This is a genomic window from Hamadaea sp. NPDC050747, assembly GCF_040654195.1.
Classification (GTDB): Bacteria; Actinomycetota; Actinomycetes; order Mycobacteriales; family Micromonosporaceae; genus Hamadaea.
Window position 1 is genome coordinate 55,713 of the sequence record NZ_JBFAHM010000001.1, and the last position, 112,864, is coordinate 168,576.

General features: G+C 69.7%; 114 protein-coding genes and 1 tRNA gene (2 of these 115 only partly in view). 54 read left to right on the forward strand and 61 right to left on the reverse strand.

Annotated elements, in window-relative coordinates:
• On the forward strand, positions 1-9 hold the end of the coding sequence (locus AB0H43_RS00295) for a DUF397 domain-containing protein (protein WP_359994157.1). 177 nt of this gene lie to the left of the window's left edge; 9 of the gene's 186 nt are visible here — the last part of the coding sequence; its start codon lies beyond the left edge, outside the window; its stop codon occupies positions 7-9.
• Positions 10-57: 48 nt separating this feature from the next.
• Here the strand turns inward: AB0H43_RS00295 and AB0H43_RS00300 are convergent.
• A tRNA-Lys gene (locus AB0H43_RS00300) sits at positions 58-129 on the reverse strand.
• A 117-nt stretch (positions 130-246) separates the two neighbouring features.
• On the opposite strand from AB0H43_RS00300, the gene AB0H43_RS00305 reads away from it, so the two are divergent.
• Positions 247-450: a hypothetical protein gene (locus AB0H43_RS00305; protein ID WP_359994159.1), complete on the forward strand. Its 204-nt coding sequence runs from the start codon at positions 247-249 to the stop codon at positions 448-450.
• A gap of 159 nt (positions 451-609) precedes the next feature.
• Here AB0H43_RS00305 and AB0H43_RS00310 read toward each other — a convergent pair whose 3' ends face one another.
• Complete coding sequence (locus AB0H43_RS00310) at positions 610-1,182, reverse strand: TetR/AcrR family transcriptional regulator (protein WP_359994161.1); 573 nt, start codon at positions 1,180-1,182, stop codon at positions 610-612.
• Between the two features lie 97 nt (positions 1,183-1,279).
• Here AB0H43_RS00310 and AB0H43_RS00315 point away from each other — a divergent pair, with 97 nt between their 5' ends.
• Positions 1,280-2,350 (forward strand): alpha/beta hydrolase, encoded by a 1,071-nt coding sequence (locus AB0H43_RS00315; protein ID WP_359994164.1) that lies wholly within the window; start codon positions 1,280-1,282, stop codon positions 2,348-2,350.
• 125 nt (positions 2,351-2,475) lie between these two features.
• Positions 2,476-3,027, forward strand: coding sequence for a hypothetical protein (locus AB0H43_RS00320; RefSeq protein WP_359994167.1), 552 nt, complete (start codon positions 2,476-2,478; stop codon positions 3,025-3,027).
• 87 nt (positions 3,028-3,114) lie between these two features.
• On the opposite strand, the gene AB0H43_RS00325 is transcribed toward AB0H43_RS00320, so the two are convergent.
• The gene (locus AB0H43_RS00325) at positions 3,115-5,184 is read right to left on the reverse strand and encodes a S9 family peptidase (RefSeq protein WP_359995669.1); all 2,070 of its coding nucleotides are present in this window, start codon (positions 5,182-5,184) and stop codon (positions 3,115-3,117) included.
• Between the two features lie 245 nt (positions 5,185-5,429).
• Here AB0H43_RS00325 and AB0H43_RS00330 point away from each other — a divergent pair, with 245 nt between their 5' ends.
• The 7 genes from AB0H43_RS00330 (at position 5,430) to ccsB (ending at position 12,723) form a co-directional block, all read left to right on the forward strand.
• Positions 5,430-6,554, forward strand: coding sequence for an FAD-binding oxidoreductase (locus AB0H43_RS00330; protein ID WP_359994170.1), 1,125 nt, complete (start codon positions 5,430-5,432; stop codon positions 6,552-6,554).
• Between the two features lie 344 nt (positions 6,555-6,898).
• Positions 6,899-8,221, forward strand: a complete 1,323-nt coding sequence (gene hemL / locus AB0H43_RS00335) for a glutamate-1-semialdehyde 2,1-aminomutase (RefSeq protein WP_359994173.1) — start codon at positions 6,899-6,901, stop codon at positions 8,219-8,221.
• Entirely contained in the window at positions 8,218-8,871 is a 654-nt protein-coding gene (locus AB0H43_RS00340; protein WP_359994176.1) for a histidine phosphatase family protein, read from the forward strand. Before hemL ends, AB0H43_RS00340 begins: the two co-directional genes overlap by 4 nt.
• Entirely contained in the window at positions 8,871-9,425 is a 555-nt protein-coding gene (locus tag AB0H43_RS00345) for a TlpA disulfide reductase family protein (protein ID WP_359994179.1), read from the forward strand. Before AB0H43_RS00340 ends, AB0H43_RS00345 begins: the two co-directional genes overlap by 1 nt.
• Positions 9,418-10,188, forward strand: a complete 771-nt coding sequence (locus AB0H43_RS00350) for a cytochrome c biogenesis protein CcdA (protein WP_359994182.1) — start codon at positions 9,418-9,420, stop codon at positions 10,186-10,188. The genes AB0H43_RS00345 and AB0H43_RS00350 overlap by 8 nt, the downstream gene beginning before the upstream one ends.
• Positions 10,185-11,750, forward strand: a complete 1,566-nt coding sequence (locus AB0H43_RS00355; protein WP_359994185.1) for a cytochrome c biogenesis protein ResB — start codon at positions 10,185-10,187, stop codon at positions 11,748-11,750. The genes AB0H43_RS00350 and AB0H43_RS00355 overlap by 4 nt, the downstream gene beginning before the upstream one ends.
• Complete coding sequence (gene ccsB, locus AB0H43_RS00360) at positions 11,731-12,723, forward strand: c-type cytochrome biogenesis protein CcsB (RefSeq protein WP_359995672.1); 993 nt, start codon at positions 11,731-11,733, stop codon at positions 12,721-12,723. The genes AB0H43_RS00355 and ccsB overlap by 20 nt, the downstream gene beginning before the upstream one ends.
• A 107-nt stretch (positions 12,724-12,830) precedes the next feature.
• Here the strand turns inward: ccsB and AB0H43_RS00365 are convergent, their stop codons facing one another.
• Positions 12,831-13,211 (reverse strand): type II toxin-antitoxin system death-on-curing family toxin, encoded by a 381-nt coding sequence (locus tag AB0H43_RS00365; protein ID WP_359994188.1) that lies wholly within the window; start codon positions 13,209-13,211, stop codon positions 12,831-12,833.
• Entirely contained in the window at positions 13,211-13,417 is a 207-nt protein-coding gene (locus AB0H43_RS00370) for a toxin-antitoxin system HicB family antitoxin (protein ID WP_359994191.1), read from the reverse strand. Before AB0H43_RS00370 ends, AB0H43_RS00365 begins: the two co-directional genes overlap by 1 nt.
• An 89-nt stretch (positions 13,418-13,506) precedes the next feature.
• Between AB0H43_RS00370 and AB0H43_RS00375 the strand changes: the two genes are divergently transcribed.
• The 3 genes from AB0H43_RS00375 to mqnP are packed head-to-tail and all read left to right on the forward strand — an operon-like array spanning position 13,507 to position 16,748.
• Positions 13,507-14,421 (forward strand): hypothetical protein, encoded by a 915-nt coding sequence (locus AB0H43_RS00375; protein ID WP_359994193.1) that lies wholly within the window; start codon positions 13,507-13,509, stop codon positions 14,419-14,421.
• Between the two features lie 21 nt (positions 14,422-14,442).
• Entirely contained in the window at positions 14,443-15,903 is a 1,461-nt protein-coding gene (locus AB0H43_RS00380; RefSeq protein WP_359994196.1) for a menaquinone biosynthesis decarboxylase, read from the forward strand.
• 20 nt (positions 15,904-15,923) lie between these two features.
• Complete coding sequence (mqnP, locus tag AB0H43_RS00385) at positions 15,924-16,748, forward strand: menaquinone biosynthesis prenyltransferase MqnP (RefSeq protein WP_359995675.1); 825 nt, start codon at positions 15,924-15,926, stop codon at positions 16,746-16,748.
• 102 nt (positions 16,749-16,850) lie between these two features.
• On the opposite strand, the gene AB0H43_RS00390 is transcribed toward mqnP, so the two are convergent.
• Entirely contained in the window at positions 16,851-17,477 is a 627-nt protein-coding gene (locus AB0H43_RS00390; protein ID WP_359994198.1) for a UbiX family flavin prenyltransferase, read from the reverse strand.
• A 55-nt stretch (positions 17,478-17,532) separates the two neighbouring features.
• Between AB0H43_RS00390 and AB0H43_RS00395 the strand changes: the two genes are divergently transcribed.
• A complete protein-coding gene (locus tag AB0H43_RS00395) occupies positions 17,533-17,958 on the forward strand; it encodes an SRPBCC family protein (RefSeq protein ID WP_359994201.1) in 426 nt (141 codons plus the stop codon).
• Here AB0H43_RS00395 and AB0H43_RS00400 read toward each other — a convergent pair.
• Both AB0H43_RS00400 and AB0H43_RS00405 read right to left on the reverse strand, forming a co-directional pair.
• Positions 17,955-19,286 carry a hypothetical protein gene (locus AB0H43_RS00400; protein ID WP_359994204.1) on the reverse strand — a complete coding sequence of 444 codons (1,332 nt, stop codon included), beginning with the start codon at positions 19,284-19,286 and terminating at the stop codon, positions 17,955-17,957. The two genes, AB0H43_RS00395 and AB0H43_RS00400, sit on opposite strands and share 4 nt — an antisense overlap.
• Positions 19,287-19,419: 133 nt before the next feature.
• Positions 19,420-19,671: a BldC family transcriptional regulator gene (locus tag AB0H43_RS00405; protein WP_359994206.1), complete on the reverse strand. Its 252-nt coding sequence runs from the start codon at positions 19,669-19,671 to the stop codon at positions 19,420-19,422.
• A gap of 244 nt (positions 19,672-19,915) precedes the next feature.
• Between AB0H43_RS00405 and AB0H43_RS00410 the strand changes: the two genes are divergently transcribed.
• Positions 19,916-21,010 carry a PLP-dependent cysteine synthase family protein gene (locus AB0H43_RS00410; RefSeq protein WP_359994209.1) on the forward strand — a complete coding sequence of 365 codons (1,095 nt, stop codon included), beginning with the start codon at positions 19,916-19,918 and terminating at the stop codon, positions 21,008-21,010.
• Here the strand turns inward: AB0H43_RS00410 and AB0H43_RS00415 are convergent, their stop codons facing one another.
• From AB0H43_RS00415 to AB0H43_RS00520, 22 genes are all read right to left on the reverse strand, one after another.
• Positions 21,011-21,979, reverse strand: coding sequence for a hypothetical protein (locus AB0H43_RS00415; protein WP_359994212.1), 969 nt, complete (start codon positions 21,977-21,979; stop codon positions 21,011-21,013).
• A gap of 116 nt (positions 21,980-22,095) precedes the next feature.
• On the reverse strand, positions 22,096-24,429 hold the full coding sequence (purL, locus tag AB0H43_RS00420; RefSeq protein ID WP_359994215.1) for a phosphoribosylformylglycinamidine synthase subunit PurL: 2,334 nt from the start codon (positions 24,427-24,429) through the stop codon (positions 22,096-22,098).
• Entirely contained in the window at positions 24,426-25,178 is a 753-nt protein-coding gene (gene purQ, locus AB0H43_RS00425) for a phosphoribosylformylglycinamidine synthase subunit PurQ (protein WP_359994218.1), read from the reverse strand. The genes purL and purQ overlap by 4 nt, the downstream gene beginning before the upstream one ends.
• The gene (gene purS, locus AB0H43_RS00430) at positions 25,175-25,411 is read right to left on the reverse strand and encodes a phosphoribosylformylglycinamidine synthase subunit PurS (RefSeq protein WP_253758909.1); all 237 of its coding nucleotides are present in this window, start codon (positions 25,409-25,411) and stop codon (positions 25,175-25,177) included. The genes purQ and purS overlap by 4 nt, the downstream gene beginning before the upstream one ends.
• Before the next feature lie 139 nt (positions 25,412-25,550).
• On the reverse strand, positions 25,551-26,153 hold the full coding sequence (locus AB0H43_RS00435; protein WP_359994221.1) for a TMEM165/GDT1 family protein: 603 nt from the start codon (positions 26,151-26,153) through the stop codon (positions 25,551-25,553).
• An 11-nt stretch (positions 26,154-26,164) separates the two neighbouring features.
• Positions 26,165-27,595 (reverse strand): adenylosuccinate lyase, encoded by a 1,431-nt coding sequence (gene purB / locus AB0H43_RS00440; protein ID WP_359994224.1) that lies wholly within the window; start codon positions 27,593-27,595, stop codon positions 26,165-26,167.
• Positions 27,596-27,650: 55 nt separating this feature from the next.
• Positions 27,651-28,058 (reverse strand): ATP-binding protein, encoded by a 408-nt coding sequence (locus AB0H43_RS00445; protein ID WP_359995678.1) that lies wholly within the window; start codon positions 28,056-28,058, stop codon positions 27,651-27,653.
• Between the two features lie 26 nt (positions 28,059-28,084).
• A complete protein-coding gene (locus tag AB0H43_RS00450) occupies positions 28,085-29,260 on the reverse strand; it encodes a HAMP domain-containing sensor histidine kinase (RefSeq protein WP_359995681.1) in 1,176 nt (391 codons plus the stop codon).
• A gap of 75 nt (positions 29,261-29,335) precedes the next feature.
• Complete coding sequence (locus tag AB0H43_RS00455; protein WP_359994227.1) at positions 29,336-30,076, reverse strand: glycerophosphodiester phosphodiesterase family protein; 741 nt, start codon at positions 30,074-30,076, stop codon at positions 29,336-29,338.
• The gene (locus tag AB0H43_RS00460; RefSeq protein ID WP_359994230.1) at positions 30,076-30,402 is read right to left on the reverse strand and encodes a rhodanese-like domain-containing protein; all 327 of its coding nucleotides are present in this window, start codon (positions 30,400-30,402) and stop codon (positions 30,076-30,078) included. Before AB0H43_RS00460 ends, AB0H43_RS00455 begins: the two co-directional genes overlap by 1 nt.
• Positions 30,403-30,419: 17 nt before the next feature.
• On the reverse strand, positions 30,420-31,358 hold the full coding sequence (locus AB0H43_RS00465; RefSeq protein ID WP_359995684.1) for an LCP family protein: 939 nt from the start codon (positions 31,356-31,358) through the stop codon (positions 30,420-30,422).
• Between the two features lie 243 nt (positions 31,359-31,601).
• Entirely contained in the window at positions 31,602-32,864 is a 1,263-nt protein-coding gene (locus AB0H43_RS00470; protein WP_359994232.1) for an LCP family protein, read from the reverse strand.
• Between the two features lie 177 nt (positions 32,865-33,041).
• Positions 33,042-34,367 (reverse strand): LCP family protein, encoded by a 1,326-nt coding sequence (locus tag AB0H43_RS00475; protein WP_359994235.1) that lies wholly within the window; start codon positions 34,365-34,367, stop codon positions 33,042-33,044.
• Between the two features lie 192 nt (positions 34,368-34,559).
• Positions 34,560-36,206 carry a cation acetate symporter gene (locus tag AB0H43_RS00480; protein WP_359994238.1) on the reverse strand — a complete coding sequence of 549 codons (1,647 nt, stop codon included), beginning with the start codon at positions 36,204-36,206 and terminating at the stop codon, positions 34,560-34,562.
• Complete coding sequence (locus AB0H43_RS00485) at positions 36,203-36,550, reverse strand: DUF485 domain-containing protein (RefSeq protein ID WP_359994240.1); 348 nt, start codon at positions 36,548-36,550, stop codon at positions 36,203-36,205. The genes AB0H43_RS00480 and AB0H43_RS00485 overlap by 4 nt, the downstream gene beginning before the upstream one ends.
• A gap of 138 nt (positions 36,551-36,688) precedes the next feature.
• On the reverse strand, positions 36,689-37,201 hold the full coding sequence (locus tag AB0H43_RS00490) for a flavin reductase family protein (RefSeq protein WP_359994242.1): 513 nt from the start codon (positions 37,199-37,201) through the stop codon (positions 36,689-36,691).
• A 91-nt stretch (positions 37,202-37,292) separates the two neighbouring features.
• Positions 37,293-37,838: a hypothetical protein gene (locus AB0H43_RS00495; RefSeq protein WP_359994245.1), complete on the reverse strand. Its 546-nt coding sequence runs from the start codon at positions 37,836-37,838 to the stop codon at positions 37,293-37,295.
• 12 nt (positions 37,839-37,850) lie between these two features.
• Positions 37,851-39,050, reverse strand: coding sequence for an ABC transporter permease (locus AB0H43_RS00500; protein WP_359994248.1), 1,200 nt, complete (start codon positions 39,048-39,050; stop codon positions 37,851-37,853).
• Positions 39,041-39,859, reverse strand: a complete 819-nt coding sequence (locus AB0H43_RS00505; RefSeq protein ID WP_359994250.1) for an ABC transporter ATP-binding protein — start codon at positions 39,857-39,859, stop codon at positions 39,041-39,043. Before AB0H43_RS00505 ends, AB0H43_RS00500 begins: the two co-directional genes overlap by 10 nt.
• Positions 39,856-41,022 (reverse strand): biotin/lipoyl-binding protein, encoded by a 1,167-nt coding sequence (locus AB0H43_RS00510; RefSeq protein ID WP_359994253.1) that lies wholly within the window; start codon positions 41,020-41,022, stop codon positions 39,856-39,858. The genes AB0H43_RS00505 and AB0H43_RS00510 overlap by 4 nt, the downstream gene beginning before the upstream one ends.
• Positions 41,023-41,086: 64 nt before the next feature.
• A complete protein-coding gene (locus tag AB0H43_RS00515) occupies positions 41,087-42,679 on the reverse strand; it encodes a HAMP domain-containing sensor histidine kinase (protein WP_359994256.1) in 1,593 nt (530 codons plus the stop codon).
• Positions 42,680-42,683: 4 nt separating this feature from the next.
• Positions 42,684-43,409: a response regulator transcription factor gene (locus AB0H43_RS00520; RefSeq protein ID WP_359994259.1), complete on the reverse strand. Its 726-nt coding sequence runs from the start codon at positions 43,407-43,409 to the stop codon at positions 42,684-42,686.
• A 124-nt stretch (positions 43,410-43,533) separates the two neighbouring features.
• Between AB0H43_RS00520 and AB0H43_RS00525 the strand changes: the two genes are divergently transcribed.
• The gene (locus AB0H43_RS00525; RefSeq protein ID WP_359994262.1) at positions 43,534-44,487 is read left to right on the forward strand and encodes a serine hydrolase; all 954 of its coding nucleotides are present in this window, start codon (positions 43,534-43,536) and stop codon (positions 44,485-44,487) included.
• Between the two features lie 114 nt (positions 44,488-44,601).
• Here AB0H43_RS00525 and AB0H43_RS00530 read toward each other — a convergent pair whose 3' ends face one another.
• Positions 44,602-45,168, reverse strand: coding sequence for a hypothetical protein (locus AB0H43_RS00530; protein WP_359994265.1), 567 nt, complete (start codon positions 45,166-45,168; stop codon positions 44,602-44,604).
• Positions 45,169-45,344: 176 nt separating this feature from the next.
• Here AB0H43_RS00530 and AB0H43_RS00535 point away from each other — a divergent pair, with 176 nt between their 5' ends.
• Positions 45,345-46,280 carry an HlyD family efflux transporter periplasmic adaptor subunit gene (locus AB0H43_RS00535; RefSeq protein ID WP_359994268.1) on the forward strand — a complete coding sequence of 312 codons (936 nt, stop codon included), beginning with the start codon at positions 45,345-45,347 and terminating at the stop codon, positions 46,278-46,280.
• Here the strand turns inward: AB0H43_RS00535 and AB0H43_RS00540 are convergent.
• Positions 46,267-46,857, reverse strand: coding sequence for a TetR/AcrR family transcriptional regulator (locus AB0H43_RS00540; RefSeq protein ID WP_359995687.1), 591 nt, complete (start codon positions 46,855-46,857; stop codon positions 46,267-46,269). The two genes, AB0H43_RS00535 and AB0H43_RS00540, sit on opposite strands and share 14 nt — an antisense overlap.
• Before the next feature lie 113 nt (positions 46,858-46,970).
• Between AB0H43_RS00540 and AB0H43_RS00545 the strand changes: the two genes are divergently transcribed.
• From AB0H43_RS00545 to AB0H43_RS00555, 3 genes are all read left to right on the forward strand, one after another.
• Positions 46,971-47,423: an SCP2 sterol-binding domain-containing protein gene (locus AB0H43_RS00545; protein ID WP_359995689.1), complete on the forward strand. Its 453-nt coding sequence runs from the start codon at positions 46,971-46,973 to the stop codon at positions 47,421-47,423.
• A complete protein-coding gene (locus AB0H43_RS00550) occupies positions 47,423-48,637 on the forward strand; it encodes an acyl-CoA dehydrogenase family protein (protein ID WP_359995692.1) in 1,215 nt (404 codons plus the stop codon). The genes AB0H43_RS00545 and AB0H43_RS00550 overlap by 1 nt, the downstream gene beginning before the upstream one ends.
• Before the next feature lie 253 nt (positions 48,638-48,890).
• Positions 48,891-50,444, forward strand: coding sequence for an AMP-binding protein (locus tag AB0H43_RS00555; protein ID WP_359994271.1), 1,554 nt, complete (start codon positions 48,891-48,893; stop codon positions 50,442-50,444).
• Between the two features lie 262 nt (positions 50,445-50,706).
• Here AB0H43_RS00555 and AB0H43_RS00560 read toward each other — a convergent pair whose 3' ends face one another.
• Positions 50,707-51,996, reverse strand: coding sequence for an adenylosuccinate synthase (locus tag AB0H43_RS00560; RefSeq protein ID WP_359994274.1), 1,290 nt, complete (start codon positions 51,994-51,996; stop codon positions 50,707-50,709).
• A 169-nt stretch (positions 51,997-52,165) separates the two neighbouring features.
• Here AB0H43_RS00560 and AB0H43_RS00565 point away from each other — a divergent pair, with 169 nt between their 5' ends.
• The 4 genes from AB0H43_RS00565 (at position 52,166) to purD (ending at position 57,691) form a co-directional block, all read left to right on the forward strand.
• Positions 52,166-53,122: a hypothetical protein gene (locus AB0H43_RS00565; protein WP_359994277.1), complete on the forward strand. Its 957-nt coding sequence runs from the start codon at positions 52,166-52,168 to the stop codon at positions 53,120-53,122.
• Positions 53,123-53,355: 233 nt separating this feature from the next.
• The gene (locus AB0H43_RS00570; protein WP_359994280.1) at positions 53,356-55,128 is read left to right on the forward strand and encodes a chromosome partitioning protein; all 1,773 of its coding nucleotides are present in this window, start codon (positions 53,356-53,358) and stop codon (positions 55,126-55,128) included.
• Positions 55,129-55,385: 257 nt separating this feature from the next.
• Positions 55,386-56,321 carry a type IV toxin-antitoxin system AbiEi family antitoxin domain-containing protein gene (locus tag AB0H43_RS00575; RefSeq protein ID WP_359994282.1) on the forward strand — a complete coding sequence of 312 codons (936 nt, stop codon included), beginning with the start codon at positions 55,386-55,388 and terminating at the stop codon, positions 56,319-56,321.
• Between the two features lie 143 nt (positions 56,322-56,464).
• Positions 56,465-57,691, forward strand: coding sequence for a phosphoribosylamine--glycine ligase (gene purD / locus AB0H43_RS00580; protein WP_359994285.1), 1,227 nt, complete (start codon positions 56,465-56,467; stop codon positions 57,689-57,691).
• Here purD and AB0H43_RS00585 read toward each other — a convergent pair.
• Positions 57,688-58,092 carry a DUF3151 domain-containing protein gene (locus AB0H43_RS00585; RefSeq protein WP_359994288.1) on the reverse strand — a complete coding sequence of 135 codons (405 nt, stop codon included), beginning with the start codon at positions 58,090-58,092 and terminating at the stop codon, positions 57,688-57,690. The genes purD and AB0H43_RS00585 overlap by 4 nt on opposite strands.
• Positions 58,093-58,618: 526 nt before the next feature.
• Between AB0H43_RS00585 and AB0H43_RS00590 the strand changes: the two genes are divergently transcribed.
• The gene (locus AB0H43_RS00590) at positions 58,619-59,788 is read left to right on the forward strand and encodes a hypothetical protein (protein ID WP_359994291.1); all 1,170 of its coding nucleotides are present in this window, start codon (positions 58,619-58,621) and stop codon (positions 59,786-59,788) included.
• A 30-nt stretch (positions 59,789-59,818) separates the two neighbouring features.
• Entirely contained in the window at positions 59,819-60,478 is a 660-nt protein-coding gene (locus AB0H43_RS00595) for a hypothetical protein (protein WP_359994294.1), read from the forward strand.
• Here the strand turns inward: AB0H43_RS00595 and AB0H43_RS00600 are convergent.
• The 3 genes from AB0H43_RS00600 to AB0H43_RS00610 form a co-directional block, all read right to left on the reverse strand.
• A complete protein-coding gene (locus tag AB0H43_RS00600) occupies positions 60,475-60,993 on the reverse strand; it encodes a hypothetical protein (protein WP_359994297.1) in 519 nt (172 codons plus the stop codon). The two genes, AB0H43_RS00595 and AB0H43_RS00600, sit on opposite strands and share 4 nt — an antisense overlap.
• A gap of 110 nt (positions 60,994-61,103) precedes the next feature.
• Entirely contained in the window at positions 61,104-62,129 is a 1,026-nt protein-coding gene (fbaA, locus tag AB0H43_RS00605) for a class II fructose-bisphosphate aldolase (protein ID WP_359994300.1), read from the reverse strand.
• A gap of 108 nt (positions 62,130-62,237) precedes the next feature.
• Complete coding sequence (locus AB0H43_RS00610) at positions 62,238-62,939, reverse strand: VTT domain-containing protein (protein ID WP_359995694.1); 702 nt, start codon at positions 62,937-62,939, stop codon at positions 62,238-62,240.
• 106 nt (positions 62,940-63,045) lie between these two features.
• Here AB0H43_RS00610 and AB0H43_RS00615 point away from each other — a divergent pair, with 106 nt between their 5' ends.
• Both AB0H43_RS00615 and AB0H43_RS00620 read left to right on the forward strand, forming a co-directional pair.
• On the forward strand, positions 63,046-63,546 hold the full coding sequence (locus AB0H43_RS00615; protein WP_359994303.1) for a SigE family RNA polymerase sigma factor: 501 nt from the start codon (positions 63,046-63,048) through the stop codon (positions 63,544-63,546).
• Positions 63,543-64,652 (forward strand): LCP family protein, encoded by a 1,110-nt coding sequence (locus AB0H43_RS00620; protein WP_359994306.1) that lies wholly within the window; start codon positions 63,543-63,545, stop codon positions 64,650-64,652. The genes AB0H43_RS00615 and AB0H43_RS00620 overlap by 4 nt, the downstream gene beginning before the upstream one ends.
• A gap of 112 nt (positions 64,653-64,764) precedes the next feature.
• Here AB0H43_RS00620 and AB0H43_RS00625 read toward each other — a convergent pair whose 3' ends face one another.
• From AB0H43_RS00625 to AB0H43_RS00660, 8 genes are all read right to left on the reverse strand, one after another.
• A complete protein-coding gene (locus tag AB0H43_RS00625) occupies positions 64,765-66,435 on the reverse strand; it encodes a substrate-binding and VWA domain-containing protein (RefSeq protein WP_359994309.1) in 1,671 nt (556 codons plus the stop codon).
• Between the two features lie 225 nt (positions 66,436-66,660).
• Entirely contained in the window at positions 66,661-67,029 is a 369-nt protein-coding gene (locus AB0H43_RS00630; RefSeq protein ID WP_253758988.1) for a metalloregulator ArsR/SmtB family transcription factor, read from the reverse strand.
• Between the two features lie 67 nt (positions 67,030-67,096).
• Positions 67,097-67,636, reverse strand: a complete 540-nt coding sequence (pyrE, locus tag AB0H43_RS00635; RefSeq protein WP_359994313.1) for an orotate phosphoribosyltransferase — start codon at positions 67,634-67,636, stop codon at positions 67,097-67,099.
• A 33-nt stretch (positions 67,637-67,669) separates the two neighbouring features.
• Complete coding sequence (locus tag AB0H43_RS00640; protein ID WP_359994316.1) at positions 67,670-68,464, reverse strand: SDR family oxidoreductase; 795 nt, start codon at positions 68,462-68,464, stop codon at positions 67,670-67,672.
• Positions 68,465-68,474: 10 nt separating this feature from the next.
• Entirely contained in the window at positions 68,475-69,095 is a 621-nt protein-coding gene (locus AB0H43_RS00645) for a hypothetical protein (protein ID WP_359994319.1), read from the reverse strand.
• 76 nt (positions 69,096-69,171) lie between these two features.
• On the reverse strand, positions 69,172-69,798 hold the full coding sequence (locus AB0H43_RS00650; RefSeq protein ID WP_359994322.1) for a hypothetical protein: 627 nt from the start codon (positions 69,796-69,798) through the stop codon (positions 69,172-69,174).
• Between the two features lie 43 nt (positions 69,799-69,841).
• The gene (locus AB0H43_RS00655) at positions 69,842-71,230 is read right to left on the reverse strand and encodes an ABC transporter (RefSeq protein ID WP_359994325.1); all 1,389 of its coding nucleotides are present in this window, start codon (positions 71,228-71,230) and stop codon (positions 69,842-69,844) included.
• Positions 71,227-72,159, reverse strand: a complete 933-nt coding sequence (locus tag AB0H43_RS00660) for a GTPase (protein WP_359994328.1) — start codon at positions 72,157-72,159, stop codon at positions 71,227-71,229. The genes AB0H43_RS00655 and AB0H43_RS00660 overlap by 4 nt, the downstream gene beginning before the upstream one ends.
• Positions 72,160-72,308: 149 nt before the next feature.
• On the opposite strand from AB0H43_RS00660, the gene dnaK reads away from it, so the two are divergent.
• The 4 genes from dnaK to AB0H43_RS00680 all read left to right on the forward strand — a co-directional run bounded on the left by dnaK (position 72,309) and on the right by AB0H43_RS00680 (position 76,812).
• Positions 72,309-74,156 carry a molecular chaperone DnaK gene (dnaK, locus tag AB0H43_RS00665; protein WP_359994331.1) on the forward strand — a complete coding sequence of 616 codons (1,848 nt, stop codon included), beginning with the start codon at positions 72,309-72,311 and terminating at the stop codon, positions 74,154-74,156.
• Positions 74,157-74,356: 200 nt separating this feature from the next.
• Positions 74,357-75,118, forward strand: coding sequence for a nucleotide exchange factor GrpE (grpE, locus tag AB0H43_RS00670; RefSeq protein ID WP_359994334.1), 762 nt, complete (start codon positions 74,357-74,359; stop codon positions 75,116-75,118).
• A gap of 91 nt (positions 75,119-75,209) precedes the next feature.
• Complete coding sequence (gene dnaJ / locus AB0H43_RS00675) at positions 75,210-76,391, forward strand: molecular chaperone DnaJ (RefSeq protein ID WP_359994337.1); 1,182 nt, start codon at positions 75,210-75,212, stop codon at positions 76,389-76,391.
• Positions 76,384-76,812, forward strand: coding sequence for a helix-turn-helix transcriptional regulator (locus AB0H43_RS00680; protein WP_359994340.1), 429 nt, complete (start codon positions 76,384-76,386; stop codon positions 76,810-76,812). The genes dnaJ and AB0H43_RS00680 overlap by 8 nt, the downstream gene beginning before the upstream one ends.
• Before the next feature lie 163 nt (positions 76,813-76,975).
• Here AB0H43_RS00680 and AB0H43_RS00685 read toward each other — a convergent pair whose 3' ends face one another.
• Complete coding sequence (locus AB0H43_RS00685) at positions 76,976-77,404, reverse strand: hypothetical protein (RefSeq protein ID WP_359994343.1); 429 nt, start codon at positions 77,402-77,404, stop codon at positions 76,976-76,978.
• A 165-nt stretch (positions 77,405-77,569) separates the two neighbouring features.
• Between AB0H43_RS00685 and clpB the strand changes: the two genes are divergently transcribed.
• Both clpB and AB0H43_RS00695 read left to right on the forward strand, forming a co-directional pair.
• A complete protein-coding gene (gene clpB / locus AB0H43_RS00690; protein ID WP_359994346.1) occupies positions 77,570-80,152 on the forward strand; it encodes an ATP-dependent chaperone ClpB in 2,583 nt (860 codons plus the stop codon).
• Between the two features lie 80 nt (positions 80,153-80,232).
• Positions 80,233-81,075: a hypothetical protein gene (locus AB0H43_RS00695; protein WP_359994349.1), complete on the forward strand. Its 843-nt coding sequence runs from the start codon at positions 80,233-80,235 to the stop codon at positions 81,073-81,075.
• An 87-nt stretch (positions 81,076-81,162) separates the two neighbouring features.
• Here the strand turns inward: AB0H43_RS00695 and AB0H43_RS00700 are convergent, their stop codons facing one another.
• On the reverse strand, positions 81,163-81,993 hold the full coding sequence (locus AB0H43_RS00700; RefSeq protein ID WP_359994352.1) for a hypothetical protein: 831 nt from the start codon (positions 81,991-81,993) through the stop codon (positions 81,163-81,165).
• Between the two features lie 335 nt (positions 81,994-82,328).
• On the opposite strand from AB0H43_RS00700, the gene pdhA reads away from it, so the two are divergent.
• The 3 genes from pdhA to AB0H43_RS00715 are packed head-to-tail and all read left to right on the forward strand — an operon-like array spanning position 82,329 to position 85,892.
• Complete coding sequence (gene pdhA, locus AB0H43_RS00705) at positions 82,329-83,477, forward strand: pyruvate dehydrogenase (acetyl-transferring) E1 component subunit alpha (RefSeq protein WP_359994355.1); 1,149 nt, start codon at positions 82,329-82,331, stop codon at positions 83,475-83,477.
• Positions 83,477-84,466 carry an alpha-ketoacid dehydrogenase subunit beta gene (locus AB0H43_RS00710; protein WP_359994358.1) on the forward strand — a complete coding sequence of 330 codons (990 nt, stop codon included), beginning with the start codon at positions 83,477-83,479 and terminating at the stop codon, positions 84,464-84,466. The genes pdhA and AB0H43_RS00710 overlap by 1 nt, the downstream gene beginning before the upstream one ends.
• A gap of 4 nt (positions 84,467-84,470) precedes the next feature.
• Complete coding sequence (locus tag AB0H43_RS00715) at positions 84,471-85,892, forward strand: dihydrolipoamide acetyltransferase family protein (protein WP_359994361.1); 1,422 nt, start codon at positions 84,471-84,473, stop codon at positions 85,890-85,892.
• Between the two features lie 31 nt (positions 85,893-85,923).
• On the opposite strand, the gene AB0H43_RS00720 is transcribed toward AB0H43_RS00715, so the two are convergent.
• The 3 genes from AB0H43_RS00720 to AB0H43_RS00730 form a co-directional block, all read right to left on the reverse strand.
• Positions 85,924-86,880, reverse strand: a complete 957-nt coding sequence (locus tag AB0H43_RS00720; RefSeq protein WP_359994364.1) for a hypothetical protein — start codon at positions 86,878-86,880, stop codon at positions 85,924-85,926.
• Positions 86,881-86,985: 105 nt separating this feature from the next.
• Positions 86,986-87,759: a MaoC/PaaZ C-terminal domain-containing protein gene (locus AB0H43_RS00725; protein ID WP_359995697.1), complete on the reverse strand. Its 774-nt coding sequence runs from the start codon at positions 87,757-87,759 to the stop codon at positions 86,986-86,988.
• Entirely contained in the window at positions 87,759-89,057 is a 1,299-nt protein-coding gene (locus AB0H43_RS00730) for a 3-oxoacyl-ACP reductase (RefSeq protein WP_359994367.1), read from the reverse strand. The genes AB0H43_RS00725 and AB0H43_RS00730 overlap by 1 nt, the downstream gene beginning before the upstream one ends.
• Before the next feature lie 59 nt (positions 89,058-89,116).
• Between AB0H43_RS00730 and AB0H43_RS00735 the strand changes: the two genes are divergently transcribed.
• Positions 89,117-90,409, forward strand: a complete 1,293-nt coding sequence (locus AB0H43_RS00735; protein ID WP_359994370.1) for an acetyl-CoA C-acetyltransferase — start codon at positions 89,117-89,119, stop codon at positions 90,407-90,409.
• Positions 90,410-90,565: 156 nt separating this feature from the next.
• Entirely contained in the window at positions 90,566-91,441 is an 876-nt protein-coding gene (locus AB0H43_RS00740; RefSeq protein ID WP_359994373.1) for a DUF5926 family protein, read from the forward strand.
• A 93-nt stretch (positions 91,442-91,534) separates the two neighbouring features.
• Here the strand turns inward: AB0H43_RS00740 and AB0H43_RS00745 are convergent, their stop codons facing one another.
• Positions 91,535-92,737 (reverse strand): arginine deiminase, encoded by a 1,203-nt coding sequence (locus AB0H43_RS00745; protein ID WP_359994376.1) that lies wholly within the window; start codon positions 92,735-92,737, stop codon positions 91,535-91,537.
• Positions 92,738-92,918: 181 nt separating this feature from the next.
• Here AB0H43_RS00745 and AB0H43_RS00750 point away from each other — a divergent pair, with 181 nt between their 5' ends.
• The 6 genes from AB0H43_RS00750 (at position 92,919) to AB0H43_RS00775 (ending at position 96,573) form a co-directional block, all read left to right on the forward strand.
• On the forward strand, positions 92,919-93,605 hold the full coding sequence (locus AB0H43_RS00750) for a hypothetical protein (protein ID WP_359994379.1): 687 nt from the start codon (positions 92,919-92,921) through the stop codon (positions 93,603-93,605).
• Positions 93,606-93,663: 58 nt separating this feature from the next.
• The gene (locus AB0H43_RS00755) at positions 93,664-94,131 is read left to right on the forward strand and encodes a hypothetical protein (RefSeq protein ID WP_359994381.1); all 468 of its coding nucleotides are present in this window, start codon (positions 93,664-93,666) and stop codon (positions 94,129-94,131) included.
• A 91-nt stretch (positions 94,132-94,222) separates the two neighbouring features.
• Complete coding sequence (locus AB0H43_RS00760) at positions 94,223-94,714, forward strand: ACT domain-containing protein (protein WP_359994384.1); 492 nt, start codon at positions 94,223-94,225, stop codon at positions 94,712-94,714.
• Positions 94,715-94,753: 39 nt separating this feature from the next.
• Positions 94,754-95,239 (forward strand): hypothetical protein, encoded by a 486-nt coding sequence (locus tag AB0H43_RS00765; protein WP_359994387.1) that lies wholly within the window; start codon positions 94,754-94,756, stop codon positions 95,237-95,239.
• Positions 95,240-95,264: 25 nt separating this feature from the next.
• Entirely contained in the window at positions 95,265-96,215 is a 951-nt protein-coding gene (gene pheA, locus AB0H43_RS00770; protein WP_359994390.1) for a prephenate dehydratase, read from the forward strand.
• A 4-nt stretch (positions 96,216-96,219) separates the two neighbouring features.
• On the forward strand, positions 96,220-96,573 hold the full coding sequence (locus tag AB0H43_RS00775) for a metallopeptidase family protein (RefSeq protein WP_359994393.1): 354 nt from the start codon (positions 96,220-96,222) through the stop codon (positions 96,571-96,573).
• Positions 96,574-96,599: 26 nt separating this feature from the next.
• Here the strand turns inward: AB0H43_RS00775 and AB0H43_RS00780 are convergent, their stop codons facing one another.
• The gene (locus AB0H43_RS00780; protein WP_359994396.1) at positions 96,600-98,144 is read right to left on the reverse strand and encodes a ricin-type beta-trefoil lectin domain protein; all 1,545 of its coding nucleotides are present in this window, start codon (positions 98,142-98,144) and stop codon (positions 96,600-96,602) included.
• A 113-nt stretch (positions 98,145-98,257) separates the two neighbouring features.
• On the opposite strand from AB0H43_RS00780, the gene AB0H43_RS00785 reads away from it, so the two are divergent.
• From AB0H43_RS00785 to AB0H43_RS00800, 4 genes are all read left to right on the forward strand, one after another.
• Positions 98,258-98,995 (forward strand): AIM24 family protein, encoded by a 738-nt coding sequence (locus AB0H43_RS00785; protein ID WP_359994399.1) that lies wholly within the window; start codon positions 98,258-98,260, stop codon positions 98,993-98,995.
• 64 nt (positions 98,996-99,059) lie between these two features.
• Positions 99,060-99,728: a hypothetical protein gene (locus AB0H43_RS00790; protein WP_359994402.1), complete on the forward strand. Its 669-nt coding sequence runs from the start codon at positions 99,060-99,062 to the stop codon at positions 99,726-99,728.
• Positions 99,721-100,980: a serine--tRNA ligase gene (gene serS, locus AB0H43_RS00795; RefSeq protein WP_359994405.1), complete on the forward strand. Its 1,260-nt coding sequence runs from the start codon at positions 99,721-99,723 to the stop codon at positions 100,978-100,980. Before AB0H43_RS00790 ends, serS begins: the two co-directional genes overlap by 8 nt.
• A gap of 80 nt (positions 100,981-101,060) precedes the next feature.
• Positions 101,061-101,819: an HAD family hydrolase gene (locus AB0H43_RS00800; RefSeq protein ID WP_359995700.1), complete on the forward strand. Its 759-nt coding sequence runs from the start codon at positions 101,061-101,063 to the stop codon at positions 101,817-101,819.
• A 3-nt stretch (positions 101,820-101,822) separates the two neighbouring features.
• Here the strand turns inward: AB0H43_RS00800 and AB0H43_RS00805 are convergent, their stop codons facing one another.
• From AB0H43_RS00805 to AB0H43_RS00825, 5 genes are all read right to left on the reverse strand, one after another.
• Positions 101,823-102,428 (reverse strand): response regulator transcription factor, encoded by a 606-nt coding sequence (locus AB0H43_RS00805; protein ID WP_359994408.1) that lies wholly within the window; start codon positions 102,426-102,428, stop codon positions 101,823-101,825.
• Positions 102,425-103,606: a sensor histidine kinase gene (locus tag AB0H43_RS00810; RefSeq protein ID WP_359994411.1), complete on the reverse strand. Its 1,182-nt coding sequence runs from the start codon at positions 103,604-103,606 to the stop codon at positions 102,425-102,427. The genes AB0H43_RS00805 and AB0H43_RS00810 overlap by 4 nt, the downstream gene beginning before the upstream one ends.
• 6 nt (positions 103,607-103,612) lie before the next feature.
• The gene (locus AB0H43_RS00815) at positions 103,613-104,341 is read right to left on the reverse strand and encodes an ABC transporter permease (RefSeq protein WP_359994414.1); all 729 of its coding nucleotides are present in this window, start codon (positions 104,339-104,341) and stop codon (positions 103,613-103,615) included.
• A 1-nt stretch (position 104,342) separates the two neighbouring features.
• Entirely contained in the window at positions 104,343-105,236 is an 894-nt protein-coding gene (locus AB0H43_RS00820; protein WP_359994417.1) for an ABC transporter ATP-binding protein, read from the reverse strand.
• A gap of 282 nt (positions 105,237-105,518) precedes the next feature.
• The gene (locus tag AB0H43_RS00825; protein WP_359994420.1) at positions 105,519-106,100 is read right to left on the reverse strand and encodes a bacterial proteasome activator family protein; all 582 of its coding nucleotides are present in this window, start codon (positions 106,098-106,100) and stop codon (positions 105,519-105,521) included.
• Between the two features lie 188 nt (positions 106,101-106,288).
• Between AB0H43_RS00825 and AB0H43_RS00830 the strand changes: the two genes are divergently transcribed.
• Positions 106,289-107,482: an ABC transporter substrate-binding protein gene (locus AB0H43_RS00830; RefSeq protein ID WP_359994423.1), complete on the forward strand. Its 1,194-nt coding sequence runs from the start codon at positions 106,289-106,291 to the stop codon at positions 107,480-107,482.
• Between the two features lie 64 nt (positions 107,483-107,546).
• On the opposite strand, the gene ddaH is transcribed toward AB0H43_RS00830, so the two are convergent.
• Positions 107,547-108,332, reverse strand: a complete 786-nt coding sequence (gene ddaH / locus AB0H43_RS00835) for a dimethylargininase (RefSeq protein ID WP_359995702.1) — start codon at positions 108,330-108,332, stop codon at positions 107,547-107,549.
• An 80-nt stretch (positions 108,333-108,412) separates the two neighbouring features.
• Here ddaH and AB0H43_RS00840 point away from each other — a divergent pair, with 80 nt between their 5' ends.
• Complete coding sequence (locus AB0H43_RS00840) at positions 108,413-108,856, forward strand: Lrp/AsnC family transcriptional regulator (RefSeq protein ID WP_359994425.1); 444 nt, start codon at positions 108,413-108,415, stop codon at positions 108,854-108,856.
• Positions 108,857-108,954: 98 nt separating this feature from the next.
• On the opposite strand, the gene AB0H43_RS00845 is transcribed toward AB0H43_RS00840, so the two are convergent.
• Positions 108,955-109,974, reverse strand: coding sequence for a hypothetical protein (locus AB0H43_RS00845; protein WP_359994428.1), 1,020 nt, complete (start codon positions 109,972-109,974; stop codon positions 108,955-108,957).
• A gap of 133 nt (positions 109,975-110,107) precedes the next feature.
• Between AB0H43_RS00845 and AB0H43_RS00850 the strand changes: the two genes are divergently transcribed.
• Positions 110,108-110,710 (forward strand): NTP transferase domain-containing protein, encoded by a 603-nt coding sequence (locus AB0H43_RS00850; protein ID WP_359994431.1) that lies wholly within the window; start codon positions 110,108-110,110, stop codon positions 110,708-110,710.
• Here AB0H43_RS00850 and AB0H43_RS00855 read toward each other — a convergent pair.
• Both AB0H43_RS00855 and AB0H43_RS00860 read right to left on the reverse strand, forming a co-directional pair.
• On the reverse strand, positions 110,665-111,546 hold the full coding sequence (locus AB0H43_RS00855) for a fructosamine kinase family protein (RefSeq protein WP_359994434.1): 882 nt from the start codon (positions 111,544-111,546) through the stop codon (positions 110,665-110,667). The two genes, AB0H43_RS00850 and AB0H43_RS00855, sit on opposite strands and share 46 nt — an antisense overlap.
• A gap of 10 nt (positions 111,547-111,556) precedes the next feature.
• Entirely contained in the window at positions 111,557-112,600 is a 1,044-nt protein-coding gene (locus tag AB0H43_RS00860; protein ID WP_359994437.1) for a DUF4192 domain-containing protein, read from the reverse strand.
• A 168-nt stretch (positions 112,601-112,768) separates the two neighbouring features.
• Between AB0H43_RS00860 and moaA the strand changes: the two genes are divergently transcribed.
• Positions 112,769-112,864, forward strand: partial view of a GTP 3',8-cyclase MoaA gene (gene moaA, locus AB0H43_RS00865; protein WP_359994440.1) — the beginning only. Its footprint extends 900 nt past the window's final position; only the first 96 of its 996 coding nucleotides appear in the window; it begins with the start codon at positions 112,769-112,771; its stop codon lies beyond the right edge, outside the window.

The following is a 112,864-nucleotide window of genomic DNA, read 5'->3' on the forward strand; positions in this document are numbered from 1 at the left end:
GACTCCTGAGTACGCCGTCGGCCCCCACCCTCGCCGGGGTGGGGGCCGTCGCATGCGTGGGGCATGTAGGACTCGAACCTACAACCTACGGATTAAAAGTCCGCAGCTCTGCCATTGAGCTAATGCCCCGCCGCGAGAAGGGTACCGGAAACGACCGGGTCAGCGCTTCGCGGAGAGCAAGATCGCTTTATCCGGTGGCGTCCGGTCACCGCATCCATGACAGACATGTCCGTTATGCTGACCGACGTGCATTTGACCTTCATCCGCAAGACCGCACTTTCTAGCGACAACAACTGTCCTTCCCTGTACAAGACCGACCGCGACACCTACCTCGTCCAGGGCTGGCGGGTCACCGACCCGGAAACCCTGCGGCAGCTGGACATTCCGGGTCACGAGACGGTCGTCGAGGTACCCAGCGACGTCCTCGCCGAGATCGCCCGGTCGATCTGAACGCCGTCGCCGACGCGCCGCCCTCGCCGGGGCGGCGCGTTTCGCGTCTTCACCGCTCGGACGGCACCTCCCTCTTGGGCGCTGGATCAGGGACCTGCGTCGAATCTTGAGCCAAGATTCGACCCAGATCCCTGATCCAGCGCTGCCAGGAGAGCACCGCTAGCGGGACAGTGGGGCCAGGGCGCGTACGGCGCTGACGAATTGCGCGCCGGTCAGCGCACCCTCCGGGTTGACGAGCCATTGTGTGGCCACGCCGCCGAGTAGCGCTTGATAGAACGTGCCGAGCGCGAGTGCCTGATCTTCAGTGAGCGTTCCGCCCGCGAAGTCCCCGAAAAGTTCGGCCAAGGCAAGCCGGGCACCGCGGTTGGCCGCCGCGAAGGTCTGCTGCATCTCGGGATCGAGCCGGCCCAGCACTTCGAACTGGACACTCCACAGCGCACGGTGGTCGGCGAACGACTGCAGAACGTTCGTCCAGACCGATTCCAGGCGCTGCGCCGGGGTGGCCGCCGGGTCGGTTTCGACCGCCATCGTGCGGGCCAGATCTTCGCCCCATTCCTCCAGCGCCTGGAGCAGCGCCGTGTTCATCAGCGCTTCCTTGGTCCCGTAGTGGTAGCCGATCGCCGCGAGGCTCACGCCGGCGGCGGTGGCGACGTCCCGCGCGGTCGTGCGCGCGTACCCCTTCTCGTAGAGGCAGCGCTTCGCGCCCTCCAGCAGATCCTCTCGGTTTCCCATGCCCAAGAAGGTAGCACAACCGTCTTGCACATTTGTCTGAGACGGTTGTACAGTAATCGCCGAGCCCCTCAGAACATCCCTCCGGAAGGAAACCGAAATGATCGAGACCGTCGCCGCCGCCACCGCCGCCGTCGTCGCGCTGCCCGTCGTGGGCGCTCTTGGTTATCGAGCGGTACGCCGCTCGGCGACCGCGAAGCAGCTGGCGATCACCACCCCGAACGGCATCGCCGAGGAGCACTACCTGCGCGTCGGCGGCGTGGAGCAGTGGGTGCAGATCCGGGGCGAGGACCGGGCCAACCCGGTGTTGTTCGTCCTGCACGGGGGCCCCGGCTCGCCGTACGCGGTCTTCACGCCGCTGATCCGGTCGTGGGAGAAGCACTTCACCGTGGTCCAGTGGGATCGCCGTGGCGTGGGCAAGACCCGCGCCCGCAGCGGCCCGGCCGACCCGGCCGCCAACACGTTCGCCCAGCTGGCCGACGACGCCGTCGAGGTCATCGACTTCGTCCGCGCACACCTCGACCAGAACAAGGTCGTCCTGCTCGCCGGGTCGATGGGGACGATGCTCGGCCTGCCGCTGGCCCGTCGCCGGCCCGACCTCTTCTCCGCGCTGGTCTGCACCGACCTGTACGCCGACATGTACCGCAACGAGCAGGACGGCTACCGCCAGGCGCTGGAGCGCGTACGCGCGGCCGGCAACACCAAGGCGATCGCGGCGCTGGAGAAGATCGGCGACGACCCGAACCAGTGGGACCTGCGCGCCTGGCAGGTGAAGATGGACGTGACGATGAAGACGGACCCGGTGACCCCGAACGGCGTCGCGAAGCTGCTGTTCCCGCTGGCCATGACGTCACCGCTGTATTCGCTCGCCGGCGTGAAGCACCTGCTGGCCGGGTTCATGGACACGCAGAAGCAGATGCACGACGAGGTGATGCGCTACGACGCGTACGCCGGCGGCACCCGTTTCGAGGTCCCGTTCTTCCTGCTGCAGGGCGCTTCGGACGTGCTGACCCTGACCGAGCCGGCGGTCGAGTTCTTCGAGCGGGTGGAGGCCCCCGTGAAGGCGATGGCCCTGATCGAGGACGCCAGCCACTTCGCCGCATTCACCCAGCCCGACCGGTTCCTGACTCAGCTCCTCAAGCACGTCCGTCCGATGGTGACGGTCAGCTGATCGGACATCGGCCGTTCGGCCACCTCGCGCCTGGCTTCCGCGTGTCGAGTACGCGGAACCGGGCGCGAGGCCGTAGGGTGCGCACCGCTCTGCCACACCCCTCTTAGCTGGGAGCACAAACCGATATGAGTGACGGATACGTCCCTCGCGTCAACGTGATCAGCCGGCTCGGCGCCGGCGTCATCGGTGGCGTGCTCGGCGGCGTGGTGCTCGCCGCCGTCCTCTACTTCCTGGACGAACTCCAGGCGTACGGCCGTCTCGTCGGGCAGGAGTCGACCCAGAACGACTTCGTGGTCGCCCTGTTCGTCTGCGGCTTCGCCGGCGCGGTCTTCGGCATCTTCATCGGCCGGTTCGTCACCGGGCAGCTCATCCCCGCCGCCGGCGTCGGGCTCGTCTTCGGCACCGTCTGGTACCTCGTCCTGCAGCTGATCGTGCTCCAGATCCGCGGCGGATCGCTGCTGGACATGGGCAAGAACGGGCTGATCGTGCTCGGGGCGTACGTCATCTTCGGCGCGGCCACCGCGATCATGTACTCGGAGTTCGGCCCGCGGCGGCAGTACCGCCGGTACCGCCGCCGGACCGGCGACTACGAGCTGGAGTACGTGCCCCGGTTCCGTCGCAGCGGGTCGCGCAGCAGCTCGCGCCGCCGTCGTCGCCGCCGGGACGACGACGACTGAGCGCAGCAGACCAATCAGATCAGGGATATGGGTCGAATCTTGGGTCAAGATTCGACCCATATCCCTGATCCAGTGCCGAGAAAGGCGCTACCGGGAGCCGACGAGGGTGAGGATCCAGGCGACTACGAAGGCCTCTTCCTTCCAGGCGTCGTACCGCCCGGACGGCCCGCCGTGCCCGGCCCCCATCTCCGTCTTGAGCAGGTAGTCCCCGTCGGGTGCGGTCGCGCGAAGCCGAGCGATCCACTTCGCCGGCTCGTGGTACAGGACCCGGGTGTCGTTGAGCCCGCCCATCGCGAGGATCGCCGGATAACGCTGAGCCCGGACGTTCTCGTAGGGCGAGTAGCTCTTCATGTACGCGTACACCTCGGGGGACTCGAGCGGGTTGCCCCACTCCTCCCATTCGGTGACGGTCAGCGGCAGGTCCGGCCGAAGGATCGTGTTGAGCGCGTCGACGAACGGCACCTGGGCGACGATGCCGGCGAACAGCTCGGGCGCGAGGTTGGCGACCGCGCCGACGAGCAGGCCGCCGGCCGAGCCACCCCGGGCCACCGTCCGATCCGGACTGGTCCAGCCGCTCTTCTGCAGGTGCCGGGCGGCCGCCGCGAAATCGGTGAAGGTGTTCTTCTTCGCGGTGAGCTTGCCCTCCTCGTACCAACGGCGGCCCAATTCCCCGCCGCCCCGGATGTGCGCGACGGCGAATACGACCCCGCGATCCACCAAGGACAGTCGCGGAATGGAGAACCAAGGGTCCATGCTCGTCTCGTACGATCCGTAGCCGTAGAGCACACAGGGCGCCGAGCCGTCGCGGGGCGTACCGGCGAGGCAGATCAGTGAGATCGGGACGCGGGTGCCGTCGTCGGCCACCGCCCACTCCCGATGCTGCTCATACCGCTCGGGGTCGAACCCGTCCAGCACCGGCTTGCGCTTACGCAGGACCAAGTGCTCGTCGGCCGGGGCGTCCAGCAGGTAGTCGAAGACCGAGTCCGGCGTGACCAGCGACGCGTACCCGAGTCGGATCGCCCGCGTCAGGTAGTCCGGGTTGTCACCGAGGCCGACGGTGTAGATCGGCTCCGGGAACGCGATGTCGAACGGCTCGCCGTCCTTCGGCAGCACCCGCAGCCCGGTCAGACCGTTGCGGCGCAGGGACACCACGACGTGCGTCGCGAACGCGTCCACCGCCTCCAGGCGTACCCCTCGGTGATGCGCGATGAGCGGCGTCCACTCGGCGGGAGCGCCGACCGGCGCGGTGGCCAGTTCGAAGTCCTCCGCGCCGTCGTTGTGGAGCACGAGCAGCCGGTCGCCGTCGGGCTCTACTGTGTATTCCACGCCCTGGCGCCGCGCGCGGACCGTGCGCGGCGCGGCAGCCGGGTCCGTGGCCGGGATGAGCCAGGCCTCGCTCGTGACCTTGCTGTGCGCCTCGATGACCAGGTACTCCTCGGAACGCGACAGCTCGGCGCCGAGCCAGAACCGCTCGTCGGCCTCCTCCAGGACCAGCGCGTCGTCAGCCCGGTCGGTGCCCAGCCGATGCCGCCACACGCGATTCGGCCGCCAGGCCTCATCCACGGTGAGGTAGAGCAGGGTGCCCGCGTCCGCGGACCAGGCCGCGCCGTAGAAGACGTCGTCGATCACGTCGGGCAGGTCCGCCCCGGTCGCCAGGTCCTTGACGCGCAGGGTGAAGCGCTCGTCGCCGGTGAAATCCGTCGAGTACGCGAGCAGCCGCCCACCCGGGGCGACGTCGAACGCGCCGAGCTGGAAGAACTCGTGTCCCTCGGCGAGCTGGTTCCCGTCGAGCAGGATCTCCTCGCCGGGCAGCGGGCCGCCGTCGCTCTGCGGCGGGGTCGGATCGTCGGCGGCGGGCACACGGCACTGGATGCCGTACTGCTTGCCCTCCTCCTGACGCGTGTAGTACCAGTAGCCGCCCTTGCGGACCGGCACCGACAGGTCGGTCTCCTGGGTCCGGCGTTTGATCTCCGCGAACACCGTCTCCTGGAGCGCCTTCTGCGCGGCGGTCCGCTGCTCGGTGTAGGCGTTCTCCGCCTCCAGGTACGCGACCGTGTCCGGGTCTTCCTTGTCCAGCAGCCACGCGTACTCGTCGATCACCTCGTCGTCGTGATGCCGGCGAATGTGCGCCGCTCGCTTCGCCACCGGAGGCTTGATCGAGAGAGTAGAGATCTGAGTAGGAGCGTTGGTCACACGGTGAGGTTACCGACCCACTGGCTGTATTGCGCCCGGTCGAGTGAAGGTCTAAAATATCGAACGGTTGTTCTAATGCGGTACGAAATGCGGTAACGAGGGAAAACCCTTGCCGACACCGCCGTTTCGCGTCCATCGGCTCCCAGTGAGGCGGGCAGATGATACCCATTCCGCGTACGCTCGCGGCAGCTCGCGCTCTGGAGGGCACTGTGCCGATCCGGGCTCCGATCGGCACCGGCCGCTGGACTGCCCGTCCGCAGCATCTCGACGAGGTCGCGACCGTCCTCCGGTTCGCCGCCGAGAAGGGCCGGGAGATCCGGCCGCGTGGCGCCGGCAGCAAGGCCGCCTGGTTCACCGAGCCGTCTGATGTAGACATCACCCTGAGCACGGGCGATCTGAGCGCCTGGCACTACGAGCCGGGCAGCCCGGTCGTCACCGTCGGGGCCGGGGTGCCGCTGCAAGTGGCGCAGATTCGGCTGGCCACATACGGATTGCGGTTAGCGCTCGATCCCCGGTCACCCGGTGCGACGGTTGGCGGCATTCTGGCCACCGACGAGTTCGGTCCGCTCGCGATGAAGTTCGGCCGTCCGAGTGAACAGCTGCGCGGGGCCTGGGGCGTCCGCGCCGGCGGCACGTTGATCGCGCTCGGCGACCCCGACATGGCATGCGGCCCCGTCCGCCCGGAGTCGGCCGAACGGCACCCGGACCCGGCCGATCGCCGCTGGCTGCCGACCGGCGTCCTGGTGAGCGCGACGCTGCCGGTCCAGCCGATGCCTCCGGCCAGCCGCTTCGTCTCGCACGACGTCGCCTCCCCGCTGGAGGTCGGCGAGCTGATCGCCCGCATGGAGGCCTGCTGCTCCGCGCCGACCGCGATCGAACTCGACCTGCCGGCCCGGTCGCAGTCGCGGATCGGGCACGTCGGCACGCTGACCGTGCTGGTCGAGGGGTCCGTCTCGAGCGCCACCGACCGTGCCGGGGAACTCGCCGACGCGTTCGGCCCGAAGACGGGCTTCCACGACGTCGCCCCCGAAGGCTGGGCGCGCTACCCATGGCGCGGCGACGACGTCTCCGTCCGGATGGACGCACCGGCAGACGCGCTCGCGTCCGTGGCATACGCCATGCGCGACGCGGCCAACGCACCCGTCGCCTTCCGCGCCAGCCTCGGCGCCGGGGTCGGCTACGCGGCGATCCCCGCCCGGCTGCCCGCCGAGGTCGTCCGGGCCGTCCTCGAAACGTGCCGCGACGTGCTCATGGGTCGCGGCGGTGAGGTCACCGTCCTGTCCGCGCCGGCTGAACTCCGCCGAATCATCGGCCTGGAGCGCCTGTACGCCTGACCGAGCCCGCCGCGCCGCCCGCCAAACCCCCTCGGCTGGGCGGCGCGGCTCTTTCGTGCGCGCCCTCGCCCTCACGCCGGCCCCGCCCGCCCTCGCGGCGACCCCGCCTACCCTCGCGCCCAGCCCCGCCCGCGCGCCGCCCTCGCCCGGCCGGACGCCCCGGGGCCGGGCCGCGTCGTAGGCACCAGATCAGGGTTCTCGGTCGAATCTTGGGCCAAGATTCGACCGAGAACCCTGATCCCGCGCAAACGCGGGAGCGAGGGATTCGGGCGTAACCGTGATCTGCGGCTCACCACGGGGCGGATGTCGGCAGCGCGCGGCGGCAGTGCGAGAATAGGCGCGCTGTGATCGACGTACCCGCTTCCCAGGCCCTTTTCGACCGCGCCTCGGCCATCGTGCCCGGCGGGGTCAACTCCCCCGTTCGCGCCTTCCGGGCGGTCGGCGGGACTCCGCGCTTCATGGTCGAGGGCCGGGGGCCGTGGCTCACCGACGCCGACGGCAACCGCTATGTCGACCTCGTGTGCTCGTGGGGTCCGCTGATTCACGGGCACGCCCACCCTGAGGTGATCGCCGCGGTGCAGGCCGCAGCCGCCAGGGGGACGAGTTTCGGCACGCCGACCCCGGGTGAGGTCGAGCTGGCCGAGGAGCTGGTCGGGCGTACGGCGGTGGAGCAGATTCGGCTGGTCAACTCGGGCACCGAGGCGACGATGTCGGCGATCCGGCTGGCCCGTGGGTTCACCGGGCGGACGAAGATCGTGAAGTTCGCCGGGTGCTATCACGGGCACGTCGACGCGCTGCTGGCCGCGGCGGGCTCCGGGGTCGCGACCCTGGCCCACACCGAGCGGCACGCGGGTGACGCGGCGGTCCCGGACTCGCCCGGCGTCACCGGGGCATCCGCCGCCGAGACGATCGTCCTGCCCTACAACGACCTGCCCGCCGTCGAGGCCGCCTTCGCCGCCCATGGTGACGAGATCGCCGCGATCATCACGGAGGCAGCGGCCGGGAACATGGGCGTGGTCGCCCCGCTGCCCGGGTTCAACCAGGGACTGGCCGACATCGCCCACCGGTACGGCGCGCTGCTCATCGTCGACGAGGTGATGACCGGCTTCCGGGTGTCCCGGAGCGGCTGGCAGGGACTCGATCCGGTGGACGCCGACCTCTGGACCTTCGGCAAGGTCATGGGCGGCGGGCTGCCCGCGGCGGCGTTCGGCGGGCGTACGGAGATCATGGGCCGGCTGGCCCCGGCCGGTCCGGTCTACCAGGCCGGCACCCTCTCCGGTAACCCGTTGGCCTGCGCGGCCGGGCTGACCAGCCTGCGGCTGGCGACCGACGAGGCGTACGCGAAACTCGACGCGACGGCGGCGAAGATCAGCACGCTGGCGACCGAGGCGCTCGGCAAGGCCGGCGTGCCGCACACCCTGGCCACGGCTGGCAGCATGTTCTCAGTCTTCTTCACCGACACTCCAGTGGTGAACTACGACCAGGCGAAGACGCAAAACGTCGCCGCCTTCCGCGCGTTCTTCCACGCCATGCTCGACAACGGCGTCTACCTGCCGCCGAGCGCGTTCGAGGCGTGGTTCGTCTCGACGGCGATCGACGACGACGCGTTCGAGGTGATCGACAAAGCGCTGCCGGTCGCGGCAGCGGCAGCCGCGAGCGCCCGATGACCGAGCGCTCGCCCACCCGCCCCCGAAGCGGACCCACGGACCGGACAACGGTCCACTTCCTTCGCCACGGTGAGGTGCACAACCCGACGGGCGTCCTCTACGGACGACTCCCGGGGTTCAAGCTCAGCACGCTCGGCGAGCAGATGGCCGAGGCGGTCGCCAAGTCGCTGGCCGAACGCGACATCACGCACATCTTCAGCAGTCCGCTCGACCGGGCCGTCCAGACCGCGCAGCCCAGCGCGGCCGTTCTGGGCCTCCCCGTCGAGACCGACCTGCGCCTGATCGAGAGCGAGAACTGGTTCGAAGGCCGGTCGGTCGGCTTCAGCCCCCGCGTGTGGCCCAAGCTGATCAACCCGTTCCGGCCCAGCTGGGGCGAACCGTACCTGCACATCGCCCAGCGCATGCGCGACGCGCTGCACGACATCCGCGACGCGGCCCGTGGGCACGAGGCCCTGGCCGTCTCGCACCAATTGCCGATCTGGGAGCTGCGGCTCTTCCTGACCGGGCGCCGGCTCTGGCACGATCCGCGCAATCGCCAGTGCGCCCTGGCCAGCCTCACCTCGTTCCGCTATGAGGGCACCAGCCTGGTCGGCATCGACTATTCCGAGCCCGCGGCGCATCTCGGGCCCGGCAAGGGATTGGGGGCCTGATGGGTCTCACGCGCAGGTCCGCGGTGCTCGGCGTGCTCGCCGCGGTCACCCTCGCCGCCTGCTCCGACAATCAAGATCAGAAGGGTACGCAGAGCGGCCTGATCGAGGCGGCGAAGCGGAAGAAGGCGCCCACCGTCACGGGTGACCTCCTCGACGGCGGCAGTTTCGACCTGTCCGCGTACCAGGGGAAGGTCGTCGTCGTGAACTTCTGGGCGAGCTGGTGCGCGCCCTGCCGAGCCGAGGCGACCGATCTGGAAGAGGTCTGGCAGTCCGCCAAGTCCTCCGGCGTGCAGTTCGTCGGGATCAACATCCGCGACGAGAAGGACAAGGCGATCGCGTTCCACTCCGGCCGCGCCACCTATCCCAGCATCTTCGACCCGGCCGGCAAGATCGCGCTGGGCTTCTCCGACGTCCCCCCGTCGGCGATCCCGTCCACCCTGGTCATCGACCAGCAGGGCCGGATCGCTTCGATCACGCGGCGAGACATTCGCGCGGCCGAACTGCGGGAGGTTGTCGAGGCGGTGGTGGCCGAGAAGGCGGGTTCCAGTGGGTGAGTCGTTCGCGGACATGGCCACGGGCGGCCCGCTGGCGCTGGCGCTGCTCTTCGCGGCGGTCGCCGGACTGGTCAGCTTCTTGTCGCCCTGTGTGCTGCCCCTTGTGCCGGGCTATCTCTCCTACGTGACCGGCCTGGTCGGGGCGGACCTCTCCGCCGCGCTCGGTGAGCGGGAAGGCCCGCGGCGGCGTGGTCGCGTACTGGCCGGGACGGCGCTTTTCACGGCCGGGTTCGGCGTCGTCTTCATCACGACGACCGTGCTCGCCGCCCGCCTCGGCGGGACACTGATCAGCAACGCCCGCACACTGGAGATCGTCGCCGGGGTGCTCATCATCCTCTTCGGCGTCGCGATGCTCGGCTGGATTCCGGGCCTGCAACGCGAGGTACGCATCCACCGGCTGCCGCAGGCGGGACTGTGGGGCGCACCCGTCTTCGGCGCGGTCTTCGCCCTGAGCTGGATTCCCTGCATCGGGCCGACGCTCGGCGCGGTGATGCTGCTCGGCACCTCGAGCGGGCAACCCGTCCGCGCGGCGGCGCTCGCCACGGCGTACTGCCTCGGGATCGGGGCGCCGTTCCTCGCGCTCGGCCTCGGCATGCGCCGGCTGGCCGGGGTGGTCAAGGCGATCCGGCGCAACTCGCACTGGGTCACCCGGATCGGCGGCGCGCTGCTGGTCCTCGTCGGCATCGCCCTCGTCACCGGGGCGTGGGGCGACTTCATCATCTGGTTGCGCGCCACCGTCGGACCGGGATCGGTGAGCCTGTGAAAGCGATCCTCGGCTTCGCCGTCGCCAAACTGCGAACCGCCTGGCGGCAGCTCACCTCCATGCGTACGGCGTTGGTGCTGCTCTTCCTGCTGGCGGTCGCCTCGATCCCCGGTTCGATCCTGCCGCAGCAGGGCGTCAACCCGGAGAAGATCAACCAGTACTTCGTCGAGCATCCCGACCTGGCCCCGATCATCGACAAGCTCGGCGGCTTCGACGTCTTCCGGTCGCCGTGGTTCGCCGCGATCTACCTGCTGCTGTTCACCTCCCTCATCGGCTGCATCCTGCCGCGTACGCGGGACCACGCGCGGGCGCTGCTCCGTCGCGTACCAGATGCTCCGAAGCGACTGACCCGGCTGCCGGAGCATCACCGCGGCCGCACCGAACACGGAGCCAAGGAGCTGGCCACGGCCCTGCGCGGCTGGCGGACGGTGACCCGCGAGCACCCCGACGGCACGGTGACCATCGCGGCGGAGAAGGGCTTTCTCAAGGAGACCGGCAACCTCGTCTTCCACACCGCGCTGATCGGGGTCCTGGTGGGCGTCGCGCTCGGCTCGATGCAGGGCTGGCACGCCAACCGCCTGCTGGTGAAGGGCCCGGAGCAGGCATTCTGCACCACTCCCCAGCAGTTCGACGAGTACGTCCCCGGCACCGGGGTGAACCCGTCCGACCTGCCGAAGTACTGCCTGGAGCTGACCGACTTCCAGGCGTCCTACCTGGACAACGGACAGGCGAAGTCGTTCGGGGCGACCGTCGCGGTGACCGGCGAGAAGACCGAGACCACCGAGTTCTCCGTCAACCACCCGCTGCGCCTCGGCGACGCCAACGTCTACCTGCTCGGCCACGGCTACGCCGTCATCCTGCGCTACACCGACACCAATGGCCGCTCGCAGACCGCGGTCGTGCCGTTCCTGCCGACCGACCAGCAGACGCTGACCAGCGAGGGCGTCGCAACCTTCCCGGACGCGAACGCCGACCCGAAGACGGGCAAGCCCGACCGGACCAAGCAGGTCGCGTTCTCCGGGCTCTACGTGCCGACCGCGCCGGACTCCGGCATGGCCGCGAGGTCGATCTACCCGGAGGAGCGCAACCCCCGGCTGGTGCTCACCTTCTACCAGGGCGACCTGGGCATCGACCAGGGCGTGCCGAGCTCGGTCTACCGGCTCAACTCCAAGCAGATCGCCAACGGCAAGCTGAAGCAGATCGGCGACGGCAAGTCACTGGAGGTCAACGGGAGCTGGACCCTGGACGACGGCTCCAAACTGGAGTTCCTCGGTACGCGCCCGTTCGTGACCGTGTCGCTGCGACACGACCCGGGCGAGCCGGTGGTGCTGGTCAGCATCCTGCTCGTGCTCGCCGGACTGATGCTCTCGCTGGGCGGCAAGCGCCGGCGGGTCTGGGTCCGGCTCACCCCGTCCGACGACGGGACCAACCTGCTGGAGATCGGCGGCCTGCCGCGCTCCGAGTACCCCGGCTTCGCCGCCGAGTTCGCCGCGGTCGTCGCCAAGCTGGGCATCACCGAGATGGGAGACGACACCCGTGAACCTGTCGACGCTCTCCGATAATTTGCTCGTCTTCGCGATCCTGGGCTACCTGATCGCGATGATGCTCCACGCCTCGGAGTACTCCCTCGCGGGCAAGCGGCGTACCGCTGCCGCGCCGGCGGAGGAGCGGGTCCTGGTCGGGGCGGGCGGCCCCCCGGTCGCCGTGCAGCCGGACGCCGGGTCGCCGGCCGACGCACCCGACGAATCCGATACGGCCGGTCCGGCCGGGCCAGACCTCGGTACGCGCCTGGGCGGCTGGGCCGTCTACGCGACCGGGCTGGCCGTGCTGCTGCACCTGGGGACGGTCGTCACCCGAGGGTTGGCCGCCGAGCGGATGCCCTGGGGCAACATGTACGAGTTCGTCCTGGCGGTGACCCTGGTCGGCGGCGCCGCCTGGCTCGCCGTGATCGTCCGGCTGCCGAAGCTGCGGCTGCTGGGACTGCCCCTGACCGTCGTGCAGATCCTCCTGCTCGGCTTCGCCGGACTCGTGCTCTACACCCAGATCACCCCGCTGGTCCCGGCGCTGCAGTCCTACTGGTTCGTCATCCACGTGACGTCGGTCGTCACCGCTTCCGGCCTGCTGCTCGTCGGCTTCGTGCCGGCGGCGATGTTCCTCGTCCGCGACGGCTACGACAAGGGCCGGGTGCGGTTCCCCTACACCCTGGGCGCTCGGCTGCCCAAGGCCGAGGCGCTCGAACGGCTCACCTTCGGGCTCCACGCGTTCGCGTTCCCGCTGTTCACCTTCGGCGTCGCGGCCGGCGCCGTCTGGGCCGAGGCGGCCTGGGGCCGTTACTGGGGCTGGGACCCCAAGGAGACCTGGGCCTTCATCTCCTGGGTCGTCTACGCGGGCTACCTGCACGCACGTAGTACGCCCAGCGTCAACCGCCGGGTGGTGATGTGGATCGCCGTCCTCGGCTTCCTCACCATGCTGATGAACCTGTTCGGCGTGAACTTCTTCTTCACCGGTCTGCACAGCTACGCCGGCGTGGAGTAGCCGCTCATTCCCTTTGCGTTCCCTCTGCGCTGGATCAGGGATCCCGGTCGAATCTTGGTTCAAGATTCGACGCGGAACCCTGATCCAGCGGCGTATTGGGGGCGCGATCAGGCCGGGCTGAACAGGGTGCCGAGGCGTTCGGCGATCTCGGGGACCTCCATGCCGCCCTTGGCCACGTCCATGACCAGCTCGAAGGCCGGATCGTCGCCGCCGGTGAAGACCATGCCGTTGAGCCGGAGGAAGGCTTCCGCGGCGGCCCAGCCCATGCGCTTGTTGCCGTCGACATACGGATGGTTGCTCACCAGCGAGTGCAGGAGCGCCGCCGCCTTGCCCAGCAGGGTCGGGTAGGCCTCGACGCCGAAGACCTCGGTGCGCGGACGGTGGACGGCCGATGCCAGGAGCCCCGGATCGCGCAGGACGGCGTGCGCCCCGATGATGTGCCGGGCACCTCCGGCCACCTGCTCCACCGTGAGGTAGATGATCGCCATCAGGCGGTGCCGAGCCGGTGCAGGAGGTCGGCGCGTTCCGTGGCGATGGTCCGGAAGACGTCGTCGGCGCGTTCGTCGGCCCGGCGGGCCAGCCACTCGTCGATCGCGGTGACGACGGCCTGGTTGACCGAGATCCCGACCGACTCGGCCTCGTCCCGCAGGGTCGCGCCCAGCTCGTCGGGTACGCGTACTGTCATGGTGGCCATGCACAGAATGATAGCAAGATGTGCTATCACCCGATGCTGTCAGTGTGGGTGACCGTCACCGGGCGTGTCGCGGCCGAGTTGCTCGGGTTGTGACGTTGCGCTGGCTGCCTCGAATCGCCCTGGTCGCTGTCCTGATCGCCAGTTCAGGCTGGACCGTGTACAACGACGACCCGGCGAGCCTCCTGCCGCTCTGCCACCCCGGAGGGAAGCCGTCGGATACACCGCCGGCCGAACCGCCGAGTTTGACGCGGGACGCTTGCCGGGCCCGGGCGACCAGCGTCCAACGCGTACGCGTCGCGCCGTTGCCCAGCGGTCTTCGGAGCGCGGGTTCCTACAGTCACCTGGGCGCGACCAGCGCCGGAACGTGGTCCGGCGTACTGGGCCGGATCACCGTGCGGGACCCGGCGGTCCGCCCGGACACCCTCGACTTCACCGCCGCCCGATTCATGGCCCGCCGGGACACCGGCGAGGGGCGTACGAGCTGGTTGGAGGCCGGGTGGGCGGAGACCGGCTGGAGCGGAGGCGGCCGCCAGCGGATCTACGCCTACGACACGAACCGCAACTCCTGGACCTTTTTCGAGGACTACAAGATCCACAGCGGTGACCAGATCTGGATCTACCTGGAGTCGGGGCCGGACTCCGGCCAGCTCGCCACCGAGTGGCGGGCCTGGCTGTGGTGGGGCGACAAGTGGCACCTGCTCGCCTCGCAGCGCCTGCCGTTGACCTCGTCGGCGCAGGTGGAGCAGTACGTCGAGGTCTACTCCGATGCCAAGCCGGGGAGCCTCTCGGGCGAGCCGCCAGAAGTGCGGTCAGCCCCCGCGAGTTACTCGGTGCCGCCGGTCTCCTTCGACAACGTCCAGGTCAAGTCGGCTCCCGGTGGCGCGGCCCAGTTCTGGCGAGCCGACACCGTGCCGTCCACGACCGGCGACGGGACCGCGGCGTACTGCGTGGACTGGACGACGCGGTTCGACACCTGGTCGGCGGGCGACTGCGGACGGTCGTAGCCGTGGTGGCAGGATTGCGCCATGGCCGCACCGCGCTTCCCCTTCACCGACCTGCGCGAGTTCCTCGCCGCTCTGGAGAAGGCCGGTGAGTTGCACCGGGTGACCGTCCCGGTGGACCCCACCTTGGAGATCAGCGAAATCGTCACCCGCACCGTCCGGGCCAAGGGGCCCGCGCTGCTCTTCGAACGCCCCACCCGCGGTGACATGCCGGTCGCGATCAACCTCTTCGGCAGCGACCGCCGGATGGCGATGGCCCTCGGCGTCACCGACTTCGACGAGATCGGCGCCCGGATCGGCGAGCTGGCCAAACCTGAGTTGCCGCAGGGCTTCTCCGGGATCATGGACGGTCTCGGCAAGGTGATGCAGCTCAAGAGCGTACCGCCGAAGAAGGTCAGGTCGGCGCCGTGCCAGGAGGTCGTCCTCAAGGGACCGGACGTGGACCTGAACCTGCTGCCGGGCTTGGTCACCTGGCCCGACGACGGCGGGATCTTCCACAACTACGGGCTCACCCACACCAAGCACCCGGAGACCGGCAAGCGCAACCTCGGGCTCTACCGGCTGCAGCAGCACTCCCGCAACACGCTGGGCATGCACTGGCAGATCCACAAGGACTCGACCGCGCATCACGCCGTCGCCGAGCGGCTCGGCCAGCGGCTGCCGGTGGCCATCGCGATCGGCTGCGACCCGATCGTCTCCTACGCGGCGACCGCACCACTCCCCGGCGACATCGACGAATACCTGTTCGCCGGATTCCTTCGAGGCGAGCGAGTAGAGCTGGTCGACTGCCTGACGGTGCCGCTGCAGGTGCCCGCTCAGGCCCAGATCGTCCTGGAAGGCTACGTGGAGCCCGGCGAGCGGCACGCCGAAGGACCGTTCGGCGACCACACCGGCTTCTACACGCCGGTCGAGCAGTTCCCGGTGCTGCACGTCGAGGCCATGACGATGCGTCGCGATCCGGTCTACCACTCGATCATCACGAGCAAGCCGCCGCAGGAGGACGGGCCGATCGGCCGGGCCACCGAGCGCATCTTCCTGCCGCTGATCAAGATCCTGGTACCGGACATCGTGGACTACCACATGCCGGAGCCGGGCGTCTTCCACAACTGTCTCGTGGTCGCCATCAACAAGCGTTACCCCAAGCACGCGCAGAAGGTCATGAACGCGATCTGGGGCGCGCACCTGCTCTCACTGACGAAGCTCATCGTGGTCGTCGACGACGACTGCGATCCCCGCGACCTCAACGAAGTCGCGTTCCGTGCGTTCGGCAACGTCGACTACGCGCACGACCTCGTCGTCACCCAGGGCCCGGTCGATCACCTCGATCACGCGTCGTACCAGCAGTTCTGGGGCGGCAAGGCGGGCGTCGACGCCACCCGCAAACTGCCGAGCGAGGGCTACCACCGCGGCTGGCCGGCCGAGGCGGTCATGTCGCCCGAGGTCGTCGCCAAGGTCACCAAGCGCTGGAAGGAGTACGGCCTGTGAAGGCATTCCTGCGGCTCGTCATGATCGAGCACTCCGTCTTCGCCCTGCCGTTCGCCTACCTGTCTGCGCTCACCGCCATGAGCCGCTTCGACGAGTTCAGCTGGCTGACGCTCCTGCTCATCACGATCGCCATGGTCGGTGCGCGTACCTTCGCCATGGCGGCCAACCGGATCATCGACCGGCACATCGACGCACGCAATCCGCGTACCGCCAAGCGTGAACTGGTGACCGGAGCCGTGAGCGTGCGCACCGCCTGGACCGGCGCGATCGTCGCCCTGCTCGTGTTTCTCGGCGCGGCCGCGGCGCTCAACCCGCTCTGCCTGGTGCTGTCGCCGCTCGCGGTGATCCCGCTCGTCGTCTACCCGTACGCCAAGCGCTTCACCGACTGGCCGCACGCCGTCCTGGCGATCGCCCAGGCGGTCGGCCCGGTCGGCGGCTGGCTCGCCGTGACGGGCACCTTCGCGGGCAGCGGCCCGGCCTGGCTGCTCGGCGTGGCGGTCGGCCTCTGGATCGGCGGGTTCGACCTGATCTACGCCTGCCAGGACGCCGAGGTCGACCGGCAGATCGGCGTACGCAGTGTCCCGGCCCGCTACGGCGTGGCCGCCGCCCTGCGCATCTCGACGGTGACGCACCTCGTGACGTTCGCGCTGTTCGTGATCTTCGGTTTCTGGGTCGGCTTCGGCTGGCCCTGGTGGGTCGGGCTCGTCCTGACCGCGATCGCGTTCGCGTACCAGCACGTCATCGTGACGCCGACGGACCTGTCGAAGGTGAATCGGGCGTTCTTCACGTCGAACGGCTTCGTCGGGATCGCGCTGTTCGCCTTCGCGGTCTTCGCCTTGCTCTGAGTTCCGCGCTGGATCAGGGATCCGGGTCGAATCTTGGCCCAAGATTCGACCGAGATCCCTGATCCAGCGCCGACAAGCGGCAGCGCGCGAGGAGCGAGCAGGTCAGCGAGCGCCCAGCTGCCCGGTCCAGCGGGTGAGCAGCGTGTGCTTGACGCCGGCCGCGTCGAGCACCTTGCCCGCGACGAAGTCGACGAGTTGCTGCGCCGTGGCCTCCGCACCGGAGCCGTAAAACCCCGGGCTCGCCGGGAGCACGACGGCTCCGGCGTCGATCAGCTCGACCAGGTGCAGTAGATGGGACCGGGTCACCGGGGTCTCGCGCGGCACGATCACCACCCGGCGCCGCTCCTTCAGGTTCACCTCGGCCGCCCGCTGGAGAAGGTCCTTCGACAGGCCCAGCGCGATACCCGCGCAGGCAGCGGTCGACGCGGGGACGACGATCATCCCCCGAGCCGGGTAGGAGCCGCTGCTCGGTCCGGCCGCGAGATCACCGGCGGGCCAGAAGCGAAGGTCGGCGCCGTCCAGCGAGACGCCCAGCCAGTCGGCGAGATCGGCGGCCCAGTGCGCGTCCCGGAACGGCCGGGCGGTCTCGTCGAGCAGGGTCAGCCGGGCCGCGCGGGAGACCACGAGATCCACCGGCTCCCCGGCTTCGATGAGGCCACGCAGAACAGCGGCGGCGTAGGGCGTACCCGACGCGCCGGACACGCCCACGATCCACGGTTCTCGCCGCACGATTCCAGCCTAACGACCGTTGACCTTGATCTGCGCCGGGCCTAGCGTCAAGGTCATGTTCGTCGTGGAGACCAGCGTCGATGTCGCGCGCCCGATTGAGGAGGTTTTCGCGCTCGTCTCCGATCCCCGCAACGATATCCGCTGGTGGCGCGGCGTACGCGAAGTGCGGCTGCTGGGCGGAGACGGCGGCGTCGGCACGGAGTACGAGCAGCGTGGCCGCCTGCTTGGGCTGCCCTTCTACAACCGCTTCACCGTCGACGAACACGTCCCGCCGCATCGGATCGTCCTGCGGACCACCAAGTCGCTGACCCCGTTCATCGCGGTCTACCAGTTCACCCCGGCCGGTGCGACGGGGACCCGCTTCGCGATGCGGGCGGAGGTCGCCGGGACGGGCCATTTCAAACTCTTCGGGCCGTTGTTCCGGCCATTGCTGCAAGCGGTCGCGCGCTACTACTTCGGCCGGCTGCCGAAGGCGTTCTAGATCGCGTACTCGCCGTACTTCTCGGTGTAGCGATGGGCGTACATGCGCTCGTGGAACTTCACGAACCGCTCGATCACCGTGCTCACCCGCCGGTCCCCGAGCCGTTCGTCGAGCGCCGACAGACCGGCGGTCAGCCGCCCATAATGCTGCGTGTAGAGGTCGGTGAAGTAGCCGACGCTGTCCCCGAAGGCCCGCAGGGCGCCGTCGGCGTCGGCCGCCCGGCGGGCGTGCCAGAGCGCGACGTTGACCTCCTCGTTGGCGATGTCCTTGTGCAACCGGGTCAGCGCGGCCTCCGTCTGCGCCTCCTCGACCAGCAGCGCCAACGCGTCGGCGGCCTGCGTCTTGCGTCGCTCGACGGCTCGCCGGGTCAACCGGTGCACCAACGCCGCCTGCTGCACGCCGGCCATCCGGAGCAGGCGCGTGCCGACGTCGTTCTGGAGGCGTACCAGCAGGGCCGCGTCGAACAGGACGTCCGTGAGCAGACCGTCGGCGACCACCGCGGGCAACGCGCTGTCCACGCGCACGGCCTCCGCGAGGACACCGATGCCGTACGCGAGGGTCGGTGCGACCAGGATCGAATGGGCGCCGAGCGCTGCCAGCTCCATCCGGGCCAGGCTCGGGGCTCGCAGTGTCCGATCGACCGCCCGGTACCGGTTGACGAGCCCGTCCCGGACGACTTCGCCGACCGGGCTGGCGTTCATCGCGTCGGCGACGTCGCGGCAGGTCTCGAGGTCGGCGACGAGCGCGCCCCAGAGCCCGAATTCGACCTCACCCGGCAGGTTGAGCGCTTCGCCCTCGCCCGTCCGGTGGCGGGCGTACTCCTCGGCGATGCCGGCGTGCTTCACCGCCGCCAGGCTGAGGTCGAAGGCGGATGCCCGGCGGGCGATGCGTTGCGGCTGCCCACTGAGCAGCAGTACGCCGGGCGTGCTGCGACCGGCGGAGAGCACCTGGATCATGGCCCGGTTGACCGCCGTGACCAGTTCGAGCCGTTCCCGGCCGGCGTCGCCGAGGGCCGGCGCTCCGAGCCCCATCGCGACGTTGTCGGCGATCGTCTCGAAATACTGGTACGCGTTCATCAGCGCGAGCTTGTTCTCGACGATCGGCCAGCCGTCGGCGTCGATGAGCCCACCGACGAGGGTCACGTTCATCGTGACCAGCTGCGTCAGTCCGGTGACCTGGAGATACTCGTGGCGACGCGGGTTGCTCGCCGAGAAGGCCCAGAGCGTGAATTCGCGGTACGCGCTCTTCGGCAGATGCCGGCGCACCGCGTCGATGATGGCCTCGCAGGTGGCCTCTTGCAGCCGGGCGGCTCGACGGTTCGCGGGCATGGCGCGACCATCACCACCCGTTCTCTTCTGATGGGGTTTCGTCCGCGACAGCCTACGACTCCAGGCCCGGACACACCGACCCGGGCCTCCATAGTGGATCATCGCACCATGGAGGCCTTGGGCCACACCCCAATCAGTAGGACGGACGTCGTTCGTAGGTGTCCGTCGGGTGGCCGCCGGCACCGGCCGTCCCGGCCGCCTCGGCGAACTCGCCCTCGCCTTCGAGGAGGGCGCGCACCTCAGACTCCCGGAACCGTCGGTGACCACCCGGAGTCCGGATGCTGCCGATCCGCCCGGCGGCGGCCCAGCGCGTCACCGTCTTCGGGTCCACCCGGAACAACGCCGCCACCTCACCCGGTGTCAGCAGGCGATCTCCCGTGTCCACACCCACCTCCTAGCGTCGACGGAGCCTCCATGGATTCAGCCCGATGGACTCGGCTCCGTGTGGACGTACGTCCATTAGAGCACCGTCAGAGATAGTTATCCCTGAAACTGCGGATTCGTCATTTTCGCCGCAATTGTCTTGTACTATTTGCGAACCTCATTCGTATATTGCCGCATGCCAGGCTAGTTCGGTGGGAGTTACGCAGGAATCGTCACCATGGTCACAAGGTGGATAGGGTGGCGAGATGGAGCAGCTAGACCGTTGTTGTGACAGCGACCGCGCGTGGGTGACAGAAGCGATCGGCAAGGTCGCGGCCGACGCGAACAGGTCCGCCGACACTCATCTGCTGCCCTTCCCGCTCCCGCCGGCCTGGGGTGTGGACCTCTACCTGAAAGACGAGTCGGTGCACCCGACGGGGTCGCTCAAGCATCGGCTCGCCCGCTCGCTTTTCCTCTACGCGCTCTGCAACGGCTGGATCCGGCCGGACACCACCATCGTCGAGGCGTCCTCCGGCTCGACCGCGGTGAGCGAGGCGTACTTCGCCCGCATGCTCGGCCTGCCGTTCGTCGCGGTGATGCCCGCCTCGACGAGCAAGGAGAAGATCTCGCTGATCGAGTTCCAGGGCGGGCAGTGCCACCTCGTCGACGATCCGGCGCAGGTCGTGGCGGAGGCCGTCCGGCTCGCCGCGGCCCGGGACGGTCACTTCATGGACCAGTTCACGTACGCCGAACGCGCCACCGACTGGCGCGGCAACAACAACATCGCGGAGTCGATCTTCCAGCAGATGGCGCGGGAGGCGCACCCGGTTCCGGCCTGGATCGTCGTCGGCGCGGGCACCGGCGGCACCTCCGCGACCATCGGGCGGTACGTCCGCTATGAGCAGCACTGCACCAAGGTCTGCGTCGTCGACCCGGAGAACTCGGCGTTCTACCCCGCCTGGAAACAGTCCGACTGGACGACCACGACCGGGCTAGGCTCCCGGATCGAGGGAATCGGCCGTCCCCGCGTCGAGGCTTCCTTCCAGCCGTCGGTCGTCGACCGGATGATCGCCGTACCGGACGCCGCGTCACTCGCCGCCATGCGGGTCGGCGCCGAAGTGCTCGGGCGCCGGGTGGGCGGCTCCACCGGGACCAATCTGTGGGGTGCGTTCAGCTTGATCGCCGCCATGGTCGAGGCCGGGGAAAGCGGTTCGGTCGTCACTCTGCTCTGCGACGGCGGCGAGCGGTACGCCAACACGTACTACTCCGACCCATGGGTCCGCGATTCCGGGCTGGACCTGGCCCCCCACGAGGCGGCCATCCGGGAGTTCCTGCGCACCGGACGATGGACCACCGCCTGATCAGCGCGAACGCCTCGGCAGCGTCGTACTGGTCTGCACGGCGACCTGCTTGTCCTTGGTGAGAATGTCACCCGTGTATCGGTAATAGGTGTCGAAGACCGATCCGGACACCCAGTAGTCCGTCATCCCCGGCGCGATCAGCGGCCGCGGGCTGAGCGTCACCGACCAGGAGACGGTCGCGCCGGGCGTGCAATCGACCGTCGTGCTGAAGACCACCGGCGAACTCTTGGTGACCAGATGTCCGGTCAAGGTCACCCGGGCCGCTCCGGCGCAGGCCACCTGGCCCAGGATCAGGAGCTTCGTCGCAGTCTTCCGCCCGACCCGGGACTTGGCGTACCAGGCTGCCGTCACCGTGGCCGTGGCCGTGGCGGGAGCAGGCGAGCCGACGGCGTTGATCAGGATTCGGCCCTTGGCCGACGTCCCGCAGGAACCGGTGAAGGTCGCGTCGAGACCGGTCAGCGTCACCCCGTCGGACGCCCAGGTCAGCGACGTGATCGTGAAACTGTGCGTCTCGGCGGCCGGGCAGCTGCCCCGGCCGGACCACGCCAGGGCCGACCCGTCGCCGGTCGCGTAGGTGCCCGGTTCCAGCGCTCGTCCCGACGGTGCCGTGAACGTCACCTGCGCCGTGGACGACACATCCGTGGCGGACACGGTCAGTGCTTCCGGCGTACCCGAGAAGGCGAAGGAAGCGCCCACGGCGCTGCGGTAGAGCCGCGAGGTCGAGCCCTTGCCGCCCGCGGTCTGCCAGCCGAGCGCGTGCCCGGCGCCCGCCGCGGCCTCGATGGCCGTGCCCACCGGCGCGGCCGCGAGACCTTCGCCGGCGCCGGCCCCGGTGTAGCCGGAGGCGGTCTGCGCACCGCTCAGCCAGACCGGCTCGCTCGTCACGGGATCCACACCGGTCGCGACCAGCGTCATCACGAGGGCGCCCGCAAGCGCGGACGTACGCAGGAGCGGGAACGGGAGACGCACGCGGTCACGGTACGCAAACCCAGGGTCGTCGCCGAATCGGCCGAGCAGCCAGCGTTCCGGCTAAAAGCCGACAGCAGGGCGCCACCGGGGCGCCCTGCTGTCGTCGTCGATCTGAGTCAGTCCTCCTGGACCACGTTGCCGGCGAGCGTCGAGCCGAACAGCTTCGGCAGCGTCGCCGACCACGCCTCGCGCAGCTCGTCGAGCGGGAGGGTGAACTGGCCGGCCACCTCCAACGCCGTCCCCTCACCGGACACGGTGCCCAGCCGGGTCGCCGGGACCTGCCGCTCCTCGCAGAGGGCGGTGAACGCCATCTCGTGGCCCGGCGGCACGGCGACGAGCGCCCGGCCGGTGGACTCCGAGAAGAGGAAGACGAACGGCTGCGAGCCGGTCGACCACTCGGCGGGCAGCTCGATCGCGGCGCCGAAGCCCTTGCGCAGGCTCGACTCCGCGAGCGCCTGAGCGAGCCCACCGTCGGAGAGGTCGTGCGCGGTACGGATCAGCCCGTGCTCGGCCGCCTGCCCGATGGCGTCGCCCAGCCGGCGTTCGGCGGCCAGGTCCACCTGGGGCGGCGTACCGCCGAGGTGCTGGTGCTCCACCCAGGCCCACTCCGAACCGGACAGCTCGTTGCGCGTCTCACCGAGCAGGAACAGCACGTCCCCGGCGTGGCTGAAGCCCATCGGGACCCGCTGCGTCACGTCCTGGTGCACCCCGAGGACGCCGACGATCGGCGTCGGGTGGATCGCGGCCGCCCCGGTCTGGTTGTAGAAGCTGACGTTGCCGCCGGTGACCGGGATGCCGAGCTCGAGGCAGCCGTCGGCGAGCCCGCGAACCGCTTCGGCGAACTGCCACATGACCGCCGGGTCCTCGGGCGAGCCGAAGTTCAGGCAGTTCGTCACCGCGACCGGGTCGGCCCCGGTGACGGCCACGTTCCGGTACGCCTCCGCCAGCGCCAGCTGCGCGCCCGCGTACGGGTCGAGCCGGGCGTAGCGGGAGTTGCCGTCGAGCGAGATCGCGACACCGAGACCGGTGCTCTCGTCGAGCCGGATCAGCCCGGCGTCCTCCGGCTGGGCGAGCACGGTGTTGCCGAGCACGTACCGGTCGTACTGCTCGGTCACCCAGCTCTTGTCGCAGAGGTTCGGCGAGGCGACCATCCGCAGCACGGTGGCACGGAGGTCGTCGCCGGTGGCCGGCTTCGGCAGCGTCTCGGCCCGGTCGGCCTGCAGCAACGGCAGGTCGTTCGGCTCCTTCAGCGGCCGGGCGTACACCGGGCCGTCGTCGACGAGGCTGCCCGGCGGGACGTCCACGACGGTCTCGCCGTGCCAGGTGATCCGCAGCCGGCCGGCGCTCTCGCCGGGCTCCGGCGCGGTGACCACGCCGATCGGGGTGGCCAGGACGCCCCAGAGCTGGGCGATGCCGAGGACGGCGTTGAGCTTGGCCGGCTCGACGACCAGCAGCATCCGCTCCTGCGACTCGCTGGCGAGGACCTCGTGCGGAGTCATCGACGGCTCTCGCAGCGGCACCTTCTCCAGCTGGATCTCCATGCCGGTGCCGGCCGAGGCGCTGGTCTCGGTGAGGGCGCAGGTGAGCCCGGCGCCGCCGAGGTCCTGCACGCCGACGATGAGGTCGGAGTTGTACAGCTCCAGGCAGCTCTCGATGAGCAGCTTCTCGGTGAACGGGTCGCCCACCTGGACGGATGGACGCCGCTGCTCGGAGCCCTCGTCGAAGGTGGCGCTGGCCAGGACGGAGACCCCGCCGATGCCGTCGCGGCCGGTCTTCGCGCCCATCAGGACGACGATGTTGCCGGGGCCGTCGGCCTCCTTGCGCTGCAGCCGGTCGGCCGGCAGCACGCCCACGCAGAGCGCGTTGACCAACGGGTTGCCCTGGTAGGACGGGTCGAAGACGACCTCGCCGCCGATGTTCGGCAGGCCCAGGCAGTTGCCGTAGCCGCCCACGCCCGCGACGACGCCGGGCAGCACCCGGGCGGTGTCGGGGTGGTCGGCCGCACCGAAGCGCAACGGGTCCATGACCGCCAGCGGCCGGGCGCCCATCGCGAGGATGTCCCGGACGATGCCGCCGACGCCGGTGGCCGCACCCTGGTAGGGCTCGACGTAGGACGGATGGTTGTGCGACTCGACCTTGAAGGTGACGGCGAGCTGCTCGGTGATCGCGATGACGCCGGCGTTCTCGCCGATGCCCGCCAGCATGCGGTCGCTCGCCGGCTTCTTCTCGACGAACTGCTTCAAGTGGATCTTGCTCGACTTGTAAGAGCAGTGCTCGCTCCACATGATCGAGTACATCGCCAGCTCCGACTGCGTCGGGCGGCGGCCGAGGATCTGCCGGATCCGCTGGTACTCGTCCTGCTGGAGGCCGAGTTCGGCGTACGGCTGCTCCTCGTCCGGGGTCTGGACGGCGTGGCCGACGGTGTCGAAGTCCAGCTCGACGGAGGTCACGCCTCCACCTCCTCATCGGTCGTCTCCGGCGCGTGATCGACGCCGGGAACGGCGGCCGGGGCGTACGCCGCGGGCACGGTCGCGGCCGCGTACGCCTTGAGCACCGAGGTGAAGAAGCCGAGCCCGTCGATGGAGGGCCCGGTCAGCAGGTCGACCGCGTGCTCGGGGTGCGGCATGATGCCGACCACGTTGCCGGCCTCGTTGCGGACGGCGGCGATGTCGCGCATCGACCCGTTCGGGTTCTCGCCGACGTATCGGGCGACGATCTGGCCGTTGGCCTCGAGCTGGTCGAGCAGCTCCGGGGAGCCCACGTAGCAGCCCTCGCCGTTCTTGACCGGGATGACGATCTCCTGGCTCTCGGCGAAGTCCCGGGTCCAGGCGGTCTGCGTGTTCGCGATCTGGATCCGCTGATCCCGGTTACGGAAGTGCAGGTGCTGATTGCGAGTCAGCGCGCCGGGCAGCAGGTGCGCCTCGCAGAGGATCTGGAAGCCGTTGCAGATGCCCAGGACCGGCAGGCCGTCGTTGGCCGCCTTCGTGATGGTCTCCATCACCGGCGCGAATCGGGCGATCGCACCGCACCGCAGGTAGTCGCCGTAGGAGAAGCCGCCCGGGAGCACCACGGCGTCGACGCCGTGCAGATCCGGGTCGGCGTGCCAAAGGCGGACCGCCTCGGCTCCGGCGTAACGCGCGGCGCGGGCCGCGTCCCCGTCATCGAGTGACCCGGGGAAGGTCACGACTCCGATCTTCACTGCTCGACCCGGACCGTGTAGTCCTCGATCACCGGGTTCGCCAGCAGCTTGTCGGCGATCTCCTTGGCCCGGTCCAGGTCGGCCTCACCGGAGAAGTCGATCTCGACGCGCCGGCCGATGCGTACCGAGGCGACGTCGCTGACGCCTAGGCGGGGCAGCGCGTTGGCGACCGCCTGCCCCTGCGGGTCCAGAATTTCGGGCTTGAGCATGACGTCTACCACGACGCGAGCCACGGGGTTCTCCTTGACGTTGCCAGTCTCGTGCGGGCTGCGCCCAGCCTACCTGCCCGGATGCCGCGACTTGACGGCGACCCGTTCGTTAACGACCGGGGTCGACCCCGCTTTCACCTCGACGGGCGTGGTTTCGCGGGGCTCACACGAGAGAGACGACCGTGAGTGTGGCCAAGATCGCACAGATGGCCGCGCCGACGTAGCGGATGACCGTCAGGCGGACCCGCTTGAGGAGCCAGCGGCCGAGCAGAACGGCGGCGCCGGCGACGGTCGTGAGCGCGACGAACGCGCCCAGGCCGACGGCGACGGCATGCCCGCCGCGAGCCACCAGTGCGGCCGTGGCCAGCTGCGACAGGTCACCCCACTCGGCGGCGAACAGCACGGTGAAGCTCGCCAGCGCCGCCCGCCAGCCGGTCCGGGGCGAGGTGATCTTCTGCGAATACTCCGCCTCGGCCTCCGCCTCCTCGGCGTCGGCCTTCCGAGCGCCCCGGAACAGGATCACCGCCCCGACCGCGAACATCAGCGCCGCGAACAGCGTCACCGGCGTCTTCGGCAGCTTCGCGAGCAGTGCTCCGGCCCCGGCCGCGACCGCGCACTGCACCGCGAACGCGGCGCTCACCCCCAGCCAGACCGGGAGCGGGCGGTACCGCGTACTGAGGACGAGGGTCGCGACGAACGTCTTGTCCGGCAGTTCGACCGGGACGATGAGGATGAAGGCGGTCAGGAACGCGGTGATCCACTCCACGGCGGCCTGCTCTACAGGATCGCGCCGGGCGCGTACGCCGCGGCCCGCGGATGCCGTCCCGTGATCTCCTCCACCTGCCCGGCGATCTCCGCCACCTGGGCGGTCGCCGCCCCGACGAAGGCGGCCCGGTCCTTGACGAGGTCGTCGATCTCCGCCCGGGTCAGGCCCAGCCGCGGATCGGCGGCCAGCCGGTCGAACAGGTCGTTCACCGCCTGGCCCCGTTCCCGCATCGCCAATGCGACGCCGACGGCGTGCTCCTTGATCGCCTCGTGGGCCACCTCCCGGCCGACGCCCTTGCGGACCGCCGCGACGAGGATCTTCGTGGTGGCGAGGAAGGGCAGGAACCGCTCCAGCTCCCGGTCGATGACCGCCGGGTACGCCCCGAACTCGTCGAGCACGGTGAGGAAGGTCTCGAACAGGCCGTCCAGGGCGAAGAACGCGTCGGGCAAGGCCACCCGGCGGACGACGGAACAGGAGACGTCGCCCTCGTTCCACTGGTCCCCGGCCAGCTCGCCGACCATCGACAGGTAACCCCGGACGATCACGGCGAGCCCGTTGATCCGCTCGCTGGAGCGGGTGTTCATCTTGTGCGGCATGGCCGACGAGCCGACCTGACCGGGCTTGAAGCCCTCGGTGGCCAGCTCCTGCCCGACCATGAGCCGGATCGTGGTGGCGAGGCTGGACGGTCCGGCCGCCGCCTGGGCCAGCGCCGCCAGCACGTCGAAGTCGAGCGACCGCGGATAGACCTGACCGACGCTGGTCAGCACCCGTTCGAAGCCGAGGTGCCGGGCGACCGCCTGCTCCAACTCCGCGAGCTTCGTGGCGTCGCCGTCGAGCAGGTCCAGCTGGTCGGCGGCGGTGCCGACCGGACCCTTGATGCCACGCAACGGGTAGCGGCGCAGCAGGTCCTCGACCCGCTCGAAGGCGAGCAGCAGCTCCTGGGCCGCGCTGGCGAAGCGCTTGCCCAAGGTGGTGGCCTGCGCGGCGACGTTGTGCGACCGCCCCGTCATGACCAGCTCGTCGTAACGGACCGCGAGCGCGCCGAGCCGGGCCAGCGCGGCGACCATCCGGTCCCGGATCAGCAGCAGGGAGTCCCGGATCTGCAGCTGCTCGACGTTCTCGGTCAGATCGCGCGAGGTCATGCCCTTGTGGATGTGCTCGTGCCCGGCGAGCGCGCTGAACTCCTCGATCCGCGCCTTCACATCGTGCCGGGTCACTCGCTCCCGCTCCGCGATCGAGGCCAGGTCCACCTGGTCGAGGACCCGCTCGTACGCCTCGACGACGCCGTCCGGCACGGGGATTCCGAGATCCCGTTGCGCCCGGAGGACGGCCAGCCAGAGACGGCGTTCCGCCCGGATCTTCTCCTCGGCCGCCCAGATCGCCGTCATTTCGGCCGAGGCGTACCGGGAGGCCAGCACGTTGGGAATCTTCGGAGCGCTCACCGGACCATCCTACGAACCCGGATCCGGCGGCATGACGGCGGCGACCGGCCGCCGATCAGCTCAGCTCGGCCCAGACGCTCTGCCCGAGCCCGTCCTTCTCGACGCCCCACCGGTCGGACAACGCCTCGACGATGGTCAGCCCGCGCCCGTCGACCTCTTCCGGGCCGGCGATCCGCGGAGCCGGAAGCGCGACGGTCGACCCGCCGTCGGTGACGCGCACCTCGACAGCGTTGCCCGCGCCGAAGTCGCGTACGCGCCAGGCGACCCGGACGACGCCGCCGGGCAGCGGCCCGGCGTGGCGGACGGCATTGCCGACGAGTTCGGCGACGACCGCCACGACATCGGAGAGCAGCGCCGGAGGCAGTACGCCCGCCAGCTCGGCGGCGAGCCGATGACGTGCCTGCTGAGCACCCTGCGCGTGGTGCGGCACCACCACGCACCAAGCCCGTTCAGCGACGGCCATCGTCACGCTCATGCCTCCCTGGACCCTCACCGGTCCCCTCGCGGCAGTCGTACCTCTGCGACCGTACCTCCCCCGTCCCGTGGACGTAAGGACACCCAACCGTTTTGTCGTTCAATAGTCTTTCGGACGAGGTAGAGACCCAACCCGACACCCGGTCGCCGCACTGAGCCATGATCTCCACCCTGCCAGTAGCGTTCGAAAGCCATTTCGACCTCTTCCGGTCGTACTCCGATGCCCCGATCGGAGACCCGGAAGTAGACGGTTCGGCCGTCTTGACCGGCGGTCAGCGTAATCGGCTCGGCCGAACCGGAGTACTTGTCGGCGTTCGTCACGAGTTCGGTCAGCACGGTGACGATGTCCGACCGGTTGCCCAAGGCGGCCGGCAAAGTCCCCGGCAGTGCGACCGAGAGCCGCCGGCGTAGGTGGGCCGGCAGGTCGGCGGCGGCTCCGCGGAGCGCCTCGGTCAGGTCGAACGCCGCCGGATGCACCTCACCCGCCCCGCCGACGCTGCTCGTCAGCAGGCGGTCGACCAGCCGGGCCAGTTCGCCCGAGCGTTGGCCGATGACCCGGATCGCCTCCATCCGCGAACGCGTGTCGAGGGCGTCCCAGTGATCGGTCAGCGTGTCGGCGTACCCCTTGATCACCGTGACCGGCGTCCGCAGCTCGTGGCTGGCCATGGCGACGAACAGGCCGCGCTCGGAGACCTCGCGTCCACCAGGGGCGGCGCTGACGTCGCCGTCGCCGAGAATCGGCAGGCCGACCCGGTCGGTGTAGAGGTGCGCGGCGACCGATCCGGCCAGCCGCATGATCAGGGTCTCGTCCTCGGGATCCAGATACGGCTGATCGGCGCCGAAGACCGCGACGAGGTTGCCGACCACCCGGCCGTCCGCCTCGGCCGACGCGACCAGCAGCCGCCGGATGCCGAAACCGGCCAGGTGCTGGCGGGCCATGGGCTGGATGTCGTTGACGTCGTACTCGTGCACACCCGGACCGGACCGGACCGCCTTCGCATGGTCGGTCATGCCGTCGAAGCGGATCCCGACGAATGGCGCGAGCAGGCCCTGAGCCGCGATCACCCGGCCGTCGGCGATCGCGTACTCCGACGCCGCGAGACCCTGCGCGCCCAGCCCGGCCTGCACCGCGGTGATCAGCTCGCCGATCGCGGGCAGCCCCGCGCCACCGGAGTTGACCTTCTCCAGCATGGCGGTCAGGCCGGTTATCAGCGTTCGGGAGCGGGAGTCCACTTCGTAGATCCTGCCGCCCCCGCGCTGGGAGCGCTACACCCCAAGATGGGAGCGCACCTCACCCGGCCGGTCGGTGATGATCGCGTCCACCCCGAGGCTCACCACGAGGTCGACGTCCGGCAGCTCGTTCACCGTCCAGACGTAGATGTCGTTGCCCTGCGCCTTCAGCCGGCGTACCAGGTCGGGACGGCGGCGGACCAGTTCCAGCCCCGGCCCGGCGATCCGCGCCCCGAAGGGCAGCCGGCTCGGCTTCAACCCCGGCGGGATCAGATCCATCAGCTGCACGCGCGGCAGCGCGGGAGCGAGGGCCCGCACTCGGCGTACCGCCAGGGGGGAAAAGGACATGACGGTGACCTGGACCGGCGCGTCTTCCCGAGGGCGGTCGAGGCCGTGCTTGCGCAGCAGCGCGAGCAGGCGCAGCTCGACGGCCTTGCCGTAGCGGTTGGGGTGCTTGGTCTCGACCAGGAGCCGGACCGGGCGGTCCGCGCCGCGCGCGAGTTCGATCAGCTCGTCGAGGGTGAGGATGGGCTCGCCGCCGAAGTCGACGCCGCGCAACTGCGCGAGCGACCGCTGGGAGACCGGTCCGCGGTGGTCGCTAGTGCGGTCCAGCGTGCGGTCGTGGATCAGGACGAGATGCCCGTCGCGGCTGAGCCGCACGTCGCACTCCAGGCCGTCGGCCCCGTCCGTCAAGGCCTTCTCGTACGCCGACCGGCTGTGCTCCGGGTACGCGGCCGAAGCTCCACGATGTGCGATGACCAGGGGGATCTGTCGCACTAGACGACCCGGGCCGGCTGACCGTCTTCGCTGACCATGGGGCGGCCGCCGGCGGCCCAGTCGAGCATCCCGCCGTCGAGGTTGACCACGTTGTCGTAGCCCTGCTGCTGGAGGTACGCGACGACCTGGCCGGACCGGCCGCCGGAGCGGCAGACCACGACGACGTCGCCGTCGCGCGGGATCTCCTCCAGCCGGGCCGGCACCTCCATCATCGGCAGGTGCACCGCGCCGGGGGCGTGCCCAGCCGTCCACTCGTCGGGCTCTCGGACATCGAGCAGGTACGCGCCGGCCGGCAGTTGGCCGGCGTCGATCACAGGAATCCGCACGCGTCCAGGCTAGCCGTCTACAGCGGGTTGACCCACTTCGGATGGGCGGCCGCCCAGGTCTGCAGGTCGGCGTGCCGGAGCGCGGCGAACAGGCTCGGCGCCTCGCCGGTGAGGAAGACGTAGGACACGTCGCCGACCATGTCCGGATAGCTGGGCACCTTGATCCCGGTCAGGTCGGCCGGGCCAAGCCGCCGCAGGCCGAACAGCAGATCGGTCAGCGACCGGCCCCCGGTGTCGACGGTCAGCGTGCTGCCCACCGCGCGGATGATCTGGTCGAGCTTGAGCGGGTTGTACGCCAGCCCGCTGTCCCCGGCCCGCTGGAAGATCGCCTTGAGCAGTTGCTGCTGGTGGCGCTGGCGGTCGTAGTCGCCGTCGGGCAGCCCGTACCGCTGCCGTGAGTAGTCGAGCGCGTCCGCGCCGTCCATGCGTACGCACCCGACCTTGAACAGCTTGTCGGTGTGGATCGACCGCACTTGGTGATCGACGCAGAGATCGACGCCGCCGAGCAGGTCGATCACCTTCTGGAAGCCGGTGAACTCGATGATCGCGGCTCCGTCGAACTTCATCCCGGTCAACCGGGTGAGTGTGGCCGAGAGCAACCGGACGCCGCCGTCGCCACCGCCGCCGTAGGAGAACGCCGCGTTGATCTTGTCGCTGCCGCCCTCGAACCCCACCGACCGGTCCGCCGGCATCTCCACGAGTAGGTCACGAGGGATCGAGACGAGGCTGACCTTCGTCAGATCCGCGTTCACCTGAGCGATGATGATCGTGTCGGAGCGCTGCCCGGCGTCCGGCGACCACACCCGCTTGTCCGACCCGATCAGCAGGAAGGTCAGCGGGCCGCGCACCTGCGCCTGCCGGAACCGGACCCGGGGATCGGCACCCGTCTCGTCCGGCCGCGACGCGCTCGACAGGAGGTCGCCTCGAGTGACGCTGGAGTCGTAGCGGTGGATCATGAACCGGACCGCGGCGGCGCCACCGATCCCGAGGACGAACGTCAGGATCGCGGCAGCCGCGATGACCAGTGGCCACCGGCGCAGCAGTCGGTCGGAGCGATGCGATGGCACGGTCGGGCGTCCAATCTGGGCTCAGACCGCGGAGTGCGTCGCCTCCGGCTCGGACCTGGGCTCTCGCGTTCAGGTTAAGGCGAGAGCCCGTGGCCCAGATGGGAATTGCGTAACTTTTAGGGGTTCAGGCCGTTATTGCGCGGTTTTATCAGGAATGAGGTATTCGGGGTTGTCGGTGATGAAGTCACCGAGCCGATCCTCCGAGGCCGCCTTGAACATGTCCTGGGTGCCCTGAGTGATGCCTTCACCGGTGCCGAAGTCGGACTTCGCGTACGTGCCGGCGTTGGTCTTGAGCGCGATCAGGTCAGAGCCCGCGAGCGACTTCAGCGTGAAGATGAAGTCGTCGAGCGGCACGCCGTTGGTGTCCATCTTCAGCGAGGCGCCGGCCGCCTTGATCAGTTCGCTCAGCTTCACCGGGTTGGTGATGACGCCGGCGCTGGTCGCTTTCTTCGCCATCGACTTCAACAGCTGCTGCTGGTGCTTCTGCCGGTCGTAGTCGCTGTTCGGCAGTCCGTAGCGCTGCCGGGAGAAGTCCAGCGCCTCCCAGGCCGCCATGTTGCGGCACCCCGCCTTGTGGATCCAGCTGTTGGAGAGCTTGTGGTCGCCGTTGTAGCTGTAGTACTGCGGCTCGCCCTTCTTGTTCTTGATGTAGTGGCTGGACCAGGTGTCCTTCTCCACACACATGTAGACGCCGCCCATGGCCTGGATGACGTTCTTGAAGCCGTTGAAGTCGATCACCACGACGCCGTCGAACTTCAGACCCGTGAGCTGCTCGACCGTCTTCTTCATCAGACCGGCGCCGCCCTGCCAACCCTGGTTGTGCTGCGAGCCGAAGTAGTACGCGGCGTTGATCTTGTCGTGCGCCGTGCCGTTGTAGTTGGCCTTCTTCCAGCTGGGGATGGCCACCTCGGCGTCACGCGGGATCGAGATCAGGTACGCCTGGTCGTGCGTGGCGGGGATGTGCAGGATGATGATCGTGTCGGCCCGAGAGGTGTTCGCGGCCCAGCCGTCGCGCGTGTCGAGGCCGAGCATGAGGATGTCGATCGGGCCCTTCAGGGCGGTCCGCGCGTCCTGCGTCTCGACCTTCCCGCCGTCCTCAGCCACCGAGCCGGTCTCGATCGAACTGGTCAGGTCACCCATCAGAGACTTGGCCGCCGCGACACCGCCGAATCCGACGAGGGTCACGATCGCGCCCAGCGCCATGACCAGCTTCGCCCAGAGGGGGCTGTGGACCTTTTTCTTCTTCTTGGGCTTCAGGTTGTGCCCGCCCGACTTGCCGGAACGTCCGTATTCGCCGCCCCGGGGCGGCTCCTGCCCGTAGGAGTCGTAGCCGTAGGGATCGTCGGGATAACCATTCCCCGCCGACGAACGCCGGCTGCTGGTCTTCGACGGCATGCGACTCCCCTACCTGACGTTCGTTCCGGCGGCCCGGCCGTGGCCACTGGCCGATCACCATAGACAAGCTGTATTACGGTCCGCCACCCCATGAAGATCGATTTGGGGGGGCTTATGGCAGTTGCCCGTAAAGTCGCGCCGTTCGGCCGAGTCCGCCTTGAAGCCCGCTGAACACTTTTAGGAGGCAGACGGGGAACTTGTCGCGTTCGCCGACACGTACGCCTCCATCGTGTCCTTGGCCATGGCGTCGTAGAGAGCCAGTGCCTTGGTCTTGTCCGAGAGCACCACACTCTCGCCGTCGCGGGTCGCGCTGCCCAGGTTGGGGCTGGTGAGGAAGGTCAGTTTGTCGCTGCTCATGCTGCGGAACTGCAGCACCATGTCGGTCAACGCGAAGTCCTTGTCCACCGTGACGGCCTTCGTCAGCGTCTGGAGGAACGCGTTCAGCTTTCCGGGGTTGGCCATCACCCCGGCGCTGGTCGCCTTGTCCAGCATCGCCTTCAGCAGCGCCTGCTGGTGCCGCATCCGGGCGAAGTCGCCGTCGGGGAACTGCTTGCGCTGCCGCACGTAGTCGAGCGCCTCGGCTCCGTCGAAGTGCCGGTTGCCCTTCTGGAACGTCCGGAACGGCTTGTGGATCGACTTGATCGTGCGGTCGACGTACATGTCGACCCCGCCCAGCGCGTCCACGACCTCCTTGAGCCCGCCGAAGTCGATCGAGACGACGTGGTCGATCCGCACTCCGGAGTAGTTCTCCACCGTCTGGACGGCCATCGGCAGCCCACCCCAGGCGAACGACGCGTTGATCTTGGCGTACGTGTCGCCGTACTGCGCGCCGGGCGTCTTCGGGATGTAGACGTAAAGGTCACGCGGGATCGAGACCAGGTATGCGTGCTGGTGATCGGCCGAGATGTGGACGACCACGATCGTGTCGGCCCGCCAGGAGCTGGCCTGCGACATGTCGGTGTCCGGGTCTCGGGAGTCGCTGCCGACGAGCAGGATGTTCATCGCGCCGTCGACCGTCTTCAGCGGACGGTCGCCGACGATCGACGAGAACGGGTCGGTCTTCTGCAGCTTGCTGTTGAGGTTGACCCCGTAGAGCCACACGCCGCCACCGATCAGCAGCGCGACGACGAGCGCGAGGCCGCCCAGGACGAGGGCGATCCGGCCCCACCGCGGCTTGATCTTCCGCTTCGGCTGGCCGTAGGTGCCGCCGGTCCCGCCGGCGGGCGGCCGCGAAGATCCGTTGCCGCCGCTGCCGCCGCGGCCCCCGCCCGGCCGGCTCGACCCGGACCGGTAGGAACCGCGCGAGGAGCCCGGCCGGCTTCCGGACACGCTCGCACGGCCGCTCGTGCGGCCGCCGTCGCGGGGACGCTCAGGCGGGGTCGACCCGCCTTCTGCGCTGTCCCCCGCTCGAGCCGAGCGTGAGGACGGCGGGACAGCCCCGGGGTCCCCGTCGCCGTTCGGCTTGCGAGGGCGGCCGTAGACGCCGCCGGAAGAGTTCGCCATGCCTTCAGGGTACGTACGCGTGCGACACCCAGACGGGTAGCGACGCGACCTCGGCATACCTTCTCGTGCCGGGCGACCAGCGAAAAGCCGGGCGGCGGAGGGAATCTCCACCACCCGGCTTGACAGCTATCCGACGGTCTCCAGCCTGCGGCGGCTCCGGCGACGAACCGGGACGCCAGACCGTCAGACGATCTAGTGGGCGCCCGCGCCGGTCAGCGACCGGACCTCCAGCTCGGCGTACCGGGCGTCGTCGGCCTTCTCGCCGGACAGCATCGTGCCGAGCCACCCGAAGAAGAAGCCGAGCGGGATCGAGATGATGCCGGGGTTCTGCAGCGGGAACCAGGCGAAGTCGGCGTCCGGGAACCAGGACGTCGGCAGGCTGGAGACGACCGGGGAGAAGACGACGAGCAGGACCGCCGACCCCAGGCCGCCGTAGATCGCGGTGGTCGCCCCGACGGTGTTGAACCTCTTCCAGAACAGGCTGTAGAGGATCGCCGGGAGGTTGCCCGACGCCGCGACCGCGAAGGCCAGCGCGACCAGGAACGCCACGTTGAGCTTCTGGGCGAAGATCGCCAGGACGATCGAGATCGCCCCGATCACGAACGCGGAGGCGCGCGCGACGTTGATCTCCTGCCGCTCGGTCGCCTCGCCCTTGCGTACCACGTTGGCGTAGAAGTCGTGGGCCACCGACGAGGAGGAGGCCAGGGTCAGCCCCGCCACCACCGCGAGGATGGTCGCGAACGCCACGGCCGCGATGATCGCGAGCAGCGAAGCGCCCCCGACGTCTCCGCCGAGGAACCGCTTGCCCAACGCCTGGGCCAGCTGCGGCGCGGCCGTGTTGCCACCCGGGTCCTGCGCGGTGATGTCCTTGCTGCCGACCAGGGCCGCGGCGCCGAAGCCCAGGGCCAGGGTGAGCAGGTAGAACGACCCGATGATGCCGATCGCCCAGAGCACGCTGCGCCGCGCGGCCTTCGCCGTCGGCACGGTGTAGAAGCGGATCAGAATGTGCGGCAGACCCGCGGTGCCGAGGACCAGCGCGAGACCGAGCGACAGCAGGTCCATCTTGTTGTAGAAGGTCTGCGTCGGGTCGCCGGCCACTTCCTTGCCGTAGCGCAGCCCGGGCTCCAGGAACGCCGCGCCCTTGCCCGACTTCTCGGCCGCCGCGCCGAGCAGGCTCGACAGATTGAACTTGTACGCCGCCAGCACGAGGACCGCCATGAGGATGGCCCCACCCATGAGCAGGAACGCCTTGACGATCTGGACGTAGGTCGTGCCCTTCATGCCGCCGACGACCACGTAGACGATCATGAGCGCGCCGACGAGGAGAATGGTGGCGATCTTGGCGGTGTCGGCCGACATCCCGAGGAAGGTCTGGCCCGGCTTGATCCCCAGCAACAGCGCGACCAGCGAGCCCGCGCCGACCATCTGGGCGATCAGGTAGAAGACGGAGACCGTGACGGTCGAGACCGCCGCCGCCGACCGGACCGGCCGCTGCCGCATCCGGAAGGCGAGCACGTCGGCCATCGTGTAGCGGCCGGCGTTCCGCAGGAACTCCGCGACCAGCAACAACGCCACCAACCAGGCGACGAGGAAGCCGATGGAGTAGAGGAAGCCGTCGTAGCCGTACAGGGCGATTAGGCCGGCGATGCCGAGGAAGGAGGCGGCGGACATGTAGTCGCCGCCGATCGCCATGCCGTTCTGGAACGCCGAGAACGACCGGCCACCGGCGTAGAAGTCGGTGGCGGTCCGGGTCTGCCGGCTGGCCCAGATCGTGATCACCAAGGTCACCGCGACCAGGACCAGGAACAGGACGATCGTGAGGGTACGGGCGTTGGTCACTTCGCACCCCCCTCGATCTCGGCCTCGACCCGCGTCTTGATGGCCTCGGCGGTGGCGTCCAGCTTGCGGTCGGCGAAGCGGGCGTACATCCAGGCGATCAGGAACGTCGAGAGGAACTGGAGCAGGCCGAAGACGAGCGCGACGTTGACGTTGCCGAACAACACCGTGCCCATGAAGTCCCGCGCGTACGCCGAAAGCAGCACGTACAGCGCGTACCAGAGGAAGAAGGCGACCGTCATGGGGAAGACGAATCGGCGCAGCGTACGCCGCAACCCGGTGAACTCGGGCGTCTGTTGGGCGCGGACGTAGGGGGTTTCGTCGAGATGGGGTGGAGCCGTGGTCATTGCGATCACCGCCTGGGGGAGTTGGTTTCGCGGACCCTAGAGCGGCCCCTCCCGCGCGGTGTAGCGCTGCGTCCCGCATCGATCACGATCTGCGCCGAGCGGTCGCCCGGCTGCGCCGAGTGACCTGGGCCACACCGTTCACCGCAGCTCGCGGTACCGGCCCCGGTAGTGGAGCAGCGGCTCGGCGGCGGCCCCGAACCGGATCTCCGCGACGGTCGCCTCGACGAGCAGGCCCCAGCCGAACGGCGTGGCCTGCTCGACCACGCAACCCGCGGTGGTGCGCTCACCAGCCGGAACAGGTCCCTGGTCGAGCTGCGTCCAGCCCTCGTCCCGGAACAGTCCACCCGGGGCGGGCAGCAATCCGGCGAAGCGATCGGCGAGCTGCCGATCCTCCGGCCCCAGCAGGGTCAGGACGAACCGCCCGGTGCGCTCGGCGGCCGCCCAGAACTCCGACTCGTCGTCGACGAGGCCCAGCACCCGCCCCGGATCGCCGTCCGCGATCACCGCGGAGGACACGGTCAGCCCCGCCCGGTCCCGGCCCTCGCCGGCCGTCCACAAGGTCACCGTCGACGCCATCCGGCCGCGGAGACGGCGTACCGGGGAGCGCAGGTCGTCGGGAGTGGCGAACGGGTCCTCCGAGTGGATCGTCACCCGCTCATCATCCCGCATGATCATTGCGCCAGCCATGCTGTTTCACGAGCGGATTCGCCCCATTCAACAACATGGCTGACGCAATGATCACTCACTTCGCGGCGGTGATCGTGCCCGCCGTGATCGTGCCGTCGGACCCGGTCTGGCCCTGGACCGTGACCGACGCGCCGGCCTTGAGGTCCTTGACCGTGATCGTCGACGACGACTGCACCTTCGTGGTGTCGTTGACCTTGACCGTGACCACGGTGCCGTCGGCCAACTCGACGTAGACCGTGTTGCCGTCGACCAGCTTGACCTTCCCGGTGGTGGCGTTGCGGGTGGAGGTGCCACCGCCTTGCTGGCCGGTGGCGCCTTGCTGGCCGAAGGTGCCGCCGCCGGGGAAGCCGTAGCCGCCACCCGGGAACCCGTACGATCCACGGCCGTTGCCCCCGCCCGGGGTGGTCGCGGTCGCCTCGGTGCCGCCGCCGACCTGGAGTCCGCCGATGAATCCGGCGACGACCAGGACCGCTCCCCCGAGGATGAGGGTGCTGCGAGTGAGCCAGGGCTTGCGTTCGGCCTTGGCGAGGCCGACGGCGAGGTCGTCGATCGGCGCGGTCGGGTCGTCCAGCGTGGACACCTGGTCGCTGTGCTTGCTCATCTGGGACAACTCCTACTCGTACCGCAGTGCGTCGATGGGGCGCAGCCCGGCCGCCCGGCTGGCGGGGTAGCTGCCGAAGAACAGTCCGATCGCGACGGACACGCCCAGGGCCAGGAAGACCGAGCTGGGCACGATCACCGGCGTGATCCCGGTGATCTGGAAATTCGCCCCGATGTACGCGCCCGCCACCCCGAGCAGGCCGCCGACCAGGGACAGCATCGTGGCCTCCAGCAGGAACTGGGTGAGGATGACCCGCCGGGGCGCGCCGAGCGCCTTGCGGATGCCGATCTCCCGGGTCCGCTCGGTGACCGTGACCATCATGATGTTGGTGATGCCGATGCCGCCGACCAGCAGCGAGATCCCGGCGACCGCGCCGAGCAGGGTCGTGAAGGTCTCCGCCGTCGCCGTACGCGTCTCCAGCAGCTGCGAGGCCGACCGGATCTGATAGGGCGTGTTCGACGTGCTGGTGACGTGCATCTTCGTGTTCAGGATGGCGGTCGCCTCGGCCTGAGCCGCGCTCACCGCGTCGGCGTTTGCCGCCTCGATCAGGATCGAGTTGATCGCGCCGTAGCCGGTGAGCGCTTTGCGGACGGAGTTGATCGGGGCGATCGCGGTGTCGTCGGGGTCGTTGAACCCGCTCGACCCCTTCTCCGCCAGTACGCCGATGACGGTGAAGATCTGACCGCCGACGCTGACCTGCTTGCCGAGCGGATCCTCGGTGCCGAACAGCTCCTCGGCGGTCGTGGACCCGATGACCAGTACGCGGTTCGCGTCGGTCAGGTCGGCCTCGGTGAACCACTCGCCCTTGTCGATCTTGGAGTTGTTGGCCTCCAGATAGTCCCGGCTGGTGCCGACGACGCTGGTGCTGTGGTCGGTGTCGCCGTAGGTCAACGTCTGTGACGTGCTCACCACCGGCGAGACGCTCTTGATGTCGGGCGCGGCGTTCTTGTCCTGCAACGCCTCGACGATCGACATCGTCAGGTCGGTGCTGTAGGTCGAACTGCGTACCGCGCGGCCGCTGCTCACCGTCAGCGTGTTCGTGCCCAGGCTCTGCAGGCTCTCCTCGACCGCGACCTTCGAGCCGTTGCCGACCGCGACCAGCAGGATCACCGCGCCGACGCCGATCAGGATGCCCAGCATCGTCAGTCCCGAGCGGAGTTTGTTCGCTCCGATGCCCCGCAGGGCGAACTTGAAGATCTCCATCAGGCCCACGGGGTTGCCTCCTGACTGAGCTCCTGGCGGCTCGCGCGAGCGCTCCCCGGCGGGCGCTGCCGCAGGTCGCTGACGATCTCGCCGTCCTTCAGCCGGATCACCCGGCGGGCATGGTGCGCGACCTCGTCCTCGTGCGTGATCAGCACGATCGTGCGTCCCTCCCGGTTGATCTCGTCCAGGACGCCCAGGACGTCCGCCGTCGACTTGCTGTCCAGGTTGCCGGTCGGCTCGTCGGCCAGCAGCAGCGCGGGCTGGCTCACCAGCGCGCGGGCCACGGCCACGCGCTGCTGCTGCCCACCCGAGAGCTGATTCGGGTCATGGTCCGCGCGATTGCCCAGGCCGACCATCTCCAGCGCCGCCAACGCACGGGTACGCCGTTGGGCCGGCTTCACTCCGGCGTACGCGAGCGGCAGCTCCACATTGGCCAACGCGCTCGTCCGCGGGATGAGGTTGAATGCCTGGAAGACGAAGCCGATCCGCCGGTTGCGGACGAGTGCGAGCTGCTGGTCGTTGAGCCGGCTGACGTCCACCCCGTCGAGGTGGTAACTCCCCGACGTCGGGATGTCCAGGCAGCCGAGGATGTGCATCAGGGTCGACTTGCCGGAGCCGGACGATCCCATGATCGCCACGTAGTCACCGCGCTCGATGGTCAGCGACACCCCGGCCAGCGCGTGGACCGTCGCCTCGCCCTCGCCGTAGGTTTTGATCAGGTCGCGTACCTCGATGACGGGCTTGCCGAGCGGCACATTCCGCAGCCCGTCGAGTACCTGGGTCTGGTCGGCTCTTTGGGTCTGGTCGCCGTCGCTCATCGGAAGCCTCCGCCGCCCCCGGCCGCGCCGCCCGGAATCTGGCCGCCGCCGCCGAACTGTCCACCGCCGGGGAACTGGTTGGTGGTGGTGGAGTTGGTCGTGACGGTCGCGATGACCACCTTCTCGCCGGCGGTCAGGCCCGACTTGATCTCCGTATAGGTGTCGCCCTCGACGCCGATGGTGACGGTGCGGGTCTCCTGGGCGCCGCTGTCGGTGACGACGGTGACGGTCTTGAGGTTTCCGGCCGACTTCACCGCCGCGGCCGGCACGTAGAGGACGTTCTCCACCTTGCTCACCACGACGCTGATCGACACCGACTGACCGAGCTTGGCCCCGGTCGGCACCGTGTTGAGGCTGATCACGATCGGGTAGGAGGTGACGCCGCCGCTCGTCGTGGACGTCGGCGAGATCGTGGTGACCAGACCCTCGACTGACGTGTTGGCCAGCGCGTTCCAGGTGACCTGCGCGGACTGCTTCAGCTTGAGCCGGGTGGCGTCCGACTCCGGCACACTGGCCGACACCTGCAGCTTGTCCATGTCGGAGATCACGATGAACGCGCTGGACCCGCTGCTCGAGGAGGCCGAGTTGCCGGTGCCGCCCGAGCTGCTCGACGACCCGGAGGAGGAGCCGCCGACGGTCCCGTTCATCGCGGTGACCGTCCCGGCCATGCCCGCCTTCAGCGTGGTGCCGTCCTGCGCCCGCTTGGCGCTGTCGTACGCGTTCTGCGCGCTGGTCACCGACCGCTGAGCCTGCTCGACCTGATCCGAGTCGTCGTCGAACTCGTCCTTGGCGTCGGCCAGCGCCTCCTTGGCGTCAGTGAGGTTCGCCTTCGCCGTGGCGAGCGTGGCGGCCGTCTCGGTGCCGTCGACGGTCGCGAGCACCTGGCCCTTGGTCACCTTGTCGCCGACGGCGACCTTGATCGAGGTGACCGTCCCAGAGGTCACGAAGTTGTGGTTCATGGTGGTCGCGCTCGCCACCGTGCCGCTAGCCGTGACCGACGCGGTGACCGTGCCCTGCGCGACGGTGCCGGTACGCGCGGTCGACGTGCCCGTCGATCCCCCACCGTCCCCGTTGAGCAGCGTGTACGCCCACGCGCCACCACCGACCAGCAACGCGCTGAGCACGCTGTTGATCAGGAAAGTACGCCGTCGCCAGAATCGCATGGCGGCATGCTCGCGGGTCGCGCTCGATGGGGACTAGGCCGAATCTCGGAGCCAGCTCGGAATCCTAGGCGGGCAGGTCCTTGAGCGGGAGCAGCACCCGGAAGGTCGCCCCCTTCCCGGGGCTCGTGTGCAGCTCGACCCGGCCGCCGTGGGCCGCCACGATGGCGGCGACGATCGACAGCCCCAGCCCGGACCCGCCCTGCGCCCGCGATCGGCCCGGATCGGCTCGGTAGAGACGTTCGAAGATGCGCTCGGCGTGCTGCGCCGGTACGCCCGGCCCACTGTCGTGGACTTCGAGCACGGCTACTCGCGTACCGGGCGGGAGGGCGACGCCGACCGTGGCGACCGGCGGCGAAGCGGGCGCGGCCAGCTGCTCCTCGGCCACGCGGACCTCGACCTTGGCGTACTCCGGCGTATGCCGGACGGCGTTGCTGATCAGATTGGTGGCGACCTGGCGCAGCCGGTGATCGTCGCCGATCACGGTCACTGGATCGAAGGACGTCAACGCCACGAATCGGGTGGGATTGCGTACGTGGGCGTCGCTGATCGTGTCGGCCGCCACGGCCAGCAGATCGACCGGCTGCGCCCGCAGCGGCCGCTCCTCGTCCAGCGCGGCGAGCAGCAGCAGATCCTCGACGAGCAGCCCCATCCGGGCCGCCTCATGCTCGATGCGAGACATCATCTCGCTCATCTCCGGACCGCCCTGCGACCCCGACCGCCGATACAACTCCGCGAACCCGCGGATCGAGGTCAACGGCGTACGCAGCTCGTGCGAGGCGTCCGCGAGGAACTGCCGCAGCTTCTGCTCCGACGCCGCCCGCGCGGCCAGCGCCGACTGGATGCGTTCCAGCATCGTGTTGAGCGCCAGCCCGAGCCGGCCGGCCTCGGTGTGCGGATCGGCGTCCGGTACGCGCCCGGCGACGAGCGAATCGGCGGCCGTGCCCGACGGCGGATCGGCGCTCGCGATGGAGGTCGCCAGGTTCTCCATGCGGGTCAACGGCCGCAGCCCGATCTTCACCACGTACGCCGATCCGATCGCCAGAATGAGCAGGATCGCCCCGCTGACTCCGAATCCGAGCATCAGCATCCGGTTGGCAGTCGCGTCGATCTTGTTCAGCGACTCGGCGGAGAGCACATAGGTCGTCTTCTCCTTACCGGTGGTGCGGTCGAGCGTTGTGCCGCTCTTGACCACGACGCGATACTTGCCGTCCGTCCCGTCGACGGTGAACGCCTTGCCGTTGGCGTGCGCCTTGATCTCGGTGAAATTCCCCAGCAAGGGCAGCTCAGTGGTGTCGACGGCGCCGAAGCCGCGGCTGTCGCGGGTGCCGTCCTCGTCGTACCGGGCCACGACCCGACCCTCTTCGAGCGGGGGCGGCACCGGATAGGTCCCGGCGTTGTAGTTCGAGTTCGGCTGCCAGTTCTGGGAGTTGCCATAGCCCTGGGGACCTCGGTCGGCGCCACCGAACTTGCTGAGTTGCTCGTCAAGCTTCTCGGTCAGGTAGCTCTTGATCAGCGAGCCGGCCGCGACGTTGACCACCAGCAGGGCTACGCCGGCCATGAGCACGATCGCCACGACCATGCGGGACCGCAGCGTCCACTGTCGCCACCGGCGAGGCCGGAGGCGCTGAAGGTGTGTGCCGAGTCCGTGGAGCTTCATCTGGTCAGGCTGCTTCCGCTCGGGGCAGGCGCAGGGCGTACCCGACGCCGCGGACGGTGTGGATCAACGGCGGGTCGATCTTGTCGATCTTCTTCCGCAGGTAGTACACGTAGGACTCGACGATCCGGCCGTCGCCGCCGAAGTCGTAGCTCCAGACCCGGTCGAGGATCTGCGCCTTGGAGACCACCCGGCCCGCGTTCACCATCAGGTACCGCAGGAGGTTGAACTCCGTCGGGCTCAGCTCGACGAGCTTGCCCGCCCGGCGTACCTCATGGGCCTCCTCGTCCAGCTCGAGGTCGGCGTAGCGCAGGACGCCGTCGTCGTCGGAGGGCGAGCTGACCTGGCTGCGCCGGAGGATGGCGCGGATGCGCAGGACGACCTCCTCCAGGCTGAACGGCTTGGTCACGTAGTCGTCCGCGCCGACCGTCAGGCCCGAGATCCGGTCCTCCACGGACTGGCGCGCGGTGAGGAACAGCACGGGGGTACCGCGGCCGTCGCCGCGCAGCTTGGACGCGATCTGGAAGCCGTCCATGTCCGGCAGCATGACGTCGAGGACGACGAGTTCCGGCTGGAACTCCTCGGCGATGATCAACGCGTCGCGGCCGTTCTCGGCGACGCGGACGTCGAAGCCCGTGAGCCGCAGCGTCGCCTGCAACAAAGCGCAGATGTTCGGCTCGTCGTCGACGACGAGGACGCGGGTGGACCGCGCGGCGGCCTCTGTGTGTGTCACGTTCTTTCTCCTCACCAGCACCTCGCCTGGATCTCAAGGTTGTAGCCGCCTGAGCTTGGAGAACCCTCGGAATGCGCTGCGAGATTCACAGCCTTCGCCAAGCTGGGCAAGGCACGCTTCTGCGGTGCAAAGCCGAAAACCCCTCTTCTTCGCCGTAGGCACCGCTTCCCTCGCCGCCGTGGCGGCGCTCGGCGTAGGCGTCGCCACCGCCGACAAGCCGTCCTCGGCGGCCGCTGTGAGCAGCAGCACCCCCGGCTCGACGTCGGCTACGTCACCCTCTTCAGCGCCGGGAACGCCGTCCACGTCACCGTCGGCGGCTACTGCGCCGGCCACGGCCGAAGATGCGGCGGTGGACACTGCTGCGGTCGTGGCGGCGCTTCAGGCGTACATCGATGCGCGTGGTGGTGACGCGGCGATCGCCGTCTACGACCGGACGACCGGAACCTCCGTGAGCGTCAACGGCTCGGCCGAGTTCCCGACCGCGAGCATCGTGAAGGTCGACGTCATCGCCGCCCTCATGCTTCAGCGACAGGCCGACGGCGAGAGTCTGAGCAGCCAGGAGAAGGCCTGGGCCGAGGCGGCGATCACGGCCAGCGACAACGACGCGGCGACCGCGCTGTTCCGGGCGATCGGCGGCCGGACCGGACTGACCGCGGCGAACAGGACGCTGGGGCTGACGGAGACCACGGTCAGCAGCTCCTGGGGAATGACCACGACCACCGTGGACGACCAGGTCCGGCTGCTGACCACCGTCAGCGACACTGCCGGGCCGCTGTCGTCGGCCAATCGCACGCTGCTCCGAGGGTGGATGGCCGGCGTCATCGACGAGCAGCGCTTCGGGGTGACCGCGGCCGCCACGGCCGACGCGAGCGCCGTCTACGTCAAGGTGGGCTGGGTCGATCTGGATGACGAGGGCGGCCTGTACGCCACCAACTCCATCGGACGAGTCGTCGAGGACGACCACGATTGGGTGATCGCCGTCCTCAGTGATCACAACCAGAGCCTCGGCAGCGGCAAGACCCTGATCAACGGAATCGTCACGAAGGCGATGGGTCTGTTGCGGTCGTCGGCAGGCTGACGGTGAGCCGGGCCGAGGCGGAAAATGGCCTGCCCCGGCAGGCGCAGCACGGGGGAACCGGGCCTGTCGGGGCAGGAGCCTAGTGTGTAGCGAAGGACTGCTGTCGCGCAAGTGTCAGTTTGACGGACTTGCGGCCGGCTTGAGGACGGCGCAGGCCTTCTCGGCTTCGACCACCTTGGCGTCGGCCGTGTCGAGCGTCTGACCGTCCTGAATGGTCACTCCGTGCTCGGACAGGCAGTTGCGGTACGCCGCGTCGCGGCCCTGACCGCCACCCGGGCCACCTTGGCCGTTGGAGAAACCGCCCTGGCCGGTCGGCCGCAGCGACGAGCACTTCTCCTGAGCCTCGGCCCACTTCGTCGCGTCGACGCCCTGCGGGACGAACCCGCCGTTGCCACCGCCGGGGAAGCCCTGGCCGCCACCGGGGAAGGCCGTGCCCGATGGGCGTACGGTCGGCCGGTTGGAGGGATTGCCGGACGGGAACGCCCGGTTGGTCGGGCGGGCACCGTTGCTGGGCAGCGTGACCCCGTTGTCCGACAAGCACTTCTGGTACGCCGACATCGCGTCCGTACCGGAGCCGCCGGAGCCGGAGTCGTCGCCGGAGCCGCCGCACGCCGCGAGGGCGAACGCCGCGACCACCAGCGCCACTGATCCACCGAGCGTGCGCTTGATGTGTGCCTTCATGACCACCTCCGCCCGGCAGCATCGAGAGGCGACCTACGGGGACGCTCGGTGCAACCTCAAACACGCCTCGGAATCGTCGGCGAAGATCGTCGCGCACCTTTGAGCTTGCTCCGAGGCGTCCCCAAGCGCCCCCCGAGTACGCCTGGCGAGACTGCGGCACCATGCGAGGACATCGGATGCGTTGGATCGTGGCGGGCGTGGCAGCCGTGGCCGCGCTCGGCGTGACGGGGACGGTCATGCTCACCGGCGGCAGTACGCCGACGCCGACCGCCGGGGACCAGACGGTCGAACGGGCCACCAGCGGCGAGGTGACCGCCAAGGGGACCGTGCAGCCGATCACCACGCAGAATCTGAGCTTCTCGGTCAGCGGTACGGTCAGCTCGGTCTCCGTCAAGGCCGGCGACACCGTCACGAAGGGGCAGGAGCTGGCCCGGATCGACCAGTCCGACGCCGAGGAGGCCGTCGCGTCGGCCGAGGACGACCTGGCCGACGCCAAGGCCGCGTTGTCCGCCGTCCAAGCCTCGGCCAGCGCCAGCCCGTCGGCGTGCGCCACTACCGCGGCCGCTCGGCCCAGCACCTCCGGCGGGAGCGGCGCCAGCGGCTTGTCCACATCGTCCACCGGGACCGGTGGCACCGGCGGCGGTTCGGCCACCACCTGCGGCTCCGCCAAGACCGGGCAGAGCCAGAACTACATCGCGTCGATCCTGTCGGCGAAGCAGTCGGTGAACACGAAGACCGCCGCGCTGGCCAAGGCGGAACGCGAGCTGTCCGGCACGGTCATCACCGCACCGGTGGCCGGAAAGGTGCTCACCGTCTCCATCAAGGTCGGCGACACCGCGAAGAGCAACGTCATCTCCATCGGCGTGGTCTCCACCATGGTGGTAAAGGCGTCGTTCAGCGAGTCCGACGTCGTCTCGTTGACGATGGGTCAGTCGGCGACGGTCACGTTGCCGGGACACGACGGGGAGTTCACCGCGAAGATCACCGAGATCGCGCAGACCGGGGTGACGTCGAGCAACCTGGTCACCTACTCCGTCGTGCTGACGTTCGACACGGTGCCGGACGGCATCCTCATCGGACAGAGCGCCAACGTGACGGTCAGCGCGTCGTAGCCGACGGCTTCCAGATCTCGCCGTCGAGCTGCCGCTCGGCGCCCAGCCAGATCGCGTTCATCAGCCGGGTGGCGGTGCGTTCGGGCTCCTCGTGCGGGGTCTCCACGAGCCGGTCCGCCAACGCCTCGCCCGCGCCCACCAGGGCGAGCGCCATCGTCTGCAGCTCATCCGCCGGCACGTCGCGGCCCCGGGCGCGTAACGCGCCGGCCAGCTTCTCCGCGATCACGCCGACCATGCCGCGGCGCATCCGGGCCAGCTCCCCGGCGAACGGCTCTCGCGTACGGGCCTGACGGAACAGCACCGCCCAGCCGTCACGATTCGCCCCGACGTAGCTGAAGAAGCCGCGCAGACCCCGCCAGAGCTGCTCGTCCGGGGACAGTTCCGGGTCGACCACCCCGGCGACGGCCTCCAGCAGCCGACCGGCCTCCCGGCGGAGGCACGCCACGAACAACTCGTCCTTGGTGCCCAGGTACGCGTACACCATGGGCTTCGACACGCCGGCCCGCTCCGCGACCTCGTCCATCGTCGCGGCGTGGAATCCACGCTCGGCGAAGACCCGGACGGCGGCCTCGAGCATCTGTTGTTCCCGCACGCTGCGCGGCAGTCGTTTCCCCACCCTTGCCACCTTACCTACTCGCGCGTAAGGTTACGCACGAGTAAGTTATCAAGCTCAGCGTGACGGAGGACATGATGCCCGACTTCGACCTCTCTGATTTCTCCTCGCTCGACCCGAGCGCGTTCGCCCAGCTCGTCAAGTCGGCGCCGGACGCGCAGATCGCCGAGGTCATGAGCGGCGAGCTGCGGCCGAAGGTGCTCGACGAGATCTTCCGCCGCATGCCGGCACTGTTCCGCCCAGAGCGGGCCGGCAACACCGAGGCCGTGATCCACTGGAGCATCACCGGTGCCCCGGACGGCGGCGCCGACACGTATGAGCTGGTCATCTCCAAGGGCGCCTGCACCCTGTCGGAGACCCCGCAGCACGACCCGAAGCTCGCCCTGACGGTCGGCCCGGTCGACTTCCTCAAGGTCGTCTCCGGCAACGGCAACCCGGTCATGATGTTCATGACGGGCAAGCTGAAGGCCAAGGGCGACCTCGCGCTGGCCTCCAACATCGCCAACCTGTTCAGCATCCCGAAGGCCTGATCGTGGAGTTCTCGCTCGACCTCAACTCCGAACAGCGCGAGCTTCGCGACTGGGTGCACGGCTTCGCCGCCGAGGCCGTGCGCCCCGCTGCCGCGGAGTGGGACGAACGCGAGGAGACGCCCTGGCCGGTGCTCCAGGAGGCCGCGAAGATCGGGCTCTACGGCTTCGAGTTCCTCGCCAACGCCTGGGCCGATCCCAGCGGACTGTCCATGTGCCTGGCCAACGAGGAGCTGTTCTGGGGCGACGCCGGCATCGCGATGTCCATCATGGGCACTTCGCTGGCGGTCGCGGCGATCTTCGGCAACGGCGATCCGGAGCAGCTTGCCGAGTGGGTTCCGCAGTGCTTCGGCACCGAGTCCGACCCGGCCGTCGCGGCGTTCTGCTCGACCGAGCCGGAGGCGGGCTCCGACGTCGCCGCCATGCGTACGCGTGCGGTGTATGACGAGGCCGCCGACGAGTGGGTGCTCAACGGGCAGAAGGCGTTCGCCACCAACGGCGGGATCGCCGCGGTGCACGTCGTCACCGCGTCCGTCGACCCGTCGCTGGGCAGCCGGGGCCAGGCCGCGTTCGTGGTCCCGCCCGGCACGCCCGGACTGCACTCGACCCGGAAGCTGAAGAAGCTGGGCCTGCGGGCCTCGCACACCGCCGACGTGTTCCTCGACGACGTCCGGCTCCCCTCGTCCTGCCTGCTCGGCGGGCGCGAGCGGCTGGAGGAGCGGCTGGCCAAGGCGCGCTCCGGCGAGCGCTCGGGCGGACAGGCCTCCATGCGTACCTTCGAGCTGTCCCGGCCGACCGTCGGCGCGCAGGCGCTCGGCATCGCGCGTGCGGCCTACGAGTACGCCCTCGACTACGCCAAGCAGCGGGTCCAGTTCGGCCGGCCGATCATCGAGAATCAGGGCATCGCGTTCGCCCTGGCCGACATGAAGATGGAGATCGACGCCGCGCGGCTCCTGGTCTGGCGGGCGGCCTGGATGGGCCGCAACAACCGTCCGTTCTCCGCGGGCGAGGGCTCGATGTCCAAGCTCAAGGCGGGCGAGGTGGCCGTCGACGTGACGTCGCGGGCGGTCCAGATCCTCGGCGGGGCCGGGTTCACCCGGGAGCACCCGGTCGAGCGCTGGTACCGCGACGCCAAGATCTACACGATCTTCGAGGGGACCAGCGAGATCCAGCGCCTCGTCATCGCGCGTGCCATCTCCGGCATGCCTCTACGCTGATCCGTTTCGGGTCCGGCGTGTAGAGCCGGGTTTGTGGAGCACTTATCCACAAGCCCGGCTTTCGTTCATGGCCGGGCGGATCGCGCACTGGCACACGATGCGATGGGTCGCCCCTTGTGATCTACGCCGCCATGCGTCATGTTGTTACCCATCGGTAATGAAACGTTCTCGTGGCGGCGCCGATGTGATCAAGGGGTTCGGGGCGGCGAACCGGACCTTGGGTCATGATCAACGCGGAAGGTGGAGGCTGCGGATGCTCTGGGTGCTGGCAAAGCGGGGACTGCTCAACCCGGGTCCGCCCGGCAAGATCGTCTCCCAGCTCGCGACGCTCAGGCGCTGGGGCTTCTCGGTGGCCGGCGAGCTACGGGCCGCGGCGGAACGGTCACCCGATCACGTCGCGGTCATCGATCCCGAGGGCAGCCACACGTACGCCGAGCTGTGGGACCGGTCCGAGCGGCTGGCGCTGGCCTTGCGCGTACGCCACGGGATCGGCGTCGGCGGGCGGATCGGGGTGCTGGCCCGCAATCACTCGGGCATGATCGCCGCGATGGTGGCCGGCTGTGCCCTCGGCGCCGAAGTCGTGCTGCTGAACCCGGCTTTGTCGGCCGCCGCGATCGACGCCGTCGCCCACGACCAGCGCATCGAGCTGGTGATCGCCGACAACGACCTGATGGAGCTGATCCCCGGCGTACCGGCGCTGAACGAGGTCGGCGTGGAGAAGCTCATCGCCGACGCGCCGCCAGGCAAGCTGACGCCGCCCTCGCGAGCCGGTCGCCTGATCGTGCTGACCTCGGGCACCACCGCGGCCCCGAAGGGTGCCCGGCGCAAGACCCCAGGCGGGCTCGGGCCCCTGGCCAGCGTGCTGGACCGCATTCCGCTGAAGGTCGGCGACCGGATCTTCGTCGCCGCGCCGCTCTTCCACACCTGGGGTCTGGCCGCCCTGCAGGTCGCCCTCGGCCTACGCGCGACCCTCGTCCTCCAACGCCGGTTCGAGCCGCTGAGCACGATCGCCGCCCTCCGCGACCTCGACTGCCAAGGCCTGATCGCGGTGCCCGTGATGCTGCAACGGCTCCTGGAGGCGACCCCCACCCCCGGCGTGACTCCCCGGGTCGTCGCTGTGAGCGGTTCCGCCCTGCCAGGCGGGCTCGCGACGAGGTTCATGGACGCGTACGGGGACTGCCTCTACAACCTCTACGGCAGCACCGAAGCGTCCTGGGTGTCCATCGCGACCCCCGAAGACATGCGCCGGGACCCGCGAACCTCCGGCCGGCCGCCGCTGGGCACGACGGTCGAGATCCGCTCCCGGGCGGGACAGCCCTTGCCCCCGGGGCAGATCGGCGAGATCCACGTCCGCAACGACATGCTCTTCGAGGGGTACACCTCCCACCGCGAAGCCACCCCGAACGCCGGGGAGGCTCTCGGCCGAGACGCCAAGAATGCAGTCAGCCTGCTCGGCACCGGCGACCTGGGCCACTTCGACGAGCAAGGACTGCTCTACGTGGACGGCCGAGCCGACGACATGATCATCTCGGGCGGGGAGAACGTCTTCCCCCGGCCGGTCGAAGAACTGATCGGCCAACTCCCGCAAGTACGCGAAGTCGCCGTCGTCGGCGTACCCGACGCCGAATTCGGCCAACGACTCGCGGCCTACGTCGTCCTGCACCCCGGCGAACACCTCGACCCCGACTCCGTACGCGAATACGTGCGGCACTACCTCGCGCGTTTCTGCGTACCGCGGGATGTGGTGTTCCTGCGGGAGCTGCCCCGGACCGCCACCGGCAAGGTCATCCCCCGCCTCCTGCGGTGATCCCCCGGCCCTCTCCTGCGTTGATCATGGAGTTTGCCCCCTCGACACACCGTCGATACCTCAGTTAACTCCATGATCAACGCGTCAGAGGGCGGGGCAACGCGTCAGAGGGCGAGGCCGCGCGGACAGGGCGAGGCCGCGCGGACAGGGCGGGGCCGCGCGGACAGGGCGGGGCCGCGCGGACAGGGCGAGGCCGCGCGGACAGGGCGAGGCCGCGCGGACAGGGCGAGGCCGCGCGGACAGGGCGAGGCCGCGGGGAGCGTTAGGACAGGAGGTCGTGGCGGATGATGTTCGCGTCGCGGCCTGGTCCGACTCCGATCATCGAGATCCGCGTGCCGCACAGTTCTTCCAGCCGGTGGATGTAGGACTGGGCGTTCGCGGGGAGGTCGGAGAACTCACGCACTTCGGAGATGTCTTCCCACCATCCCGGGAGGTTTTCGTAGACCGGGGTGGCGTGGTGGAAGTCGGTTTGCGTCATCGGGATGTCTTCGACGCGCTTGCCGTCGATCTCGTAGCCCACGCAGACGGGCACCTGGTCGAGGCCGCTGAGGATGTCGAGTTTGGTGACGACCAGGTCGGTGACGCCGTTGAGGCGCACGGCGTACCGGGCGAGGACGGCGTCGAACCAGCCGGTACGCCGGGGGCGGCCGGTGGTGGTGCCGTATTCCTGGCCCAGTTTGCGGATGCGTTCGCCCACTTCGTCGTGCAGTTCGGTGGGGAACGGGCCGGAGCCCACCCGGGTCAGGTACGCCTTGGCGACCGCGATGACCCGGTTGAGCCGGGTCGGTGGGATGCCGGTGCCGACGCAGGCGCCCGCCGCGATCGGGTTCGACGAGGTCACGAAGGGATACGTGCCGTGGTCGAGGTCGAGCATGGTGGCTTGGGCGCCTTCCATGAAGACCGTGTCGCCCCGGTCGAGCGCCTCCCAGAGGACCGAACGGGTGTCGGTGATCCACGGGCCCATGCGCTCGGCGTACCCCAGGTATTCCTGGTAGACGGCTTCGACGTCGATGGCCTTGCGGTTGTAGACCTTGACCAGAACCTGGTTCTTCTCGCGCAGGACGAGGTCCAGCTTCTTCCGGAGGATGCCGGGGTCGAGGAGGTCTTGGGCACGGATGCCCATCCGCGACACCTTGTCGCCGTACGCCGGGCCGATGCCGCGTCCGGTGGTGCCGATGCGGCCGGAGCCGAGGTATCGCTCGACGACCCGGTCGAGGGCCCGGTGGTGCGGCATGATCAGGTGCGCGTCCGCCGAGATCAGCAGGCGCTCGCAGTCGATGCCCCGTTCGGTGAGCCCGTCGACCTCGGCGAGCAGCACCTTCGGGTCGATCACGACGCCGTTGCCGATGACGATCTGGGCCGTCGGCGAGAGTACGCCGGAAGGCATGAGGTGCAGGGCGTACTTCTGGCCGTCCGGTGTGACGATGGTGTGTCCGGCGTTGTTGCCGCCGGAGTACCGGACGACGTACTGAACACGGTCGCCGAGCAGGTCGGTAACCTTGCCTTTGCCCTCGTCGCCCCATTGCGCGCCGATCAGCACTATCGCTGGCATCGCTGTCGCCTCCTCGGCGATATGGTCGTCCCCGTGCGGCGGCGACGCCGCCGGAGTGCGGCCGGTACCCAGGTGAGACGCGATCACGTCTACCCGGGGTGTCAGGCTAACAAGTCGATCAGGATCGGCGCGCGAAGGTGCGTCATCGCCCACGAAGGAGAGCGCCGTCGTGTATGACGTGGTCATCCTCACGCTGGAGGAGCCCCCATCGGGCTGCGGCGGCGACTGTGGCGCCTGCGGTCACGACGCCCCCAAGACTGCGGTCCGGACGCCTGTCCTGCACTGCGCCGACGCCCTCAAGCAGGCGGGCGCTCGGGTGGAGACCGTGACGGCGTACCACGACGAGGCGATCGACGAGGTGCTGGCGCGCTTCGACGCGCCCGAGGAGCCCGAGGGGCTGCGCCGGCCTGATCCCGACACCAAGGTCCGCCTGATCGTGGCGGTGGCGGCCGATTCCCAGCTCCGGCACGTGGTCCGGCGACTGGTTCGCCGGTACGCCCCGCCGCCGTCGAAGCGACCGGCGGACCTGCCCGCTGACCGGACGCTCCCCGATCTGCCCGCGCTGGGCGTACTCCCGCTTGATGCGAATGCCGGTGGAGACCTGGCCGCGCGCCTCGGCCTGCCGCGACAGCCCGCGGACGTCGCGCGAGCAGTGCTCGCGGACCGGGTGCGGCGGCTGGACCTCCTGCGCCAGGACGGCGGCTCGGTGGTGATCGACGGCGTGCTGCTCGGCGCGGCCGATCAGCACGGCCGGTCGGTGCCGTTCCGCGGCCGGGTGGAGGTCGACGACCTGGTGCTGACCGACGGCGCGGAGGACGTACTGGCCTGCGCGGTGACTGTCGCGGACGGCTACGCGCGGCTCGACGGCGTCGACCTGGTCGTCGCGCCGGATCCGGCCGACGGCGTGGTCGAGGTAGGCATCGCGGTTCCGGCCCTGGTCAAGCGACGGTTCGGCCGCGACGCCCACCGGATCGAGGTTCGCCGGGCGCGTGGGCGCGCGGTCTCGATCACACCGCGGCTCGCCGCCGAGGAGACGCTGCCCTTCGTGGAGGACGGCGTGACCGGCGAGCTGACCCGCAAGCGGTCGTGGTGGGTGGAGCGCCAGGCCTGGGCCGTGTACAGCTAGTCGCGAAATGATCACGAGGGGTGGCGCGCGCGCCCAGGATCGCTACCCTTGCCTGCGTGGATGAAGAATTCTGGCCCGAGGACGAGGAAGACGGGGCTCCGGCGCCGCGCCCCGGCGTCGGGTCCGTCTCGTCCGCACAACCAAGGGGTACGCCGAGAGCAGCGTCCCGGACTCCCCGGCCGGATGGGGCCTGGCCAGGTCCGGAACAGGCGGCCGAGGCGGGCAGCGGACCAATGGCAGCGGCCCTGAACGCGCAACCCGCTCGACCGGCCCAGCCGGCGCTCCCCGCCCCGCCGGCTACCGCCCCGCCTTCCGCTACTGCGCCCACTCAGCCGACATCGTCCGACCCGGAACCGGCACTGGACGAGCCGGCGATCTACGCCCCACCGGCAGCGGACGCCGCGACCGCGCGGGCCGGAGTGCCGGTCGCCCTGCCGCAGCGCGTGAAGCCGAATCTCCCCACCCAGTACGTGCCGCCCATGCCGCAGGACCTCCCGCAGGCGCCGGAATCCGCTTGGGCCCAGCCGCCCTCGTCGCAGTACCCGATGGTCGGCCGGGGCGAAGCAGCCGACGTTGAGGCCCAGCCCCGGCCACAGATCCAGCCGCTCCACGGGGTGCCGCATCAGGTTCCGCCGGCGCCGATGCCGCGCCCGGTTTCTCCGGCAGCTCCGTCTTCGGCAGCTTCTCCATCTTCTCCGGCTTTTGGGGCGGCTTCGGCTTCTTCGGGTTTTCCGGCTGACGGGCCGGGCTTCGCTGGGCCGCCCGCGTACTGGCCGCAGCCGCCGGCCGAGGAACCCGTCTACCACTACGAGGCGGACCTCGAGCACTACGAGGCGGACCTCGAGCCGACTGCGTCACCAGAGCTGCCGCCGTCCCCCGGGTATTCGCCTTCTTCGGAGTACCCGCCTGCTCCGGACTTCGCGCCGCCCCCGGAGATTTCGCCGACCGGGTTCTCGCCCGCCCGGGAGTCCTCGCCGGCCGGATCACCCGACGTCGAGAGCGGGTGGACGCCCGACCATCCGCCTCAGGAGCCCTACCGACTCGGCCCGCACCAGCAGCCCGGACCCGCCGTACGCCCGATCACCGCCGAGGAGTTCGCGCGGCGGCGTACCGAGCGACGACCGGAGCCGCAGGCCGAACGGGGTTTCCGCGGCGGGCTGCGCAAATCGACGTTCGGCCTGATCACCCTGCCGCCGGGCCGCCGGGAGCAGGAGTACCTGGCCGACGTCGACCTCGTCCGGCGCAACTTCGGCGGGCTACGCCAGATCACGGTGGTCAACCCGAAGGGCGGCGCGGGCAAGACGGTGGCCGTCCTGATGCTCGCGATGACGTTCGGTCAGCGTCGCGGCGGCTACGTACTGGCCTGGGACAACAACGAGACCCAGGGCACCCTGGGGATGCGGGCGCAGCAGGACTTCCACTCGCGTACGGTCCGGGACCTGCTCCGCGACCTGCACCTGTTCCAAGGTTCGCAGGGACGCGTCGGCGACCTGTCCCACTACGTACGCGGCCAGGGCGAAGGCATGTTCGAGGTGCTCGCCTCGGACGAGTCGGCGACCGCCGGCGAGATGCTGACCGAGGTCGCCTTCGGCGACATCCGTGACGTCGTCAGCCGGTTCTACAAGATCATCGTGGTGGACACCGGCAACAACGTACGCGCCCCGAACTGGCAGGCCGCCGTCGACGCGACCGATCAGCTCGTGGTGACCATGTCGGCCCGCAACGACTCCGCCGAGACGGCGGCGCGCATGCTGGACCACTTGGAGCAGACCGGCCGCGTACGCACAGTGCGCAACGCCGTCACCGTCATCTCGATGCCGCAGAGCCAGCGAGAACTCGACGTGCCCAGCATCGAACGGCACTTCGCGTCGCGTACGCGAGCCGTGCTGCGCGTGCCGTACGAGCGGATCATCGACACCGGCGAGCCGATCGCGTACACCCGGCTGTCGGCGTCCACCGCCGACGCCTGGCTGAAAGTCGCCGCCGCCGTAGCCGCAGGCCTCTGACCCCACCCCCTCTCGCCCCCCTCTCGCCCCCCTCGCCCCCCGCTCGCCCCGCTCACCCCCGCTCGGCCCTCACCCGCCTCGCCCCGCTCACCCCCGCTCGGCTCGTTGATCATGGAGTTAACTGAGGTCTCGCCGATGTGTCGAGGTGGTCAACTCCATGATCAACGATCGTGCCGAACGTTCCACATCGTTCGGCTATCCACAATCCGGAGTCACGCTCGGCTGCCCTCGACCGAGCGCGCGACGCAAAGTGGCGCATGCCATGGACCCGAACGGCCTGGGATACCGCCCAGCGACAGAACTGGATCCTCACCGCCGCACAAGCCCTGGACTCGGGACTTGGGCGTACCGAGATAGAGCGGCTGGTTCGATCGGGACGATGGCGGCGGCTGTTTCGCGGCGTATACCTCATCCAGGGCGACACGATGGCCGCCGATCTCGCCGATGAGATCCTCATCCGCGCGGCTCACCTCGCGCTTGGCCCGCACTCGGTGGCGGTTCGCAAGACCGCCGCGCTCCTCCATCACATTCCTGGCTGGCAGGCCACGGGGACTCCCCTGGAGTTCGCCATACCGCCTCAGGCGGCCGCGCCGAAGCGGATCCTCGACCGCAGCATCAAGATCCACCAATGGACGCTGCCGCTGGAACAGATCGAGCACGTTGCCGGCATTCCCGCGACGAATCCGCTGCGGACGGTCAGCGACATCCTTCTCACCACCCGTCGAATGGAGGCGATCGCCACCCTGGACGCGGCATTGAATCGCAAGGTGCTCACGACCGAGGACCTTGATCGTCTGCTCTCCTCCTTCTATCGCCGACGCGGTGCCGTGCTCGCTCGGGCTTTCGCCGCCGAAGCTGACGCCCGGGCGGAGTCTCCTTTGGAATCCATCGGCCGGCTTCGCCTCGTGGACGGCGGCGTACCTCCAGATGATCTGCAGGTCGACATCTTCGCGGAGGACGGTCGCTTTCTCGGACGCGCAGACATGCTGTGGCGCCGGCCGCGGTTGATCGCCGAAGCGGACGGGGCGGCATTCCACGATCGGCCAGAGGCCCTTTATCGAGACCGGCGCCGCCAGAACGATCTTGTTCGGGCCGGATACCGCGTCGTTCGGTTCACCTGGGACGACGTCACGCGACCGAGCTACCTTCCAGCGCTGATCCAATCCATGATCAACCAACGTCCGCCCCGTTGATCATGGAGTTTCCGGTCCCGACACACCGACGACACCACAGTTAACTCCATGATCAACGGGGCGAGACGGGGTGGGGGGTGGGGGTGGGGTGGGGGGTGGGAGGGGCAAGGGGGTGGCAGGGGGGGTCCCGGTAGGGTCGGGGGATGCGCGTACTCGTCATCGGGACTGGGGGGCGCGAGCACGCCCTCGCTGCTTCGCTCGCCCGGGATCCGGCGGTCTCCGAGGTGGTGGCCGCGCCCGGGAATCCGGGGATCGCCCAGGTCGCCCGGTTGGCTGAGGTGGATCTGATGGATCCGGCGGCGGTGGCGGAGCTTGCCGTGCGGGAGGGTGCAGATCTCGTCGTGATCGGCCCGGAGGCGCCGCTGGTCGCCGGGGTCGCCGACGCCGTCCGCGAGCGGGGCGTTCCGACGTTCGGCCCGTCCAAGAGCGCCGCGCAGTTGGAGGGGTCCAAGACGTTCGCGAAGGACGTCATGGTCGCCGCGAGCGTGCCGACCGCCGGTGCGGTGACCGCCGAGTCCGAGGAGCAGGTCGCCGCGGCACTCGACGCGTTCGGGGCGCCGTATGTCGTCAAGAACGACGGTCTGGCGGCGGGCAAGGGCGTCGTCGTGACGGATGATCGCGAGCTGGCGGTCCGGCATGCCCGTGAGTGTGGTCGGGTGGTGATCGAGGAGTTCCTCGACGGCCCGGAGGTCTCCCTGTTCGTCGTGACGGACGGCGAGGCCGCCGTGCCGCTGCTCCCGGCGCAGGATTTCAAGCGCATCGGTGACGGCGACACCGGCCCCAACACGGGCGGCATGGGCGCTTACGCTCCGCTGCCGTGGGCCGACGCCGACCTGGTCCCCACGGTCATGCGTACCGTGGTCGAGCCGACGCTGGCCGAGATGCGGCGCCGGGGCACGCCGTTCGCCGGGCTGCTCTACGTCGGGCTCGCGATCACCGCGGCCGGGCCCAAGGTCATCGAGTTCAACGCACGCTTCGGCGACCCTGAGACCCAGGTCGTGCTCAGCCTGCTGGAGACGCCGCTGGCCGGGCTGCTGCTCGCCGCCGCGTCCGGCTCACTCGCCGCGCATCCCCCGCTGTCCTGGTCCGCGGACAGCGCGGTCACCGTCGTGGTCGCGTCCGCGGGCTACCCGGCCCAGCCGCGGCTCGGCGACGTGATCACCGGCGCCGAAACCGCGGGGGTCTTTCACGCGGGCACAGGGGTACGCGACGGAGCACTGCTCTCGACGGGCGGCCGAGTGCTGGCGTGCACTGCGACCGGACGTGACCTCGCCGAGGCGCGGCTCAACGCGTACCACTTGGTCGAGCAGATCAAGATGGACGGCATGCAGTTCCGCACGGACATCGCTCTGAAGGCCGCCGGGAGTTAGCCCGCGAGGGCGTCCGCGGCCGCCGGATCGCAGTCGCGCAGGAATTGGGCGCAGCGGGCGGCCTCGTCGGCCTCGCCGATGGCGTCGGCCGCCACGGCCAGCAGGTGCAGGCAGCGCAGGAAGCCGCGGTTGGGCTCGTGTGCCCACGGCACCGGGCCCGAGCCGCGCCAGCCGGCCTTGCGCAGCTGGTCGAGCCCTCGGTGATAGCCGGTACGCGCGAAGGCGTAGCCGGTGACCGGTTCGCCGTTCGTGAGCGCCCGAGCGGCGAGGGCGGCCCACGCGGCCGAGGAGGCGGGGTGGTTGGCCGCCACCGTGGCCGGGTCGAGGTCGGCCGTGAGATCGGCCGCGGCCGGGTCGGCGGGCAGCAGGGTGGCCGGGGGTTCGGGCAGCAGGTTTTGCATGATCTCCAACCTACCCGAGCGCCCGCGCTCGCCTTCAGGAAATGTAATAGCCGAGGATGCCGGCGACCGCATGCACGGTCCCCGATCCTCCGTTGTAGACGGTGATCTACGCCGTTAGATGCCCCGCCCGCGTCGGCTGGGTCGCGGTCAGATTGACGACGACCGCGGTGACGGCGGTGGCGCGGGGGATGCCGTAGCACCCGGCGGCAAGTACGCCCTGGTCATGGACTCGGTTGACGTGGTTGCCCCGGCGGGTGCCCCCGTTCGGCGCGATCTCGCCACGCGTTCGGATGAGCGGGCCGTCCCGCGAGCGGCCGGTACTGGTCGTCGCGCAAGCCGCGTATAACTGGAGGTCCGGAGCCTCCCCAGGACCCGGTAAGCGAGGCCCGGCGGTTCACCGCCGGGCCTCGTCCCTCCTCGGACCCCGCACTGGAACCGACGGGGCTTTCCGCCGGGACCGGGCAGGGACTCCCGCTGGGACCGGACGAACGCTTCCCGGTGGAACCGGGCGGCTAGGATTCGGCGCGTGTCACCGACGCCCCGGCCCGAGGTCATCACGCCGATCGACCACAGCCCCGACGAGATCGAGTCCTTCGAGGAGCTGCGGCTTCACGTCGAGCGAGGCACGCTGTCCCGGTTGACGGTGCAGGGGCTGGATCTGCACGAGATCGACTTGGCCGACGTGGAGGTCGCCGACGCGCTGTTCGTCGGCTGCGCCCTGCGGGACGGTCAGGTCTTGGAGCTGATCCGGCGCGGGGCGCATGTCGTCCCGGTTTTCCCGGACACGCCGTTCCCGACTCAGCCGTCGCAGTTGTACACGCCGGACGAGTTGGCCGCGGGGTTCGCCGCGGGCGGCTTCGACGCGATGTACGACACCGTCGTCTACCGGCATTATCTGGACCGGGGCGGGGCCAACCCGGATCTGCGGGAGGCGCTGGCTCAGCGGATCCACGACCACGGCATCGAGAACGCGTTGGCCGGAGTGTCCGCCGGCTGGATCGAACGGCACGGCGCGGCGAGCGTCGTCGGGATCATGGGCGGGCACGCCGAGAATCGCGGTTCGCCGGGCTACCGAGATGCGGCCGCACTGGCCTGGCGCCTGGCGCGGGCCGGCCGTTTGGTGCTCACCGGTGGCGGCCCCGGTGTCATGGAGGCCGCCAATCTGGGGGCGTACCTGGCCGGGCGGTCGCTGGACGAGCTGACGGCGGCGATCGACGATCTCGCCGCCGAACCGGACTTCCACGCCGCGCAGGACTACACGGCGGCGGCGCTGCGCGTACGGGACGTCTATGCCCCGCCGCCGTCGGCGAGCTGGGAGCAGGCCGGCGGCTTGGCCATTCCGACGTGGTTCTTCGGGCACGAGCCGGCCAACCTGTTCGCGGCCCGGATCGCCAAGCTGTTCAGCAACGCCGCTCGCGAGGAGGTCATCCTCAAGTTGTCGCGGGGCGGCATCGTGTTCGCCCCGGGCCGGGCCGGCACGGTGCAGGAGGTTTTCCAGGCGACCACGATGACGTTCTACGGGACCGTCAGCCCGTCCGGACCCTACGTGTTCCTCGGCCGTCGATTCTGGACGGAGGAGCTGCCGGTCGCCTCACTGCTCGCGCCGCTGCTGCGGAGCTCACCGCTGGGCGACCTGAGCGACCTCATCCACGTCACCGACGACGTCGACGAGGCCGCTGAGCTCTTGCTCGACTGACGCTCGCACACGATGGGTATGCTCGCCCCCGTGACGACCCCCGAGCCCGCCCCGCGTTCCCGGCTGATGCTGTGGATCGGGTTGCCGCTCGTCGTGGTCCTGCTCAGCTGTCTGGGCGCGGCCGCGGGCGCGCTGCTGGCCCGGCGCGACGCGCGATCCGGCGATCCGACCGCGCTCGACGTCACGACCACGCCGTCCGGTTCCGCTTCGCCGAGCGCCCGGTCCGCGCGTTCGGTTGTGGTACGCCTGCCGAAGACCCTGCTCGGGCGAGCGAAGACGACCGACAAGACGCTGCTGGAGTCGGCGGAGAAGGCCGCCGCCACGCAGCGCGCCGCCGAGGCGGCCACCAGTCAGGTCGCGTCGACCTACTACGGGTCCTTCGCCAAGAAGAACGTCGTCTTCGTGCTCGCCGTCCAGGGCGTCGTCGTCGACCCCGACCATCTCTTCACGACGGTCACCTCGGCGTTGGAGAGCCAGCGCAAGGGTTTGACGCTCACCGAGGTCGCGCCCGGACCGCTGGGCGGGCGGGCCGCCTGTGGTGACTCGACTGTTTCGGGTGGCGCGGTCGCCTCGTGCGTCTGGGTCGACTCCGGGTCCTACGCGTTCATCGAGTTCTTCGGGATGAAGGCGGCGGCGCTGAAGGATCAGTTCGTCAAGGCACGCGGTCAGTTGGAGACGGCGGGCTACTAGGCGATCGGGATTCGGGTCCAGCGGCCGACCGGCAGGACCACCTCGGGTTCGCCGGAGATCCCGTTCTCGTCCATCGCGTTGAACAGCTCCAGGCGTACGCCGTCGAAGATCAGCTCGACGGCGTGTAGCGCGGTCGGGCGCCAGTGCGCCGACATCACCCGTTCGATGAGGTTGACGGCTCGCAGTACGCGGCCGCGCGCCTCGACGACGGTGGGATGGGTGTCGCTCCACCAGTCCAGCCGCAGCCCGGGCCAGTCGACCGGAGCCTGCATGTCGATGGTGTCCCAGCTGATCGCGCACTCGTCGAACTTGCGGTGCGTGATCTCGATGTTGGCGTCGGGGAAGCCGAGGACCACCGGGCCGCTGGTGAACCAGGCGTGCGCGTCGAGGTCCCACATCAGCCAGGAGCCCACCAACGGCTGGCCGATGACCTCCTGGAAGCGTGCGCGGTGGGCGGCCGCCAGGGCCTGGGCGTCGTGATGCCAGATCGGCTCGTATCCCTCGATTCCCAGCACGATCGACCCTCCCCCCAACCGACTATGGACCGGACGATCCTACCCAATCAGGCACAAAAAACGGGGGCGCACACCTGTGGCGCGGCCCCCGTTATAGAACGATCAAGCAATCACTTGCCGAGCGAGGTCCCGACCGAGCGGAGCTGCTGGCAGGCCTCGACGACGCGGGCGGACAGACCGGCCTCGGCCGACTTGCCCCACGAGCGCGGGTCGTAGAGCTTCTTGTTGCCGACCTCGCCCTCGACCTTCAGCACGCCGTCGTAGTTCTTGAACATGTGGTCCACGACCGGGCGGGTGAAGGCGTACTGCGTGTCGGTGTCGATGTTCATCTTCACCACGCCGTAGTCCACCGCGTCGCTGATCTCCTGCGGCAGGGAGCCCGAACCGCCGTGGAAGACCAGGTCGAACGGCTTCTCCTTGCCGTACTTGGCGCCGACGGCGTCCTGGATCTCCTTGAGGATCTCCGGCCGCAGCTTCACGTTGCCCGGCTTGTAGACGCCGTGCACGTTGCCGAAGGTGAGCGCCGCCATGTAGCGGCCCTTCTCGCCGATGCCCAGCGCCGCCGCGGTGGCCAGACCGTCCTCGATCGTGGTGTACAGCTTCTCGTCGATCGCGCCGACGACACCGTCCTCCTCGCCGCCGACGACGCCGATCTCGACCTCGAGGACCACCTTCGCGGCCGCGGTCAGGGCGAGCAGCTCCTCCGCGATCTGGAGGTTCTCGGCCAGCGGCACCGCGGAGCCGTCCCACATGTGGGACTGGAACAGCGGGTTCTCGCCCTTCTGGACGCGCTCGGTGGAGATCGCCAGCAGCGGCCGGACGAACTTGTCGAGCTTGTCCTTCGGGCAGTGGTCGGTGTGCAGCGCGATGTTCACGCCGTAGTTCTTCGCGACCTCGTGGGCGAAGGCGGCGAGCGCGACGGAGCCGGTGACCATGTCCTTGACGGTCGGGCCGGACAGGTACTCACCGCCACCGGTGGAGACCTGGATGATGCCGTCGCTCTCCGCCTCGGCGAAGCCCCGAATCGCCGCGTTGAGGGTCTGGGAAGACGTCACGTTGATCGCCGGGTAGGCGAAGGCGCCGGCCTTGGCGCGATCGAGCATCTCGGCGTAGATCTCGGGTGAGGCAATAGGCATCTCTGCTGCTCCTAGCCGTTGAACTGCGGGGACCGCGCTGTCCTTCGTCATCTGGAGTATCGCGCATGCGGTGGCTCCGCACGCAGCCGGGCCTGTGAACCCGTAGGCTCAGGCGGCGATGCGCTCGTGCTTGCCGCGCTGCCGATTGCGCTTCTTCTCCTGGCGCGTACGCCACATCTCGATGAAGACCGGGATGAGGGAGATGAAGATGATGAGGAAGACGAAGGGCAGGATGTACTTGTCGATCTTGTCCGGCCCGCCGATGGCGTCGATGATCTCCTGGGCGAAGAAGTAGGCCGCCAGCAGGATGCCGTCGGTCCAGAGGATCGCGCCGACGCAGTTCCAGATGAAGAACTGCCGGGTCGGGACCTCGAGGACGCCGGCCACCGGGTTCATGAAGGTCCGCACGATCGGGATGAACCGGGCGAGCACGATCGCCTTGCGCGGCCCGAACTTCTGGAAGTAGTGCTCGGCCTTCTCGACGTACTCCCGCTTGAAGAGCTTCGAGTCTGGCTTGTCGAACATCTTGCGCCCGTAGCGCGCGCCGAGGAAATGCCCGAACTGGGCGCCGGCGATGGCGCAGAGCGGGGCGAAGATCAGCAGCGGGATGATCGGGATCTGCCAGCCGATGACCTCCGGCGCGGCCGACGACGCCGCGACGCCGGTCAGGAACAGCAGCGAGTCACCCGGGAAGAAGAAGCCGACCATCAGGCCGGTCTCGGCGAAGATGATCGCCAGTACGCCGACGAGAGCCCAACTCGGCCCCATCCACTCGAGGTAGTCCATCGGATTGAGCGGGTTGAATCCCATGGACTCACCGGCCGCCAGCACGCTCTCACTCGTCTTCACGCCGACCAAGGGTACCGGGCAAGCTTTTGCGATGTGACGCACGTCTAGTGAGGCGGAGGAGGTGGATGTGACCTACGAGGAGTTCGCGGCGACGCGTCTGGCATCCCTTGCCCGGTATGCCGTGATGCTGACCGGCGACGCCCACAGCGCTCAGGATCTCGTGCAAGAAACCATGGTGCGGGCTCAATTGCAGTGGCGGAAGGTCGGCCGCGCCGATTCGCCGGAGGCGTACGTCAAGCGCATGATGATCAACATCTACGTCGACTGGCGACGCGGTTCCTGGTGGCGGCGAGTGCTCCTGCGCTCGGACGCCGGCGCCGAGGTACGCGTACCGGCGGATCTCGCCGAAGGCGCGGCGAACCGGGACCTGGTCTGGCAGGCCTTGGCCCGGTTGCCCCGGCAGCAGCGGGCCGCGCTGGTCCTGCGGTTCTACGAGGATCTGCCGGACGCCGAGATCGCCGAGGCGCTCGGGTGCACCGTCGGCACCGCACGCGGCTACATCTCGAAGGCACTCGCCACGCTCCGCACCCGGATGACCCCGGGTCTCGTCTCAGGAGGATCACGGTGAACGAGGAGGACGTCCGGGCCGCGTTCGCCCGCCACGAAGCGGAGGCACCCGACGTGCAGGACTTGCGAGAGTCGATCGATCAAGAGGTACGCCGGAGGCGGCGGCGCCGCACGCGGGCGCTTACCGGCGGCCTCGCCGCCGCGGTGGCGCTGGCGATAGCGGTGCCGGTCTGGCTGGCCCAGCGAGCGGGGGTCACCCCGGCGGACGTGGCGAACGTCGCCGCGTCCGCAACCGGCCCCACCGCCCAGAGAGATCTGAATCTGCTCATCCTCGGTTCCGACAAGCGCGCGAGCTGGGGGGAGAACGAATCCCGGAGCGACACGATCCTGATCGTGCACATTCCGGCCGACCGGAAGAAGATCTACACGATCTCGATCGACCGAAACGTGATCGTGGACATCCCGGCGTTTTCCGCCAGCGGCTACCTCGGGGGGCGGGACAAGGTGAACTCCGCGTTCTACTTCGGTTCGCAGCACGGCGCCGGCTGGCAAGGTGGACTTCACCTCAGCGAGCAAACCTTGCGGCAGCTCAGCGGGGCGGTGTTCGACGGCGGCGCGGTCCTGGAGTACAGCTCGGTCCGGCAGATCGTCGACGCGCTCGGCGGCGTACAGGTCTGCCTGCCGGCCGCGATCACGCTCCGGCTGACCCAGCAGAAGCAGCCGGGCGACAAGGTCCTGCCGGCCGGCTGTCACACGGTGACGGGCAGCGACGCGCTCTTGTTGATGCGCACGCGGTACGGGCTGCCCAACGGCTCCTACGAACGGGACCGCAATCAGCAGCGCGTGCTCGTCGGTGTCGCGGCGAAGCTCGCCCAGCTGAACGTGCTCACCGACGCCGGTCGGCTCGCGAGTCTGCTCAAGGTCCAGGGCCTGCGGCTCGACCTCGGCGAGACCAGCCCGGTCGCGCTGGCGGCCCAGCTGAGCGGCCTGACCGCGGCCGACATCGTGCCGATGTCCTTGTCGAACACCTACGTCCGGTACGACGGCCCGGGCACCCAAAGCGGTGAGGGCCTCAGCGCCGAGGGCAAGGCACTGCTCGCGGCGCTCGGCAGCGGCACGCTGCCCGCTTTCGCCACCACCCACCCACAGCTCGTCCTCACTCGCTAGCCCTCGCCCACCTCGCCCGCCCGCGCGTGATCATTGCGCCGGCCATGTCGTTTCACTCGGCGAAATGTCCGCCGAAACAGCATGGCCGGCGCGATGATCACGCTTGAGCGGGTCAGGCCAGCAGCGCCTTCAGGAAGATCTGATCCAGCTGCCGCGCGTCGGTCAGGGGGAAGGCGCCGCCGCCGGTGATCTCCGCGATCTGCGTCAGTTCCGTCAGGTCCGCGGACCCGATGCCCAGCAGGATCACGCGGATCGGCCGCGCCACGTCCGCGAGCGCCTCCAGCTCCAGCTTCACCTTGGCCAGCGTCAGGCCGCCGGCCAGGTTGCTCCGGCCGTCGGTGAAGACCACGATCGTGTTCGAACGCTCCGGGTCATACGAGGCCTTCAACGACTTGTACGCGGAGAGCAGCGCTTCGAACAGCGGACACTCGTCGGTGCCGGCCAAGTGCGCCGACTGCATGGTCTGGTCGAGTTTCTGGCGCTGAGTCTTGTCCAGCGTGCCCATCTGGACGAGGGGCTGCGTACCCCGTCCCGCGAAGCCCCACAGCGCGAGCTGGCTGTCCGAAGTGAACAAGGTCAGCCCGTGGGTCGCCGACTCCTGCATCAGCTTCAGCCGGGTCTTGCCGGAGGCGTTCAGCGGCAGGCTCATAGACGAGGTCACGTCGGCCAGGGTGATGACCTTCGACGGCGTCTTGGCCGCCACCCAGATGCTGAGCGTCGTGCGTACGGAAGTCATGTCGGTCACCGGCTGCACGTGCGCCGGCGACGCGGTCACCCCGTGGCCGACGGTGAACCCCGGACCGGCCGCGCCCGACGGCGTACGCAGGCCGTGGCGGCCCAGCACGTCGGCGTACGCCTCACCGGTCAGCGCCGACCGGAACGCCTCGGCCGCCGTACGCACCTTCGGCGTCTTCTGGGCGAGGACGGCGTACGGGAAGTCCAATGTGGGTTCGACGGCCAGGGGGACGGCGGCCACCTTCACCGCCGGATTGCCCGCGTTGTACTGGATCACCGCCTGCTCGCTCAGCGGCGCCGCGCCGAGGCCGGTGGCGAATCCGGTGAACAGGTCCTTCGCGTCCGCGTACGCCTTGTCGGTGTTGACCCGGAGCCGGAACGCGCCGACGAGTCTGGGCAGATCCGAGTCCTCGGTGACGACGACGTCCTTGAGCAGCATCGCGCCAACGAGGCTCGCGGTGTCGCGGCGGGGATCGGTCATGCCGAGCTTCACCTTGCCGTCGGCCAGGATCGCGCCCATCGCCTTGGCGTCCAGTGCCCCGGTGCCGAGTTGCCGCGCCAACACCTCCGGCATCCCGACGACGACCGGGCTGATGGCCACCGACGGCGTCACCAGATCGAAGGCGTCCCGGTCGACCGCGCGTACGCGCCCGAGCCAGGCCGAGGAGTCGGGGATCCACACCGCCGGCAGGTCGGCCTCGGTGGGCGTGGGGACCGGGCTGCGCCCGATGTCCACCGTGCCACCGGAGTAGGTGCCGAGACCGTTGGCCATCTCGGCGGACGAGCGGGGCTGCACCTCGACCTTGACGCACGAGGCGGCGTCCTTGGCCGCCGTCTGCTGCCAGGAGTTGGCGATCTCGATGAGCGCCGGGGCGATCGCCGGATCCGCCGCGACGACCAGCCGCGTACCGGTGCTGGTGCCGCACCCGTCCGCGTCCGCCGTCACTGTCTTCACGGTTATTCCCAGGCCCAGCAGGAGCACGGTGGCTCCGGCTACCGCCAGGGTGAGCTGTCCCGGTCCACGCCGGGGGCGATGCCGCCCTGCCATGTCTCACCTCGTCGCGCGGCCCGGACCGGCTCCAACGGTGCCGGTGGGGAGACCGGTCGCGCTCGAAGCCCACAGCTTAGAGGCGAATGAATTTCGCGCAACACCCGGATCTCGGCCGGGTGAAGAACGCATTGGAATACGACGAAGGGAGCGCCTCGCTCGCAGGCGCTCCCTTCGGTGATGCCGTAGTTCGTCGGAATCGTTTGCGCGATTCGCCGACGAAGTTCAGCGGGCCTTCTTCGTGGCGCGCTTCCGAGGCGGCGTCAGCAGCTCGGCCACGGTGGCGATCGCCGACGGAACCAGGCTGTAGTAAGCCCAGACACCGCGCTTGTCCCGGTTGAGCAGACCGGCCTCGGTCAGGATGCGCAGGTGGTGGCTCACAGTGGGCTGGGACAGACCGAGCGGAGCGGTCAGGTCGCAGACGCAGGCCTCACCCTCCGGCGCGGACTGGATGAGGCTCAGCAGGCGCAGGCGGGCCGGGTCGGCCAGAGCCTTGAGGACCCCGGCGAGGCGCTCCGCGTCCGCCTTCTCGATGGGCTCACCGGCGAGCGGCGAGACGGGGGGCAATGGGTTATCCACCAGGGCAGTTCCCACTTACTCCATCCTTCCAAGTGAACAATTGACTTGTCTGCATATTAGCAGGTCCAAGTCTAAAGATGTGCTACCGACTCAATCCGAGGTCGGACAGGGTGAAAGCGGCGCGGTACGGCAGACCAGCTGCTCGAACCGCATCGCCGGCGCCTCGATCGACAATAACCGCAACGCCGATCACTTCCGCACCGGCCTCCCGCAACGCGTCGACAGCGGTAAGAACGCTACTCCCCGTAGTCGAGGTGTCCTCCACAGCGACGACCCGGCGACCGGCGACGTCTGGTCCCTCGATCCGGCGCTGCAGCCCGTGTGCCTTGCCCGCCTTGCGTACGACGAACGCGTCGACCGGTCGATCCGTGCCGGCGCTGGCGTGCAACATCGCCGCCGCGACCGGGTCCGCGCCGAGCGTCAGGCCGCCGACGGCGTCGTATTCCCAGTCGGAGACGAGGTCCAGCAGAACCCGTCCGACCAGGGGAGCACTGGCGTGGTGCAAGGCGATGCGGCGCAGATCGAGGTAGTAGTCGGCCTCCGCTCCGGACGAGAGGATCACCCGTCCATGCACCACCGCTAGGTCAGTGATGAATTTACGGAGGTCTTCGCGATCCGACATGCTGCCGACTGTACCGCATGCCACCTGGGAGTCTTACTGGGAGTCACCGACAGTCCGGCCCATGCTCTTCGCTCCACGCGGCATGACGCGGTGCAACACGGCCCGCGGCGTGATCTTCAGGGCGCCGACGGCGACCTTGTAGCGGACGCTCGGCACGCTGACGAGCTTGCCTTTTTGCAGGTCACGCATGCCCTGCCGGACGACGTCGGTGGCGCGGAGCCAGACGAAGCCCGGCATCTGATGCGCCGCGATCCCGGCGCGCTCATGAAATTCGGTACGCGTGAATCCGGGGCACAACGCCATGACGCGTACGCCCCGGTGTTTGACGAGCATGCCGACCGCTTCGCTGAAACTCGTCACCCATGCCTTGCTGGCCGGATAGGTCGAACCCGGCATTGTCGCGGCGAATCCGGCGACCGATGAGACGTTCACGATCGCGCCTTTTCCACGCTCCACCATCTTCGGGAGCGCGGAATGAGTGAGACGCATCACTGCGACGATGTTCAGGTTCAGCAGATGAAGTTCATCCTCTACATCGGACTTAAGGAAGGACTTGTTGAGTCCGAGTCCCGCATTGTTCACGAGCAGGTCGATCGGTTCGGTTGTGAGCACCTGTTCGACCGCGGCCAGCCCCGCCGGCTTCGTCAGGTCGGCCGGGACCGCCGTCGCGCGTACGCCATGTTCTTGAGAAAGCTCCGCGCAGAACGAGTCGAGCCGCGCAGCGTCCCGGGCGACCAGGATGAGGTCCATGCCCGCGGCCGCGCGGTCGCGGGCGAACGCGGCGCCGATGCCGGCCGTGGCACCAGTGATCAGAGCGGTCGGCGCCATGGCGTCATCCTCACGTCGTGGGAGCGGGTGGCTGCCACCCCGGGATGACCTTGCGGAAGAAGGCGTTCGCGGCCGGCATCGCGAGAAGTATGGCTACCGCGAGGTAACCGAGCAACTGGAGCACCGCGGCCGTTCCCCCGAACCCGACCTGCCAGCCCGGCACGGCGTCGGCCATCGCGCGCGCCAGATCCACCTGTTCCTGGGCCTGCTGGTCGCCTTCGACGTTGATCCGGTCGAGGTTGGCGAGGAAGATGAGCCCGACGCCGCTGCAGCACGAGCACAGGGCGCCGAGGCCGCACAGCACCCAGGTGGTGATCCGGGCGGCATTGCTGCCCTTGAGCAGGAAGTACGCCAGAGCCAACAGCACGAGGGCGATCAGCAGACCGATCACCCCGCCGAGGATCGTCTGCACGCGCAGCTGGGTGATCTGGTCGTCGATCTTCTGCGGCGATACGCCGAGGCCGTCGGCCAGGACGCGGAACCGGTCGACGGTGGATCCCAGCGAAGCGAGGCTGACGATCCCGTTGATCAGGCCGAGGAGCCCGAGCACGAACAGGACGATCGCGGCGGTGACGACGACCGCCGGCGCTTTGCGGACCGGCTGCACCGCCGGCGGGCCGTAGCTCGACATGAACCATCCCCCCGAGTCAGTTCTAACAGGACGAAACTAACCCGAGGGGATGGGATGGCGCAGACGTTTCGGCAGGTCAGGTCGTGGGATACGTCGGATACGGCGGGGCCCACCCGGCGTTCGGGGCAGGCTTGCGGAAGTACGCGTTGGCCGCCGGGAGCGCCAAGAGGATGACGACAGCCAGCGCGATCAGCGCCTGCAGTGCGCTCAGCGAGATGGAGACGGGCTGAACCCAGCCCGGCGTGGCCGCTTCCAGCCGACGCTGAAGCTCCTCGGGGTCCACACCGTTGCTGGTGGACTGACCGCTGAACGACATGCCGGAGCCACCGGTGGCGGCGCCGGCTCCGGCACAGCACAGGAGCAGCCCGGCCATGACCCAGGTGATGATCCGGGCGGGCTGCTTGCCCTTGAGGTCGAGGATGCCCAGCGTGATGAAGCCGGCCGCGAAGATCACGACGATGAGCGCGCCGAACCCGATGGCGACGCCCATGATCGCGCCGGCGGAGTCCTCCATCGGCGTGCCCTTGTAGACCTCGGGGAACACGTCGCCCATCGCCTGGTAGGTCGGGATGCTGACGAGCAGCCCGATGACCTGGAGCGCGGCGAGCAGGTAGAGCAGGAAACCGGCGGTGGTCACCACGGCCGGACGCGGGGGTCGCTCCGGTTCCACCACGGCGACCGGGGGTGGGGGTGGCAAGGTCATGCGCCACACCGTACCCAACCGGGGCTATTTTCTCAGGCCCAGCTCACAGGTCCATCAGAGCGGCCCTGGCGGCGCTGTACGCCGTCACGACGTCCCGCACCGGAGCGATCACATAGGACTCCGCCACTCGGGCGTACTCGGCCTTCGTCCGGCGGTCCTTCTCCTCCTGCGCCTTCCGGCCGAGTCCGGGCACCACCGCGCCGACCGCCCGGCGCCATCCGCCGCCCTTGTCGAAGGCGTTGACCCGTTCGGACGCGCGCTCCAGGGCGGCGGGCAACTCGGCGGCCCGCAGGGTCGCGGCCTCCGTGATCGCCTCGAACCACACCTTGGGCAGCCCGTACGCCGCATGCTGCGCGTACTGCTCGGCCGCCTCGATCAGGCGCTCCTTCGAGCCGTTCGCCCGGTGGAAGCCGTCGGCCAGGACGGACGGGCTCACGACCGGAGCCGGGCCGCCGAACAGCTCGACGAGGTCTTCCAGGACGACGACGAGGTCGGCGTCGAGCCGCTCCAGCACCGCCCGGCGCCCGGCCACCGACGGTTCGAGCAGCTCGCGGAGTTGGCGGATGCCGGCGAAGCCGGGAATCCCCGCGCCGGTCGCGGCGAGCGGGCCGGACCGCGCCGGGTCGGGCTTGCGGAAGGTCGACCGCGGTCGCGCCGGCGGACCGGGGACCTCGTCCGTCGCCGACGTGGCCACCAGCGGCACATCGGTCAGGCCGCCCTCGTCGAGCAGCCGCCGAAGATCGGTCGCCACCTGCGGCAGGTTCGCCGGGAGCAGCCGGTCGGTCTGGTTCAGCGCGACGATGAAGCCACCCCGGCTGGTCGCCAGCCGCCGCAGATACCCGTCGTGGACGACCAGATCGGAGTACTTCTGCGGGTCGGTCACCCAGACCACGACGTCGACCAGTTCGAGCAGACGGTCGACCTCCGCCCGGTGCGCGGGCTGGATGGAGTCGACGTCGGGCAGATCGAGCAGGACCATGCCACGCAGGCCCACCTCGTCGTCGCCGTCCAAGGCCGACTCCCGGGTGAACCGGCGACGGGGCTGCACCCCGAGCCAGTCGAGCAGCGCCTCGCCACCGTCGCGATCGCCCCAGACACACGCGTACGCCTCGGCCGTGGTCGGCCGCAGGACGCCGACGGGCGACCGGTCCAGCGAGGTGAAGGCGTTGAACATGCTGGACTTGCCGCTGCCCGTCGTCCCGGCGAGCGCCACGGTCGTATGCGAGAGGGACAGCTCCAGGCGCGCCGAAGCGCGGGCCGCCGCCGCCCGGGCGATCGCCAGCCGATCCGCGGGCAGGTAGGGACCCGCCGTGTCGAGGACGGCTCGGAGGGTGTCGACCTTGGCGTGCACCGACGACGGCGTCGGTGCTGCGTCGGCCCGCTGGGCGCCCCCCGCGCGATCCGGCGTCAGCCGGGCGGTCTTCCTGCTCATAGTGTGACAGTCTCCCCGACGTCTGAACCCTGCGGAATGTCAGCCGCGGGCCGTTCCGGTCGCCCGTTCGGCTGACCGTTAGACGTCGAGGATTGGACCACACCCGTCGCGCCCTCGGCATCGCGGTCGGCCGCGATCGAGGTGACGTCGGCGGTTTCCGCCTCCGGTTCCGCCGGTTGCCGTTCTCCGGCCACGGCGATCGTCTCCCGCTCCGGCGCCTCGGCCGGCGTCGCGGAGGCGGTCTGCCCGGTCTTCTCGGAGGCGAACTGCCCGGTCATGTCGGAGGCGGACTGCTCGCTCTTCTTTGGGGCGGGCTGCCCATCGGTCTTCTCGGGGGCGGGCTGCCCGGCGACGACCGCCGCGAGCCAGCCGCGCAACGGCGCCACCAGGTCGTCGGGCAACATGCCCTGCCGATCGAGGCGGGTCTCCGGGATCAGGAACAACGGCGGCTCGGGCGGGCCGAGCAACTCCCGCATGTGGTCCACGATGTCGTACGCGAAACCGGCGGGCACGCGGTCGAGGATGATGCCGAGCGCGACCTGTCGTTCCCGCGCGGCGCGCAGCCGGGCCCAGGCGGCCGCGTCGGCGTAGCGGGACGCGGTCGTGACGAAGAGCCACAGGTCGGCCGCGGCGAGCACCCGATCCGCGGCGGCCCGGTCGACCTCGCCGACCGAGTCGGTGTCGGGCGCGTCCACGAGCGCGATGCCCTCCGGCATCACCGGGGCGCAGATGGGACGCAGGCCGTGGCGGCGGACCGTCGCCCAGTCGCGGGGATTACAGACCAGCACCGGCTGGCGGGTGGTCGGGCGGAGCACCCCGGCTGCACTGACGGGCGCCCGGACCAGGCTGTTGAGCAGCGTCGACTTACCCGCGCCGGTGGGTCCGCCGACCACCGCGAGCAGGGGAGCCTGGGCCGCGCCATAAGTCACGCAGACCAGACTAGACTGCCGTACGCCGATGTGACTTGACTGTGAAAGACTCAACCCTCGGCTTGACGATGGGCGTGCGTGTGTCAGTATTGAGTCCGGTTCACTCAACTTAGACTCAAGTACCTGCTGGATACCTGGAGGAACACGACATGGCACGTGCGGTCGGCATCGACCTGGGGACGACCAACTCGGTGGTCAGCGTCCTGGAGGGTGGCGAGCCCACCGTCATCGCGAACGCCGAGGGCTCCCGCACGACCCCCTCGATCGTGGCGTTCGCCAAGAACGGCGAGGTGCTCGTCGGCGAGGTGGCCAAGCGCCAGGCCGTCACCAACCCCGACCGGACGATCCGGTCGGTCAAGCGGGAGATGGGCACCAACTGGACCATCGACATCGACGGCAAGAAGTACACCCCGCAGGAGATCTCCGCGCGGGTGCTCATGAAGCTCAAGCGCGACGCCGAGGCGTACCTGGGTGAGAACATCACCGACGCGGTGATCACGGTTCCGGCGTACTTCAACGACGCCCAGCGGACCGCCACCAAGGAGGCCGGCGAGATCGCGGGCTTCAACGTCCTGCGGATCGTCAACGAGCCCACCGCGGCCGCCCTGGCATACGGGCTGGACAAGGGCACCAAGGAGCAGACCGTTCTGGTCTTCGACCTGGGTGGCGGTACCTTCGACGTCTCCCTCCTGGAGCTGGGCGAGGGTGTCATCGAGGTCAAGTCGACCGCCGGTGACAACCACCTCGGCGGCGACGACTGGGACGACCGGGTCATCGACCACCTGATCAAGACCTTCCGCGGGCAGTACGGCATCGATCTGAGCGCCGACAAGATGGCCATGCAGCGCCTCAAGGAGGCGGCGGAGAAGGCCAAGATCGAGCTGTCGGCCGCCCAGACCACCAGCATCAACCTGCCCTACATCACGGCCGGCCCGGACGGCCCGCTGCACCTGGACACCTCGCTCACCCGGGCCGAGTTCCAGCGGATCACCCAGGACCTCCTGGACCGCTGCAAGACCCCGTTCGAGCAGGCGATCCGCGACGGCGGCGTCAAGGTCGCCGACATCGACCACGTGATCCTGGTCGGCGGTTCGACCCGGATGCCCGCCGTCTCCGAGCTGGTCAAGCAGCTGACCGGCGGCCGCGAGGCGAACAAGGGCGTCAACCCGGACGAGGTCGTCGCGGTCGGCGCGGCCCTGCAGGCCGGTGTGCTGAAGGGTGAGGTCAAGGACGTCCTGCTCCTCGACGTGACCCCGCTGAGCCTGGGCATCGAGACCAAGGGCGGCATCTTCACCAAGCTCATCGAGCGGAACACGACGATCCCGACCAAGCGTTCGGAGATCTTCACGACCGCCGACGACAACCAGCCCTCAGTGCTCATCCAGGTCTTCCAGGGCGAGCGCGAGATCGCGGCGTACAACAAGAAGCTCGGCACCTTCGAGCTGACCGGCCTTCCGCCGGCGCCGCGGGGCGTACCGCAGATCGAGGTCACCTTCGACATCGACGCCAACGGCATCGTCCACGTCAACGCCAAGGACCTGGGCACCGGCAAGGAGCAGTCGATGACGATCACCGGCGGCTCGGCGCTGCCGAAGGACGACATCGACCGCATGATGCGTGACGCGCAGGAGCACGCCGACGAGGACAAGCGTCGCCGGGACGAGGCGGAGACCCGCAACGTCGCCGAGCAGCTCCAGTGGCAGACCGAGAAGTTCCTCGCCGAGAGCGGTGACAAGCTGCCCGCCGAAGCGAAGGACAAGCTGAACGACGCGCTCACCGAGCTGCGGTCGGCGCTCGGCGGCACCGATCTGGAGAAGATCAAGACGGCGCACGAGAACCTCGCCCGCGTCTCCTCCGAGGCCGGTTCGCTGCTCTACGGACAGAACGCTCAGGGTGCGGCGGCGGGCGGCGAGTCCGCCGGTGGCCCGGGCGCGACCGGCGGCGGTCAGGAGGACGTCGTCGACGCCGAGATCATCGACGAAGACGGGAAGAAGTGACCGACCGCGACGGCAAGTCCCCGGCGGAGCAATCCGCCGGGGTCGACCCTCGCTCGGCCCGGCGAGAGCCGGGAGGTCGAGGGCGAGACCCTGATGGTCCAGTTGCCGAACGAATCGTGATCCGGGACAAGCGGAAGATCACTCCGATGGGAGACGCGGCCGGGAAGGGCAAGCCCGCGTCGCAGAAGGACGGAGCGACCATGCCTACGCCAAAAGACTCGGCGGCCGAGACCACCGAGCCGGCGGAGACCACGACCGAGACCGCCGAGACCGTCGCCGAATCCCCCGCCGACGCGGCTGATTCGGCTACCGCCGCCTCGCCGGACGCTGCGGCGGCCGCAGACGGTTCAGCGGACGCCTCGGAGACCTCGTCGGAATCCACGGAGAGTCCGGCGGACGCCTCGGCGGTGACCGAGACGTCGGCGGCGGAGACTCCGGCCGAAGCCGAGCCGGCCGAGGCGGCCGAGCCCGCGGAGGCGCCGGCGGCGAAGGCGGCCGCCGAGGAGGAGGACGGTTCGGGGCCGCTGGGGGCGGAACTGGAGATGCTGCGCAAGCAGCTCGACGAGGCTCAGGTCGACATCAAGCGGGTGGCGGCGGAGTACAAGAACTACCGCGATCGGGTCAAGCGCGACCAGGCGGCCGCGTCCGAGGTGGCGGTAGCGGGAGTGCTGTCCGCGCTGCTGCCCGTGCTGGACGACCTGGACCGGGCGCGCGACCACGGCGACCTGACCGGGCCGTTCGGCTCCGTGGCCGAGCAGCTGCTGACAGTGGTGGGCAAGTTCGGCCTCAGCGCGTTCGGGGCGAAGGGCGACGCCTTCGACCCGAACCTGCACGAGGCGGTCGCGCATCTGCCGTCGCCGGAGGTCACCGAGGAGACCTGCATCGACGTCCTGCGCCGCGGCTACATGCTGGGCGACCGGTTGCTGCGACCGGCGATGGTCGCCGTCGCCGCACCGGAGTAAGAACTACGAAACACGGGGGATCACGCGGGTCCCGCCGGCAACGGCGGGACCCGCGAACACAGGTCGGGGCGAGAAGGGAGGACGGGCACCGGTGACCTCGAAGGACTGGCTGGAGAAGGACTTCTACGCCGTGCTCGGGGTGGCGAAGAACGCCACCGCCGACGAGATCAAGCGTGCGTACCGAAGGCTGGCCCGCGAGCTCCACCCGGACCACAACCCCGGCAATCCGCAGGCCGAGGAACGCTTCAAGAGCGTCTCCGAGGCGTACGCCGTGCTGTCGGACGACAAGCAGCGGCGTGAGTACGACGAGATGCGCTCGCTCTTCGAGGCGGGCGCGTTCCGCCGGGGCGCCCGGACCGGCGGTTACACCGCACCCGGTGGCTTCGAGGACATGTTCGGCGGGGACACCCGGTTCGGCGGCGCGGGCTTCTCCGACCTGTTCAGCACGATCTTCTCCGGCGGCAACGCGCCCGGCGCGACCCGTCGAGGGCCGGCCCGCGGCCGGGATGTCGAGACCGACGTGATCCTGGAGTTCCGCGAGGCGGTCAAGGGCACGACCAAGCCCGTCACCGTACGCTCGCCGGGCGTGTGCGACGTGTGCCACGGCAACGGCGCCCGCCCCGGGACACTCCCCCGCACCTGCCCGGTCTGCCAGGGCAGCGGCTTCGTCTCCCGAGCCCAGGGCGCGTTCAGCTTCTCCGAGCCCTGCCGGGAATGCCAGGGCGTCGGCACCGTCGTCGACGAGAAGTGCCCCGAGTGCCACGGCACCGGCGGAGTCACCAAGACGCGTACGCTCAACGTCCGCATCCCGGCCGGAGTCGCCGACGGCCAGCGCATCCGGCTGGCCGGACGCGGCGAACCCGGCGAACGCGGCGGATCGGCCGGCGACCTGTACGTGTTGGCGCGCGTACGCCCTGATCCGATCTTCGGCCGCTCCGGCGACGACCTGACGCTGACCGTCCCGATCGGCTACTGGGAAGCGGCGTTCGGCGTCGACCTCCGGGTGCCGACCCTCGACGGCCCGGTGACCCTCCGCGTCCCGGCCGGTACGCCGAGCGGCCGCACGCTGCGCGTACGCGGGAAGGGTGTGGCCCGCAAGGACGGCCGGACCGGCGACCTGCTGGTGACCGTCGAGATCGAGGTCCCGAAGGACCTCACCGCCGACGCCCGGGCGGCCTTGGAGAACTACGCGCATTTCGCGCCGCGTCCATCCCGTCAGCACCTGGACGTGCACCTGCGGGAGCCGAGCGAGGGAGAGGTCCACTATGGATAACCCCGGGTGGCGGGAGACCGAGATCCAGATCGACGCCAAGGTCCTCATCATCTCGGTGGCGGCGCAGATGGCCGGGATGCACCCCCAGACGTTGCGGCAGTACGACCGCCTCGGCCTCGTGCAGCCCGGCCGGGCGGCCGGCGGCGGGCGCCGCTACAGCCTCCGGGATGTCCAACTGCTCCGCGAGGTGCAGCGGCTCAGCCAGGACGAAGGCGTCAATCTGGCCGGGATCAAGCGCATCATCGACCTCGAGAACCTGGTGACCCAGCTCGAGGAGCAGGTCAACGAACTGCGAGAGATCGCGCAGGCGGCCCTGCAGCGAGTGGCCGAGCTCGAGGCGATGGCGCCGTTCCCCCGCCGCGACCTCCTACCCTCCCCTCGCCAAACAACCGCCTTGGTGGTGTGGAAACCCCGCTCTTGATCTCTCTTTTGATCTAACGGCGGTGGCACCCGTCATTTGTTTCCTGGCAAGGCGCACGCCACCGCCGTCGGCGTCGGCGCAGTGGCCCGTAGGGCCTCTTCGTCAGGGGCGGGTGGGCGGGAAGGTGGCGAGCAACGCCGCCAGGGAGCAAATGACGGGCGCTTCACAATCTACGGCCGGAGCGGACTAAGCCGCCCTCACACCACTCGTGGTACTCGAACAGCTCTTGGCGGGCCATCAGCATCCGCGTGTTGTGCGCCCAGGTCACCATCAGCTCGTCGCCTTCTTCCTCGGCGACCTCCACGAGCTTGCGCAGCTTCTTGCGCGGGTGTGCCCGGAAGTTCGTCCGGATGCCGTCGGCGGCATAGATGTAGACGCAGTGGAGGGCGAACCGGCGGGCCGGGCAACTCGGGTCCATGGCGAGGTCGAACAGCGGCTCGATGAGCCGGTCGTTGGCCACCAGGAGGTCCCAGTCGGGGGGCAACGTCTGGAGCGGCACCGAGTCCGGCGAGTACGCCCAGGCGCGCAACTCCGCCGGGCGTGGATCGACCGGATTCACGAAACCGCGGAACACCGCCTGTTGGACGCTCACCATGTGCTCCCGAGGAAGGGCCTTCCTGGCTCAGCCGCGATGCTGCGGCGACACCGTAGCGTGTTCGTTCGATGACGCGGCATTTCCGATGCCAAGCCGTTATATGTCATTCCGACGACGGGGCCGCTGGCGTCCCGAAGTTGAGTCGACTAGACTCAACCCACGATGGACACTCAACGCCTCACCACCAAATCCCGGGAGGTCATCGCTGGTGCGGTGGCCATCGCCGGACAGCGCGGCCACGCCGTCGTCGAAGCGTGGCACCTGCTGCTCGCTCTGCTCGACACCGGCGGCTCGACCGCCGCGGGGCTCCTGCGCGCGGTGGGCGCGAATCCCGCCGACGTACGCCGAGCCGCCGCCCGCGCGGTCGAGCAGATGCCGACGGCCCGGGGCTCCAGCGTCGCCGAGCCGACGCTGTCCCGAGAATTCCTGAACTCCCTCAACGCCGCCGAGCAGATCGCTCGGCCCCTCGGCGACGAATACGTCTCGACCGAGCACCTGCTGGCCGGGCTCGCCCAGGTCGGCGGGGCCGTCGGCGACCTGCTCAAGCAGCACGGCGCGACGGAGCAGCAGCTGGTCGCCGCGTTCCCGACGATCCGCGGCGGCGAACGGCGCGTCACCAGTCCGGACCCCGAGCAGCAGTACCAGGCGCTCGAGAAGTACGGCATGGATCTGACCGCCCGCGCCCGGGAGGGCAAGGTCGACCCGGTCATCGGGCGCGACGCCGAAATCCGGCGGGTCATCCAGGTGCTCTCTCGGCGTACCAAGAACAATCCGGTGCTCATCGGCGAGCCCGGGGTCGGCAAGACCGCCATCGTCGAGGGCCTCGCCCAGCGCATCGTCGCCGGTGACGTCCCGGAATCGTTGCGCGACAAGCGACTGGTCAGTCTCGACCTCGGGGCCATGGTCGCCGGCGCGCAGTACCGGGGTCAGTTCGAGGAGCGCCTGAAGAGCGTGCTCGAGGAGATCACCGGCAGCGACGGGCAGATCATCACGTTCATCGACGAACTGCACACCGTGGTCGGCGCGGGCAAGGGCGAAGGCTCGATGGACGCCGGCAACATGCTCAAGCCCATGCTCGCGCGCGGCGAACTGCGGATGGTGGGCGCGACCACGCTTGACGAGTACCGCGAGCACATCGAGGCCGACCCGGCCCTCGAACGACGCTTCCAGCCCGTCCTGGTCGGCGAGCCGTCCATCGAGGACACCATCGGCATCCTGCGTGGGCTCAAGGAACGCTACGAGGTCCACCACGGCGTACGGATCACCGACGCCGCGCTCGTCGCTGCGGCCTCGCTCAGCGACCGCTACATCGCCGACCGCTTCCTGCCGGACAAGGCCATCGACCTCGTAGACGAGGCCGCGTCGCGATTGCGCATGGAAATCGACTCGCGGCCCGTCGAGGTCGACGTCATCGAGCGAGCGGTACGCCGGCTGGAGATCGAGGAGATGGCGCTGGCGAAGGAGAGCGACCCGGCTTCGGCCGAGCGCCTCGAGCGGCTGCGCGCCGAACTGGCCGACAAGCGCGAACAGCTCACGGCGCTGAGTGAGCGGTGGCAGACCGAGAAGTCGCACATCCAGGCGATCTCTCAGGCCAAGGAGGAGCTGGAGACGCTGCGGGGCGAGGCCGACCGAGCCGAGCGCGACGCCGACCTGGGCCGCGCCTCCGAACTCCGCTACGGCCGCATTCCGGAGCTGGAGCGCAAGCTGGCCGAGGCCGAGAGTGAGCTGGCCGGGCTGCAGGATCACGGCGCGATGCTCAAGGAGGAGGTCGGCCCGGACGACATCGCCGAGGTGGTGGCGTCGTGGACCGGCATTCCGGCCGGGCGGATGCTGGAGGGCGAGACGGCCAAGCTGCTCCGGATGGAGGAGTCGCTCGGTTCCCGGGTCATCGGGCAGCCCGAGGCGGTCGCCGCCGTCAGCGACGCGGTACGCCGCGCTCGGGCCGGCATCGCCGACCCCGATCGACCCACCGGCTCGTTCCTGTTCCTCGGCCCGACCGGCGTCGGCAAGACCGAGCTGGCCAAGGCGCTCGCCGAGTTCCTCTTCGACGACGAGCGCGCGATGGTCCGCATCGACATGAGCGAGTACGCCGAACGTCACGCGGTCGCCCGGCTCGTCGGCGCACCGCCCGGCTACGTCGGGTACGACGAGGGCGGGCAGCTCACCGAGGCGGTCCGGCGGCGTCCGTACTCCGTCGTGCTTCTCGACGAGGTGGAGAAGGCCCACCCCGACGTCTTCGACATCCTGCTGCAGGTGCTGGACGACGGGCGGCTCACCGACGGCCAGGGGCGTACGGTCGACTTCCGCAACACCATCCTGATCCTGACCTCGAACCTGGGCTCGCACGCCATCGCCGATCCGACGCTGAGCGACCAGCAGCGGCAGGACTCGGTCATGGCGACGGTGCGGGCGCACTTCAAGCCGGAGTTCCTCAACCGCCTCGACGACATCGTGGTCTTCCACGCCCTGAGCCAGGACGAGCTCTCCGCCATCGTGGAGATCCAGATCGACCGGCTACGCCGTCGGCTGGCCGAGCGGCGGCTCACCCTGGAGGTGACGCCGGAGGCGCTGGGCTGGCTGTCCGGGCACGGCTACGATCCGGTCTACGGCGCTCGCCCGTTGCGGCGGCTGGTGCAGACGGCGATCGGCGACAAGCTCGCCCGCGCCCTGCTCGGCGGGGAGATCCACGACGGCGACACCGTGCGCGTCGACCGAGAGAACGACGGGCTCATCCTCAAACAGTGACCGAGTTCCCTCGAACAGTGGGGTTGTCCTGCTGAAACAGCCGACGTGGGGACGGTCGAGATCGGATAGCGTCGCCGGTCATGACCGCCCCCACCGTCGTCACGGGTGACTTCGTCCCGGCCGGACCCCAGCGTGGCCCGCGACCGGCCACCGTCACCATCGGAGCCGCGTTCCAAGCGGCGGCCGTAGTGGTTTTCCTGCTGCTGATCGCGGCCGCATGGCTCACCCGGGCGCAGTACGACGGATTCGCCGACGAGGCGGCCCGGCTCGTGTCGACCCGGCCAGGCGAACTCGAAGCCGAGCATGACAGCAACCTGACCATGGCGATCGTGGTCAGCGTCCTGGCCGCCCTGCCCGCGCTGTGGTTCGGCGCGACGTTGTGGCCGCTCTTCCGCGGCGCCAACGTGGCCCGCATCCTGGCCGCCATCGGTGCCTTCACCATCCCCGGCCTGGGCCTGCTGATGGTGATCGGCAGCTGTGTGAGCGGCATGTTCCTGCTGTTCTTCCTGACGAGCGTGCCGTTCGAGGAGGAGCCGATCACCACGGACGACTACGGCGACGACTTCAGCGACGACTTCAGCGGTACGCCGTTCCAGGAGAAGATGTGGGACCTGGAGTCGTCGGCGCCGTTCGACTTCGCCAGTCTGATGCCACTCGCGCTGTTCGCCGTCGTCTGCGTGCTGGCGGTGACCGCGATCATGTACGTGCTACCGCCGACCAACCGCTGGTACAACCCGGCTCGGGCGGTCCCCCGCGGGCGGCCTTATCCGGTGCCGGTCTACTACCCGGTCTACTACCCCTACCCGGCCCAGACCAGTACGCCGACTCCCCCGGCACCGCCGGTCGACCCGCCGGCCGACCCGCCAGCCGATCCGCCAGCCGATCCGCCAGCCGATCCGCCAGCCGATCCGCCGACGGCATGATCCCGGGTCCGGCGATCATGGCCGCGGGGAGTTGATCAGGGAGCCAGGGACACGACACGCCGGTCGATCATGACCGAAGGTTCATGATCAACGGAAAAGGGTGGGGCGGTCGACGGTGGGGCGTTGGGGGCGGTCGACGGTGGGGCGGTCGACGGTGGGGCGGTCGACGGTGCGGCGTTGGGGGCGCTCGACGGCGGCACGTTCGAGCACGACGCGCGCGGGCCGGGTGCCGGTACGCAGCACCGGGCGGCGAACGATCGGCCGAGCGATCGGCCGAAGTTTGACCGGCGGCAGGCCGACGACGACGGGCAGGTCGACCGGGAGGTCCACCACCGGCTTCAGCACCACCGGACGGACGAACGGCTGCCGCGGTCGCACCCGAGCCACCACCGGCCGTACGACGGGCCGGAGTGGCTTGGCGTTGACCGTCCGCTCCGGTACGCGTACCCGCTGAGGCTGAGCGAGCACGGCGGTCTTGTGTTGCGGGCGGTCCTTGACCTGCGCGGGCTCCACTTCGCGGGTCAGCGGGGCTTGGCCGTGGGCGCGGACTTTGACCGGCGCGGGCGCCGCCGGTTCGAAGAGCAGGACGCCGGCGGGTTCACGGAAGGCCGGCGCGAGATCGTCGAGCCCGGTACGCATGACGACGAAGGTCGGCAGCGAGGTCAGCCCGACCATCGTGGCGACGAGCAGGCCGAACCGGCCTTGACCGCCGCGCAGGGCGGCCCGGATGCGTTGACCGACCACGGTCGGGAGGTACGCCTCCGCCGCCTGGTTCTCCTCGCCGTCCTCGTCTTCGGCGTCGGCCGGGGCGGCCGGGGCGGGCCACCGCCGATCGCCGCTGCGGGGCTGCTTGTGGCGACCCTTCTCCAGGACGGAATCCAGGAATCCTTCGGAGGTCGATTCCGCATCCTGTGCCATGAAGGCCTCCAAACCTCTAATCCCGGGGAATTTCCACAGAATGCCGCATACCACCTAAGAAACCGCGGATTCCACGCCGAAGCCGGGTGGACTAAAGCGACACTGGGTATCAGTGGGGGCAAAAGCGGCTGCATGATATCGGCCACGCTGTGAGCGCGGCCACGGATGCGGCAGGATATGGGGGTAAGGCGGCAACGGTGCCGCGGGTCTTCCGTGACTGCACCTGCCGGCGAACTCCCGTCGCGCGACAGCCCCCACCTGGGCGAGGCGCGACGCCGACCGCTCCGACGGCAGGCCAACCCCGCCGCCGAGCACATCAGAACAGGGAGATACGGATGACCAAGGGCGCAACCGCCCCGCGCCGTTCCGGCGGCAGCCGGGGCCGCGGCGGCACTCCCCCGGAGCCCGACTACGTACAGCTGCTCACCCCGGATGGCGAGCGGGTGAGCCACCCCGACTACTCGGTCGACTTCTCCGACGAGGAACTGCGCGGGCTCTACCGCGACCTCGTCACCGTCCGCAAGCTCGACGCGGAGGCCACCGCTCTGCAACGCCAGGGCGAGCTGGGCATCTGGGCCAGCCTGCTGGGGCAGGAAGCGGCTCAGGTCGGTTCGGGGCGCGCGCTGCGCAGCCAGGACATGGCCTTCCCGACCTATCGCGAACACGGCGTGCTCTACTGCCGGGGCATCGACCCGATCATGCCGCTGAGCCTGTTCCGCGGCGTGGACCAGGGCGGCTGGGACCCGGTGGCGAACAAGTTCAACCTGTACACGATCGTGATCGGCGCGCAGACGCTGCACGCGACCGGTTACGCCATGGGCATCACGAAGGACGGCAAGGTCGGCACCGACGACGGTGAGGCCGTCATCGCGTACTTCGGCGACGGCGCGACCAGCCAGGGCGACGTCAACGAGGCCTTCATCTGGTCCTCGGTCTTCCACGCCCCGGTCGTCTTCTTCTGCCAGAACAACCAGTACGCGATCAGCGAGCCGCTGGAGCGCCAGACCCGGATCCCGCTGTTCCAGCGGGCGGCCGGCTTCGGTTTCCCCGGCGTCCGGGTCGACGGCAACGACGTGCTGGCCTGCTATGCGGTCACGCGCGCGGCGCTGGACAACGCCCGGCTGGGCCAGGGCCCGACGCTGATCGAGGCATACACCTACCGGATGGGCGCGCACACGACCTCCGACGACCCCACTCGCTACCGCGTCTCCTCCGAAGTGGAGGCATGGCAGGCGAAGGACCCGATCGCCCGGGTCCGGGCGCTGCTCACCAAGGAGAAGATCGCCGACGAGGCGTTCTTCGAGCAGGTCGACGCCGACGCGAAGGCCGAGGCGGTCCGGCTGCGGGAACGGGTGCTCAGCATGCCCGATCCCGACCCGGCCCAGATCTTCGAGAACGTCTACGTCGAAGGTTCGCCACTGGTCGACGCCGAGCGCAAGCAGTTCGAGGCGTACGCCGCGTCGTTCGAGGGGGGTGCGCACTGATGGCGGTCGAGACTTTGACCCTGGGCAAGGCGCTCAACACCGGCCTGCGCCGCGCCATGGAGCGCGACGACAAGGTCATCCTCATGGGCGAGGACATCGGCAAGCTCGGCGGCGTCTTCCGCATCACCGACGGGCTGCAGAAGGACTTCGGCGAGGAGCGGGTCATCGACACCCCGCTCGCCGAGTCCGGCATCATCGGCACCGCTATCGGCCTGGCCCTGCGCGGCTACCGGCCGGTCTGCGAGATCCAGTTCGACGGGTTCGTCTACCCGGCGTACGACCAGATCGTGTCGCAGGTGGCGAAGTTCCGCTACCGCTCGCGCGGACACGTGAACCTGCCGATGGTCATCCGCATCCCGTTCGGCGGCGGCATCGGCGCGGTCGAGCACCACAGCGAGTCGCCGGAGGCGTACTTCGCGCACACTGCCGGGCTCAAGGTCGTGGCGTGCTCCAACCCGGAGGACGCGTACTTCATGATCCAGCAGGCGATCGCGTCCGAGGACCCGGTCATCTTCCTGGAGCCCAAGCGCCGCTACTGGGAGAAGGGCGCCGTCGACACCGCGCTCGGTCTCGACGCCGTCACTCCGCTGCACTCCAGCCGCGTGGTCCGGGCCGGCACCGACGCCACCGTCCTCGCGTACGGCCCGATGGTCAAGACCGCGCTCGACGCGGCCACCGCGGCTCAGGAGGACGGCCGGTCGCTCGAGGTCATCGACCTCCGCTCGCTCTCGCCGATGGACCTGGCTCCCGTGTTCGACTCGGTACGCCGAACGGGGCGACTGGTCGTCGTGCACGAGGCGCCGGGGAACCTGGGGATGGGCTCGGAGATCGCCGCCCGGGTGACCGAGGAGTGCTTCTACTCCCTGGAGGCGCCCGTCCTGCGGGTCGCCGGCTACAACACCCCCTACCCGGCCTCGCGCCTGGAGGAGGAGTACCTGCCCGACCTGGATCGCGTCCTCGACGCCGTCGACCGCTCGTTCGGGTGGTGAACTCATGAGCGTCAAGGAGTTCAACCTGCCCGACCTCGGTGAGGGTCTGACCGAGGGCGAGATCCTGAAGTGGCTGGTCAACGTCGGTGACGTGATCGAGCTGAACCAGCCGATCGTGGAGGTCGAGACGGCGAAGGCGGCCGTCGAGATCCCCGCGAAGTGGGCCGGCAAGGTCGTCGAGATCCACCATCCGGAAGGGACGGTCGTCGAGGTCGGTTCGCCGATCATCGCGATCGACACCGACCCGTCCGGCTCGTCGGCGTCCGGCCCGTCCTCCGCCCCGGCGGACGACATGTCGTCGCAGGCGGCGGCCGGTGCCGAGAAGGCCGCCGAGGCGAGTGCCGGGCTCATCGGCGGACCTGCGCCGGGTGGGCGGACTGCGGTGCTGGTCGGATACGGGCCGCGGACGACGGAAGCCAAGCGGCGTCCCCGGGTCTCTACTTCGCCGGCAGCACCCGCTGCTGCTCCGGCTGCGGCTGCCGCTCCGGCGGCTCCTGCTGCTCCGGCTGCTCCGGCTGCTCCGGCTCCGGCCGCTCCGGCGCCGGTCAACGGGGGCGCTTCGGTGCTGGCCAAGCCGCCGGTCCGCAAGCTGGCCCGCGATCTGGGCGTCGACCTGACGACGATCGAGGGCACCGGTCCGCAGGGGTCCATCACCCGTTCCGACATCGAGGCCGCGCGCTCGGCTCTGGTTTCGGCCCCGGCGCGCGCCGTCGTCGCCGGTGAGCGGGAGCAGCGGATTCCCGTCAAGGGCGTACGCAAGCTGACGGCGGCCAACATGGTGGCGTCGGCCTTCACCGCACCGCATGTCACGGAGTTCCTGACCCTCGACGTGACCCGGTCGATGAAGGCGCTCGACCGGTTGCGCACCCAGCGCGACTGGCGCGACGTACGCATCTCGCCCCTGCTCATGGTGGCCAAGGCGGTCCTGCTCGCGATCAAGCGGCACCCGATGGTCAACTCGGCGTGGGACGGGGCCGCCCAGGAGATCGTGGTGAAGAACTACGTGAACCTCGGCATCGCCGCCGCGACCGACCGTGGGCTGATCGTGCCCAACATCGCCGACGCCCAGGCGCTCTCGCTGCGCGAGCTGGCGGACGCGATGACCGACCTGGTGACCGTGGCGAAGTCGGGCAAGACGCCGCCGGCCGCGATGACCGGCGGCACCTTCACCATCACCAACGTCGGCGTCTTCGGCGTCGACACCGGTACGCCCATCCTGCCCCCCGGCGAAGCGGCGATCCTCGCCTTCGGCGCCGTACGCGAGCAGCCGTGGGCGTACAAGGGGAAGGTCAAGCTGCGTCAGGTGACGACGCTCGGTCTCTCCTTCGACCACCGCATCATCGACGGGGAGCTGGGTTCCCGCTTCCTTGCCGACGTCGGCGCGTTCCTCGCCGACCCCGAGGCGGCCCTTCTCGCCTGGACGTAACACCCGCTTGATCAGGGTCATTTCCATGTCGCTATGACAACGTGGAAATGACCCTGATCTTGCAGTGAGCCCCTGCGCGCGCCGCCAATCGAACGATGAAGGCTCGCTCGATCTCGGCCAGCACCGAGTGGGGCGCCTCCCGAATCTGCTTCGGCGTGAAGTGCAGCACCAGGATTCCCGCCGCGGCCAGCAGATTGTGGTGTCGCAGCGTGGCCTCCCAGCCGTCCGTCGAGAAGTGGAACTCCCGCGAGTCCACCTCCACCGCCAGCGCGGCTTCCTCCAGGTAGCCGTCGGGCGTCGGCAAGTCGTCGCCGGCGGCGTCCATCAGCTGCGGATTCCAGCTGATCGCCGGCAGGATCAGGCTCTGTTTCGTCAGCCGTCGCAAGTCCGCCTCCGGCGCCGACCGCACGCCGTCGGCCACTTCGTCGACGACCGCGCGGAGGACGGCGGTCCCGTTGCGCCGGGCGAACTCCAGCTCGCGTCGCAGGTCGGGGATCGTGGTGATCGCCCGCTGGATTCCTTCAGTGACCACGCCACGGATCGTCCGGGAGTCATGACCTGTACGCATCGCGTCCACGACGGCACGGGCGGGTGAGCAGACGCGTACGCATCCCGCGTAGGGCCATTCCGTGGGGTCGAGGCGATCCGTGCGGTGCAACCGCACTCGTGGTACGCGCCGCAGCCGCCGCTCATGCGGGACCAGCACGTCGATTGCCGACTCGCGAGGGAGATACCGGAAGCCGTGGATCTCCAGCGCGCTCAGCCCGGCGATCTGCGCCCGAGCGCCGGCGTAGAGGCCGGCCGCGATGAACTGCTGCCGCCGGGTGAGCGCACCGGAGAAGGCGGCCACGACCCGGGGCAGTACGCGCTGCCAGTCCCCGCGTTTCAGCTTCCACCGGAGCATTCCGGGCGTGACGCCGACCTCGGCCAGCTGCGCGTCGGTGGCGATCTTCTCCTGAAGCACCAGCAGTTTCGCTAAGACATCCACGGAGATAATTCAAAGGTGGCGCAGCGGTGCTGGGTAGCCCCTGTGGATGAGTTCCATGATCAGGGTCATTTCCATGCTGCTATGGCGACAGGGAAATGACCCTGATCATGCCAACTCGACGAATACGTGCACCCGCTCTCCTGAGCGGACCTCGGCGGCAGCCGAGGTGGCGCGCAGCTCGGCCGACCGGCCGAGCAGGATAGGCGAGCGGAAGCGAGCCGTAGCCGCGTCAGCGGAAACCCGCGTAGCGGCAAGGACACGCGCAAGCGTGTACATCCCATGTGCGATGGGGCGCGCGAAGCCGAAGGCGCGCGCGCCCAGCCGCGAAGTGTGGATGGGGTTGTAGTCGCCGGAGACGGCGGCGTACCGCCGTCCCGCGTCAGCGGCGAACCGGAGGACCGCCGAAGGCGGCCCGTCCAGCGAAGCGTCGTCCGCGTCGGCGGCGACCTCCGCAGTGGTCTTCCCCCGCCGCAGGTAGGTCGACGTCTCCTCCCAGACGACGGAACCGTCGAGGGATGCGGTGGTGACGACGTCGAACTGCCGCCCCCGCCGATGAGCCCGGAGATCGCGCGCAACGACCGAGAAGTCGAGCGAAGCGCCCAACGGCAGCGGTCCGTGCACGACGTACGAGTTGGCTATGTGCACCAATCCGACCACCGGAAACGGGAAGTCGCCGCCCGACATCAGGCGCATGGTCGGCCCGAACGCCATGATGTGCGGGTATGTCGCGGGCATCGTGGAGCGCAGCGGGAATCCGCACACCGCGTTATAGGCGGCCACCGCGGTGACCGACGCGGTGGCGGAGAACTCCACCACGGTGGACGGCAGGACCGCCGGCCGGGGCCGGGGGATCAACGTGGCAGCCGCACGGAGCAGCATCACGCCCCCAGCATCTGCTGGCCGCAGACCCGCAGCACGTTGCCGGTGACTCCGGCCGAGCCGGGTTCGGCGAAGTAGCCGATGGTCTCGGCGACGTCGATCGGCAGGCCGGCCTGGGCCAGCGAGTTCATGCGGCGGCCGCCTTCGCGTACCACCAGCGGCAGGTGGGCGGTCATGGCGGTCTCGATGAAGCCCGGCGCGACCGCGTTCACCGTGATGCCGCGCTCGGCCAGCGTCGGGGCCAGCGCGCGTACCCAGCCGGCGACGCCCGCCTTCGAGGTCGCGTAGTTCGTCTGGCCGCGGTTGCCCGACAGACCCACTACCGAGGACACGCCGACGATCCGGCCGCCCGCCGGAATCAGGTCGGCCGCCAGCAGCGCCTCGGTCACGCGTACCGGTGCGGCGAGGTTCACCGCCAAGACCTGGTCCCACTGGTCCGGGCGCATGTTGGCCAGCGTCTTGTCCCGCGTGATGCCCGCGTTGTGCACGACCACGTCGACTCGGCCATGGCGGTCCTTCAGGTGGTCGACGAGGCGCGCGGCCGCGTTCTCCACCGCCAGATCCGACTGGTACGCCGTACCACCGAGCGAGTTGGCGACAGCGGCGAGGGAGTCACCTGCGCTCGGAACGTCGAGACAGACCACGTGGGCGCCGTTGCGGGCGAGCACCCGGGCGATGTCCGCCCCGATCCCCCGCGCCGCCCCGGTCACCAAGGCGACCTTGCCCGCCAGGGTGTCCTGCGACAACGGCCCCACCGGGGCGCCCACGGTCACCACCTGACCGTCCACGTAGGCCGATCGGCCGGAGAGGAAGAAGTCCAGCGTGGAGCGCAGGGCTTCCGCATCCGTGGACTCCGCTGTGCGTACCAGTTGAACGGTGGTGCCGCGACCCACCTCCTTGGCGAGGCTGCGGGTGAAGCCCTCGACGGCCTGGCGCACCGCGGCGGCCTCGACCGACGGGGCCTCGGCGGGCAGCGCGGCCAGGACGATCACGCGACCGGCGGAGGCGAAGCCACGCGCGATCGGGTGGACGGTGTCGTAGAGATCGCGCAGGTCCTCGACGGTGGCGAGGGTCGTGGCGTCCAGGACGAGGCCACCCAGTTTCGCGCCGTCGGTCGGGGCGGGGTACCAGCCCTCGACGCCCGAGGCGAACCGGCCCTCCCCCGCGACCCGCACCGGCCCGGCGAGCGGGTGGTCCGCGTCGTAGCGGCGGAGACTGGGCGGGTTGGGCAGGCCGAGTCGCTTGACCAGGACACTGCCACCGGCGCTGCGTGCGAACGACGCGTAACGGTCCGACATAAGGTTGACTGTACCCATTGGTATACCCACCGATCTTACTCGCGAGTAAGTTATACGCCATGAGAAACGTACGACGGGTCGGCGTCCTGGGCGGGAATCGGATTCCGTTCGCCCGCTCCAACGGCCGCTACGCGAAGGCGTCGAACTCCGACATGCTCGGCGCGGCGCTGGACGGCCTGGTCGCCCGGTTCGGGCTGGCCGGTGAGCGGATCGGCGAGGTCGCCGCCGGTGCGGTCCTCAAGCACAGCCGGGACTTCAACCTCACCCGTGAGGTGGTCCTCGGCTCGACCCTCGACGGGCGTACGCCGGCCGTCGACCTCCAGCAGGCCTGCGGAACCGGTCTGCAGAGCGTGATCTACCTGGCCAACAAGATCGCGCTGGGCCAGATCGACTCGGGCATCGGCGGCGGCGTCGACACGACGAGCGACGCGCCGCTGGCCCTGAACGAGAGCTTCCGGAAGGCGCTGCTCGAACTGAGCCAGGCCCGTACGCTCGGCGGCCGGATGCAGGCCGCGCTGAAACTGCGGCCGTTGCAGCCGTTCCAGCCGGAGATCCCGCGCAACGCCGAACCGCGTACGGGGATGTCGATGGGCGAGCACGCGGCGCTCACCGCACTCAAGTGGGGCATCACCCGGGAGGCGCAGGACGAGCTCGCCCTCGACTCGCACCGCAACCTCGCCGCGGCGTACGACGAGGGGTTCCTCGACGACCTGATCACCCCGTATCTGGGCCTGTCGCGGGATCAGAACCTGCGCGGCGACGGCACGCTCGACAAGCTGGCGAGGTTGAAGCCGGTCTTCGGCGTACGCGGCGAGAACCCCACGATGACCGCGGGCAACTCGACGCCGTTGACGGACGGCGCAGCCTTGGTGCTGCTCGGCACAGATGAGTGGGCCGAGGCGCATCACCTGCCCGTGCAGGCGTACTTCGTCGACGCACAGACCGCCGCCGTGGACTTCACGCCGCGCAATCCGCACCCGGAGGGCCTGCTCACCGCGCCCGTGTACGCCGTACCCGAACTGCTCGCCCGCAACGGGCTGACCTTGCAGGACTTCGACTTCTACGAGATTCACGAGGCGTTCGCCTCGCAGGTGCTGGCGACGCTGGCCGCCTGGGAGTCCGAAGAGTTCTGCCGGGAGAAGCTGGGCCTGGAGAAGGCGCTCGGCCCGATCGACCGGACGAAGCTCAACGTACGCGGCAGCTCGCTGGCGGCGGGTCACCCGTTCGCGGCGACCGGTGGCCGGATCGTGGCGACCCTCGCCAAGTCGCTCGCCACGCGTGGCAGCGGACGCGGGCTGATCTCCATCTGCGCCGCCGGGGGCCAGGGCGTCGTCGCCATCCTCGAACGCTGACCCCCTCGCGTACCCACCGCCGCGCCGTCTCGCCGCGCGCTCATTGCGCCGCATGGCGTGATCATTGCGCCAGCCATGCTGTTTCCGCTCGCGAAATGTCCGGTGTAGCGACATGGCTGGCGCAATGATCATGACCTGCTCGGCTAGGCTTCGCGAGTGAGCAAGCGAGCCCGTGTCGCGGCCAAGTCCGCCGCGCCCAAGAAAGCCAAGGTCCGCGACGTCTTCGTGGCGGTGCCGTTCGCCGGTCTGACCGACGAGCCGGAGTGGATCGCCCTGCGCGAGCTGGTCCCGGCCGCCACCGCGCCGCTGAAACTGAACGCCGACCTGACCGAGAAGTACGGCGACCGCGACATCACGCTGGCCACCATCCTGCCGATGGCGTGGCCGGCGATGGTCAAGGCGGACGGCCGCATCCTGCTCGGCCTCCAACGGCACGTCCAGTCCGGCGACCCCAACCGCGACCTGGCGGTGGCCCTGCTGAACGCGCTGGAGACCTCGCCCGGTCAATCGGTCGCCGTACCGGCGCTGCCGGGCCAGGGTGAGCGCCTCGGCGACCTCCTCGTGGACGGCCCGCTCGACATCACCATGCACGAGACGTTCGGCTTCTGGCTGGACGAGGGGCAGGACGACGACCCCGGAGTGGCGGCCTCGCTCGAGTCGGCCAACCAGGCGATCGCGCCGACCACGAAGATGGCGGCGGTGAAGGCGGCGTACTGGACGCGCATGGGGGAGAAGTCCCATATCCGCTGGGTTCTTCCGTACGCCGAGAGCGAGGCGCTCGACGCGCTCGCCACGCTCGGCGCCGCCGGGGAACTCGTACTCGGGGAGCAGACCCGGTTCGCCGGGATGTTCCGCGCGCACGGCCGTCTCGTCCCGGTGTGGGACCTGCCGGTCGACAGCGAGGCGACGGACTGGGAGGACGCGCTCGCCGCGTTCGCCACGCGCTTCGAGGCCGCCCTCGGCAAGGAGCTCACGCCCGAGGCACGCAAGGCCAAGCAGGGCCTGATCGGCCGCCAGCTCACCCTCCGCTAACCTCGCCCTTTTTCCGCGCGATCATGAACTAGTGGTCGTGATCGACCGGTGTGTCGCGTCCCCGCGGCCCTGATCGACTCCGCGAGAGACTGATCAACTGAGGGGTTGCCGCGAGATCGGGCACGACATGCATCTCGGACCGCCCCGGCCGGAGCCCAGCTCCGAGCCGGGGATCCGGATCACCTCGATACCGGCCCGTTCCAGTTGAGCGTTGGTCTCGACGTTGCGCTCGTAGGCCACACACAGCCGCGGTGCGATCGCCAGCGTGTTGTTGCCGTCGTCCCACTGCTCCCGTTCCGCCGTGACCGAGTCGAGTCCGGTGTGGAGCATCCGCAGCCGGTCCATCCCCATGGCTTTGGCCGCCGCGCGGAGGAACGGATCCGGCCCGCTCACGGCGGGCTCGGTGTCACCCGGGGTCAGCGTGTACGCGACCAGATCGTCGGCGATGTTCGGATACATGAGGACGGTGTCGATGTCGACCATCGTGCACACCGTGTCGAGGTGCATGGTGGCCCGCGTCTGCGCGATCGGCACCGCCAGCACGGTGTGCGCCAACGGATCGGGTTGGGCGAACAAGGCCCGGGCCAGTCGTTCCGCCCCTGCCGGCGTCGTACGCTCGCCGACGCCGACCGCGACCACACCGGGCGCGAGGAGCAGGACGTCCCCGCCTTCCAACGGTTCCAGCCACGGGTCGTACGCCGTCGCCACCCCGGCGAAGCGGGGATGGTGCTCGTAGACGGCGTGCGTGATGCTGGTCTCCCGGCGGCGGGCGTTCATCGCCAGTGAGGTGACCGCCACCCGATCCCGGATCCACACCGAGGAGTCCCGCGTGAACAGCAGGTTCGGCAGGGGATCCACGACGAAGTCGAGCCGGTCCATCGTCCGGTAGACCAGTCCGGCGCCGGACGTGAGTTCCTCATGCGCCAGACCGGCGGTGAGGACGCGCGCGAGGCTCGGCGGGTCGAGGTACCCCAGATGATCGCGTACGCGCCGCCGCAGTGAGTCGCCGAGCCGAACGTCGGCCAGGACGGCGTCGACGAGTTCGGCCCGCGCGGCTTCGATGCCGAGCACGTCGGTGAGCAGATCGGTGAGGTAGAGGACCTCGACGTCGTGTTCCCGCAGCCGGGCGGCGAACGCGTCGTGTTCCTCCTGGGCGCGGCCGACCCACGGAATGCCGTCGAAGAGCAGCGTGTCGTTGTTTCGCGGGGTCAGCCGGGCCAGCTCCGGACCGGGCCGATGGAGCAGCACCGTGTGTAGCCGCCCGACCTCGCTGTCCACATAGCGCACACCATCCACGTGTGCCAGAGTAGGTCGGAATCCCGTCGCCCGGCGTTTTCCGTAAAAATCGGGATGTCGCTATATTCACGCCTCGTGAATGAGATGTCATTCCGCCTCGGACCCCTGTCGCGCGTCGGGATCAGTCACGTATTGTGACGGATACAACTCAATGAGTGCCGCGGAACGCCGGAGGCCCACCATGACCACATTCCCCGTCCGCCCGATTCCTCTGTCGACGCCGAAGATTCCTGCCCTGGACGCGCTGAAGGAGGGCCCGCTCGACCGGGTCCGCCGCCAGCGTGAGGAGAAGGCCCGGATTCGGCAGGAGGCAGCCGGCACTCGTGTGGCGAACCACCTCAACCAACTCGGCCCGGCGTGGCAGTTCGTGGAGTGGCCGCATTCCGTGGCGACCACGAGCGCACAGACCGCCTCGGCGCCGGGGCGGGCGGCCGACACTCATGGCGGTTTCCTCGCCTTCGGCCCAGGTGGCGTCTTCTCGGTCACCGTTGTCGACATCGGATCGAAGCGCGTCCTCGTCGCGGGGGACGTCGTCCAGATCAAGGGACGGCGACCGGCGTACATCCCGGCCGCACGCAAGGACGCCAAGCGGGCCAGCAAGGCCATCTCGCAGGCGGTCGGGCACACCATCCCGGTCGTGGCGGTCCTCGCACTGCTCGGCCGCGGCGTCGTCACCGTCTACGGTCTGCCCAAGGACTGCGTCATCACGACCTACCGCGAGTTGCACCGAGCGTTGCTCGGCGGCGGCGAGCGCATCTCCGCGCTGACCGCGCAGAAGCTCTCCGACGTGGCTCGCAACCCGTGGACCTGGATCAACGAGCCGGCGAACGGTTACCAGTGGTTCTCCACCGGCAGACACGACGAGTGACAAGCTCGCCACACCGGAGTACCGTGCGGGTATTCCGCCGCGGCGAAGGGAGACACGTGTGACGCATGTCGAACTGTCGCTGTCGACCAGCGTCACGCCCGACTGGCGTCCTCCGGTCACCGTCCCCGAAGAGCTGAGCCGCTGGGTGACGGCGGTGGTGGAATCGGCCGAACCAGCGCTGATCATCGACGCCTCGGCGACCATCGTCGCGACGACGCCGTCCTGCGCGAATCTGCTCGGCCTGCGGCATCCCTGGGTCGGCGAGCGCCTGCCGGACTCGCTGCACCTCATCGACTTCACCGCGAACGGCGCCGAGCTGCCCGAGCCCGAGCGTGAACTCATCCCGCCCCTGCTGGCGGTCGCCTCCGGCCGACTGGCCCGGGGGCTCATTCGCGTCCGCACCAACGCCGTGCCCGCCGCGCCGCGCGGCGAGGAGTCCCAGACCCGGACGCTCGACGCGATCGCCACGCCGTTGCACGCCGACGGCGTCGCCGTGGGTTCGCTGACCTTCTTCTGCGAGATCTGAGCCCCGCCTACCGGGCACACCGTGCGAGATCGATCGCACTTGTGGTGATCGTCGCAGCGCTTCAGGCCCCCGGGGACGTAGATTGCGTGGCATGGAGACGCTGGGCGGCGAGCAGCCCACCGGGGCTAGGCCGCACGGCGCACCGGTGGGCGTCGATCTGACCCTCCTCGCCGACGTGTACGCGGTCTGCCGCCTCCCGGCCGGCGCGCCGTTCCCCGTCGAGCTGCTGCCGTCGGCTTCGCGGCCCGGTGCGCGAGCCCGGTCGGCCGCTGGTGGCGCCGCCGACTCCGGGGTCGTCTCCTTGACGTGGACTCCGACCGAGACCTCCGTCATCTGCCGGGCGGATCGCGTACCGGCCGGGGCGGTCGTCGAGACCGGCTGGCGCTGCTTCGAGGTGAACGGGCCGATGGCGCTGACCCTGACCGGGATCCTCGCGTCGATCGCCACGCCGCTGGCCCAGGCCCGGGTGAACATCTTCGCGTTCTCCACCTTCGACACCGATTACGTCCTCGTCCCGGCGGTACGCCTCAACGCCGCTCTTGCCGCATTGACCGGCGCGGGACATAGGATCAAGGCGGCCTGAAGCCCCCAGGCGTACGCCGACCCCGAGAGGACTTCCCCGGTGCCTCGGATCCGCCCCCTCGTCCTCGCCACCGCGGCCACCGCCGTTCTGCTCGCGGCGGGCTGCGGAAAGCCGCCTGATCTGCGGGAACAGGGCGTACCGGTGCCTAGCCCCTCGGTCGTCGTGGAGACGACTCGGCCACCGCTGCCGCAGGCCTCGGCGACGCCGAGCACGGCGCCGACCTTCTCCGAGAGCTACTACGTGGCCTGCCTCGGCAATCCGAGCGGCGACCAGGTGGTGGCGACCGTCCGGGCGAAGACGAGGCTCCTGCCTAAGACCGGGACGGTCTCGGTGACCACGGGCCCGCTCTGCTCCGGAGCCTGGCAGTACACCATCGTCCAGGCTCCGGGGAAGGACGCGCTGGTCGTCGTCACGAAAGGTGCGCCGGCCGCGCTCCAGATCGTCACCGCCGGATCGGACGTCTGCACGATCACGGTACGCACGCAGGCCCCCGCCGGGCTGCTGGCCGCCGCCCGCTGTAGCTGAGCCGTCCGCGCCGTAAGGTGGGATCATGCCAGGCGTACCACCGACCCGATTCGTCTATCTCGGCCCGGAGAGCACCTTCACCGAGCAGGCGCTGCTGACCATCCCGGCGGCCGGGCGTGGCACGCGTACGCCGTCGCGCAGCGTCCCGGAGGCGCTGGACGCAGTGCGGCACGGCGAAGCGGACGCCGCCCTGGTGCCCATGGAGAACTCCGTCGGCGGCCAGGTCGGGGTGACCCTCGACGAGCTGGGCGTCGGCGATCCTCTGGTGATCACCCGCGAGGTGGTGATTCCGGTCGAGTTCGTGCTGGCGGCCCGCCCCGGCATGACCCTGGACCAGGTGAGGTCGGTGGCCGCTCATCCGCAGGCGAGCGCCCAGTGCCGGGCCTGGCTGCGGGCGCACCTGCCCGACGCCACCGTCATCGACGTGCTCTCGAACGGCGCTGCCGCCCAGGACGCCGCGGCGGGGACAGTGGACGCGGCGATCTGCGCGCCGATCGCGGTCGGCCGATTCCGGCTGGCCCTGCTCGCCGACAAGATCGCCGACCATCCCGACGCGGTCACCCGGTTCGTGCTGCTCTCCCGGCCGGCCCCGCCGCCCGCGCCGACCGGCGACGACATCACGTCGCTGGCGGTCTTCATCGCCCACGACCGGGTGGGCGCACTGCTCGCGGTGCTCACGGAACTGGCCGTTCGCGGGGTGAACCTCATCCGGATCGAGTCCCGCCCCACCGGCGAGGCCCTCGGCCGGTACGCCTTTTTCCTGGACTGCACGGGTCACGTGGCCGACGCCCGAGTCGGCGAGGCGCTGCAAGGGCTGCGCCGGATCTGCGCCGCCGTACGTTTCCTCGGCAGCTACCCGCGCGCAGTGCCGCCCGGCACGGTGGACCGGCCGGTGCCGCCGCCCGCCGGCTTGGCCGACCCCGATTACGCCGACTCCGCCGCCTGGCTGGCCCGGCTGCGTACCGACGGCGCGTGAGGCCATGCCCGTCGAGATGTCGCGCGAACGCTTCGAGGAGCTGGTCGGCGAGGCCCTCGACGAGGTGCCGCAGGAGCTGCTGCGCCTGCTGGACAACGTGGTGATCCTGGTTCAGGACGAACCGCCGCCCGGCGAGGGCGACCTGCTCGGCCTCTACGAGGGCCATGCCCTGACCGACCGGGGCTGGGACTACTCGGGCGTGCTGCCGGACCGCATCCTGATCTTCCGCGGTCCGACCCTGCGGATGTGCGAGGACGAGGACCACGTCGTCGAGGAAGTCGCCGTGACGGTGGTCCACGAGCTGGCCCACCATTTCGGCATCTCCGACGAACGCCTGCACGAACTCGGCTGGGACTGAGCCGCAGCCGAACCGCCGTACGCGTCTCAGACGAAGCTGAACTGCTGATGCGTGAGGTCGGTGCAGTCGCTCAGCACGAGCCGAGCGGCGTCGGCGGTGCTCGCGCCCGCGATCGTCAGACATCGTGCCGTCGCCGCCTCGACCAGGCGGAGGTAGCCGTCACCGGTCGGCACGAGCCGGAACGACTGACTGCCGCCCGATCCGCAGGTCCACTGGACGACTTGCGTGTTCTCCGCCGCCGTCTGCGCGTCCAGGCACTTCCCGCTCTCCACGCCCTGGACGCGGTAGTAGTACGCGTTCGCGGCGGCGAAGGTGAACTTCTGGTTCGACCCCGTCCAGCAGGTGTACTGCTGAAGCGCCGCACCGTCGGCCAGGCTGTGCCCGGAGACGTCCAGGCACTTCCCGCTGTTGCGGGCCTGGATGCGCACCTGGCCCGTGGGCGCCGCGGACCAGCTGCCCGGCGGCAGGTAACCGGTGATCGCCGCGATCGCCGGATCGCTCGGCCCGACCGCCAGCCCGCAGCCGGTCGGATCGGCCAGGCTGCGATTCCAGACGAGGACGCCGGACACACCCGATTGCGTGAGGTAGCTGTCGAACTTCTGCAGGATCGCGCCCGCACGCGTCGCGACGTCCGTGGTGTAGGTGATCACCGCGCCGGTGCTGTAGTTCGTGGCCGAGCAGGTGCCGGCGCCCGCCTTGACACCGCTCTCGCCGATGATGAGCGGCTTGTTGATGCTCTGCATCGCCGTACGCGTAGGCGACAGGTGCGGCGAGACGATCGCCCGGTCGAGCACGCCGTCACTGTTGCCGTCGTAGTCGTAGTCGTACTCGTGCAGGCTGCCGACGTCCACATTGGGCCCACCGTGCACGTACGCGTAGTCCGTCGTGCCGTTCGTGTACTCGGCTAGCGTCCCGCTCTCGACCAGGTGGTTGGGGTCGGCGTTCTTGATGGCAGCCGCCACGGTGTCGAAGAACGACCGCATCTCGGTCAGAAACGCCGGCTTGTCCGCCGACGCGATGGATGTGCGGTGACCCGGCTCGTTCATGATCTCCCACATGCCGACGGCGGGCGACGTGCTGTAGCGCTGCGCGACCTGGGCGACCCACGGCAGGTAGACCGTCTGATAACCGGTCTGGTACCAGGCGCGGGTCTTGCCGCTGTCATTGACGGCCGGGTTGTTGGCACCGTCCTTCTCACAGTTGCTGGGCCCGTCGGCCAGCGAGAAGATCACCTTCTGTCGATGCGCCGCCGCCTTGGCGATGATCAGGTCGAGCGCGGTGGTCGTCACCGGCGACAGCGAGGGGGCGAAGGCCCACACTCGGGTCAGGCTCAGCGGCGGCAGGCCGGCGAAGTAGGCGTCCATCTGGCCGGCCGTCCAGGCCGCACCGGTGGCGCAGCCGGCCATTCCGTATGCGTTGAAGCCGACGAACTGATAGGGCAGCCCATCCAGCATCAACGTCGATCCGTTGCGATAGACGAATCCGGTCGCGGCGACCGCCTGCGCCGGACCCGCCGGGACCAGCACGCCGAAGAACAAAGCCACCGCGAGCACGCCGGCCCTGAGCCGCATGTTTCCTCCCCCATGAGTGCGAGCGTTCCGATCCTAAAGGCGGCGGCCGACACTTGCGGGGGCGTCGTAGGCTGCTTTTCCACACCCTCGTAATCCCGCCAAGGAGCACCCCCATGCGCAGTGCGCTGTTTTCCGCGGAGAACCTGGAGAAGGAGTCCACCGAGCCCGGGCTGCGCCTCCAGAACTCGAAGATGCTGAAGGTCGAGCTGAACGGCGAGGTCATGGCTCGGACCGGCGCCATGGTCGCGTACCAGGGTCAGATGCAGTTCCAGGCGCTCGGCTCGGGCGGCGTCGGCAAGTGGATCAAGAAGGCGATCACCGGCGAAGGCGTACCGCTGATGAAGGTGACCGGCCGGGGCGACCTGTTCCTCGCCGACCGCGCCGCCGACATCCACCTGATCGACCTGGACCACGGTGACGCGCTGTCCATCAACGGCGCCAACGTGCTCGCCTTCGAGCCGACCCTGAACTACGACATCAAGATGGTTCAGGGCATGGGCATGCTCTCCTCGGCCGGCCTGTTCAACTGCGTGTTCAGCGGCAAGGGCCGGATCGCGATCACCACCGCGGGCACGCCCGTCGTCCTCACCGTCGACGCGCCCACCTACGCCGACCCCCAGGCCGCCATCTGCTGGTCGGCCAGCCTGCAGACCGGCTACCACCGGGCCGACCAGCTCGGACTCGGCACCCTGATCGGCCGGAGCACCGGCGAGGCCTTCACGATGAGCTTCACCGGCCAGGGATTCGTCGTCGTCCAGCCGTCCGAGGAGCCGCCGCAGGGCATGGCGGGCCACGGCTCCGGCCAGCAGGCCGGTGGCGGCGGCATGCTGGGCGGCCTGCTCGGCAACTGAGCGCCCCCTTGTTCGGCCCGCCGAGCGGACAGCGCGGCGGGCCGTTCCGCGTCAGAATGACCTGATGTCGGAAGACGTCTTGGAGTTCGGCTCGCCCGCCTCGGCCGCGTCTCGGTTCCGTGCGCCGCAGTTCACCCTGCCGCCGCTCGTGGCGCCGCTGCTGGCCGCGTTGAGTGTGGCGTGCTTCTTCGGCTCGCTGATGTATCCCTGGCAGACGACCCGTCTGGTGACCGCAGCCGAGTACGCGTCCATCAACAACACCGACATCGTCACGTATGCCACGAACACCGGGGTCGGCTACGCGTACCTGGTCGGGATGATGGGCCTCGGCGCGATCACCGCGACCGCGATCCTCGGACGCCGGCGGCAGCGGCGGCCGCTGATGCTGGCCGGAGCGGGTCTGAGCACGATGCTGCTGGTCCTGCTCGTCTCGTTGATCGCGCTCGGCGGGCGGCAGATCGTGGCGACCTACATCATCGGCGCGCCCGCCAGTGCGACCAGTCAGCTGGAGGTGGGCCTCTACCTGGCCCTGGCCGCGCCCGTCGCGGCCACGCTGGCCATGGTGCTGAGTCTCGCCGCCCGCCGTCGCCGGATGCTCCTGGACGAGCCGATCTACGACGACGACGTGGACGCCGTCGCCGACCTCACCGTGACCCCGTACGCTGACCGATCGGCGCACCGAAACCGAGGTGAGACAGATCAACGGCGCTCGGTAGGCTTGTCGCATGATTGATCTGCGCCTGCTCCGGGACGACCCGGACCTCTTCCGAGCCAGCCAGCGCGCCCGCGGCGAGAGCGAGTCGTCCGTCGAGCGCCTGCTGAGTGCGGATGAGGCGCGCAGGTCCGCCGTGCAGCGCTTCGAGGCGCTGCGGGCCGAGCAGAAGACCTTGGGCAACTCGATCCGGCATGCGCAGGGCGACGAGAAGACCGCCCTGCTGGAGCGCACGAAGCAGCTCGCCGCGGAGGTCAAGGCGGCCGAGTCGGCGGCCGGGGAGGCCGAGGAGGAGCTGCGCCAGGCTCAGCTCGCCGTGGCGAACCTGGTCGAGCCGGACACCCCGCCCGGCGGCGAGGACGACTACGTCGTGCTCAAGGAGGTCGGGGTCAAGCCCGACATCGCCGACCCGAGGGATCACCTCGCGCTCGGCGAGCTGCTCGGCGCGATCGACACTCCGCGCGGGGCGAAGGTCTCGGGCGCTCGCTTCTACTACCTGACCGGGATCGGCGCTCTCCTCGAGAACGCCCTGCTCCAGCTCGGCATCCAGCAGGCGGTGGAGAACGGCTTCATCCCGATGGTGCCGCCCGTGCTGGTGAAGCCGGAGTCGATGGAGGGCACCGGCTACCTCGGCGCCCACGCCACGGAGGTCTACCACCTCCCGGCCGACGACCTCTACCTCGTCGGCACGAGCGAGGTGCCGCTGGCGGCGTACCACAAGGACGAGATCCTGGACATCGACGGACCGCGACGCTACGTCGCCTGGTCGACCTGCTTCCGCCGGGAGGCGGGGTCTTACGGCAAGGACACTCGGGGCATCATCCGCGTGCACCAGTTCAACAAGGCCGAGATGTTCGTGTTCTGCGCCCCCGAGGAGGCGCAGGCGGAGCACAAGCGCCTGCTGGCCTGGGAGGAGGAGCTGCTCGGCAAGCTGGAGCTGCCCTACCGGGTGATCGACACCGCCGCCGGCGACCTCGGTTCGAGCGCGGCCCGCAAGTACGACTGCGAGGCGTGGCTGCCGAGCCAGGGCCGCTACCGCGAGGTCACGAGCACCTCGAACTGCACGACCTTCCAGGCGCGGCGGCTCAACATCCGCTACCGCGACGCGGACGGCAAGTCGCAGACGGTCGCGACCCTGAACGGCACGCTGGCCACCACCCGGATGCTCGTGCCGCTGCTGGAGAACCACCAGCAGCCCGACGGGTCGGTCCGGGTGCCGAAGGCGTTGCAGCCCTTCCTCGGCGGACGCGACCTGCTCGAACCGATCAAGTGACCGTTCCGAGTCGTCCGGCCCGCCTCGCCGGGCCGGACTTCGCTCCCCAGGCGAAGCGGCCGAAGCTCGTCGTCACCGATCTGGACGGCACGATCGTCCGGACCGACGGCACAGTCTCCGCCCGGACTGACGCCGCCTTCGACCGCGTACGCGATGCCGGGATTCCCATCGTCGGCGCGACCGGTCGGGGGCCGCGGCTGACCGGCATGTCCCGGGGCGACCTGCCGAGCGCGGACTACTTCGTCCTCGGCGGCGGCGGACGGGTGCTCGACCTCACCGGGGAGGAGCCCCGCGTACTGCGGGATCTGCGCTTCTCCGGCCGCGTGCTGGCCGAGTTGATGCCGCAGCTGGAGGCGGAGTTCGGCCCGTTGCAGCTGACCGTCGAGGCGCTCGACGCCGAAAACGCGCCACTGTGGAGCGAATGGGAGCAGTGGCCCTACCCCGACCCGATCGAGCTGCGTACGCGGGACGAGATGTTCGCCGCCTCGATCATCAAGGGCTTCCTCCAGGTCGCTCCGGAGCTGGGGGCGCGCCTGACGCAGGAGGCGCGGCACCGTGACGTCGAGATCATCCAGGCGTGGCCGGGGTTCGTGGAGATCCACCCGCACGGCGTGGACAAGGCGACCGGGCTCACCGTCGTGACCGAACTGCTCGGCATCGACCCGGCCGACGTCCTCGTCTTCGGCGACCAGCTCAACGACGTGGCCAGCTTCGCCTGGGCAGGTCATCGGGTGGCGGTCGCCAACGGCCATCCGATCCTGCTCGGGATGGCCGACGAGGTGACGGCCGCCAACGATGCCGACGGGGTCGCCGAGTACCTCGAACGCCTTTTCCCGTAAGGACTACAGCCAGCCCTGCGCTCGGGCCGCCTGCACCGCTTCCATCCGGTTACGCGTACCGGTCTTGCCGATGGCGGCGGAGAGGTAGTTGCGAACGGTGCTCTCCGACAGGTGCAGCCGCGTCGCGATCTCCGCGATCGTCGCCCCGTCGACCGCCGCCGACAGGACGTCGCGTTCCCGGTCGGTGAGCGGATTCGGCCCGGCCGCCAGGGCCGCGGTGGCCAGCGCCGGGTCGACGACGGTCTGCCCGGCCAGCACTTTGCGGATCGACGACGCGAGCTCCTCGACCGGCCCGTCCTTGACGAGGAAGCCTCGGGCGCCGGCGTCCATGGCGCGCCGAAGGTAGCCGGGCCGTCCGAAGGTCGTGAGAATGACGACCTTGCAGTCGGGCACCTCGGTCCGCAGGTCGGCGGCCGCGTCGAGACCGGTCCGGCCAGGCATCTCGATGTCCAGCAGGGCGACGTCAGGCCGGTGCTCCCGTGCCGCCGACACGACCAGGTCACCCCGGTCGACCTGCGCCACGACCTCGATGTCCTCCTCCAGCCCGAGGAGCAGCGCCAGCGCGCCGCGCATCATCCCCTGGTCCTCGGCCAGCAGCACGCGGATCACCCCGCACTCCCTTCTCGCGGCACGTCCGCGCGCAAGGTGAACCCGGGCGCGCCCACGGTCAGCGTTCCGTCCAGCGCCGTCAGACGCTCACGCAACCCTCGCAGGCCGTTGCCCTCGCTCACGGCCGAACCGCCGCCCCGTCCGTCGTCGCGTACCGTCAGCGACCATGCGGCCGCGCTGCGGTCCAGCAGCATCCGACAGGTACGCGCACCGCTGTGGCGGATGACGTTGGTGGCCGCCTCGCGTACCACCCAGGCGAAAGCCTGATCCACAGCGGACGGCAACTCGTCGGTGCGGACGGCGAGCCGGATGGTCGTCTCGATGCCGGCGTCCGTGAGCGCCTCGCGGGCCCCGTGCAGCTCGTCGGAGAGCGGGCGTTCGCGGTAACCGGTGACCGCCTCGCGGACCTCGGCCAGGGCCTGGCGCCCGACCTGCTCGATCTCCGCGGCCTCCTTGGCGGCCGCGGCCGGGTCCCGTTCGGCGAGCCGCCGGACCACTTCGGACTTGACCACGATGAGCGACAGCGAGTGACCGAGCAGGTCGTGGAGGTCGCGGGCGAAGCGCAGACGCTCCTGCTCGACCGCCGACCTCGCGAGTTCGGTCCGCGTCCGGTCGAGTTCACGGATCAGCCGGATCATGTTCCGGACCACCAGCACCATCGCCGTCGCGAGCAGCACGTTGAGGACGAGCGACGCGACGTCGCCCAGCTTGTCCCCGGCGAGCAGACCCATCCCACCGAGGAGGAGCGAACTGCCCCCGACCCAGAAGTACGCCGTCGGCGGCGGGTAGAGCGAGACCCCGGCCACCGCCACATAGAGGATGAGGATCAGCGCGCCGCCGGCCGCCTCCCGCGTGTAGAACACGGCGAGGATGATCCCGAGCACCGTGAAGGCCCAGAGCGCTGCCTGGTCGCGGAGCGGCGGGAACGGCAGCCGGCTGCCGAACCCCCGCATGACCACGTAGAGATACAGGGCGACATACGCCGCGAACAGCACGAAGGCGAGCCACGGGGTGTCCGTGGCTCGCAGGACGTCGTCCGCGAGGCTGAGGATCGGAAAGGACCAGACCAGCGCCCACACCCCGCCGATCATTCGCCGCTTGCGCAGCTCCTTCGGGGTGATCGGATCGCTGAGCCGGGCCCTTTCCTCAGCCGACATGAACGGCGCGAAGATCTTCATCGCGGTTTATTTTGCCGCTGCCGAGCGTCGATAGGCCAGCGCCGCGAGCGCGGCGAACACGACGGCCCATCCGGCGATGATCGCCCAGCCCGCGCCCGACTGGGCGTCCTGCTGGAGGACCGACACCCCGGCCTGAGTGAATCGGTAGCTCGGCGACCACTCGACGATCTGGCGCATCAGCTTCGGCATGTCGTCGGTGCTGATGAAGATCCCACCGGCGAAGGCCAGCCCGAAGCTCACCAGGAAGCTGGCCGGCTGGGCCAGGTTCGGCGGCAGGACGAAGCCGACGGCCAGGCCGACCAGGGCGAACGGAACGCTGCCCAGCCACATGAAGAGCACCAGCAGGGCCAGCTGACCGCCGCCGAAGTCGACGTCCCGGGCCATCCCGATCAGGCTCACCACCAGCACCGCCGGGATCGCCACCAGGGAGCAGGCGATCGCCTTCGTGACCACCACGACCGCGGGCGGCAGGGGCGTGATGCGGAGCTGCCGCAGCCACCCGGCGGTGCGCTCGTGGGAGACCCCGACACCGCTGGAGAAGGTGCCCAGCAACGCCCCGTACGCCGCCCACGCGACCATCAGATAGGCGAGGATGTCCTTCGTGTCCTCCGGCGTGTTGCCCTTGATCGAGCCGCCCAGGGCGAGGAACAGGATCACCGGCATGGCCACGGTCAGGATGATCAACCGCGGTTCGCGGTACATCCGGCGCAGCTCGAACTTCAGGTACGCAAGCATCTCAGACCTCCGAGGCGGCGCTGGTGAGGGCGAGGAAGGCTTCTTCGAGGCCGGCACCGGCCACTTCGAGGTTGCCGAAGGCGCGGCCGCTGGTCACCAGGGCGCGCACGGTGGCGTCGGAGTCGTCGCTGCGCAGCAGGGCGCGATCGCCTCGGATGTCGACGGCGGTCACCCCGGGGAGCCGATCCAGCCCGGCCGTCCCGGCCCCTTCGAGATCGAAGCTCACCGTACGCCCGGAGACGGCCTTCTTGATCTGCGCGCCGCTGCCGTCGGCGATGATCCGGCCGCCGGAGACCACGATCACGCGATCGGCGAAGTCATCGGCCTCGGCCAGATAGTGGGTCGCGAACAGCACTGTCCGGCCCCCTTCGGCGTACGACCGCATGGTCGCCCAGAACGCCTGGCGGCTGGCCACGTCCATGGCCGAGGTCGGCTCGTCGAGCACCAGCAGATCGGGGTTGCCCGCGAGGGCGAAGGCGAACCGGGCGCGCTGCGCCTGGCCGCCGGACAGCTTGTCCAGCCGCCGGTTGGCGATGTCGGTGAGGTCGGCCGTCTGCAGGATCTGCCCGGTGGGCAGCGGCTTCGGGTAGATCGAGCGGGCGAGTTCGATCAGCTCCCGCACGGTCGCGTTCGGCACGAAACCCGCGTCCTGCAGCATCGCGCCGATCCGTCCGGCGCGGACGGCCTTGTGCGGGTTGGTCCCGAACACCTCGACCGTGCCGGCGCTCGGCTCGATCAGGCCGAGCAGCATGTTGATCGTGGTGGACTTGCCCGCGCCGTTCGGGCCGAGCAGGGCCACCGTCTCCCCAGGGGCGATCGACAGATCAATGCCGTCGACCGCCCGCACCGAGCCGAAGTCCTTCGTGACCCCGGTCAGTTTCAGTGCGTCCGTCATGGGATCGACGGTAGGCGGCGGGCGGCTTCGCTTTCAGATCCGGCGATCCCGAGTTCGACAGGACAATTGTCCTACCGATTTTGTCGCCCGCCCGACAGCGCCGCACTTTAAGCGCGCTGTCGCGCCGCCGCCGTGGTTAGCGCCGCCGCCGCCGTTAGCGGCAGATCAGGATTCTCGGTCGAATCTTGGCGCATGATTCGACCGAGATCCGTGATCCAGTGCCTACGGGGTTCCGCCTTCACGGCCGTGCCAGCGCCCCGCGGCGGGGCGGGCCGACAGCGCTTACAGGTACTGGCCGGTGCCCCGGGCGTCGCCCGTGGGCGGCTGCTGGCCGGTGCCCGGCGTGAGCGTGAGGCCCGGCGGCAGCGCCCGCATCTGCTGCTGCCCGCCACGCATCTGCTCCAGTTGCATGCGGGCGGCCATCTGCTGGGCGACCAGCGCCGCCTGGATGCCGTGGAAGAGCCCTTCCAGCCAGCCGACCAGCTGCGCCTGGGCGATCCGGAGCTCCGCCTCGCTCGGCGTCGCGTCCCCCTCGAACGGCAGCGAGAGCCGCTCCAGTTCGTCGCGCAGTTCCGGGGCGAGCCCGTCCTCCAGCTCGACGATCGACCGCCGGTGGATCTCCTTGAGCCGGTGCCGGCCCGCCTCGTCGAGCGGCGCCGCCCGGACCTCCTCGAGCAGCTGCTTGATCATGCTGCCGATGCGCATCACCTTCGCGGGCTGCTCCACCAGGCGCGCCGGATCCTCCTCGGCCGGCTGACCCTCGCCCTGAGGCACCTCGACCGTGCCCACCGGACGCCCGTCCGGCCCGACGACGACGACCGTCGCCCGGTCGTCGTTACGGTCTTCTGCCCGTTCCTCAGCCATGAATCCTCCGCGCTCCGCCACCCGACCCCTCATGCCTATCACATCGCCGGACGCGTCGTCCGGGGGCGTATCGAGCCCCTCTCGATAACAGTTCAATGATCAAGCATTGACCTAGTGGCATTTGACCGGTAGAACGCCGAAGTGGACTTTGCTCGCCGGGTCCTTGGGGGGCACCGCTTGGAGGACATGTGAGTGAGATCGGCAATCCGCTAGTCCCACGGCGCAGCGCCCTGCGAGCCCTCGGCGGCCTGGCGCTCGGCGGGCTGACCGCGAGCGCGATGAGCGCCTGCGACAGCGCCGGTTCGGCGAGCGGCCCCACCGGGACGGTCTCGATCGGACTGCTGATCCCGCAGACCGACGAGCTGAAGGCGATCGGCTCCGACATCTACGACGGGTTCAAGCTCTACACCGATCTCAACCAGCCGTTCGGCACCTACGACATCTCGATCGTGCAGGCGGAGGAGCGGGACAAGCCCGCCGACAGCAAGGCCGCCGTCGAGAACCTCATCAAGCAGGGTGTCTCCGCGATCGCCGGGGTGGCGCAGCCGGAGACGCTGCTCGCGATCCGCGACACCGTGGAAAACGCGCACATTCCGCTGATCAGCGCGCACCAGAACCCGGCCTCGCTGCAGAGCGTACTGTGGATCTGGAGTTCGTCCTATGTGGGCAAGGAGCCGGGCGTCGCGCTCGGCCGCTACCTGCAGGCGACCGGGGCGAGCGTCGCCGTCGTCGGCTCCGCCGACCTTGTCAGCACCGACGCCGTCACCGGCTTCCACGAGGGCTACGCCAAGGCGATCGCCAAGGACCGCGTCTTCAAGACCAGCACGCAGAGCGTCGGCTCGATCGCGGCGGCCATCGAAGGCCTGGACCCGGACGCGGTGTTCTGCGCGCTGACGGGGGCGACCGCGTTCAATTTCATCAAGGCGCTGCGTGCGGCCGGGGTCAAAGCCGAGTTGTACGCCCCGGGCGATCTCACGGAGGGCTCGGCGTTGGACAGCGCGATCAGCAGCCTCGGTGAGAAGACGGCGACGGGCATCTACACGGCGATGAACTACTCGGCCGATCTCTCGAACGCGAGCAACCAGCTCTTCGCGTCCCGCTTCCGCGGGACCGTCCGCCGGACCCCCTCGGCGTACGCCGTCGCCGGGTGGGACGCCGCGCAGGCGCTCGACAAGGCGATCCGCGCATGTGGCGACGCCCAGCCGTCGCGCGACCTGATCAACGCGAAGCTGGGCGGGTTGGGCCAGATCACCAGTCCCCGGGGCACGATCGCCTTCAACCAGACGCGTACGCCGTTGCAGAAGTGGTATCTGCGCCGGGTGATGAAGGACGGCCCGAAGCTGGCGAACGTGACCGTCCGGAGCCTGGCGACGCTGGGCTGACCAGGTCGCCAGGCGGAACTGCTCGGGCGGGACTGCTCGGGGCCGGACTGCTCAGGCGGATCGATCAGGCCGGGCGCAGTTCGGCGACGCAGCACTTCACGCTGCCGCCGCCCTTCTTCAGCTCGCTCAGGTCGACCTGCACCGGGCGGTAGCCGGCGGCGGCCAGCTTGGCGGCGTACGCCGTCGCCTCGGTGTTGACGAGGACGTTGCGTCCGTCGCTGACCAGGTTGAGGCCGAAGGCGAGGGCGTCAGCCTCATCGGCGAGCACGGCGTCCGGGAAGAGCTGCGCCAGAACCCGCTGGGAGCTGACCGAGAAGGCGCCCGGGTAGTAGGTGATCCGCTGGTCGTCGAGGACCGCCAGCGCGGTGTCCAAGTGGTAGAACCGCTCGTCGACCAGCCGCAGGGAGACCACCGGGCGGCCGAGCACCTCCTGGGCCTCCGCGTGCGCGGCGGTCTCCGTGCGGAAGCCGTGCCCGGCGAGGATCAGGCCTCGCCCCGGCAGGTACGCGAAGTCGCCCTCACCCTCGTTGACCTGGGTTGGCGGCACGAACTTCCAGCCACCGGCGGACTCGTAGAAGGCCCGGTGGGCGTCGGCCTCGGCGGCGCGCTCGGCGTACTTGAACCGCGCGCCGTAGACGATCCCGTCGACGCTGAACGCACCGTTGGCCGCGAAGACCATGTCGGGCAGCCCGGCGACGGCCGGCAGCACGTGCACCTGATGGCCGAGGTCGAGCAGAGCAGTACGCAGGGACTCCCATTGCCGCACCGCACGGTCACGATCGACCGGCTGGTCGGCCCGCATCCACGGGTTGATCTCGTACGCCACGGCGAAGTGCTCGGGCGGGCTCATCAGGTAGATCACGCTCACCTACAGTAAGGAGGGCTTGGGGACGCGAACAGCCGTTATTCATGCGTCTGAGAGGCGAAACGTTGCAGCTTGACGAGGTCGACAAGCGAATCATTGCGTCGCTCGTGTCAGACGCCCGCGCCTCGTACGCGGAGATCGGCGCGATCGTGTCCTTGTCCGCCCCGGCGGTGAAACGACGGGTGGATCGGCTGCGCTCGGCCGGGGTCATCAAGGGCTTCACCGCGGTGGTCGACCCGGCCGCGGTGGGGTGGACGACCGAGGCGTTCGTCGAGCTCTTCTGCACCGGCCGGACGACGCCGGCGCAGATCGCCGTGGCGGCTCGGCGGCATCCTGAGGTCGTCGGGGCGTACACGATCTCCGGGCGGGCCGACGCGCTCGTGCATCTGCGCGCGGCCGACATCGCTCACCTGGAGCAGGCCCTCGAACGGTTGCGCGCCGAGCCCTTCGTCACCAGTACGCACAGCATGATCGTGCTGTCCCGGCTCGTCGAGAACCCAGTTCCATGATCATCGCGCCTACCACGTCGTAAATTCGGGCATTTTGCCGAGCGAAGCAGCATGGCTGACGCAATGATCACCTCCTGCGAGGAGGCAAGCGGGGGGCGCTACAGGTACATGCCGGTGCGCTCGGGGAGCGCGGGCTTGTCGCCTTCGCTGTAGAACCGCTTGCCCCCGAACTCGCCCTGCAGCCGGTCGTCGAGTTCGTCGGCGAGCCCGGTCATGACCTGGATCGCCAGCACGAGGTGGGTGGCCTGGAAGCGGCGGCCCATCACCGGCACCGATGCCCAGACGGTCCCGTTCGTGCAGTAGAGCCGGCCGATGGGCATCCGGTTGGTCAGGTCGGAGAGCCGGACGAACAGCTGCTCGTTCGGCTCGACCTCGGTGAGCAGCGGCGAGAAGACGTCAATCAGCGGCGGGTTGTCCCGGACCTTCACGAAGACCATGGCGGAGCCCGCCCGGATGCCGATGTCGCCGTCCTGGTCGACGGTCAGCTCCTCCGGGGTGGTCTTGAGCAGCGCCGCGACCACGGTACGCACGCGTTCGGCGAGGTCGAGGCCGTCCTCGTCGCCGTCTTCACCGTCGGCCAGGTCGAGGTCGGCCTCCGACAGGGCGAGCGAGGACTCGGGCCGGGCGGTGCCCAGGCCGGTGAGCGTGATCGACTCCTCTTCCTCGTCCCGCGCGCCGTAGACGACGAAGGCCGGGTGCGGGGCGCCGTAGACGTCCCGCAGCGTCCGGGTCAGCGTCACGGCCAGCTGCGGCGCGAGGTCGGACGTGGCGGTCTGGCCGAAGTGTTCGCGGGAGCCCGGGATGACGCCGGGCGGCGACCAGCCCAGCTCGATCATCGCCGCGACCGCGCTCCGGTCGAGCTTGTAGCCCGACGGCAGGAGGCCGTTGCCGACCGCCATCGCCGACAGGAGGTTGTCCTCGCCGACGGTCACCCCGACCGAGTAGACGACGTCGCCGGTCCCGTAGGCGGTCGGGTCGACCGTCAGGAAGAGTTCCGACTTCGGCGGCAGCGTGGGCAGGGCGTCCGCCAGTGCGCCGGCGAAGTCCCGCCACGCCTGGGTCACCTTCGCGGCCAGGTCGGACGTGGTGGGTTCGTCCAGCAGATGGAACTCGGTCATGACGGGCCTCCGATCCAGTCCCCGCAACCCTACCCACGCCGATATCGTTTGCGGCATCGCATGGTTGGTAGGCCGACAGAACGCATTTCTGGCGGCTCGGCCGAGAGCCTCCCCGGCGCCTACTGTTGGGCACATGACATTTGCGGCCGTTGTGCTCGCCGGCGGAGCGGCCCGGCGGCTGGGCGGTGTGGCGAAGCCGTTGCTCACCGTCGAGGGCAGTGCTCTCCTCGCCCGCGTCCTGGCCGCCGTTCCCGACGCCCGACCCCGCGTCGTGGTCGGCCGGGTCGGCGAGGTTCCGCCGGACGTCGTGGTCACCGTGGAGGATCCGCCCGGCGCTGGTCCGGTGCCCGCCCTCCGCGCCGGGGTGGCGCTCGTGCCGGAGGATGTCCAGACGGTGGCCGTCCTCGCCGCCGATCTGCCCTTCCTCACCTCGGGCACGGTCCGCGCATTGCGTACCGCCCTGGGCGATCAGGAGGCCGCCGTGCTGCTCGACGCCGAGGGCCGCCGCCAGCACCTCGTCGCGTGCTGGCGCTTGGGCGCGCTGCGAGCAGCGCTGGAGACCACGTCGCCCCGGGTCCGCGATCTCTATCCGGTACGCACAGCGGAAGTGCCCCCCGCGCAAGCGCGGCTCCCGGAGTACCTCGACTGCGACACCCCGGCCGACCTCGACCTGGCCCGGCGGCTGGCCGCTCAGAACCCGAGTTCGTCGAGTTCGGCGAGCACAGCCGAGCGGTAGCCGCCGCCGAACAGGGCGGTGTGCACCAGCATGAGGAAGAGCCGGTGGCAGGGCAGCACGGCGCGCCACCCGCTCGGCAGCGGAAACTCCTCCTCGTACGCCTCCAGAACGACGCCGAGGTAGGCCACCCCGCCGAACAGTCCGAGGCAGGCGATGTCGGTCAGCCGGTTCCCGCCGTGCGCGGCCGGATCGACGAGCCAGCCGCGGCCGGACTCGTCCCACAGCACGTTGCCCGGCCACAGATCCCCGTGCAGCCGGGCGGGCGGTTCGCCGGGGTCGAAGTCGCCGAGCCGCTCGGCCAGGCGCTCGACGCGGGCCAGATCGTCGGTTTCCAGAGCGCCGCTCTCCTGGGAGAGCACCGCGTACGGCAGGAGCCGGCGGGCGGCGTACCAGGCGCTCCAGGGGCCGTCGCTGGGCGTGTTGTCCATCGGCAGTGAGCCGATGAAGCCCGGCCAGGGCGCGCCGAACGAGTCCGCTCCGGCCGCGTGTAGCCGGGCGAGTTCCCGGCCGAACCGGGCGGCGCCGGCCTCGGTCGGCTCGCCGGGCTCGACCCACTCCAGGGCGATCAACTCGGGGAGGGCGACGACCACCTCGGGCACCGGCACCGCGCCCGCCGCCCGGAGCCAGGTCAACCCGCTCGCCTCGGCCTCGAAGAACCCCGGCGGCGGTCCCTCCGGATGCGGCCAGGTCTTGGCGAACAGCGAGGTCCCGTCGTCGAGCGTCAACCGGCTGGCGCTGCTGATCGATCCGCCGCCGACCGGCGTCTCCCGGATCCGCTGGTGCGTCAGGAACGTCGGCAAGAGGTGCGGATGCTCCCGCAGGAAGGCGAAGTCCACTCCGAAGACGTTAGGCCGCCGCGTCCGATTCGGTGAACCGGCCGCGCCGGGCAGTGCGGTCGCGCTGGCCGAGGTCCCGGTCGCTCAGGTCCCGTTGGCTGGGCCAGCGGCCGAGGGTCGAGCCGGGTAGCCCCCGCAGCATCGCGTCGCGGATGAGGGTGGCCAGCGAGTAGGTCCCGTCGGCCGCCAACGCGCGATCCAGGGCGACCCCGGCCAGCGGCCCGTTGCCGTCGCGCCAGGCCGCGAAGGCGAGCAGCGTCGCCGCTGGAGCGACGAGACTCGGCTCGGCCCGCCGGGTCACATCGGTCCACAGGCTCATCTGCCACGATTCGTGATCAGTGCTCTCCCAGGCCCGGTCCCGGACCGGCAGCGAGTGCAGCAGCAGGGTCAGCCACGCGATCTGCTCATCGGTCAGGCGTACGCCCCGGCGTCCGGCCGCGAGCGCGGCGTCCACGGCGAGGAAGCCCGCCGCGCGGACCGCGGGCAGGCCGTCGCGGACGCCGTTGTCCCAGGCGCGCTGGATCAGCCGGGTCAGCCGCCGCCCGGCCAGGTCGACCGCCCGGCTCATCGCCCGTGCGGCCGAGCCGGTCACCGGCGCGACCTGAGCACGCAACGAGTCCCGATCGGGCAGCGCGGTCAGCCCGGCCACGGTGGCCTCCGCGGGAACCGGGCTCGCCGCCGCGTCGAACGGGAAGCCGTCCGGCGGAGTGCACTGCTCACAGGAGGCGCAGAAGCACCGGTCCCCGGTTACGCGGACCGCCGCCAGCAGCGGAACGGGGAGCCGGTCGCGTACCCGCTCGATCACGGGACCGACCGCCTCCGCCTCCCCGTACGCCGCGAGCAGCACCGCTTCGACCGGCGCTCGCCCGAGCACCTCCGCCACCGCGGCGGCGAGCCCGCGCACGTCGGGGTCCAGATCCCAGCGCTGGACCACGGCGACGGTGGCGTCCCGGAGACCGACGACCACGAGGCTGTCGGCCGGGTGGAAGCCCAGCAGGTAGGGGACGGCAGCGGCCAGATCGGCGGGGTTCCGCAGGGTCAGCGTCGGGGTCATGCGCCCAGGATCTCGGCGGGCACGGCCGGGGTCGAGCGTTGTGGATCATGCTGTGGATAACCCGCGTTATCCACAGGAGGCGCCCGTTTGCGCTGTTCCAAGCCCACTGGGCGGACGCGGCCCAGGGTGGTGCGTCGTCCTGACACACTCTCGCGTTACCGTCGAACGGTGACCTTCGGATTGCTGGACCGCTTCGGGCGGCGCGCCACGGATCTGCGCGTCTCGCTGACGGATCGCTGCAATCTGCGCTGCTCCTACTGCATG

Excerpts from the sequence above, each read along its gene's own strand:
- mqnP (WP_359995675.1), top strand. The coding sequence starts at position 15,924 with ATGATCGAGCACTCCGTCTTCGCCCTGCCGTTCGCCTACCTGTCTGCG.
- AB0H43_RS00695 (WP_359994349.1), top strand. The coding sequence starts at position 80,233 with ATGACCGCCCCCACCGTCGTCACGGGTGACTTCGTCCCGGCCGGACCC.
- AB0H43_RS00610 (WP_359995694.1), bottom strand. The coding sequence starts at position 62,939 with ATGGGATTCAACCCGCTCAATCCGATGGACTACCTCGAGTGGATGGGG.
- AB0H43_RS00465 (WP_359995684.1), bottom strand. The coding sequence starts at position 31,358 with ATGATCCACCGCTACGACTCCAGCGTCACTCGAGGCGACCTCCTGTCG.
- AB0H43_RS00725 (WP_359995697.1), bottom strand. The coding sequence starts at position 87,759 with ATGCTGCTCCGTGCGGCTGCCACGTTGATCCCCCGGCCCCGGCCGGCG.
- AB0H43_RS00710 (WP_359994358.1), top strand. The coding sequence starts at position 83,477 with ATGGCGGTCGAGACTTTGACCCTGGGCAAGGCGCTCAACACCGGCCTG.
- AB0H43_RS00735 (WP_359994370.1), top strand. The coding sequence starts at position 89,117 with ATGAGAAACGTACGACGGGTCGGCGTCCTGGGCGGGAATCGGATTCCG.
- clpB (WP_359994346.1), top strand. The coding sequence starts at position 77,570 with ATGGACACTCAACGCCTCACCACCAAATCCCGGGAGGTCATCGCTGGT.
- AB0H43_RS00315 (WP_359994164.1), top strand. The coding sequence starts at position 1,280 with ATGATCGAGACCGTCGCCGCCGCCACCGCCGCCGTCGTCGCGCTGCCC.
- AB0H43_RS00820 (WP_359994417.1), bottom strand. The coding sequence starts at position 105,236 with ATGACGGACGCACTGAAACTGACCGGGGTCACGAAGGACTTCGGCTCG.
- AB0H43_RS00380 (WP_359994196.1), top strand. The coding sequence starts at position 14,443 with ATGGCCGCACCGCGCTTCCCCTTCACCGACCTGCGCGAGTTCCTCGCC.
- AB0H43_RS00645 (WP_359994319.1), bottom strand. The coding sequence starts at position 69,095 with ATGTCGAGCTACGGCCCGCCGGCGGTGCAGCCGGTCCGCAAAGCGCCG.
- AB0H43_RS00815 (WP_359994414.1), bottom strand. The coding sequence starts at position 104,341 with ATGCTTGCGTACCTGAAGTTCGAGCTGCGCCGGATGTACCGCGAACCG.
- AB0H43_RS00640 (WP_359994316.1), bottom strand. The coding sequence starts at position 68,464 with ATGGCGCCGACCGCTCTGATCACTGGTGCCACGGCCGGCATCGGCGCC.
- AB0H43_RS00540 (WP_359995687.1), bottom strand. The coding sequence starts at position 46,857 with ATGCTCGAGGCCGCCGTCCGGGTCTTCGCCGAGCGTGGATTCCACGCC.
- fbaA (WP_359994300.1), bottom strand. The coding sequence starts at position 62,129 with ATGCCTATTGCCTCACCCGAGATCTACGCCGAGATGCTCGATCGCGCC.
- AB0H43_RS00560 (WP_359994274.1), bottom strand. The coding sequence starts at position 51,996 with ATGCCAGCGATAGTGCTGATCGGCGCGCAATGGGGCGACGAGGGCAAA.
- AB0H43_RS00625 (WP_359994309.1), bottom strand. The coding sequence starts at position 66,435 with ATGGCAGGGCGGCATCGCCCCCGGCGTGGACCGGGACAGCTCACCCTG.
- pyrE (WP_359994313.1), bottom strand. The coding sequence starts at position 67,636 with ATGTCGGATCGCGAAGACCTCCGTAAATTCATCACTGACCTAGCGGTG.
- pdhA (WP_359994355.1), top strand. The coding sequence starts at position 82,329 with ATGACCAAGGGCGCAACCGCCCCGCGCCGTTCCGGCGGCAGCCGGGGC.
- AB0H43_RS00760 (WP_359994384.1), top strand. The coding sequence starts at position 94,223 with ATGGAGACGCTGGGCGGCGAGCAGCCCACCGGGGCTAGGCCGCACGGC.
- AB0H43_RS00505 (WP_359994250.1), bottom strand. The coding sequence starts at position 39,859 with ATGAGCGACGGCGACCAGACCCAAAGAGCCGACCAGACCCAGGTACTC.
- AB0H43_RS00715 (WP_359994361.1), top strand. The coding sequence starts at position 84,471 with ATGAGCGTCAAGGAGTTCAACCTGCCCGACCTCGGTGAGGGTCTGACC.
- AB0H43_RS00475 (WP_359994235.1), bottom strand. The coding sequence starts at position 34,367 with ATGGCGAACTCTTCCGGCGGCGTCTACGGCCGCCCTCGCAAGCCGAAC.
- AB0H43_RS00810 (WP_359994411.1), bottom strand. The coding sequence starts at position 103,606 with ATGAAGATCTTCGCGCCGTTCATGTCGGCTGAGGAAAGGGCCCGGCTC.
- AB0H43_RS00780 (WP_359994396.1), bottom strand. The coding sequence starts at position 98,144 with ATGCGGCTCAGGGCCGGCGTGCTCGCGGTGGCTTTGTTCTTCGGCGTG.
- AB0H43_RS00365 (WP_359994188.1), bottom strand. The coding sequence starts at position 13,211 with ATGGCGATCATCTACCTCACGGTGGAGCAGGTGGCCGGAGGTGCCCGG.
- AB0H43_RS00545 (WP_359995689.1), top strand. The coding sequence starts at position 46,971 with ATGCCCGACTTCGACCTCTCTGATTTCTCCTCGCTCGACCCGAGCGCG.
- AB0H43_RS00400 (WP_359994204.1), bottom strand. The coding sequence starts at position 19,286 with ATGCCCGCGAACCGTCGAGCCGCCCGGCTGCAAGAGGCCACCTGCGAG.
- pheA (WP_359994390.1), top strand. The coding sequence starts at position 95,265 with ATGCCAGGCGTACCACCGACCCGATTCGTCTATCTCGGCCCGGAGAGC.
- AB0H43_RS00845 (WP_359994428.1), bottom strand. The coding sequence starts at position 109,974 with ATGACCGAGTTCCATCTGCTGGACGAACCCACCACGTCCGACCTGGCC.
- AB0H43_RS00535 (WP_359994268.1), top strand. The coding sequence starts at position 45,345 with ATGCGTTGGATCGTGGCGGGCGTGGCAGCCGTGGCCGCGCTCGGCGTG.
- AB0H43_RS00575 (WP_359994282.1), top strand. The coding sequence starts at position 55,386 with ATGCCATGGACCCGAACGGCCTGGGATACCGCCCAGCGACAGAACTGG.
- AB0H43_RS00340 (WP_359994176.1), top strand. The coding sequence starts at position 8,218 with ATGACCGAGCGCTCGCCCACCCGCCCCCGAAGCGGACCCACGGACCGG.
- AB0H43_RS00785 (WP_359994399.1), top strand. The coding sequence starts at position 98,258 with ATGCGCAGTGCGCTGTTTTCCGCGGAGAACCTGGAGAAGGAGTCCACC.
- ddaH (WP_359995702.1), bottom strand. The coding sequence starts at position 108,332 with ATGAGCCCGCCCGAGCACTTCGCCGTGGCGTACGAGATCAACCCGTGG.
- AB0H43_RS00860 (WP_359994437.1), bottom strand. The coding sequence starts at position 112,600 with ATGACCCCGACGCTGACCCTGCGGAACCCCGCCGATCTGGCCGCTGCC.
- AB0H43_RS00395 (WP_359994201.1), top strand. The coding sequence starts at position 17,533 with ATGTTCGTCGTGGAGACCAGCGTCGATGTCGCGCGCCCGATTGAGGAG.
- AB0H43_RS00510 (WP_359994253.1), bottom strand. The coding sequence starts at position 41,022 with ATGCGATTCTGGCGACGGCGTACTTTCCTGATCAACAGCGTGCTCAGC.
- AB0H43_RS00445 (WP_359995678.1), bottom strand. The coding sequence starts at position 28,058 with ATGGCCGTCGCTGAACGGGCTTGGTGCGTGGTGGTGCCGCACCACGCG.
- AB0H43_RS00825 (WP_359994420.1), bottom strand. The coding sequence starts at position 106,100 with ATGGCTGAGGAACGGGCAGAAGACCGTAACGACGACCGGGCGACGGTC.
- AB0H43_RS00555 (WP_359994271.1), top strand. The coding sequence starts at position 48,891 with ATGCTCTGGGTGCTGGCAAAGCGGGGACTGCTCAACCCGGGTCCGCCC.
- serS (WP_359994405.1), top strand. The coding sequence starts at position 99,721 with ATGATTGATCTGCGCCTGCTCCGGGACGACCCGGACCTCTTCCGAGCC.
- AB0H43_RS00850 (WP_359994431.1), top strand. The coding sequence starts at position 110,108 with ATGACATTTGCGGCCGTTGTGCTCGCCGGCGGAGCGGCCCGGCGGCTG.
- AB0H43_RS00470 (WP_359994232.1), bottom strand. The coding sequence starts at position 32,864 with ATGCCGTCGAAGACCAGCAGCCGGCGTTCGTCGGCGGGGAATGGTTAT.
- AB0H43_RS00655 (WP_359994325.1), bottom strand. The coding sequence starts at position 71,230 with ATGAGCAGGAAGACCGCCCGGCTGACGCCGGATCGCGCGGGGGGCGCC.
- AB0H43_RS00320 (WP_359994167.1), top strand. The coding sequence starts at position 2,476 with ATGAGTGACGGATACGTCCCTCGCGTCAACGTGATCAGCCGGCTCGGC.
- AB0H43_RS00310 (WP_359994161.1), bottom strand. The coding sequence starts at position 1,182 with ATGGGAAACCGAGAGGATCTGCTGGAGGGCGCGAAGCGCTGCCTCTAC.
- AB0H43_RS00750 (WP_359994379.1), top strand. The coding sequence starts at position 92,919 with ATGACCACATTCCCCGTCCGCCCGATTCCTCTGTCGACGCCGAAGATT.
- purD (WP_359994285.1), top strand. The coding sequence starts at position 56,465 with ATGCGCGTACTCGTCATCGGGACTGGGGGGCGCGAGCACGCCCTCGCT.
- dnaK (WP_359994331.1), top strand. The coding sequence starts at position 72,309 with ATGGCACGTGCGGTCGGCATCGACCTGGGGACGACCAACTCGGTGGTC.
- AB0H43_RS00410 (WP_359994209.1), top strand. The coding sequence starts at position 19,916 with ATGGAGCAGCTAGACCGTTGTTGTGACAGCGACCGCGCGTGGGTGACA.
- AB0H43_RS00495 (WP_359994245.1), bottom strand. The coding sequence starts at position 37,838 with ATGAGCAAGCACAGCGACCAGGTGTCCACGCTGGACGACCCGACCGCG.
- AB0H43_RS00530 (WP_359994265.1), bottom strand. The coding sequence starts at position 45,168 with ATGAAGGCACACATCAAGCGCACGCTCGGTGGATCAGTGGCGCTGGTG.
- AB0H43_RS00680 (WP_359994340.1), top strand. The coding sequence starts at position 76,384 with ATGGATAACCCCGGGTGGCGGGAGACCGAGATCCAGATCGACGCCAAG.
- AB0H43_RS00775 (WP_359994393.1), top strand. The coding sequence starts at position 96,220 with ATGCCCGTCGAGATGTCGCGCGAACGCTTCGAGGAGCTGGTCGGCGAG.
- AB0H43_RS00485 (WP_359994240.1), bottom strand. The coding sequence starts at position 36,550 with ATGACCACGGCTCCACCCCATCTCGACGAAACCCCCTACGTCCGCGCC.
- grpE (WP_359994334.1), top strand. The coding sequence starts at position 74,357 with ATGCCTACGCCAAAAGACTCGGCGGCCGAGACCACCGAGCCGGCGGAG.
- AB0H43_RS00515 (WP_359994256.1), bottom strand. The coding sequence starts at position 42,679 with ATGAAGCTCCACGGACTCGGCACACACCTTCAGCGCCTCCGGCCTCGC.
- AB0H43_RS00450 (WP_359995681.1), bottom strand. The coding sequence starts at position 29,260 with ATGCTGGAGAAGGTCAACTCCGGTGGCGCGGGGCTGCCCGCGATCGGC.
- AB0H43_RS00650 (WP_359994322.1), bottom strand. The coding sequence starts at position 69,798 with ATGACCTTGCCACCCCCACCCCCGGTCGCCGTGGTGGAACCGGAGCGA.
- AB0H43_RS00570 (WP_359994280.1), top strand. The coding sequence starts at position 53,356 with ATGGCAGCGGCCCTGAACGCGCAACCCGCTCGACCGGCCCAGCCGGCG.
- AB0H43_RS00585 (WP_359994288.1), bottom strand. The coding sequence starts at position 58,092 with ATGCAAAACCTGCTGCCCGAACCCCCGGCCACCCTGCTGCCCGCCGAC.
- AB0H43_RS00700 (WP_359994352.1), bottom strand. The coding sequence starts at position 81,993 with ATGGCACAGGATGCGGAATCGACCTCCGAAGGATTCCTGGATTCCGTC.
- AB0H43_RS00790 (WP_359994402.1), top strand. The coding sequence starts at position 99,060 with ATGTCGGAAGACGTCTTGGAGTTCGGCTCGCCCGCCTCGGCCGCGTCT.
- AB0H43_RS00345 (WP_359994179.1), top strand. The coding sequence starts at position 8,871 with ATGGGTCTCACGCGCAGGTCCGCGGTGCTCGGCGTGCTCGCCGCGGTC.
- AB0H43_RS00370 (WP_359994191.1), bottom strand. The coding sequence starts at position 13,417 with ATGGCCACCATGACAGTACGCGTACCCGACGAGCTGGGCGCGACCCTG.
- AB0H43_RS00730 (WP_359994367.1), bottom strand. The coding sequence starts at position 89,057 with ATGTCGGACCGTTACGCGTCGTTCGCACGCAGCGCCGGTGGCAGTGTC.